Origin of the sequence: Aquimarina litoralis (assembly GCF_039523995.1) — a bacterium.
GTDB classification, from domain to species: Bacteria; Bacteroidota; Bacteroidia; order Flavobacteriales; family Flavobacteriaceae; genus Aquimarina; species Aquimarina litoralis.
The window spans coordinates 1-115,343 of sequence record NZ_BAAAGE010000005.1 but is presented as its reverse complement, the minus strand read 5'-3'; the positions used below and the strand labels follow the sequence as shown (position 1 = coordinate 115,343).

General features: G+C 33.3%; 100 protein-coding genes and 17 tRNA genes (1 of these 117 running past the window's edge). 44 read left to right on the top strand and 73 right to left on the bottom strand.

The window, feature by feature from the left end; genetic code table 11:
- The 9 genes from ABD077_RS21525 to ABD077_RS21485 form a co-directional block, all read right to left on the bottom strand.
- A protein-coding gene (locus tag ABD077_RS21525; RefSeq protein WP_343914278.1) for an RNA polymerase sigma factor crosses the window boundary here: on the bottom strand, positions 1-442 show its 5' portion. Its footprint begins 71 nt before the window's first position; the window shows 442 of its 513 coding nt (coding positions 1-442); the start codon lies at positions 440-442; the stop codon falls past the left edge of the window.
- A gap of 627 nt (positions 443-1,069) precedes the next feature.
- The gene (locus ABD077_RS21520; RefSeq protein ID WP_343914277.1) at positions 1,070-2,170 is read right to left on the bottom strand and encodes a slipin family protein; all 1,101 of its coding nucleotides are present in this window, start codon (positions 2,168-2,170) and stop codon (positions 1,070-1,072) included.
- 417 nt (positions 2,171-2,587) lie between these two features.
- Positions 2,588-2,684 (bottom strand) — tRNA-Pro (locus tag ABD077_RS21515).
- Positions 2,685-2,692: 8 nt separating this feature from the next.
- Positions 2,693-2,754, bottom strand: a tRNA-OTHER gene (locus tag ABD077_RS21510).
- Positions 2,755-2,778: 24 nt separating this feature from the next.
- Positions 2,779-2,866, bottom strand: a tRNA-Asn gene (locus ABD077_RS21505).
- A 105-nt stretch (positions 2,867-2,971) separates the two neighbouring features.
- Complete coding sequence (locus ABD077_RS21500; protein WP_343914276.1) at positions 2,972-3,166, bottom strand: hypothetical protein; 195 nt, start codon at positions 3,164-3,166, stop codon at positions 2,972-2,974.
- A 156-nt stretch (positions 3,167-3,322) separates the two neighbouring features.
- A complete protein-coding gene (locus ABD077_RS21495; RefSeq protein WP_343914275.1) occupies positions 3,323-3,475 on the bottom strand; it encodes a hypothetical protein in 153 nt (50 codons plus the stop codon).
- A 23-nt stretch (positions 3,476-3,498) separates the two neighbouring features.
- Positions 3,499-3,819, bottom strand: coding sequence for a hypothetical protein (locus tag ABD077_RS21490; RefSeq protein ID WP_343914274.1), 321 nt, complete (start codon positions 3,817-3,819; stop codon positions 3,499-3,501).
- A gap of 22 nt (positions 3,820-3,841) precedes the next feature.
- Positions 3,842-3,914, bottom strand: a tRNA-Phe gene (locus ABD077_RS21485).
- A gap of 210 nt (positions 3,915-4,124) precedes the next feature.
- Between ABD077_RS21485 and ABD077_RS21480 the strand changes: the two genes are divergently transcribed.
- Positions 4,125-4,979 (top strand): bile acid:sodium symporter family protein, encoded by an 855-nt coding sequence (locus ABD077_RS21480; protein ID WP_343914273.1) that lies wholly within the window; start codon positions 4,125-4,127, stop codon positions 4,977-4,979.
- A gap of 113 nt (positions 4,980-5,092) precedes the next feature.
- On the opposite strand, the gene ABD077_RS21475 is transcribed toward ABD077_RS21480, so the two are convergent.
- The 13 genes from ABD077_RS21475 to ABD077_RS21415 form a co-directional block, all read right to left on the bottom strand.
- Positions 5,093-5,164: transfer RNA gene (locus ABD077_RS21475), tRNA-Met, on the bottom strand.
- 5 nt (positions 5,165-5,169) lie between these two features.
- Positions 5,170-5,240: transfer RNA gene (locus ABD077_RS21470), tRNA-Gln, on the bottom strand.
- 5 nt (positions 5,241-5,245) lie between these two features.
- Positions 5,246-5,317: transfer RNA gene (locus tag ABD077_RS21465), tRNA-Arg, on the bottom strand.
- Positions 5,318-5,403: 86 nt separating this feature from the next.
- Positions 5,404-5,476 (bottom strand) — tRNA-Leu (locus ABD077_RS21460).
- Positions 5,477-5,693: 217 nt separating this feature from the next.
- A tRNA-Pro gene (locus tag ABD077_RS21455) sits at positions 5,694-5,765 on the bottom strand.
- 8 nt (positions 5,766-5,773) lie between these two features.
- Positions 5,774-5,860, bottom strand: a tRNA-Ser gene (locus tag ABD077_RS21450).
- Between the two features lie 72 nt (positions 5,861-5,932).
- Positions 5,933-6,005, bottom strand: a tRNA-Asp gene (locus tag ABD077_RS21445).
- A 54-nt stretch (positions 6,006-6,059) separates the two neighbouring features.
- Positions 6,060-6,130: transfer RNA gene (locus tag ABD077_RS21440), tRNA-Trp, on the bottom strand.
- A 13-nt stretch (positions 6,131-6,143) separates the two neighbouring features.
- Positions 6,144-6,226 (bottom strand) — tRNA-Tyr (locus ABD077_RS21435).
- 9 nt (positions 6,227-6,235) lie between these two features.
- Positions 6,236-6,308, bottom strand: a tRNA-Cys gene (locus ABD077_RS21430).
- Positions 6,309-6,394: 86 nt separating this feature from the next.
- Positions 6,395-6,481, bottom strand: a tRNA-Ser gene (locus tag ABD077_RS21425).
- Between the two features lie 4 nt (positions 6,482-6,485).
- Positions 6,486-6,628: transfer RNA gene (locus ABD077_RS21420), tRNA-OTHER, on the bottom strand.
- Between the two features lie 12 nt (positions 6,629-6,640).
- A tRNA-Lys gene (locus ABD077_RS21415) sits at positions 6,641-6,713 on the bottom strand.
- 810 nt (positions 6,714-7,523) lie between these two features.
- On the opposite strand from ABD077_RS21415, the gene ABD077_RS21410 reads away from it, so the two are divergent.
- The 6 genes from ABD077_RS21410 to ABD077_RS21385 all read left to right on the top strand — a co-directional run bounded on the left by ABD077_RS21410 (position 7,524) and on the right by ABD077_RS21385 (position 13,208).
- Positions 7,524-8,027, top strand: coding sequence for a hypothetical protein (locus ABD077_RS21410; protein WP_343914272.1), 504 nt, complete (start codon positions 7,524-7,526; stop codon positions 8,025-8,027).
- A gap of 128 nt (positions 8,028-8,155) precedes the next feature.
- Positions 8,156-8,839, top strand: a complete 684-nt coding sequence (locus ABD077_RS21405) for a hypothetical protein (protein WP_343914271.1) — start codon at positions 8,156-8,158, stop codon at positions 8,837-8,839.
- Positions 8,840-9,853, top strand: a complete 1,014-nt coding sequence (locus ABD077_RS21400; protein ID WP_343914270.1) for a PspA/IM30 family protein — start codon at positions 8,840-8,842, stop codon at positions 9,851-9,853.
- Between the two features lie 22 nt (positions 9,854-9,875).
- A complete protein-coding gene (locus ABD077_RS21395) occupies positions 9,876-11,429 on the top strand; it encodes a phosphate ABC transporter substrate-binding/OmpA family protein (RefSeq protein ID WP_343914269.1) in 1,554 nt (517 codons plus the stop codon).
- Positions 11,429-12,397 carry an ABC transporter permease gene (locus ABD077_RS21390; RefSeq protein WP_343914268.1) on the top strand — a complete coding sequence of 323 codons (969 nt, stop codon included), beginning with the start codon at positions 11,429-11,431 and terminating at the stop codon, positions 12,395-12,397. Before ABD077_RS21395 ends, ABD077_RS21390 begins: the two co-directional genes overlap by 1 nt.
- Position 12,398: 1 nt before the next feature.
- Positions 12,399-13,208, top strand: a complete 810-nt coding sequence (locus ABD077_RS21385) for an ABC transporter ATP-binding protein (RefSeq protein ID WP_343914267.1) — start codon at positions 12,399-12,401, stop codon at positions 13,206-13,208.
- A 69-nt stretch (positions 13,209-13,277) separates the two neighbouring features.
- Here ABD077_RS21385 and ABD077_RS21380 read toward each other — a convergent pair whose 3' ends face one another.
- Positions 13,278-13,457 carry a hypothetical protein gene (locus ABD077_RS21380; RefSeq protein WP_343914265.1) on the bottom strand — a complete coding sequence of 60 codons (180 nt, stop codon included), beginning with the start codon at positions 13,455-13,457 and terminating at the stop codon, positions 13,278-13,280.
- Between the two features lie 179 nt (positions 13,458-13,636).
- Here ABD077_RS21380 and ABD077_RS21375 point away from each other — a divergent pair, with 179 nt between their 5' ends.
- Genes ABD077_RS21375 through ABD077_RS21360 form a run of 4 tightly spaced genes read left to right on the top strand, consistent with a single transcriptional unit; the run spans position 13,637 to position 19,726 of the window.
- A complete protein-coding gene (locus ABD077_RS21375; RefSeq protein ID WP_343914264.1) occupies positions 13,637-14,164 on the top strand; it encodes a hypothetical protein in 528 nt (175 codons plus the stop codon).
- A 23-nt stretch (positions 14,165-14,187) separates the two neighbouring features.
- Positions 14,188-16,092, top strand: a complete 1,905-nt coding sequence (locus ABD077_RS21370; RefSeq protein ID WP_343914263.1) for an AAA family ATPase — start codon at positions 14,188-14,190, stop codon at positions 16,090-16,092.
- Positions 16,093-16,103: 11 nt separating this feature from the next.
- Complete coding sequence (locus tag ABD077_RS21365; RefSeq protein WP_343914262.1) at positions 16,104-18,821, top strand: DEAD/DEAH box helicase; 2,718 nt, start codon at positions 16,104-16,106, stop codon at positions 18,819-18,821.
- Positions 18,818-19,726, top strand: coding sequence for a 2OG-Fe dioxygenase family protein (locus tag ABD077_RS21360; RefSeq protein ID WP_343914261.1), 909 nt, complete (start codon positions 18,818-18,820; stop codon positions 19,724-19,726). Before ABD077_RS21365 ends, ABD077_RS21360 begins: the two co-directional genes overlap by 4 nt.
- On the opposite strand, the gene ABD077_RS21355 is transcribed toward ABD077_RS21360, so the two are convergent.
- Genes ABD077_RS21355 through ABD077_RS21345 form a run of 3 tightly spaced genes read right to left on the bottom strand, consistent with a single transcriptional unit; the run spans position 19,718 to position 23,278 of the window.
- Entirely contained in the window at positions 19,718-21,025 is a 1,308-nt protein-coding gene (locus ABD077_RS21355; RefSeq protein ID WP_343914260.1) for a hypothetical protein, read from the bottom strand. The two genes, ABD077_RS21360 and ABD077_RS21355, sit on opposite strands and share 9 nt — an antisense overlap.
- A gap of 18 nt (positions 21,026-21,043) precedes the next feature.
- A complete protein-coding gene (locus ABD077_RS21350; RefSeq protein ID WP_343914259.1) occupies positions 21,044-22,360 on the bottom strand; it encodes a hypothetical protein in 1,317 nt (438 codons plus the stop codon).
- A gap of 33 nt (positions 22,361-22,393) precedes the next feature.
- Complete coding sequence (locus tag ABD077_RS21345) at positions 22,394-23,278, bottom strand: rRNA adenine N-6-methyltransferase family protein (RefSeq protein ID WP_343914258.1); 885 nt, start codon at positions 23,276-23,278, stop codon at positions 22,394-22,396.
- Positions 23,279-23,440: 162 nt separating this feature from the next.
- Here ABD077_RS21345 and ABD077_RS21340 point away from each other — a divergent pair, with 162 nt between their 5' ends.
- Positions 23,441-24,730: a T9SS type A sorting domain-containing protein gene (locus ABD077_RS21340; RefSeq protein WP_343914257.1), complete on the top strand. Its 1,290-nt coding sequence runs from the start codon at positions 23,441-23,443 to the stop codon at positions 24,728-24,730.
- A gap of 167 nt (positions 24,731-24,897) precedes the next feature.
- Here the strand turns inward: ABD077_RS21340 and ABD077_RS21335 are convergent, their stop codons facing one another.
- From ABD077_RS21335 to ABD077_RS21280, 12 genes are all read right to left on the bottom strand, one after another.
- Positions 24,898-26,280 carry a cytochrome-c peroxidase gene (locus ABD077_RS21335; RefSeq protein WP_343914256.1) on the bottom strand — a complete coding sequence of 461 codons (1,383 nt, stop codon included), beginning with the start codon at positions 26,278-26,280 and terminating at the stop codon, positions 24,898-24,900.
- Positions 26,281-26,420: 140 nt separating this feature from the next.
- Positions 26,421-27,806: a cytochrome-c peroxidase gene (locus ABD077_RS21330; protein WP_343914255.1), complete on the bottom strand. Its 1,386-nt coding sequence runs from the start codon at positions 27,804-27,806 to the stop codon at positions 26,421-26,423.
- 42 nt (positions 27,807-27,848) lie between these two features.
- Positions 27,849-28,754: a hypothetical protein gene (locus ABD077_RS21325; RefSeq protein ID WP_343914254.1), complete on the bottom strand. Its 906-nt coding sequence runs from the start codon at positions 28,752-28,754 to the stop codon at positions 27,849-27,851.
- Positions 28,755-28,888: 134 nt separating this feature from the next.
- The gene (locus ABD077_RS21320; RefSeq protein WP_343914253.1) at positions 28,889-29,635 is read right to left on the bottom strand and encodes a DUF547 domain-containing protein; all 747 of its coding nucleotides are present in this window, start codon (positions 29,633-29,635) and stop codon (positions 28,889-28,891) included.
- 670 nt (positions 29,636-30,305) lie between these two features.
- On the bottom strand, positions 30,306-30,869 hold the full coding sequence (locus ABD077_RS21315; protein WP_343914252.1) for a 3'-5' exonuclease: 564 nt from the start codon (positions 30,867-30,869) through the stop codon (positions 30,306-30,308).
- 5 nt (positions 30,870-30,874) lie between these two features.
- Positions 30,875-31,855, bottom strand: a complete 981-nt coding sequence (locus ABD077_RS21310) for a C45 family autoproteolytic acyltransferase/hydrolase (protein ID WP_343914251.1) — start codon at positions 31,853-31,855, stop codon at positions 30,875-30,877.
- Between the two features lie 53 nt (positions 31,856-31,908).
- On the bottom strand, positions 31,909-32,457 hold the full coding sequence (locus tag ABD077_RS21305) for a hypothetical protein (protein WP_343914250.1): 549 nt from the start codon (positions 32,455-32,457) through the stop codon (positions 31,909-31,911).
- Positions 32,458-32,589: 132 nt separating this feature from the next.
- Entirely contained in the window at positions 32,590-33,150 is a 561-nt protein-coding gene (locus ABD077_RS21300) for a hypothetical protein (protein WP_343914249.1), read from the bottom strand.
- Between the two features lie 4 nt (positions 33,151-33,154).
- Complete coding sequence (gene prfH, locus ABD077_RS21295; protein WP_343914248.1) at positions 33,155-33,850, bottom strand: peptide chain release factor H; 696 nt, start codon at positions 33,848-33,850, stop codon at positions 33,155-33,157.
- A 141-nt stretch (positions 33,851-33,991) separates the two neighbouring features.
- Entirely contained in the window at positions 33,992-35,383 is a 1,392-nt protein-coding gene (locus tag ABD077_RS21290; RefSeq protein WP_343914247.1) for an RtcB family protein, read from the bottom strand.
- Positions 35,368-35,709, bottom strand: a complete 342-nt coding sequence (locus ABD077_RS21285; RefSeq protein WP_343914245.1) for a hypothetical protein — start codon at positions 35,707-35,709, stop codon at positions 35,368-35,370. Before ABD077_RS21285 ends, ABD077_RS21290 begins: the two co-directional genes overlap by 16 nt.
- A 65-nt stretch (positions 35,710-35,774) precedes the next feature.
- A complete protein-coding gene (locus ABD077_RS21280) occupies positions 35,775-36,056 on the bottom strand; it encodes a hypothetical protein (protein ID WP_343914244.1) in 282 nt (93 codons plus the stop codon).
- Between the two features lie 943 nt (positions 36,057-36,999).
- Here ABD077_RS21280 and ABD077_RS21275 point away from each other — a divergent pair.
- Positions 37,000-37,428: a hypothetical protein gene (locus ABD077_RS21275; protein WP_343914243.1), complete on the top strand. Its 429-nt coding sequence runs from the start codon at positions 37,000-37,002 to the stop codon at positions 37,426-37,428.
- Between the two features lie 70 nt (positions 37,429-37,498).
- Here the strand turns inward: ABD077_RS21275 and ABD077_RS21270 are convergent, their stop codons facing one another.
- The 16 genes from ABD077_RS21270 to ABD077_RS21195 all read right to left on the bottom strand — a co-directional run bounded on the left by ABD077_RS21270 (position 37,499) and on the right by ABD077_RS21195 (position 56,098).
- Positions 37,499-38,377, bottom strand: a complete 879-nt coding sequence (locus tag ABD077_RS21270) for an aldose 1-epimerase family protein (RefSeq protein ID WP_343914242.1) — start codon at positions 38,375-38,377, stop codon at positions 37,499-37,501.
- A 67-nt stretch (positions 38,378-38,444) separates the two neighbouring features.
- A complete protein-coding gene (locus ABD077_RS21265; RefSeq protein ID WP_343914241.1) occupies positions 38,445-39,107 on the bottom strand; it encodes a hypothetical protein in 663 nt (220 codons plus the stop codon).
- Between the two features lie 25 nt (positions 39,108-39,132).
- Positions 39,133-39,750, bottom strand: a complete 618-nt coding sequence (locus ABD077_RS21260) for a hypothetical protein (protein WP_343914240.1) — start codon at positions 39,748-39,750, stop codon at positions 39,133-39,135.
- 202 nt (positions 39,751-39,952) lie between these two features.
- Positions 39,953-41,344 (bottom strand): RtcB family protein, encoded by a 1,392-nt coding sequence (locus tag ABD077_RS21255; protein ID WP_343914239.1) that lies wholly within the window; start codon positions 41,342-41,344, stop codon positions 39,953-39,955.
- Positions 41,345-41,410: 66 nt separating this feature from the next.
- A complete protein-coding gene (locus ABD077_RS21250; RefSeq protein ID WP_343914238.1) occupies positions 41,411-41,827 on the bottom strand; it encodes a hypothetical protein in 417 nt (138 codons plus the stop codon).
- 13 nt (positions 41,828-41,840) lie between these two features.
- Complete coding sequence (locus tag ABD077_RS21245) at positions 41,841-42,902, bottom strand: nucleotidyltransferase domain-containing protein (RefSeq protein ID WP_343914237.1); 1,062 nt, start codon at positions 42,900-42,902, stop codon at positions 41,841-41,843.
- A gap of 86 nt (positions 42,903-42,988) precedes the next feature.
- On the bottom strand, positions 42,989-43,726 hold the full coding sequence (locus ABD077_RS21240) for a nucleotidyltransferase domain-containing protein (RefSeq protein WP_343914236.1): 738 nt from the start codon (positions 43,724-43,726) through the stop codon (positions 42,989-42,991).
- Positions 43,727-44,209: 483 nt separating this feature from the next.
- Positions 44,210-45,361, bottom strand: coding sequence for an AEC family transporter (locus ABD077_RS21235; RefSeq protein ID WP_343914235.1), 1,152 nt, complete (start codon positions 45,359-45,361; stop codon positions 44,210-44,212).
- A gap of 4 nt (positions 45,362-45,365) precedes the next feature.
- Positions 45,366-46,559: a pyridoxal phosphate-dependent aminotransferase gene (locus ABD077_RS21230; protein WP_343914234.1), complete on the bottom strand. Its 1,194-nt coding sequence runs from the start codon at positions 46,557-46,559 to the stop codon at positions 45,366-45,368.
- A gap of 246 nt (positions 46,560-46,805) precedes the next feature.
- A complete protein-coding gene (locus ABD077_RS21225; RefSeq protein ID WP_343914233.1) occupies positions 46,806-47,426 on the bottom strand; it encodes a hypothetical protein in 621 nt (206 codons plus the stop codon).
- Between the two features lie 1,607 nt (positions 47,427-49,033).
- Positions 49,034-50,557 carry a TROVE domain-containing protein gene (locus tag ABD077_RS21220; protein ID WP_343914232.1) on the bottom strand — a complete coding sequence of 508 codons (1,524 nt, stop codon included), beginning with the start codon at positions 50,555-50,557 and terminating at the stop codon, positions 49,034-49,036.
- 301 nt (positions 50,558-50,858) lie between these two features.
- The gene (locus ABD077_RS21215) at positions 50,859-51,434 is read right to left on the bottom strand and encodes an RNA polymerase sigma factor (RefSeq protein ID WP_343914231.1); all 576 of its coding nucleotides are present in this window, start codon (positions 51,432-51,434) and stop codon (positions 50,859-50,861) included.
- A 638-nt stretch (positions 51,435-52,072) separates the two neighbouring features.
- Positions 52,073-52,738: a helix-turn-helix domain-containing protein gene (locus tag ABD077_RS21210; RefSeq protein WP_299610563.1), complete on the bottom strand. Its 666-nt coding sequence runs from the start codon at positions 52,736-52,738 to the stop codon at positions 52,073-52,075.
- Positions 52,739-53,001: 263 nt separating this feature from the next.
- Complete coding sequence (locus tag ABD077_RS21205; protein ID WP_343914230.1) at positions 53,002-54,948, bottom strand: tetratricopeptide repeat-containing sensor histidine kinase; 1,947 nt, start codon at positions 54,946-54,948, stop codon at positions 53,002-53,004.
- 159 nt (positions 54,949-55,107) lie between these two features.
- Positions 55,108-55,269, bottom strand: a complete 162-nt coding sequence (locus tag ABD077_RS21200; RefSeq protein ID WP_343914229.1) for a hypothetical protein — start codon at positions 55,267-55,269, stop codon at positions 55,108-55,110.
- A 589-nt stretch (positions 55,270-55,858) separates the two neighbouring features.
- The gene (locus tag ABD077_RS21195) at positions 55,859-56,098 is read right to left on the bottom strand and encodes a hypothetical protein (RefSeq protein WP_343914228.1); all 240 of its coding nucleotides are present in this window, start codon (positions 56,096-56,098) and stop codon (positions 55,859-55,861) included.
- Positions 56,099-56,287: 189 nt separating this feature from the next.
- Between ABD077_RS21195 and ABD077_RS21190 the strand changes: the two genes are divergently transcribed.
- Positions 56,288-57,298, top strand: a complete 1,011-nt coding sequence (locus ABD077_RS21190; RefSeq protein ID WP_343914227.1) for a helix-turn-helix transcriptional regulator — start codon at positions 56,288-56,290, stop codon at positions 57,296-57,298.
- A gap of 19 nt (positions 57,299-57,317) precedes the next feature.
- Here the strand turns inward: ABD077_RS21190 and ABD077_RS21185 are convergent, their stop codons facing one another.
- The 5 genes from ABD077_RS21185 to ABD077_RS21165 all read right to left on the bottom strand — a co-directional run bounded on the left by ABD077_RS21185 (position 57,318) and on the right by ABD077_RS21165 (position 62,105).
- Positions 57,318-57,653, bottom strand: a complete 336-nt coding sequence (locus ABD077_RS21185; RefSeq protein ID WP_299610574.1) for a single-stranded DNA-binding protein — start codon at positions 57,651-57,653, stop codon at positions 57,318-57,320.
- A gap of 198 nt (positions 57,654-57,851) precedes the next feature.
- Complete coding sequence (locus tag ABD077_RS21180; protein ID WP_343914226.1) at positions 57,852-59,090, bottom strand: cation:proton antiporter; 1,239 nt, start codon at positions 59,088-59,090, stop codon at positions 57,852-57,854.
- A gap of 5 nt (positions 59,091-59,095) precedes the next feature.
- A complete protein-coding gene (locus tag ABD077_RS21175) occupies positions 59,096-59,710 on the bottom strand; it encodes a hypothetical protein (protein WP_343914225.1) in 615 nt (204 codons plus the stop codon).
- Between the two features lie 91 nt (positions 59,711-59,801).
- Entirely contained in the window at positions 59,802-61,412 is a 1,611-nt protein-coding gene (locus ABD077_RS21170) for a glutamate synthase-related protein (RefSeq protein WP_343914224.1), read from the bottom strand.
- 12 nt (positions 61,413-61,424) lie between these two features.
- Positions 61,425-62,105 carry a Crp/Fnr family transcriptional regulator gene (locus tag ABD077_RS21165; protein WP_343914223.1) on the bottom strand — a complete coding sequence of 227 codons (681 nt, stop codon included), beginning with the start codon at positions 62,103-62,105 and terminating at the stop codon, positions 61,425-61,427.
- A gap of 383 nt (positions 62,106-62,488) precedes the next feature.
- Here ABD077_RS21165 and ABD077_RS21160 point away from each other — a divergent pair, with 383 nt between their 5' ends.
- The 10 genes from ABD077_RS21160 (at position 62,489) to ABD077_RS21115 (ending at position 70,448) form a co-directional block, all read left to right on the top strand.
- The gene (locus tag ABD077_RS21160) at positions 62,489-62,956 is read left to right on the top strand and encodes a DinB family protein (protein ID WP_343914222.1); all 468 of its coding nucleotides are present in this window, start codon (positions 62,489-62,491) and stop codon (positions 62,954-62,956) included.
- A complete protein-coding gene (locus tag ABD077_RS21155) occupies positions 62,949-63,404 on the top strand; it encodes a DinB family protein (RefSeq protein WP_343914221.1) in 456 nt (151 codons plus the stop codon). The genes ABD077_RS21160 and ABD077_RS21155 overlap by 8 nt, the downstream gene beginning before the upstream one ends.
- A gap of 56 nt (positions 63,405-63,460) precedes the next feature.
- Positions 63,461-64,276 (top strand): hypothetical protein, encoded by an 816-nt coding sequence (locus ABD077_RS21150; RefSeq protein ID WP_343914220.1) that lies wholly within the window; start codon positions 63,461-63,463, stop codon positions 64,274-64,276.
- Positions 64,277-64,304: 28 nt separating this feature from the next.
- Positions 64,305-64,742 carry a GNAT family N-acetyltransferase gene (locus tag ABD077_RS21145; RefSeq protein ID WP_343914219.1) on the top strand — a complete coding sequence of 146 codons (438 nt, stop codon included), beginning with the start codon at positions 64,305-64,307 and terminating at the stop codon, positions 64,740-64,742.
- A 131-nt stretch (positions 64,743-64,873) separates the two neighbouring features.
- Positions 64,874-67,162 (top strand): aminotransferase class III-fold pyridoxal phosphate-dependent enzyme, encoded by a 2,289-nt coding sequence (locus tag ABD077_RS21140; RefSeq protein WP_343914218.1) that lies wholly within the window; start codon positions 64,874-64,876, stop codon positions 67,160-67,162.
- Positions 67,152-67,955: a molybdate ABC transporter substrate-binding protein gene (gene modA, locus ABD077_RS21135; protein WP_343914217.1), complete on the top strand. Its 804-nt coding sequence runs from the start codon at positions 67,152-67,154 to the stop codon at positions 67,953-67,955. Before ABD077_RS21140 ends, modA begins: the two co-directional genes overlap by 11 nt.
- Positions 67,956-67,970: 15 nt before the next feature.
- On the top strand, positions 67,971-68,372 hold the full coding sequence (locus tag ABD077_RS21130) for a TOBE domain-containing protein (RefSeq protein WP_343914216.1): 402 nt from the start codon (positions 67,971-67,973) through the stop codon (positions 68,370-68,372).
- Complete coding sequence (gene modB, locus ABD077_RS21125) at positions 68,369-69,043, top strand: molybdate ABC transporter permease subunit (RefSeq protein ID WP_425545905.1); 675 nt, start codon at positions 68,369-68,371, stop codon at positions 69,041-69,043. Before ABD077_RS21130 ends, modB begins: the two co-directional genes overlap by 4 nt.
- The gene (locus ABD077_RS21120; protein WP_343914215.1) at positions 69,040-69,918 is read left to right on the top strand and encodes a sulfate/molybdate ABC transporter ATP-binding protein; all 879 of its coding nucleotides are present in this window, start codon (positions 69,040-69,042) and stop codon (positions 69,916-69,918) included. The genes modB and ABD077_RS21120 overlap by 4 nt, the downstream gene beginning before the upstream one ends.
- On the top strand, positions 69,915-70,448 hold the full coding sequence (locus ABD077_RS21115) for a DUF2867 domain-containing protein (RefSeq protein ID WP_343914214.1): 534 nt from the start codon (positions 69,915-69,917) through the stop codon (positions 70,446-70,448). The genes ABD077_RS21120 and ABD077_RS21115 overlap by 4 nt, the downstream gene beginning before the upstream one ends.
- Before the next feature lie 33 nt (positions 70,449-70,481).
- Here the strand turns inward: ABD077_RS21115 and ABD077_RS21110 are convergent, their stop codons facing one another.
- From ABD077_RS21110 to ABD077_RS21100, 3 genes are all read right to left on the bottom strand, one after another.
- The gene (locus ABD077_RS21110) at positions 70,482-71,087 is read right to left on the bottom strand and encodes a DUF4230 domain-containing protein (protein WP_343914213.1); all 606 of its coding nucleotides are present in this window, start codon (positions 71,085-71,087) and stop codon (positions 70,482-70,484) included.
- A gap of 88 nt (positions 71,088-71,175) precedes the next feature.
- Complete coding sequence (locus ABD077_RS21105) at positions 71,176-71,712, bottom strand: DUF4136 domain-containing protein (protein ID WP_343914212.1); 537 nt, start codon at positions 71,710-71,712, stop codon at positions 71,176-71,178.
- A gap of 75 nt (positions 71,713-71,787) precedes the next feature.
- Positions 71,788-71,964: a C1orf53 family protein gene (locus ABD077_RS21100; protein ID WP_343914211.1), complete on the bottom strand. Its 177-nt coding sequence runs from the start codon at positions 71,962-71,964 to the stop codon at positions 71,788-71,790.
- A 28-nt stretch (positions 71,965-71,992) separates the two neighbouring features.
- Here ABD077_RS21100 and ABD077_RS21095 point away from each other — a divergent pair, with 28 nt between their 5' ends.
- The 4 genes from ABD077_RS21095 to hemL are packed head-to-tail and all read left to right on the top strand — an operon-like array spanning position 71,993 to position 75,432.
- Entirely contained in the window at positions 71,993-72,319 is a 327-nt protein-coding gene (locus tag ABD077_RS21095; protein WP_343914210.1) for a hypothetical protein, read from the top strand.
- 7 nt (positions 72,320-72,326) lie between these two features.
- Positions 72,327-73,268 carry a 1-aminocyclopropane-1-carboxylate deaminase/D-cysteine desulfhydrase gene (locus ABD077_RS21090; RefSeq protein WP_343914209.1) on the top strand — a complete coding sequence of 314 codons (942 nt, stop codon included), beginning with the start codon at positions 72,327-72,329 and terminating at the stop codon, positions 73,266-73,268.
- A 1-nt stretch (position 73,269) separates the two neighbouring features.
- Positions 73,270-74,139 (top strand): glucosaminidase domain-containing protein, encoded by an 870-nt coding sequence (locus tag ABD077_RS21085; protein ID WP_425545903.1) that lies wholly within the window; start codon positions 73,270-73,272, stop codon positions 74,137-74,139.
- 6 nt (positions 74,140-74,145) lie between these two features.
- The gene (gene hemL / locus ABD077_RS21080; RefSeq protein ID WP_343914207.1) at positions 74,146-75,432 is read left to right on the top strand and encodes a glutamate-1-semialdehyde 2,1-aminomutase; all 1,287 of its coding nucleotides are present in this window, start codon (positions 74,146-74,148) and stop codon (positions 75,430-75,432) included.
- Between the two features lie 74 nt (positions 75,433-75,506).
- Here the strand turns inward: hemL and ABD077_RS21075 are convergent, their stop codons facing one another.
- Together ABD077_RS21075 and ABD077_RS21070 are read right to left on the bottom strand one after the other, a co-directional pair.
- Positions 75,507-77,993 (bottom strand): zinc-dependent metalloprotease, encoded by a 2,487-nt coding sequence (locus ABD077_RS21075; protein ID WP_343914206.1) that lies wholly within the window; start codon positions 77,991-77,993, stop codon positions 75,507-75,509.
- A gap of 111 nt (positions 77,994-78,104) precedes the next feature.
- Positions 78,105-80,081 carry a tetratricopeptide repeat-containing sensor histidine kinase gene (locus ABD077_RS21070; protein ID WP_343914205.1) on the bottom strand — a complete coding sequence of 659 codons (1,977 nt, stop codon included), beginning with the start codon at positions 80,079-80,081 and terminating at the stop codon, positions 78,105-78,107.
- 381 nt (positions 80,082-80,462) lie between these two features.
- Between ABD077_RS21070 and ABD077_RS21065 the strand changes: the two genes are divergently transcribed.
- Positions 80,463-81,689 carry a hypothetical protein gene (locus ABD077_RS21065; RefSeq protein WP_343914204.1) on the top strand — a complete coding sequence of 409 codons (1,227 nt, stop codon included), beginning with the start codon at positions 80,463-80,465 and terminating at the stop codon, positions 81,687-81,689.
- An 11-nt stretch (positions 81,690-81,700) separates the two neighbouring features.
- Here the strand turns inward: ABD077_RS21065 and ABD077_RS21060 are convergent, their stop codons facing one another.
- Positions 81,701-83,188 (bottom strand): hypothetical protein, encoded by a 1,488-nt coding sequence (locus ABD077_RS21060; protein ID WP_343914203.1) that lies wholly within the window; start codon positions 83,186-83,188, stop codon positions 81,701-81,703.
- 176 nt (positions 83,189-83,364) lie between these two features.
- Between ABD077_RS21060 and yiaA the strand changes: the two genes are divergently transcribed.
- From yiaA to ABD077_RS21035, 5 genes are all read left to right on the top strand, one after another.
- On the top strand, positions 83,365-83,841 hold the full coding sequence (gene yiaA / locus ABD077_RS21055; protein WP_343914202.1) for an inner membrane protein YiaA: 477 nt from the start codon (positions 83,365-83,367) through the stop codon (positions 83,839-83,841).
- Between the two features lie 113 nt (positions 83,842-83,954).
- Positions 83,955-84,719, top strand: a complete 765-nt coding sequence (locus tag ABD077_RS21050; RefSeq protein WP_343914201.1) for a tetratricopeptide repeat protein — start codon at positions 83,955-83,957, stop codon at positions 84,717-84,719.
- Between the two features lie 15 nt (positions 84,720-84,734).
- Positions 84,735-86,018: a DUF2157 domain-containing protein gene (locus tag ABD077_RS21045; RefSeq protein WP_343914200.1), complete on the top strand. Its 1,284-nt coding sequence runs from the start codon at positions 84,735-84,737 to the stop codon at positions 86,016-86,018.
- A gap of 117 nt (positions 86,019-86,135) precedes the next feature.
- Positions 86,136-86,687, top strand: a complete 552-nt coding sequence (locus tag ABD077_RS21040) for a GDYXXLXY domain-containing protein (RefSeq protein ID WP_343914199.1) — start codon at positions 86,136-86,138, stop codon at positions 86,685-86,687.
- A gap of 74 nt (positions 86,688-86,761) precedes the next feature.
- Entirely contained in the window at positions 86,762-87,106 is a 345-nt protein-coding gene (locus ABD077_RS21035; protein ID WP_299610649.1) for a DUF6515 family protein, read from the top strand.
- Between the two features lie 77 nt (positions 87,107-87,183).
- Here ABD077_RS21035 and ABD077_RS21030 read toward each other — a convergent pair whose 3' ends face one another.
- Positions 87,184-87,807, bottom strand: a complete 624-nt coding sequence (locus ABD077_RS21030; RefSeq protein WP_343914198.1) for an SPOR domain-containing protein — start codon at positions 87,805-87,807, stop codon at positions 87,184-87,186.
- A gap of 526 nt (positions 87,808-88,333) precedes the next feature.
- Between ABD077_RS21030 and ABD077_RS21025 the strand changes: the two genes are divergently transcribed.
- From ABD077_RS21025 to ABD077_RS21010, 4 genes are all read left to right on the top strand, one after another.
- A complete protein-coding gene (locus ABD077_RS21025) occupies positions 88,334-92,725 on the top strand; it encodes a T9SS type B sorting domain-containing protein (RefSeq protein WP_343914197.1) in 4,392 nt (1,463 codons plus the stop codon).
- Between the two features lie 32 nt (positions 92,726-92,757).
- Positions 92,758-93,753 (top strand): PorP/SprF family type IX secretion system membrane protein, encoded by a 996-nt coding sequence (locus ABD077_RS21020; RefSeq protein ID WP_343914196.1) that lies wholly within the window; start codon positions 92,758-92,760, stop codon positions 93,751-93,753.
- 146 nt (positions 93,754-93,899) lie between these two features.
- Positions 93,900-95,630 (top strand): alkaline phosphatase D family protein, encoded by a 1,731-nt coding sequence (locus ABD077_RS21015; RefSeq protein ID WP_343914195.1) that lies wholly within the window; start codon positions 93,900-93,902, stop codon positions 95,628-95,630.
- 316 nt (positions 95,631-95,946) lie between these two features.
- Positions 95,947-96,405, top strand: a complete 459-nt coding sequence (locus ABD077_RS21010) for an MORN repeat-containing protein (protein WP_343914194.1) — start codon at positions 95,947-95,949, stop codon at positions 96,403-96,405.
- Positions 96,406-96,463: 58 nt separating this feature from the next.
- On the opposite strand, the gene lysS is transcribed toward ABD077_RS21010, so the two are convergent.
- Positions 96,464-98,152, bottom strand: a complete 1,689-nt coding sequence (gene lysS, locus ABD077_RS21005; RefSeq protein ID WP_343914193.1) for a lysine--tRNA ligase — start codon at positions 98,150-98,152, stop codon at positions 96,464-96,466.
- A 447-nt stretch (positions 98,153-98,599) separates the two neighbouring features.
- Here lysS and ABD077_RS21000 point away from each other — a divergent pair, with 447 nt between their 5' ends.
- Positions 98,600-99,760: a TolB family protein gene (locus tag ABD077_RS21000; protein ID WP_343914192.1), complete on the top strand. Its 1,161-nt coding sequence runs from the start codon at positions 98,600-98,602 to the stop codon at positions 99,758-99,760.
- Positions 99,761-99,994: 234 nt separating this feature from the next.
- Here ABD077_RS21000 and ABD077_RS20995 read toward each other — a convergent pair whose 3' ends face one another.
- The 3 genes from ABD077_RS20995 to ABD077_RS20985 form a co-directional block, all read right to left on the bottom strand.
- On the bottom strand, positions 99,995-100,876 hold the full coding sequence (locus ABD077_RS20995) for a hypothetical protein (RefSeq protein WP_343914191.1): 882 nt from the start codon (positions 100,874-100,876) through the stop codon (positions 99,995-99,997).
- A 101-nt stretch (positions 100,877-100,977) separates the two neighbouring features.
- On the bottom strand, positions 100,978-101,469 hold the full coding sequence (locus tag ABD077_RS20990) for a DUF1573 domain-containing protein (protein WP_343914190.1): 492 nt from the start codon (positions 101,467-101,469) through the stop codon (positions 100,978-100,980).
- A gap of 135 nt (positions 101,470-101,604) precedes the next feature.
- Positions 101,605-102,663: a response regulator transcription factor gene (locus tag ABD077_RS20985; protein ID WP_343914189.1), complete on the bottom strand. Its 1,059-nt coding sequence runs from the start codon at positions 102,661-102,663 to the stop codon at positions 101,605-101,607.
- A 116-nt stretch (positions 102,664-102,779) separates the two neighbouring features.
- On the opposite strand from ABD077_RS20985, the gene ABD077_RS20980 reads away from it, so the two are divergent.
- From ABD077_RS20980 to lipB, 3 genes are all read left to right on the top strand, one after another.
- Positions 102,780-102,938, top strand: coding sequence for a YqaE/Pmp3 family membrane protein (locus ABD077_RS20980; protein WP_343914188.1), 159 nt, complete (start codon positions 102,780-102,782; stop codon positions 102,936-102,938).
- A 105-nt stretch (positions 102,939-103,043) separates the two neighbouring features.
- Positions 103,044-103,823 carry a hypothetical protein gene (locus ABD077_RS20975; protein WP_343914187.1) on the top strand — a complete coding sequence of 260 codons (780 nt, stop codon included), beginning with the start codon at positions 103,044-103,046 and terminating at the stop codon, positions 103,821-103,823.
- Positions 103,823-104,521, top strand: a complete 699-nt coding sequence (lipB, locus tag ABD077_RS20970; RefSeq protein WP_343914186.1) for a lipoyl(octanoyl) transferase LipB — start codon at positions 103,823-103,825, stop codon at positions 104,519-104,521. The genes ABD077_RS20975 and lipB overlap by 1 nt, the downstream gene beginning before the upstream one ends.
- A gap of 146 nt (positions 104,522-104,667) precedes the next feature.
- On the opposite strand, the gene ABD077_RS20965 is transcribed toward lipB, so the two are convergent.
- The 3 genes from ABD077_RS20965 to ABD077_RS20955 form a co-directional block, all read right to left on the bottom strand.
- Positions 104,668-105,633 (bottom strand): Kelch repeat-containing protein, encoded by a 966-nt coding sequence (locus tag ABD077_RS20965; protein ID WP_343914185.1) that lies wholly within the window; start codon positions 105,631-105,633, stop codon positions 104,668-104,670.
- 84 nt (positions 105,634-105,717) lie between these two features.
- The gene (locus ABD077_RS20960) at positions 105,718-108,186 is read right to left on the bottom strand and encodes a hypothetical protein (RefSeq protein ID WP_343914184.1); all 2,469 of its coding nucleotides are present in this window, start codon (positions 108,184-108,186) and stop codon (positions 105,718-105,720) included.
- Positions 108,187-108,272: 86 nt separating this feature from the next.
- Positions 108,273-108,875 (bottom strand): ribonuclease HII, encoded by a 603-nt coding sequence (locus tag ABD077_RS20955; protein ID WP_343914183.1) that lies wholly within the window; start codon positions 108,873-108,875, stop codon positions 108,273-108,275.
- 139 nt (positions 108,876-109,014) lie between these two features.
- Here ABD077_RS20955 and ABD077_RS20950 point away from each other — a divergent pair, with 139 nt between their 5' ends.
- Complete coding sequence (locus ABD077_RS20950) at positions 109,015-111,096, top strand: putative porin (protein ID WP_343914182.1); 2,082 nt, start codon at positions 109,015-109,017, stop codon at positions 111,094-111,096.
- 935 nt (positions 111,097-112,031) lie between these two features.
- The gene (locus ABD077_RS20945; RefSeq protein WP_343914181.1) at positions 112,032-114,818 is read left to right on the top strand and encodes a helix-turn-helix and ligand-binding sensor domain-containing protein; all 2,787 of its coding nucleotides are present in this window, start codon (positions 112,032-112,034) and stop codon (positions 114,816-114,818) included.
- Positions 114,819-115,343: the final 525 nt, after the last annotated feature.

Sequence of the window (115,343 nt, the reverse complement as noted above, 5' to 3'; positions counted from 1 at the left end):
AAATTCCCAGCATTTCGGCAATTTCTTTGTAGGTTTTCTTTTCAATTCTATTCAAAAGAAAAACTTCTCTTTGCCCTTCTTTTAATCCGCTAATTGCCTGATTTAACTTGTCCATGAATTCCTTTTCTTCCATCTGAAATTCGGGAGACTCATTGGTATATGCTTTTTGTGGTGTCGATTTATATTTTAAAACAGTTTTTTGATGTATGGCTTCATTTATGGAAGCATTGTTTGCTATCTTATAAAGAAAACTCTTAGCGGCACCAAAAATAATCTTGGAACAATTCATCCATAGTTTGGCAAAACTATCTTGTACTATATCTTGAGCTTTTTCCATATCACCATATTTGTAATAAAGATAATAGCATATCTTTTCAGCATGTTCTCTATATAATTGATCGTATACGCTTTCATCACATACGCTTACTGGTTGTTCAGGCATTTTTATTTTGTTTAGTTGGCATAAGTTAATAGAATATTTTTTATGCGAGTAGTAAATAATTATATTAATATATCTAACTAGTCTAATATTCTATATCTTATTCTAAATATTCATTTAGTTTAATGTAAAAATTATTCATTTGCGATTGTGGTCAGATGAGAATAGAATGGTTTCTGTTATATATTTTTAATTTTCATTCCGTAATATCTTATAATTCACAACCCTAAAACAAAATAGAATACATATACCCTACCAAAAAAATGGTTTTATTAAAATATTTTTTAAAAAGAAAGAAAAAACCTACAAAACAACATGATTAGATTTTTTATATATGTTAAAAAGCGTTTTTTTTAGGTAAAATACACAATTTCGTTTGGAGAATTAAAAAATGATTGTATCTTTACACCAGAGTTAATGAGTTAGCGTTTTCATTTTCCCCAAGGTGAAAGCAATTTTAAAAAAGTGAGTTTTAATTTTAGAATAAGCCCCTAAATTAAGATGATTTGTGTGAAGAAAAAGAGCGTGGAGACGCTCTTTTTTGTTTTTCTATGATTTTATAAATCATCACGAGAATATTTCTAAGAATAAAAAATGCGCAAACCATAAGGATCTGCACATTTTTCAGGATTATTTATTCGTAGAGAATATATCCTTCAATTGTTTAATTACTCCATCATTACCAGAAACTGTTATTTCACCAATTTTATCAGCAATTTTCTCTACATACTCCATTTCTTTTAGTTTGTAGAGCATAACATTATCCTCCATAAGTTTTGCTGTATTCAGTAAACTTCTGGTTGATGCAGTTTCTTCTCGTCTTGTAATGGTATTAGCCTGAGCTTTCTTTTGCGCTATCAGAACCTGGTTCATGATTTCTTTCATATCACCAGTAAGAATAATATCTCTGATACCACAATTCAATACTTTTACACCTAGTTTATTTACTTGGTTTTTAGTAGATTCTAATATAGCAGTAGCCATATTTTCCTTACGTTCCAGCAATTCATCTAGTGTATAATTTCCTACGAAAGCTCTTAGTGCTAATTGCATCGCGATATATAATTGTCTCGAATAGTCTTTATTATCAAGTAGTGCTTTTTCTATATCTACTACTTTATACTGGACATCGAAATTAATACGAATAGCAGCTTTATCCTTAGTTAGTAGTTCCTGACCAGCTACTTCCAGTTGTAGTTGACGCAGATCTACCTTCGCAATTTTTATAGTAGTATCATTTTTCCAAAAACGATAGGTACCACTATCTAATGTTTTGCTATATACATCATCGACTATAAGTACTGCTTTTTCGTAAGCAGCTACTTCAAATGTTCTGATGTAGTTTCTTAAAGCATAATTGCTAAACAATGACTTTTCAATTTTTTCAGTGATATAGATTTTGTTAAGATCTACTCTTGTGAATTTATAGGTAAATAGACCTTTCCACAGCATATATCTTCCTGCAGGGAATACACTTTTGAAATTACCATTTTCATATACTAAAACAATCTCGTTATCCTTTACCTCAATCACGTGTAGCATATCTTCCAATGTTTTATCTTTCAATAAGATTTCTAGTGCTACAGGAGCTGTAAATGGTTTGGAAAGGTCGTATATTGTAATACGTTCATTCCATCCTAACCAATATGTTCCTTGTGTAATTACACGATTGTAGTCACCTTTTCTGAAAACCAAGCCTATTGTACCAGCATTGATTCGTACTCGTTTCATTTTCTTAATTTTTATGTCTGTAACTATACAGACAGATTTAACATTAATTGGATGATAACCCTGTAACGGAGGTATTATCGATTTCAGTTTATTTTATGAAAACAGTGAAAGCAAATCATCTTTCCAATACGGAAATTATAGGATGCTATATCATCGATAAGTAGTTTTTAGTATCGAAATAGAAGACTAGATATTCTAAATTATATCATCGCCTAATGTTTGGATTCAAAAAAGTACCCATGTTTAATAGTAACATGGCTAAAATCTCAAAGTACTTTTAAGATTGTTTTTATAGCAAGAGTACTATAAAAACAGATCTGCCATCACGGTTTTTCTCAATCAGTTTTACAAGATGATTAGCTTTTATCCTACATTATGAGTGTAGTGCTCTACCTAACTGAGCTACGAAACCTAAGTTGGTGGTCTCGACGGGATTCGAACCCGTGCAACGTAAAAGGCATTTTCAGTGCCTTGTTCGCTAGATCCCTAATCTAGTGCGTTTACCAATTCCGCCATATCTCTTGGAGATAGTGGGACTCGAACCCACATGAACAAAAAATCTATCGCTCTAACCACTAAGCTACGGGACCATGTTTAATATGATATAGTGGTCCCGGTGGGATTCGAACCCACGACCTATAGAAAGACTATTATTTGGTTAATAGCCAAACCTTCAAATCAAGTTGCATATGAAGCAATCATACAAAAACTGCAATTCTTCATACAGCAGTGCTATACAGAAACACTCAACAAGACCTGATTGATATTTTCCTTTAATAATCAATTGAATACTTGTTTTTTCTAGAGTAGGATTTCTTTTGGGAATGTTTTTAAAACTTCAGTTTGACCTTCAATTTTAAAAATGCTTACACAACAACCACATCCTTCATCTTCTGAAACGAAGTCTAAAACATCTTTGTTTACTTCGATCCATTCATAAAGAATATCCTGATTATTTCCAATGGCTTCTACTATGTATTCTTTTTCTATTTTCATAATCTTATTTTTTATCAAAAGCCCTGCTATTTTCATCCTCACTTCATAGCAGGGCACAACTTCAAACCCCAATTGTTTCCCCCATATAAAAGGGTTTGTTTTAATTACTATGCAAATGTGTAATGTATTAGCGCAATGTATTTGCGTAGTAATTATTTATTTGTAAAAAATTCGATTTCTATTATTCTTAATAGGATAATCGGTTTCATAAAACAGTGCTGTTCTTATATTATTGATATAATTAGTGACCAACTTATTAAGTAAGTTGTTTTTTGGTTGTTTTATGGTAGTTGTTAGTTGTGTTTTCATGATTTTAGATTTTTAAAAATATCTCATGGATTATATAATGTTTCATATTCGCGATCACGTCTATCTATTTCTCCCAAAGGGCTTCCTTTAAAAGTGGAAATGTTGCGAAATCCATTTTCTTTGGAGATTAAAGAATCTTCCTTTTTAATGGCACCTCTTCTAGTATTTCCGTAATCACCAGTAAGTTTTTTTGTCGCAGGATCCAGATCACCCCAAAGTTTATCTGGTTTACCATGATCTATTGGTTCTATGAAATAGGTAATACCAGTAATTTTGGATTGAACTATGAATCTGCCTGTGTCTTCAGTTTTGCATAAAAACCTTTGTATTAGTTTATTTTTCATAGTTGTAAAATTTAATTGTTAGTGGAACAGACAGGAATCGAACCTGTATCTTCGGATCTTCAATCCGTTGCATTGACCAACTTTGCTACTATTCCTTTTTTGGGTGTACTCTGGGATTAGCTCATGAAATTTTATATTTGATAAAAAAGAATTCGTGAATGCTTATGCATTTCGAACCCTGTTCCTCTTATTCACAGTGAGACGCTTTACCTAATAAGCTAGAGATACCAGATATACGATTGTTTGATTTTCAGGATATTGATAATAAATCTTTATATTAGGCTGTACATTCGAAAACAACCTAAATGGATAACATTTCAACTATTATATTGGCAGCATCCCTAATCATTATTATGCTGGGGATGGGATTATCGTTAGTTACATCTGATTTCAAAAGAATATTGATTTACCCCAAGGCTATTTTAGTTGGTCTTATAAACCAACTTGTTATCTTACCTGTGGTAGGTTTTGTTTTAGTGACCATACTTTCGTTGGAGCCTGAAATTGCTATTGGAATTATGATATTAGCTGCTTGTCCTGGTGGAGCGACTTCTAATTTGATCTCTCATTTGGCACATGGTGATACAGCATTATCTGTTACACTTACTGCTTTTAGTAGTTTGATTACTATTATTACCATACCCTTTATTGTCAATTTTTCATTACTTCATTTTTTGTCCGAGAATCAAACAATCCAACTGAATGTTGTAGAAACAATTATTCAAATTTTTGTGATTATCATTATACCAGTTGCAGTAGGGATGATAATCAGAAGATATAAGGAGAGTTTCGCGCTTAAAATGGCAAAACCAGTAAGAATTGCTTCGGCTGTTGTATTAGCTTTGGTGATTATTGGTATTTTGGTAAAAGAAAAAGATAATTTCGTTTCTTATTTACAAGAAGCAGGCTTAGTGGCCTTTTTATTAAATATTCTTACAATGGCTATTGGATATTATTCCGCTAAGCTTTTCAAAGTTCATCATAAAGGTGCCATCTCCATAGGAATTGAGTCAGGTATTCAAAATGGAACTCTTGCGATATCAATTGCTATTGCTATACTTCATAATACTTCGTATGCAATTGCTCCAGCTGTCTATAGTTTATTAATGTTCTTTACTGGTGGATTAGCAATTTTTTTAGGGATTAGAGGTAATAAATAAATATACTTCATTTTACACTAAGAATAGATTTAAACTTAACTTGGACAGTACACTCTCAAAACCTTAAATTTTAGTAGAGAGTGACTGCCAGTTCCACTATTCTAGAGTTATTTCAAAGGCATTGGGAATCGAACCCAAGACTCCCGCGATATGGCCGCGGTACTCTACCACTGAGTTATACCTTAGTTTGATGACCCGAAAGGATTCGAACCTTTACACCAAGAGTCAAAGTCTTGGATGCTACCTTTACATCACAGGTCAGTTTGTAAGCTCAATAGGATTCGAACCTATACTTCAAGGGTCGTAACCTTGGGTGCTTCCATTTACACCATGAGCCTAAATTTGTACTCCACCTTGGATTCGAACCAAGACTGAACCGGGCTTAAACCGGATGCCTCTGCCATTTGGGCTAGCGGAGCGTTTGTACAGGAAGAGAGATTCGAACTCTCAGGATCTTGAGTCTAAGTCAAGCGCGTATGCCATTCCGCCATTCCTGCATTAAAATTGTACTCTGTAGGAGAATCGAACTCCTATTTCCTCATAGAAAGTGAGGTGTACTAAACCATTATACGAACAGAGCTTATGTATATCTATTAAGGCTTGAACTTAGACTTAGGGATTAGAAATGCTTTGCATTCATGAACTCTTTAGCTTGAAATAAATAACATGTGAGCTAAATCCCTTGTGCTTCTATTTACACCATAGATATAGTTGTCTAGAGAGCAGGACTCGAACCTACAACCTCCCGCGTCCAAGGCGGGTAAACTACCATTGTTATATCTCTAGAATAAAAGCGGAAGAAGTGGGAGTCGAACCCACACGAGTCATTAGCTCCTAACAGTTTTCAAGACTGCGGCCACCGCCAATTGGCTTGCTCTTCCGTATTTTTATTGTCAATGAGAAATTATTGACAAGATGTATTGAATAAAGTCCAATTCCTTCATTCTTTATTGCAGTACCGACGGGATTCGAACCCGCAACCTTCCGAGAGACAGTCGGGTGCACTAGCCGTTGTGCTACGATACTATAAATTCCCTTGGAAAAGGGGAATGTTTTAAACGAATTCAACATTGAATTTTGCGCACTCACCAGGATTTGAACCCAGACTAAAGGTGTTGGAGACCTTCGTGCTACCTTTACACTAAAAGCGCATGCATGAGTTAGTGGAAGTAGTAGGACTCGAACCTACAAGCTCCGAAGAGACCAGATTTACAGTCTGGGGAGCCAACCAATTGCTCAATACTTCCAGATATTAGAGACAAGAACAGGATTCGAACCTGTAAAAAACGGAGTTGCAGTCCGTAGCCTTAACCCTTCAGCCATCTTGTCTTTTGCGATACCAGTGACTCGAACTTACATCTCGAGAGTTAACAACACCATAAATAAGTGACCCTTACCCTATAGTATCAATGTTGCGGAGGACAAAGGAATTGAACCTTCACTGCAATTATGCAGACCTGTTTAGCAGACAGGCGCAACAAACCAATATTTGCCTATCCTCCATAGCGGAAGAAGCGGGAGTCGAACCCACATGAGTCATTAGCTCCTAACAGTTTTATTCACATCAGTTTTATCTGTTTAAGAGTTCATCTGTTCGCCTGCCCGGCTTGGGTCAAGACTGCGACCACCGCCAATTGGCTAGCTCTTCCTTATCATTATAGTTGACACAGAGGGACTTGAACCCACATCACCTCGATTAAAAGTCGAGTGCTTTTCCAATTAAGCTACGTGTCAATTTTGGTTTTCAGTATGTCAATGAACTATTTGAATAAAAAAAGGCGCCTGATTCAGGCGCCTCTTATATATCTTGATTGTATGTCGAATTATGTTCGCATACACTTCTTTTCTATATAATAGACACCACTACTATTCCAATCGGAACAATATGCTCTTCGTTCACTAAAGAGTTGGATTAAACTATGTTTTAAATTATTCGGTATCATTTCTTAATTTTTATATTCTTGTAAATAAGTAATCGTTTTCTTGTTTCGTTATGATTACGGTGCAAAGATCAAAACTTTTTTTTAATCTCCAAATATTTTTTCAATTTATTTTATTGATTTTCAGTAAGTTACTTTAAAATTTAAGCATAAGAATACCTGTTCGTTTCTCAACGAATTTTGGATTTTTTGGCAACTGTCTGTCTCCCTGATGCTTACTTTCCAAATGCTATTCTTTATGTCTTAATTAAGCTCTATTCATTTTTTCTAAAAAATTTCAATAAAAAAAGCGCCCAATTTCTTGGACGCTTATAGTTTTATATAGTTTTTATCTAAATCACTTCATATATAAGGATTAAAATTAGCTACACAACGTCCGTTTTCGATGGGATAATTCTACTATCCATCGATAATCACACTGACTAAACAGCGATCTCGGCGTAATATGTGCTTTATTTTTCATCATTTCTACCACAAATATTATATAATCTTGTGCGATAATCCAAATTTTACTTCCATTTTTCAGACTTATGAGTATTATTTTTTCTGAATTTATTCTCTATATTACCAAAATATATATGAAAATCTATTTATTCTCTTATAAATGAAAGTTCAAGATTTTATTAATTGGTTTGGTAATCATCCTAATATGGTTTTAGGATATTTTGCGATAGTGATCATAATTTCTCTAATAGGTTTACTCTTTGTAAAACCCTCAAACTTCAAAGCTCCTATTAATTATTTTTATGGAGTTCTTATTTACGCAGTTACCATTCCAGGATTGTTGGCGTTGATTTTACTTCTTTATAGTTTTTTCTTTTTAAAAACGAATCTACTTCAGTTAGATTTGGTTACGTATTTTGTTCCTTTAATCGGAATGATAGCTAGTTTAATAATCATTAATAAAACGGTAGCTATGTCTCAGATACCAGGTTTTGGCAGATTGTCTGGGCTTTTTATGTTGATCATGATAACCTTTGTGATCACCTATATATTACAAAGAATGTTTTTCGGAGTTTTCTTTGTCGGTAGATTCCAGTATTTAATAGGATTTTTCTTGTTATTGTTAATAGGTATAAAAATTGCTTGGGATCGTATTGTAAGATAGCAGATGCTGTAATAACTGTAACATTTTAGAGTCAAATGATACCAATATAATATAGGGGAAGTAGGAAATACATATTTTAAAACCTTACCGAACACTTATTTTTATAAATTTGTTTAAATTCACTAACCATGCTAAAAAACTTAAAGTCTTTATTTATAGTAGAAGATGAAGCAGAGAATAAGCAGGCTTCAGAACCCAAAGAGAATAATACGGGTACCAATGAAAAAAAAACAGCTACAGCTGCTTCGACTCCACCACCTCTTCCAAATAATCCTGTGCCTGTTTCTTCTGAAGGAGCACTTGATAATAAAATAGTTGAAAAATTATTGCAAGCGATAGAAAAAAATAATCTAGATGGGTTTGACTATTTAGAATATAAAAAATCGCTAAAAGCATTAGAAAAAATGCCAATGGATGAGGCTACAAAGTATCGCTCTGCTTTTGCTACTGCATCTACTATGGGAGTAACGTTAGATAAGCTTTTGCAAACGACCAATTTTTATATTGGTGTTTTAGATAAAGAAAATGAGCAGTTTCTTGGTGCATTTAAAAATCAATTTGATAGTAAGGTATCCGGTAGAGAACGAGAAATTGCTCAGTTCGAATCTATCATTAAAGAAAAGTCAGAACAAATTAAAAAATTGACTGAAGAAATTACGAAGCATCAACAACAGATTAGTGATTTAAAAGCCAAAGTAGAGGAGAGTAATAATAAAATCAATAAAACACAGAACGATTTTAAAGTATCTTACAGTCATTTGAAGAAACAGTTTGAGGAAGATATTGTTAAAATGCAGAAATATTTAAAGTAAATGGACGACAACTCATTAAAACCAAAATCATTTTGGAAAAAACCCGAAGGTAAAACCGGGATGTTATTTATGGGGCTTTTAGGAGCCGGAGGATTATATGGTTTATATAAAGTGCTTCCCTTTTTAATACAAATTGCAGAAAACACTCTGTATTTAGGGGTGCTTTTAGCTGTTTTGGGCGCTTTAATCTACATGGTGTTAGACCCTAAGATGCGAAACCTGATTTTCTATATGTATAAATCTTTTATGCGCTGGATCACAGGTATTTTTATTCAAATCGACCCAATAGGTATTCTAAAAAGTTATATAGATGATCTAAAGAGTAATCTTAAAAAGATGAATAAGCAAATTGCTGTGTTAAAAGGGCAAATGAAGCGATTACAGCAAATCATTTATGACAATAAGAAAAGTATCAATAGCAATCTAAAACTAGCAAGTGCTGCAAAAGAAAAAGATAAAAAAGGAATCATGATCCTTAAATCTAGAAAAGCAGGACGTTTACAAGAATCTAATCTTAAGCTCGATGGGCTATACAAAAAAATGGAAGTTCTATATAGAGTTCTTATTAAAATGTATGAGAATTCTGAAATTCTATTAGAGGATATCGAAGATCAAGTGATGGTTAAAGAGCAGGAAAGAAAGGCGATAAGAGCTAGTCATTCTGCAATGAAATCAGCAATGAATATTATCTCTGGGAACAATGATAAAAAAGAAATGTTTGATCGTGCTCTTGAGGTTATTGCCGAAGATGTGAGTATGAAAATAGGTGAGATGGAACGTTTTATGGATATGTCTACTAATTTCATGGATTCTATTGATTTACAAAATGGAATTTTTGAAGAAGAAGGACTAGAGCTATTGGAGAAATGGGAAAAAGAAGGTGTTTCTCTAATCTTAGGAAATCAAAAAGATTTATTAGTGCATGATCAACATAGTGTAGATTTAGATGCACCAATTGTAAAAACTAAAACACAAAATAATCAATATTCGGATTTATTCAATTTCGAAGATTAATAGTAATAACTAATCAAATATTATGGCAAGAGCTAAATTAACTCCATTTTCGAAACTTTTAATTGTAGCACTTATCCTTGGAGGGCTATATTTTCTTATAACTAAATTTGTAACCAATAATCCAGATGCTAAAGAACAAATAGAGAAACTCACTTCTAAGGATAAAGAAGGAAAAACAAAAGAGGGATATAAAGACGTAATCAATATTGGTGTAGTAACTTGGGGTGGATATGCTGGTGGACAGTATTTCAATGAAGGATTCAAAGCGAATACAGATTCTAGATTCTATAAAGATTACGGATTTAAAGTGAATTTTGAAGTTATCGATGACTTCGATGCTTCTAGAGATGCTTTTAAAAATGGTTCCATAGATTTAATGTGGGCTACGATTGATGCGTTCCCAACAGAGGTAGAAGGATTATCTCAATATCAACCACAAGTAGTGTTTCAGGCAGATTGGAGTAGAGGAGGAGATGCTATTGTGGCAGCAAGAGGTATAAATAAGGTAAGTGACTTAAGAGGGAAGAAAATCGCGGTTGCACCAATGACTCCTTCACATTCCTTTTTGATCTGGTTATTAGAAGCTAGTGATATGACTACAAAAGATGTACAATTAGTAGAAGTTCCTAGTGCTATTGATGCGGCAGATTCTTTTAAAAGTAATACGGTAGATGCTGCAGTAGTTTGGAGTCCAGATGATGCGGATTGTGTGGCAAAAGTGGCAGGAGCAAAAGTGTTGGAAAGTACTAAGAATGCAACCCACATCATTGCCGATGTTTTTGTATCTAAAAAAGAATTTGTAGAAACTCATAAAGAACAATTACAAGATCTGTATGAAGGATGGATGATTGGTGCTTCAGAATTAAATAGTTCAGATAGCAATAAGAGAAAAGCAGCTAAAATTTTAGCGGAAGGGTTATCGCAGCCAGAAGATTTCTGCTACGATGCTATTAATAATGTAAGATTAGCTACGCATGGAGATAATAAAGATTTCTTCGGGTTAAATCCTAGCTATAGCGGAGTTACGGGAGAAGATCTGTATAATAAAATGAAAGTAAAATATAATAATCTCGGCTATAGTACTGCCGGAGCAAAAAGTTGGAGATTGTTATCTACAAAAGACTTAGTAAATAGAACTACACTTTCTGGTAATTCTCATAATGCAGAGCAACAGAAACAGTTTACCGCTGTGGATGAAACATTGGAGAAAAAAGAGTCCTTATCTTCTAAGAAAGTAAGTATTAGTTTTAGAACAGGAGAATTTCAATTAGATGAAAATTCAAAACAATTAATAGACCTACAGTTCACTCCAATTGCAAAGGCATTTGCCAATGCGAGAATTAGAATTGAAGGAAATACAGATAATGTAGGAAATCGTGCATCTAACATTGCTTTATCTAAGAAAAGAGCACAGTCGGTAGCTGATTATTTAGAGAAAGAACATCAAATGCCTCATAACCGATTTATCATTTTAGGAAATGGTCCAGACAAACCAGTTCCTGGTTGTGAGCGTAACCAAAATGCAGATTGTAAATCTAAGAACAGAAGAACAGACTTTGAATTGGTAGTAGACTAATGGCAGGGATCAAAAAACTTTTTGAGCTTAGAGGGAATTTAGCATCCAAAGAAAAAGCAATACTTACAGCAATCGGAGCCATAATCCTTATCGGTTTATGGTTCCTCTTAGCTGAATTTCTGTCCACATCTGTAATTACTCAAGATGAATCCATTGATATTTCGAAAATAGCGCAGAGTGAACGGAAATATTACGAAAGTGATTCTTTGTTGGTAGCCAATTATGATGCGCTAGAGAAGATGAGTTTAGAAGAATTGACTTCTTTTGGGCTTAAGAAAAACAAAGTATATCCTTTACTACCATCCCCCGTTAAAGTAATTAAAGCATTTCCTGATTTACATAAGAATGATGACGTAGTTGGGAATACGTTTTACTCTATAAAACTAAACTTTTTAGGGTATCTAGTAGCTATTTTAGTATCAATACCAATCGGTTTTTTATTAGGATTGATCCCATTGTTTAGAGGATTATTTAGTCAGATCATAAACTCATATCGATTTATACCACTTACTGCTGTCACAGGTATTTTTATAATGTGGTTGGGATTAGGAAGTGATATGAAGGTATCCTTTTTAGCTTTTGGTATCATTGTCTATTTGATACCTGTTGTCATTCAGCGGATCGATGAGGTACAGAATGTGTATCTAAATACTGTTTTTACGTTGGGGGCAACATCATGGCAAACCATTAGAACCGTATATATGCCGTATGTATTTTCTAAGATCATTGACGATATTCGGGTTTTAACAGCGATATCTTGGACCTATATAACTATCGTAGAAATGTTGAATAAAGGAGGAGGAATTGGAGAATTAATCTGGACTGCGAAACGACAGAGTAGAATCGATAAAGCTTTTGCGATTCTTATCATCATTGTAGTAATTGGAATTTTACAAGATAGACTTTTTGTATTGATTGATAAAATATTATTCTCTTTCAAGCATATTAATAAAGGAAATAAACACTAGTATGGCATTACAGTTTACAGATGCTCCTCAGGCACCTAATGTGATTGAACTTAGAGGAATATCCCAATCGTATGATGGAGGGAAAACCAAGATTATAGAAAATTTGGATTTGCTGGTAGAAGATAAGCCTATGCAAGGTCAGTTTACTGTTATATTAGGTATGTCTGGATGTGGTAAGTCTACTTTATTAAGATATATTGCAGGTTTGCAAGAGCCTACCTCTGGAACGGTATTGGTTAATGGGAAACCAGTTAGTAAGGAGAATAGGGTGAGTATGGTGTTTCAACAGTATTCTTCTTTGCCTTGGATGACCGTATTGGACAATGTAGGGTTAGGATTGCGTTTTAAAGGAATTTCAAAAAAAGAACGCGACGAAAAAGCGATGGAGATGATCCAGTTAGTTGGTTTGGAAGGGCATCACAGGAAATATGCACAATATCCGACCCTTTCTGGAGGACAACTACAACGAGTAGCTATAGCCAGAAGCCTAATGTCTAATCCAGAGATTTTATTGATGGATGAACCCTTTGGAGCATTAGATATTAAAACTCGCTTGCAAATGCAAGATCTATTAATCGGTATTTGGGAAAAGTTTAGTCCTACTATTTTATTTGTTACCCATGATATTCAAGAGGCAGTGTATTTAGCAGATGATATTTATATTATGAAGCATGCACCATCGAATTTTGTAAAGCACATAGATATTGATTTACCTTTTAATAGAACACGTGAAACGAAAAGGCTAGCACATTTTGATGAATTGGTTCATGAAGTTGAGGATGCTATGATGCAAATTGATGCAGGGAATTAATTTTTGAATGAAAAAGAAGAAAGTTATTATAACAACTTTCTTCTAGTGATTTTATCTTAAATGATAAAATTAGGTTGGAAGACCTGTATCTCTATCGATACATACACAATTGAAAAGAAAACCTCCTTTTGCTTCACAGTCACCTGGTTCAACAAGACAATCACCACCCACAAATCCACCTTGAATTGTGCTTTGGTTTTTCTTTGAAATAATTGAAACTTGAGATAAATTTAAAATGCTTTTTAACATAGTAAAAGATTTAAAAAATTAAAATGAATCCTGAACATAGGACACTCAGGTTTGTGTCAGAATCTAATATTTGATTCCATAGATACATGTAGTTTTATGAATTTTTGTTAATGTTAAAGAGGTTTAATTTTCTGTTAAAATCAAGGTAAAAGGGATGGTTAAAAATTAAAATAGGTAAGATGAAAAGTATAATTGGGGTATTGTTAATAGTATTATCATTGGTAGTGTTTGGAGCAAGGATTTCAAAAAAAATACAGTTCAAGCAAAATGTATCAGGATATTTAAAAAGAGCAGCAGATGCAAGTACAATTGAGATTGCAAATGAAGAACTCACTAAGGTGATTACGTATTTAGAAGCTAATAATTTAACAAGTGGATATACTTCCATGATATGGGAAACTCCAAATGAAGATATTGGCTTTTGGTATAAAAACTTAAAAGCAAGTCAAAATGAGTTACAGAATTTAAAATCCGAAAGTGCCTTAGAAAGAACCAATGTACTTATAAAGCTTAGAGAAACTTTGTTGGATACAGGTAAGAAAACAAAGGTGACAATTCCAAAAGGGTTAGCGGTTTATCCCAATAATAAGTTATGGGGATTTTTGATAACAACAGCCTTATTTTCATTATTGATTGGTTTCGTGCTAATTGCCATAGAAGCTGATAAAAAGGCTAAAAAGAAAGCCGAAGAACAATTAAAAACATAATTCATTTTTCTTGAAAAAATCTTATGACCAACAGAAAATATCATAAAGCCACAGACCAGTTTTTTGCTAAATTAGATCAAAAACACAAAGCTTCTTTTTTTAAAGGAAAGTCTATTAATCCTCTAAAAATACTATCGATCACTGAAGCTTTTCCTTCTTTAAAAATAAAAGATGAAGACTTATTACTATTGTATTCTCTAAAGGAATCTATAGATGAATTAGATTTTATCATTACTACTCAGCATATTCATATTGCCGGTGCAACACTTTCTCTAGATAAGGATATTTTTAAGGATGTAAAATTTAGTGCTTTTCCAAAGGTACATATATCCTTATTAGATGGATTGATGGAAGATTTATTACTAACCAAAAAAGACGAGAAAAAGACACTAGCTGATTTTACAAATAAATTCAAAGATTTTGTCAATCAAAAAGAAGATGTAGCAAAAGATTATGATGTGGATTATGAGTTTCTACAGATCTTAAAAAACGAAGGTGAAAAAATTCAAAATCTTGCTGAGGATCTTAATAATAACAAACGTTTTTCTAATACGATCAATGCTATTGTTCATAAAACTGATGATGCGATAGAGTTTAAAGCAGAACATGTGATTTTGCAGGATATTATTAAGGTATTTAATATGATTTATCCTTTAACGGATAAAGAAAATACTGTTGCCGATGCCAAGGTGAAATTTTTACTTGCATTCATGTTCGAAAAGTTGCAAGGCAATGATATCATAGCTTCACTTTCTATAGAGCGTATCAACAAATTTGTACAGTCAGAGAAGTTTGAAGAGAATATAGAAATCATAAAAACAGCAAGTCTTTTTGATTTAGGAGAAGATTATAAGAACGAATTTTTATTACCCTCCTTATTAAAGCGATTGGATAGTCAGCATTTTGCGAATTCTGCTTCTTTTTTATATAGAATTGCTTCTTTGATCGCTAAGGTAGATGATACTATTTCTGAAGAAGAAAAAACTTTGCTGAAGAAGGTTAACGATAAGTTACAGCATCCTAAAGAAAAACTAGAAGGCGTAAAGCAAACCGAGATTGATGAGAATGAGACCTTGGATGATGTAATGGATGAACTGAATGAACTGATAGGATTAGATAATATAAAAACGGCTGTTAAAGAGTTGTCTAATTTCTTGAAAGTGCAAAAGCTGAGAGAGGAAAAAGGGCTTAAAAATGTAAACAATTCGTTACATTCTGTATTTATGGGACCTCCTGGAACAGGAAAAACCACCGTTGCACGTTTGGTATCTAAAATCTACCGACACCTAGGATATCTAGAAAAAGGACATCTGGTGGAAACAGACAGAACAGGAATGGTAGCTGGGTACGTAGGACAAACTGCGTTGAAGGTCGAAGAGCTGATCAAAACTTCACTAGATGGAGTTTTATTTATTGATGAAGCTTATTCTTTAGCCAAGGATAACAAAAAAGACTTTGGTAACGAGGCAGTTGAGGTATTGCTTAAGAAAATGGAAGATCATAGAGATCAGCTAGTTGTTATTGTAGCAGGATATCCAGATGAAATGGAAGAATTTATTGAATCTAATCCAGGTTTACAATCACGTTTCAATCGATACTTCACTTTTGATCACTATAAACCCAAAGAGCTAATAGGTATTTTTGAGTTATTCTGTCTAAAAAATGATTTTGTACTGGCAGATGAAGCAAAAGAAAAGTTGGAGTTTATTTTTGATAAACTTTACGAAAAAAGACATAAAAGTTTTGGGAACGCCAGAGTAGCACGTAATTTATTCGAAAAAATTATAGAGTACCAAGCGAATCGCATTGTAGCTATTACACCACTTACCGAAGAATTGTTAAAGACAATTGTTGAAGAAGATATTCCACCAATTAATCAAACGGTGGACGATTATCTTAGATTTCAAAAAGATGAAGAAGAAGCTTAAATTAGCACGCAATGCATATTGAAAAAGTCTTATCCTATTATCAGGATTGTTACAAACAAGAATTTAGAGATAACGATGTTCTTAATTTCCTAGGAACAAAGGTCGATAAACGGTTTTTCTTAAAAAATAGCACAGGCTTATATAGAGAAGAGGATCCTACGTTTATGAAAATCGATTTTGGCGAGGATTTGTATAAGTATCTAGAAATTTACCGAAAAGAGAAAACCTTTGTCGCGTGTAGTTTTTTTATAACCGGAAAACTTACTTTTTTAGGAAGGAAAAGAACAATATGTGCGCCGTTAATAGTAACTCCTGCTACCCTAGAGATTAATAGTGATGCACTCTATCACATCAACTATAATTTTGAAGAAAATAGAGTAAATGAAGCTTTATTAAATGTATTAAAAGCAAACTTTAATCTAGATGAATCCTTTTCTCTAGAGATAAAATCACTAATTAATGATCAGGAACCTTCTAAACAAGATATCCAAGGAATTGCAAAAAAGCTAGAAGAATATATACCTATTCATACCAGCGAATTGGAAATTTTACCAGCACTTTTAGAAGGGCAAAAAATTAAGGAACATTCAAAATCTCTTACTTTGCAACTATTGCCAGCTATAGCTTTGGGGATTGTAGAAAAATCAAAATCGAGTCGAGACGTTTTGCATGAGATTGATGAAATCAAAGAAGGTCATTTATTCAATGATACGCTTCGTGGATTTTTCTCTAGAAGGAAAACTGAGATTAACACTGATGCAATATCTAAGGAAGGAGTTTATGTGCCGTCTAATTTAAGTAGTTCACAACTTGGGATTATTCAAGCTGTAAAGACCAATGATATAACAGTGGTGATAGGACCTCCAGGTACTGGTAAATCGTACACAATAGCCTCTTTAGCATTGGATCAGGTATATCATAACAAAAGTGTTTTAATATGTTCTAAATCTGATCAGGCGGTGGATGTACTGCAAGAAAAAATAGTACAAGACTTAGGCGTAAAAGGGCTTTCTATACGCGCTGGATCTGGCCGTAGTCATAAAGCGAAATTAAAAAAGAAACTAGAATCAATTAATGTTTTTCAAAAAGGAGGTAATGATTATTTCATCCCTAAAAAGCAAAAAGAGATTGATTACGCAGTAAATAAGATCAAGGAGATTAGTGATGAAATTCGAGATCGAGAGGAGAGAGAAATTAAAAACGCTGAGTTGTTTTTGGATTACAACCCTTCTGTTTTCAAGAGATTAAAACGTAAATATGTTTCTAAGCAAGTCTTAAAAGAATATCCATTTTGGCAGTTAATAGAATTGCTGGAACATTATATTCATCAAAAAAATAAATTAATTAAAGAAATTATTTCTTTAAAATATCGGGATAAGATTTCTGATTTATTATCCAAGGATCAAACACTGTCTAAGTTTTCAAAATTGGTAAAAACCAGAAATATCGAAGAGCGAGAGCGTTTGTTTCAGGAAGTGGATTTTCAGTCTGTATTACAATGTTTGCCGATTTGGATAACAAAATCTACTGATGTTAGCGATGTTTTTCCATTACAAAATGATCTTTTTGATGTAGCGATCATAGATGAAGCTTCTCAGTGTGATATTGCTACGATGATTCCGGTATTAGCTAGAGCAAAGAAGGTAGTAGTTGTTGGAGATCCAAAACAATTAAGACATGTTTCGTTTTTGTCTAAACAAATGATGGAAGATACGGCCAATGCTTATGGCTTATTAAAAGGCGAGGAGGTAATGAATTACAGAGAAACTAGTTTTCTGGATTTTGCTTTAGAACGACTGCCTTCTCAGAGTAATGTACATTTTTTAGATGAGCATTATCGAAGTGTGCCAAGCATCATACGATATAGCAATCAAAAATTTTATTTTGAAAAGTTAAAGGTGATGTCTGACTTACAGATCCACCATAAAACCTCCGCAGTACATTGGGTTTTCTGTGAAGGTGAAAAATTAAAAAATGGAACCAATTTACAAGAGGCAGAACAATTATTAGAAGATATACAAAAAGTTATCGACGAAGAACATCAAGTGGCTATTGGAGTGGCTACCACGATAGGAATTTTGTCACCATTTAGAGATCAGGTAAATTATTTGAAAGATAAAATTGAAGAGCTTGATCTTGCTGCTATCAAAAAGCATAAAATTGCTGTAGGAACGCCTTTTGAGTTTCAAGGAGAGGAGCGTGATCAGATGTACATCACCTTTACTATCGATAATCAAACAAGTACTTCGGTGTTCCAATATTTAGATAGAGAAGATGTTTTTAACGTTAGTATCACACGTGCCAAACAGCAGCAATTTCTATACTATTCTTTTGATCCTAAGAATTTTAAAAACAAACATTTAGTAATTGATTATTTATCGGAAACAAGGATCCAATATCCTCAAAATTCCGTAGAGGAATACATGGATAATTTTGCCGAAGAAGTATTAGAAGAGCTAATTCAGTTGGGCATTAAACAAGAAGATATTATTGTTAATTATCCTATCGCAGGTTATGTAATGGATATCTTGGTAACACACAAACAACGCACCATTTGTATAGACTTGGTAGGGTATCCAGGAGCATTGGAAAAGACATTTTCAATAGATCAATATAAAACATTATTTAGAACACAAATACCTATTATTACGATACCTTACGTATATTGGTTACATAATAAAAAAGAATGTTTACATCATATTACTAAGAAAGTAAGAATTGCCAAATGATTACCGAAAAAGAAATATCAAAACAAATCGGAAGAGTAGTAAAATCACCTATCAGAGTTGGGAGCGTTACTGATTTAAAGATTGATGTTAGTTCTTTTTTACATTTTTTTAGGCCTTTCTTTTCAGAATTACAAGACGATGCATATGTAGTTAGAGGAAAACAAATCGCCTTTTTAAAAGAAGTTTTTCCAGAGGATTCCGTATCAATAGAGAAGTTACATAAAGCTTATTTTGAAGGGACTGAGACCTTGGATGCGTTAGACTATTGGTTACAACAGCTTACCGAAGCCCAAAAAAGGGAATTCGAGCAATTATCTACCATTACCAGACAGCGCAATATCTCAAGTTTTTTGATTGAAATTTGGGATGATCAATATTTTGTAGAACGGATCATACAACAAGGTTTTGAACAAGATGTAGATGATTTTCGTGTTTGGAAACGTGTTTTCAAACAAGCCTCGAGATTAGCTGTAGAAAATGAGATGTTTTTTGAGTTATTAAAGCGAATGGCAAGATTGGTAAAACAGATACATCCCGAAGTTCGAAAAATTCAAATCACTAGTCATTTTATGAGAACTATTTCTCATGAAAAAATAAAAGGCGAAAACGCTCCAGAAGGTGTTCATGAAGATGGAGCTCAATACATCATGTCTGCTTTAGTGGTCAATAGACAAAATATAACCGGTGCAGAAAGTCAGATTTACGAAAAGACAATGGCAGAAACCAATGAGCTGATCTTTAAAAAAGTACTGCAACCAGGAGAATTTATTTTTCAGGCAGATACGGGAGAAGAATTTACTTTCGGTAATGATTTATGGCATTATGTAACACCCATAGAACCAGAAGATATTTCTAAACCTGGAATCCGAGATATTATCGGATTTGATATCGATATTTTAGAGTAAAGATATCCCTGTTTCTTCTTGTAATTTATGAGAGATGATTTCAATTTGTTTTTTAATGAGTCTAAAGCTGGTATTCTCATATACAGTTTTTAATTCATGTTTCCCAGCATCTTCAAACTGAAACGCAAGTGTTTGAATACAAATTTTTCCTAATGATTGTGATGTGGCACCGTAGTTAGAACCTATGGAAACAGCATAGCATCTTTCTAAAATTTTGGATATAAGCTTAATACAGTTTTGATTGTTTCTGTATCCATGTAGTTGTATCAATCCCTTGACCAGATTTATATTCTCTTGGTAAACATGCTCATAAACACCATAGATAATATCTTTTTCGTTATTGTCCTCTTTTTGTCTTAATGTAACATTTCGTAATCGTAAATAAGCAAATTTTCGGAGTATTGAGTAGCTAAAATCATCGAACTTCTTTTGATGTATCTTTTCTAAATATTCATTAATCTGTATAAAGGATTTTTGATGAATGTTTTTGGAGAGTATTTTAAGGACCTTCGAAATATTATGTTGGTATTTCTCACTCATATTAGAGATCAGTTTGTTTACATGAACTCCAAACGGATCTGGTAATAACTGAAAAACATATGCCGAAGGGATTAAATTGATTTTACTGTTTTCCAGAATGACTCTATGAATAATACTTTTAGCATCCATATGTTGCTTTATAGAAAGATATTGTATAGATCTAGAGCGTAAGAAAGAATGTAAACTCACATTTAACTCAGGGCTTATCTTATAATTAATGGAATGCTTTTTTAGTTGCCTCAATAATGGCCGAAGCGGATAATCGTATGCGTAGGTGTCTTTCCATTTATGGAAGAAATAAGTAAAGTCCTGACTGGTAAGACGTATTTTAGAATTTAATAAGTGATATCCAATGGCGTGTTTAAAATCTTGTGGGATTTTATCAACTAATTTACTCTCAGATTTGGAAGAGGATTTTCTGTTTTTAGAGCGTTCTTTAAAAAGGTAATACAATACCTCTGTTTTAATTTCGGGATGAGAACCTAGTAAGGTTTTATGATGCTCCAAAGAGTTGAAAATTACCTTTTCCAGATTGTTATGATTGTAATCAAAAAGCGAAGTAGCATCTTCATAAATATTCGTTAGCATTTCTTCTGCTATAGGAGAGTCTTCATCAGAAAAATCAAGATCTATAATATAGGGGTCGTTCTTTTCTTGGGAGGAAGTTTCAGAACTCAAATGCTCTAATTCTTCCTTAGATATTTCAAATGTCTTTTTGATTCCAAAGAATGATAATATGTTCTTGATGTCTATAGCCAAACCTATTCTTTATGAATTTTAAATCAAACTAATCCCCATTTGTTCTTTAAGTATTTTTGACTCTTTTTCTATTGTCTGCTTTATCTGTTTATAGGTAGTTTCTTGATAGAGATTTTTAATTTTTTGTATTCCGGTTTCTTCATAATGATTTGCTAATGTATAGATACATAGCTTGCCTAATGATTGAGAGGTTTGGCCTAGCCGCACTGCATTGGCATTAGAAAAAGAACGTTCGGTAATTCTAAGAAGATAAGGGATTGCACTTTTTTTGTGTTTGAAATCCGCTAATGAAATGATAATACTTTTGAGAATTGCTATGTTCTCTTTTTTAATGTATTGACAATTATATCTTACTTCTTTTCCTGTGTTATACGTTACTTTTTCAACCCTCAGATTGCTCATTTTAGGTTTAAATAAAGAGGCTTTTTTAATAAAATGCAACATTTGTATTTTATAAGCATTTCTTCCTATAGTATTTAGCTCTTCCTGAATGAGAACTATTAATTTAAAAGGATTGTAAAATTGTTTATTCTCCTCAAAAGTTTTGAATATATGACAATAAGCATCTTGTTCTTTTTGATCACAGTTTCGAATAAATTTGTTGATGTAATCAGCAAAAGGGTCAGAAGCTAATAAAAATGAGGGTTGATTTTCATCATTGTCTTTAGCATATAAATGTAATATACGTTGTATTGTATTCCTAGGAGTTTTGTAATAGTTGTACCACTCATTATGAAACCTTGGGGTTTTTAAAAACTTTTGGAGATACTGATAAAACTCTTTACTTACTGTATCATTTTTTGTTTTTTTTCTCAGTCTAGAAGTTAAAGAAGCAATTGATACATAAGTGGGATATTGTACCCAAAGATTCATGAAGTATTCGAAATCATTTTCTTTAAAATGCAGATTCGATCTTAGGAGAAGTTGTAATATCTCCTGTAAATACTGAGTTTTTAAGGGAGGCTTAGCTATGTTTGGAGTGGTTTCAAACCAAATAATTTCCTTCGTAATCCAATAAGCAAAATCTCGTTTGAAAGATATTTGTTGTTCAGATAGAAATATATATGAATCTAAACTCGTGAACTTCGGAGCCCAATAATTATATCGGTTGATTTTAAATTTATGTTTGGCTTCTTCAAAAATGGTTTTGGATAACTCTTCAAAACTGTATTTAAACAGAGGAGTAGTTATTACATCAATGATTTCTTTTTCATGCTTGTCATTTTCTTGATTTTCATCGACATCATCTGTTATTTTTTCTAGTTCACGTTCCGTAATCTCAAATTTAGATTTTTTGATACCGAATAAAAAAGATAGAATTTTGTCTAAAATCATTAACTAGTAGGTTTTACCAAAAATGGATAAACATTAAGACAACACACAACTGATATGATCTAACGAAGAACCATAATCAAAACCAAAATCTATATGTACTAAATCTCCCGCTTTTACTTCTTGAGTATTCGTGGTTTTTAATACAGTAGGAGGCATCAAACTATCAGTTCCAGTAAAATTAGCACCTTCAGTAACTTCTACATAGGATTCTAGGTACAATGCGTTTACCGTTCCCGAAAACAAAACAGGAACAGAAAAACTTAGTTTAACTCCTTGTTTTTTCTCTTTTAATAATTCGATTTCATTTACCAAAAACTGTTGTGTTAAAAACATAGGTTGATGTCTAGTAAAATTAACAGGGTAATGATGAATGTTTTCATCAATTTCCGCTTCGCAAAGTCTGGCAAAGTTTACTATTCGGTTTGGGAATAATTTTCCGCCAGGTTTTAAAAATTCACGCATATGCCGAAAAATCTGAACCTGAAATTCATTAGCACAATAAATACTCATTAATTCACCAACTACAAAGTCTACTTTTTCTGGTAAATCTACAGTGAGGGCATCTGCATAGATCACTTCTACTTTATCGGCCCAAGGATATTTGGAAATTTCTTCATTGATAAAAGGAATTAGATCTGGATTATTTTCGATCAGATATGCTTTTTTTACAAAGGGCATGTATAATTTGGTAAGAGGTAAGGTTCCTACTCCAATTTCACAAACAGTGGCGTCTTTAAAATTATTGTTGAGCTGAAAGGCCTTGTGAAAAGCATCTACACGTTGTTTATCTGTTTCCATAATCTTATAGTAGATTTCAGGAAAACCAAAATGAGATTCATCAAATGTCTGTGCTTTTAGTAAGCTATATTTTAGCGCATCATAATTGTCAACTACTTCCTCAAATAATTTTTCTTTCATCGTCGTATTGATTGTTTTGAGTAAATATAGTAATTAAACGAATGGGCATAATAGATAAAAATAAAAGACCGAAAAAAAATAAAAAAGGGGGTAGGGTATATCTTATATAGTACGTTTTATATATAGACAACTGATGTAAATGAACTAAAACTACGCTGTAAGATGATTAAAACTACTAATAAACCTGCTCTTATTAGCATTTTAGAATCTATGTTATTGATTGCATTTATACTGACGGGAACAGCAAGTTTTTCTCAGCAGTCTAATAACTCGTACATTTTTGGTCACAGTTTAGTAAATCATAGTGCTGATCAAGCGACTCAAAACAGAAGTAATATACCGGATTGGATGTATTTGCTTGCTCAACAAGCAGGAAATCAATATACGGTAGATGGTCAGTTTAATTTTTTACCACTACAACAGTTGCCACCCATATTTCAATGGGGGTTTATAGATGCGCCTAATACCAGAACCAATGAATCTAACGACGATTTTGGAAGTTGGAATTATGATAACGTAATTGTTACACTAGCTAACTTTATTCAGCAAACCTCCACACCTTCAGAAAATGCTTTTTGTGATGCACAATATATAGAAGATTGTAATGAAGATCCTAATGCGTTAAGTTCTGTAGAAGCAGTTTTGAGAATTTTAGATTTTGTCAGAACAGAAGAAACAGGAATTCATTTCTATATTTATGAAAACTGGCCAGAGTTTAATGGAACATTTCCTCCAAACTCTCAAGCACAGGAAGATCAAGAATTTGGAGCTTTTTATGATTATACTCGTGGAGATTTTCATGATTGGTGGATTACGCTCCAAGATGAGGTTTTAGCTTTAAGACCAGATGCTGAAGTGAAATTAATTCCTACAGGACCAATTTTAGCAGATTTATTTTCAGATCAAGGGATATTATCAGATATTTCGGCAACTACACTCTATGAAGACGCAGCGCCTCATGGGTATCCAGTATTGTATTTTTTGGCAGCATTGGTACATTATTCCGTCATTTATGGAGAACGCCCACCAGCTAATTTTCAGTTTCCGGATGAGGCATTAACTAGTCCCATTCAAATTCCTGATACAGTAAAAAATAATTATAATACGATAGTAGATTTTATTTGGAACAGTCTTCAGAATTATACATTTGATAATGGAGATAGCAGAGTTTTTTTAGAAAATCAAACCCTATCCATAGAAGATATATCAACAAATACTCAAAAACCTATACTATATCCGAATCCCGGAAATGGTGTTTTTAATCTAGAACTTCCACAGACTACAATTTTCCCGGTTGAAGTAAAGATTGTAAATACCATTGGTCAAGTAATTGATGAAATTTCCATAGCTGATCATCAATCGACAAATTTTAATTTAGATAAAAAAGGGACGTTTTTTCTAAAAATTATTGGTGATCAGTATTCGGATATCGTGAAAATAATTGCCAGGTAAATGGTGATAGATAAAAAATCCTGCTAAGCTCATTGAGTTAAGTTTGTGTTAGACGCTATTTTATTTGGGAAATAGTAATATCAATGAGCTCTAGCAAGATGTTTGAAACATCAGGTGTTTAGTTTGTAGCTGTGTTGTTTCAATAATTTTATTCTACTTTGTTATCATTAACTGCAACCAAGATCGACTTGGGATGCTGGGTCATTATTGGGAAAACAATTTCCAGAATTAATCTGATCTGGAACATATCTCATAAGGTTAGGATCTCTTAATCCATTTTCTATAAATAGTACCAAATTACTTATTTGATTTTCAGTAAGTTCTTGAATATCTGTGAATAATCTATGTAGTTGTTCCTGAGGGACTTCATTGTTTTCAGGAATTCCATTTAGTTTATATTCAACCACATCTCTCACAGAAGTAAATGTTCCACCATGACCGAAAATACCATTATCTATAAGATTATATAATGTAGGAGTTTTAAATTTATAATAATCTCTAGGTTTTTTGGTAAAACCTCCTCTTCCTCTTTTTACATTAGGAAAACCGGTATCATCCAGAACAATAGCATTACCAGAGTCATCGAAATCTCCCATGCCTAAAGCGTAGAAATTCTTGTCATTTAAGGCAGGACCTGTATGGCATTTAAAACATTTAGCCTTTCCAAAAAACAGTCTTGCACCTCTTTTTTCTTTGTTGGTTAATGCATTATAATCTCCTTTCAGCCATCGTTGCCAAGGAGATTGATTGGGTAAAACGGTTCGTTCGTAAGCTGCAATGGCTAATCCAGCAGTTTCTCTGGTAAACCTTTCTTCTCTGGGAACATCTGGAAATGCCTCGTTGAACATTCTTCTATATCCAAAATCTCTTGCAAAATCTCGGTTTACAAGTAATCTATGAACATCTTGTCCTTTTAAGGCTTGCACTTCTACACCTTGAAAACCAATAAAATTTTCCGGAATATTTGTCCAATTGGCTTCCGTTCCTGCGTTGGTACCAGTGCCTCCAAATTGTCCATTCCATAGCATCACATCCTGATAAGCTACATTCAATATGGTAGGGGAGCGGATAGGTTGTATATCAATATCTGCAACGGGAATGATGTTGTTAAAGGCCCTTCCTTCTCCTTTAACACCAAATCCGATTCCTCCTTCTCCGATTCCTTGTCTGTTACCGGAACTAAATCCCGCCGCAGCATGATGACATGAAGCACAAGAATAGGTGGCCATATTAGAAGCCGTTTTCGGATTTCCTCCTGTGGCTGTTTCATGAAACAATAATTTTCCTAATGCTACTTTTTTTAGTGTTATTGGATTTAGAGGATCTTGAGGGATATTTGCATAATCATCACTGTTTGGTAATGTGAAAAAAGCAGGACCTATACCATCGGTAACGCTATCTAATTTATTTAAAAGTTTGATGTCTAAATCTGATGGAGTTGTATTGGTTTTTATGGCAGTGTCATTAGCTTCATTGTCTAATGGGATGTATTCATCTTTTTCACATGACAATAGTGCAAAAATTGTGAAACAAAGCAGTAGCTTTTTCATACAATAGGTTTTAGTTGGTTTAGTTTTTAAGAGGTTTGATATTATTAAAATTGGGAAGCTCATTTTAAAGAGTGATAGTAAAGGCTAATCTTTAAAATGAGCTTCATTATAGTTTTTATTTGCTTGATGGAGTTAAAATGCTAACTACATCCAAGATCGGCTTTTGATGCAGGATCGCTATTTGGAAAACAATTTCCAGAATTTACCTGATCTGGATCATATCTGGATAAATTCGGGTCTCTTAAACTATTTTCAATAAACAATACAAGATTATCTATTTCGGTTTTGTTTAGTTTAATATCGCCAAATTGAGGAGCTAGATTAGCAGTTGTAGCTTCAGAACTTTGGGGAACACCTGCAATTTTATATTCTATGACCTCTCTAACAGAGGTGAAAGTTCCTCCGTGACCATAAAAACCACCATTGTCAACTAGGTTGTATAGTGTAGGAGTTTTAAATTTATATTCGTCTGCTGCTACCTTCGTAAATCCACCTCTTCCTTTTTTTACATTTTCGAATCCAACAGGGTCTAATACAACAGCATCGCTAGAATTATCAAAATCACCCATTCCGAAGGCATAGAAATTCTTGTCATTTAAAGCTGGTCCTGTATGACATTCATAACATTTTCCTTTACCAAAAAATGCCTTCGCACCTTTCTTTTCATCATTAGATAACATGCTGTAATTACCTTTAAGCCATTCTTGCCAAGGAGATTGATTGGCTAATACCGTTCTTTCATAGGCCGCAATAGCTAAGGCAGCTGTTTGTGTGGTATACCTTTCGGAAACAGGAAGACTTGGGAAAGCGTCATCAAACATTTGTTGGTATCCAAAACTAGAGACAAAATTGCCATCAACTAATAATCGATGTACTCCTTGTCCTTTGATCGCTTGTACTTCTACACCTTCGAATCCTATAAAGTTTTCAGGAATGTTGGTCCAATTCGCTTCTGTACCCAGATTGGTGCCTGATCCTCCGAATTGACCATTCCATAGCATGATATCCTGATACGCTGCATTTAATACTGTTGGAGAACGGATTGGTTGAATATCCGCATCACTTACTGCAATGCCAGGATTAAAAACACGTGCTTCACCACTAGTACCAAAACCTACGCCAGCTTCGCCAATACCTTGTCTGATTCCTGCTCCAAAACCAGCTCCTGAATGATGGCAAGAAGCGCATGAATACGTAAATAAGTTAGATGCGGTCGTTGGGTTTCCTCCAGTTGCGGTTTCATGGAAAAGAAGTTTTCCTAAAGCTACTTTTTCATCTGTAATAGGATTTAATGGATCTTGAGGGATACTACTATATTGATCACTATTTGGAAGAATAAAATAAGCAGCTCCAACGCCTCCAGAAATAGCGTCTAATTCGTCTAGTATTTGTTTGTCAAGACCCGTTGGTCCAGAAGGAGCTTTTGCAAAAGGTATTTGCTGTGCTTCTTCATTAAGCGGAATGTACTCGTCTTTTTCACATGCCAATAGAGTGGAAATAAGGGCAAAAAAAAGTATTTTTTTCATAAGTTAAATTTAATAGTAGGTAATAATGTTAATAATAAAGTATTAAGGAACTTTATACACGAGTCCTACGGAAAACCCAGAGGCTCGATCATAATTCTTTCCACTCATATTGGTAGTGTATCCTGTAGAAACTCCAATACTCTGTTTATATACAGGGACATAGAGATCAAAATAAAAGTTAGTATAATCAACTTCAGTTTCTGGTAATGCTCTGGCACCTCCCGCTTCAGCAAACTCTGGAGTACCGATATCAAGACCGTCCAAAGAATTTTGAGTTCCTATTTTGGCGTGAGCGTAAAACCATTTATTATAATATCCCAACTTGGCACTAAAAAGAGTTGCATTTGGGATTTCAAAATCACCATTGTTACGTAAGCTGTAAGCTGCTTGCAGTTCTACAAATAGATTTCTGGAAGCGTTGATTTGTATAAATCCACATCCATCAATGGCAGTGGCTCCATTTCCTAACGATAGAATTCCTGCTTCTTCATATCCTCCTACGGGAACGGATACACCAGCAGCACCGCCGACAGCAATTTTTGATGCATTGTTAATTTGGGCATCTAAGACTCGGGCTTTAAAAAACATGCTTAAGTCTTGTACTCCGCTTACCTGATCTGTTTGCGAAACAGGATCTAAGACACCAGTTTCATTTTGCATAGAGATGTATGGAAGTGTGACTGTGGTTGAAAGCCAGTCTAGAATTCCATATTCTCCATAAACACTGACTACAGAAGAACTTATTTCTCCCATATTCATAGGGTTCGTTTCGGTTTGTGTATTTCCCATAAAAAAGTTGTCATAGCTTTTATAAGAATATGATGAGGCAACTGTAAACTCGTTCTTTTGTGGGAAAAAACCATTAATGATTGTTTGTGCAGTTAATGAAGAAAAAGAAGCTAAGCAGAGTATAAAAAGTGAGGTTTTAAGGGTAATAGTGTTATTCATAATGGAGGGTAATTTAGTTTTAAAAGTATGTCAATTCAGTATCGATAACTACTCATGTTTTTTTTAAAATCTTACAAGCATAGCGTAAGGTTAGTTCATGATAGTTCCGGCAAAATATTTTGAGGCGGTTTTGGCTAATTATTACTAGTTATAGGGGTTTTTTCATGATTCTTGTTTAAATTCCAGTCATAGGTAACGTATTTTTTCTTCATGTTTTTATCGATAGTTATAGTTGAATATTCGTTTATAAAATCGATAACATCCATATTGTTACTGATAAAATCATCTTCATACCATTCGAATAATTGAGAAATTCTAACTGTCTGAGAGTTAATCTGATTTCTTTGAGGATCATTAATGAATTCTCTTGTTCTTTCATCCAGTGCGTACTCAATATTCTCACTGGTATATGCTCTGTTCCATAGTCTTGGAGATGACATGGATCCACAGTTTAGTAAAAAGTGAATTCTAGGATCTCCAAATTTTCGTAAGATCTTATGTTCGATATCATCTAAACTGTAGCGTACATTGTTTGATTTGAAAACTTTTCTTTTCCAAGGATCTTCTAATTGATTGATGGATGTGATAGGATATTCATCAATGATCATTTTCATCACGGTTGCATTATAAACATTTAGCCAATAAGCTAATTTTTCTTCTTTACTCCAGTGATTTTCGGGAGACACATTTTGTAGATATCTAAAGTATTTATAAAATACTATGACATCATTTGTAACTCCATCGTAGTCTACTAGTCCATCTTCTGTAACATTAAGAACAAGGATTTGGTCCCAAGGAGAATGGTCTACGGTTTCTTGGGAATTGATTTGGAACGATACTAAATAAAATAAAATTAGTAATAGGGATTTTGGGATCTTCATTTTGTTAGTTTTTTTGGGGTTATTAACATTTTTTTCAACGTTAGGAAGGGCTAAATTAACAAAAAAACAGACGTAATACAGCTAAGAGAGTTCTGCGTAAAAATGATAACAATATAATTCTTACACAAGTTGAAATTAACTTGTAACTTCTTTACTGTTAAACCTTTTAGTGAATTACGGTTGGGGTTCGTTTTTGAATAATGTCTTGTTCTTTCACAAAATTAAGTTGAGATATGCACGAATGACTTTAAAATTTCAGTGAATTATTATGATCAAAATTCCCATTAATATTGACGATAGAATTAAATTTAGTAATCCTCAAAAAGAAGGATTATTTAGAATATTTTATGAGGATTTTTTAAGTATGGAATTGCTTTTTTTGATAAAATACAAGTAGAAAAACATTGTTTTTGTAACTAAAAAGAAGAAAAATCGTAAAAATTATCGAACCTTACAAAAAAACATCAATTTAACATAAAATTAACATTTGGTTACGGCTTTCAAGTATCGGAATATTCTTTTTGTCCTTTAGAAAAAAGGCTTTAACATCTTTTATAATAAGGGAAAACATCAAGATAAATGTATCTTGATGTTGTAAAGAGTGTTTTTTGAATTATGAAAATATTATGATGTATTGCTTCTTTTTTTGTAAGAATTCATTTTTAGTATGTTATCTATTTGTCATTTTTTCTTTAATTAGAGACCATTGTAAAATTTTCGCAATGTTTTTTGCATCATCAACACCTCTATGATGGGTTCCTTCTAGTGGAATATCAAGAATATTTAAAGCACCTTTCATACCAACTTTTTTTCGTAATCCTCTGGTTTTTTGAAAAAGGTCCTTTACGTTTATGTGATTTTGTGATAAAGGGTATTCGATATCACGAAATTTACATTGCTTTTTCATCATATTTAGATCGTATTGTCCATAGCTAGCCCATGTAAGTTGATGCCCTTGGTACTCAGTTCTTACAATTTCACATGCTTCGACAAAAGAAATACCTTCTCGATCCAGTAAATCTTGAGTAATCGTTGTTAGTTCCGTGCAAAACGGACTTACTTCTGATCTTTCTGGTTTTACAAGGATTCCTTTGTTTTTGGTAACCTCACCCGTTTGCGTATCTAGTAAGCAAATACCAATTTCTATAATTTCGTTGGTTTGCCCTGGAGGGATCTTGCCATTCCAGCAGGTTGCTTCTAGGTCTATAATTATGATATTATTTGTTGTATCCATTTTATTTAAGTACCTGATTGAATTCCAGATTGCCCAGTTTCGCAGGTTTTTATTAGTTTAATTTTACCTGTATTGTTATGAAATACCATTTGTTGGACCGTGATTCCCATCATGATATTTTCATTCTGTAAAATGTTTATACATTCTTGATCATTCATTGGGATTTGATTTGATAATAATTCTTGAGTATTTTCATATCTTCCGCATGAACTTTCCTGCAGTATATTTCCCTTAATTGAAAGATTTTGAAGTAATTTATAATCATTAGTTACGATTATATAGTCTTCATCACTAGTTCGTGTTTTAAATCTTTTGGGAGTTCTTTCAATTACAACTTTATCCTCATTTTTAATACCAGAAAGTAGAATCAAGCAATCACTCATAATGGTGGTTTTCTCAATTTCTAATTTTGCTTCTTCAAAAGAATTACAATTAAGTAATATATCTCTTAATAAAAAGGATACAGGCATTGCTATTTCTGGTGAATCACTACTGGAAACTGCATTTAATGTAAGGGAAAACGTTTCAGGTTTTGTTCCCGATAGAACTCCTATAAATCCAGGCCATCCTATAGATTTATATAGTGTTTCATCTTTTTTTTGAAAATCAAAGACTATAGAGTTTTTGCTCAATAAATCATTTTCTGTATGCCAATCAAGATTTCTAGAATGCAACATTTCTCTACCATTATAAACTGCAAAAGCAGTACATCCTAAATAGAATTTTAATAGATCATAATATAAGTTGGCAACTAGTATTTCATTTGACGAAAAATCACATATAGCTGCAATTCCATCAATTTCTCTTAAGTATTCATTAGGAACAAGTAAATCTTTATACTCGTTTATAGCATCGAATATAATATCCGCTCCTACAAAATCACTGATATAACACTCGAGCAATTCATTTACCTCATTTTTGTAGAGTTTTAGAAACTGCCATCGTTCTTCTGGGGGTAAATCTAAATTTACAACACATTCGTTCATTTTTTTATGTTTTTTTGACCAGACAGATCCAAGATCTACCTGGTTTTGGTCATTTAATTTTTTGGAATTGTTACCAATTCTTCTCTATCCAAAGGATCGATTCCTTTGTCTAGTAGTTTGATTGCTGATTGAACTGCCCAACACTTATCACTAGAGTGTATATTAGAGTACAATCCTAATAGATATTTAGGTTCTACAATCTTCCAACCTTTTACAGTACGATGAGGGATCTCAGATTTCACAAAAAAATCAATGGTAATTCTTATAGATTTTTCATTTTCAGCGATTACCGTTTTTTCATAGCGCCTAAAATTTTCATCACTGGGTAAATGATCATAGCGCGTCCATACTTTTTGAAATCCATTCTCCAATAATATACACATGACACTAGCTACATTTTTCGGATCAATAAAGAGGTCAATATCTTTATGATCATGTGCATGTTTATATTCTGTATGATCTTCTGGAGAGAGAAAATGCCAGGCCCAACCACCTGATAGAATTACTAAATCTTTTAAAGTTTTTAAGGCTTCCAAAGCATATTCAATTCTATAGGATGGCCATACTTCTCCATATCTTTTCTTATTATGCGGTGCTCCCATGGTTTTTTGTTTTTTTGTCATCCTAGTACCGACAGGGATCCATTGCTGTATGATAAAACAATTCACTAAACGGATTCCAGCTTACATTTCGACAAGCTCAATGTGACAGACTGGAATGACATGTTTGTATAATTAGTTACTTTTCTTCTTCGACTTTTTAGAAGAATTCTTAGCTTTTTTACCTTTTTTATTGCTTTTCTTTTTCTTCTTCTTTTTAGGCATTTTGTCCTTGATTCTTTTTTCCTGGCTTTCCACATAATTTATAAAGTAGTTGTTATATGCAAAGGTTTTAGCAGTCTTTAAAATTTTAAGAGCTGCTTTGTACTCTTGTTTTTGTTCTAAAAGAATTCCTTTTAGTAGATATAACAGCGCTTTATCTGTTCCTTTGATCGTTAGTGCGAAGTCGATTAACTTTTCTGCTTCATTATAGTCTTCGTTCCAAAGTAATACATTGATGTAGTTCGGATATACATCTACCGCATACATGTCTGCAGCCAGTGCTTGTTGGTAATATTCCTTAGCAGTTTCATAGTTTTTCAGATTCTCCGCATAGACCTGACCCATTAGACATAACACAATTGGATTTTTGTCATCATATGATAATGCATAGTTCAAAGATTCTACTGCTTCTTCCAGATTGTATGGATAAGCATCTAATGCCTGAAATAAATATTTGTCTAGTAAATTGCTCATGACGTTAGTATTTTAATTCGCTGCGCAAATCGTTTTTTAATTGTTGACGATTTGAGGCGTACGATTGTTTTTTCTTTATTTTCTTAAAATCAGTTCCTTTAAATTTTCTAACAGGATTACCACGTGCTACATTCAAATGATTTTCCCATTGATCGCATAGCGACTTTTGTATGTTTTGGAGTTGACTTTGGTATACTTTTTCTTTTAATCTTTCGATTGCTATTTTTTTATTTTGATGTTGTGATCTGCTGTCCATTACCACTACTTGATCTCCTGTTGGGTGATAGGTAGCTCTTACGGCAGAATTCACCTTGTTTACATTTTGGCCACCAGGACCTGAACTGCACATGGTTTGAAAAGAGATTTCTTGTGCTTTAATACTTAGCTGTTCTACCTGTTTGATCTCGTACATTCCTATAAACCAGTTTTTACGTTTATGATATTTTCGGAACGTTGAGGTTCCTATCCATTGAATAGTGCCCAACCATGTAGAAAGAAAAGTATCAATTTCTTTTCCTTTTAATTGCACTGTTGCCGATTGTACAGTACCATTTTGACTTCCTTTTTCTCTATGTAGTACTACATACTCGTATGCATTAGCTTTTATTTCTTCTAAAAAAAGTTTCAATACTTGTGCAACTACCCAGCAACATTCTGAAGGTCCTCTTCCAGCCGTTATTTGAATTATTTTAGTTTTCATTTTTATTTTCTTTTTGCGTTAAGGATAAAGCGGTTACCCCACAGGTTGTGTACCCTGAGGTCCTCGAAGGGCAAACAATCGAGGAGTATGAGCGAAAGCCTGACCCCGAAAAGTATGCATCGGGGTAACGCCCAAATCACTTTACTTATCCATTCGTACAATTTTTGGAGTAAAGGTTCCTACAACTTCTACAAGCTCTTGCTGGTTTGCCATTACTTTGGTAATATCCTTGTACGCCATTGGAGCTTCATCAATTCCTCCACCAATTAGGGTAACATCATTTGCTTTTAGCTCTTTTTTGATGTCACTTTTGGTAAATTTCTCTTTACACTTTCTTCTGGAATGTAATCTTCCGGCTCCATGAGAAGCAGACTGCAAGCTCTCTTGATTTCCAAGTCCACGAATAATAAACCCTGGTGCTACCATAGATCCAGGAATGATTCCTAACTCACCTTTGGCGGCAGGAGTAGCTCCTTTTCGATGTACAATACATTCTTCGCCGTTTACCTCTTGCTTCCAGGCAAAGTTGTGATGATTCTCAATTTTGGCTACAGGTCTTGCTCCCAATAATTTTCCAATTCTGGCATGAATATTATCATGACAAGCTTGTGCATAGTCTCCCGCAAGGTTCATCGCTAGCCAATATTCTTGTCCATCATGCGTATCCAAATCCAGCCATGCTAATTGCTGTACATGTTTTGGTAATGGACATTGTTTGGTAGCCAAATATGTGTAATGCTTTGCAATATTGGCTCCTAATCCTCTGGAACCACTATGTGATAACACACCTATATAAGACCCGATTGTTAATCCCCATTCGTTATTAGGATCTGAGATATCTACTGCTCCAAATTCTACAAAGTGATTTCCTCCACCAGAAGTTCCCAATTGTTTATACGCTTTGTCTTTTAATCTTTTTACTAACGGAATGTCTTTAAATTCTGATCGTTCAAAGATCTCGTGATCATGCTTTACTTTATGGGTTTCATACATTCCGAATTTTGTGTGCTCGGAAAGTATGTTTTCTAGCTGATGCTTTTTTCCTTTTAGATAAGAAGTTGCTATTGGATAAATAGTTAAACACATTCTACATCCAATATCTACTCCGACTCCATAAGGAATCACCGCATTTTTGGTAGCTAACACACCACCAATAGGTAAACCGTATCCACTATGGGCATCTGGCATCAATGCTCCAGCTACCGAAACCGGTAACTTTAATGCATCAAACAATTGATATTTTGCTTGATCCTCGATTTCATTCTCACCATAGATCTGAAATGGAGCTCTTGTGGTTTTCAATGCGTGTTTTTTTACCTCAACAGGTTTTAGCAAACTCTCTGCAATCTTACCCCAAATTCCATCACCTTTATATGCTTCTGGATTTAGTAATACTTTTTTTGCTTCTTGTAATATTTGTTCTTTCTTTACTCTTTTTTGATATCGATTAATCTGACCCAAGGTCACATTAATACTATTGTTTTTTGGAAAGCCTAATTTGATTAAGTCTTTTCCGCTTAATTTCTTTCCCATGATATTTCTTCGTTTATAATGTCCTGGATATTGTATTTTTTAAGATCTCTTAGTTTGCTATTCGTTTGTAGCTTTTCTTTTCTAAGTTTTGGTGTTTGCCAATGATCTTTCCAGCTATATTGTTTTTGAATTTCTTCGAAGTACCCATGTTTTAACAACTTTTGTTCTAACAAAGCGTCTTCACTTTCTAGTTTAGGATCAATCCGTTTACTATGGGTTACATAAGCTCTTGTAAATTTGATCTTATAGCTGCCTTTGGGGAGATTTACATAAAATCGAAGCCTTACTTTTTTTTCCTTTGTATAGTATCGAAACGGTACACACATTCGCTGTGCTCCATCACTAAGCTTATTAAAGGATCTTCTGCTAATGGTTGGTAAATCTTTATGGATTAAATACCTCGAGATTTCCTCGTACCATTTACTTTCAGCTTCTTCTTTTGTTCTTCCCCAAAAGGATTTACAAGCTTTTCGTGCAGTTCAATGATATATTCTTGGTTTTTATATTTTTCGACCTGTTTGGTAATGACTGATTCTTTGAACCATCCATGTCTTATAGGTTTCTCTAATTTTATATATCCAAGATTTCGTTGTGCTGCCCAAATTTTGCGCTGTCTCCTTTGGATGCTTCGAACTTCTTTTTGCCTTTGGCCTTTGATATGTGCCGGTCTCATTAAACATATTGTTTCGTTTGTAATAGTTTTACAAATGATTCCAGCTTATCTTCTGATACCTGAAATCTTAACTGTTTTGGTTATAAAATTTCATGTGAATTATTTTTAAAAGTTTGTTCTTAATGTTTTATGTTCGGAACATTTCAATAACATTCTTATAAAACTTGAGTACGCTTGGTGAAGCAACCCAGATTAGAAAGTCTAGTAAAAAAGAAGTTTTATGAAAATAAAAGTCCGAAACTTTTGCTGGCTTCGGACTTTATAAGAAACTGTTGTATGCAGTTTATGAGTTATAGAAGTCCCGAAGCGTATGCATAAAAGAACCTTGTTCTCCTAGTGCATCTGTAAATATGTATCTAAAGGTCATAGTACTTCGGTTATTAATTTTTTGTCTTTACACTTCGACAGGCTCAGTGTGACATTTGTTATCGCTTTATTGCGGTGCAAATATGAAATCTATTTTTTAATTACGCAAATAAAATCTCAATTTAATTAATTGATTATTAGTGGTTTATGTTTATTTTTAAACAAAGAAAGTCCTGTCCGTCTTTCGACAAATATCTAATCAGCTGAGAATCTTTTTACTATCGTTCAAATAACTTTGTATCTGATTGCAATTTTTTTTAGAATAAAAACATAAAAAAAGCGTCCAATTTGTTTTGGACGCTTAAAAGAAATATAATTATTCTAGTTTTTTATCTATGTTTTCGATTCGAAAACGACTTTACAGCGTCCTTTTTTATGTATTGAAAATGGATTCATAGATGTTAAACTTGATTTTTTGGTTCTTACTTCAGCTGCAAATATGGGATTATTTTGAAGAGAAATCCAAATTTGAGCACTAATTCATTTTTATTTTAAATAGCTAATATTAAGTTTTTACAAAATTCATCGCAACCATTTGGATAACATTTCATCTATAGAATAACATAAATCCTTACTCATGCAACGTATCCTACTTCTATTACTAACCGCAACTGCAATTTTGAGTTGTTCTAACGATGATGATAACAATGTAGCTCCTACTAACTGTGATATGACCACCTTGATCAGTGCTACGGAATTTGCAGATGGCCCTTCTGATCCAGTTTCGATTAATAGTATATCTATAACAGATAATTGTTTGAAAATTAATTTTGGATCATCTGGTTGTGATGGAGATACCTGGCAACTGAATTTAATAGATTCTGGTATTGTTTTAGAATCTGATCCACCACAAAGAAATCTAAGATTGTCTTTAAGCAATGAAGAAGCTTGTTTAGCTTTTATTACGCAAGAGTTAGATTTTGATATTTCTAATCTACAGGTAGAAGGGAATCAATTGATATTGAATGTTGCCAATTTTGATGAAAGCATTTCTTACGAATATTAGAGTGAAGAAAGACTTTATTCGGAGTTGTCTGTCTATGACAGATTGTATCGAAAACTACTGGGGTTTATAATCAAGCGTTGGTGATAGTAATACTATAAGAACTACGATGTATTTTTTCTTTTTCTAAGTGCTGAATGCATTCTTTTTCGATAATGTTTTGCGTTGTAGAAATTACATCAGCATATCCTAACCAAGGTTCGATACATACGTAGGGTGCTTTAGGTTTTGCCCAAATACCAAGATCTGGAAAATCTTTAAAATCCATAGAAAGTATAGCTCCTTTTTCTTTATGAATAAGCGTAGCTTTATTTGCTTGAATATCCTTAAAAATCAGCGCATCCTTATCAAAAATAGTATCGGTAAGCCAGATTTTATGGTCTTTAATTACGGATATCGTTTCATCGCTAATCAATCCATCAGAGGTAAGCACAAAGCAATCTGTATTTTTAGTTTGTTCCAATTCGATAAAGTAATCCTCATAGTTTTCTGAAGGATCTATAGGGCAATTAAAGGCTGGATGACCACCAATAGAAAAGTACATGGTTTTTGTGTCTGTATTTTCTACGGTATGTGAAACAATTAATTGATTCTCTACAAGTTCATAACTAATAGTAAATGTAAATTGAAAAGGATATTTTTCTATAGTTTCTTCTGATGGGGACAGTGTAAATGACACTTTAGTTTCCGAGTTTTGAATTCCCTCAATTGCTGTATTGTATCTAATAAAACCATGCTTAGGTAACCCGTATTGTTGATCTTTATAATGATAGGTTCCATTCTTTAATCCACCTACAATTGGGAACAAGACTGGGGCTTGACTGGCCCAAATAGTTGGATCTCCTTGCCATAGGTATTCTTTGTTATCTTTTTTAGTAATGATACTAGAGAGTTCTGCTCCAACAGAATTGATTCTAACGGTTAGCTGATCATTTTGAATGGTAAAAATCATACAATAGTTTTAAGCTGGCACTTGGTTTTTACAAAGGTAAGTAAACCAACTTCTATAAATTACTTGTCTATAAAAAAGGTTCTAAGAATCCAATAAGTTTCGTTCCTTTGGCATTCCATCGGATACCATGACCACTAGCAACTCGAATTTCATATACGTATTCATGCTGATAATGGTAAAAGATATTCCACCAGGTTTTGTTTTCGATGATTTCAAGAATTCGTTTTTTTACTTGTTCTTCTTTTTGAGCTGGATTCCCTTTCATAGTTCCCCAGAAATTATCTTCAGATCTTCCAATGTGTTTTTCCCAAGCTCTGGTAGCTATACAGATTTGATGATTAAAAGGAGTAAAACAACTAGCTAATAATGTTTCTTTTACTGGTGGAATCGCTGCTGAATTTTGTAATGTGGCTGAGGTGCATCGTTGACCAATTAGTAATAAAAGATGCTCGAAAGGTGTGTTTTCAATAGTTGTCGACCAATCTTGTGGATTGGTGTCTTTTTCCGAAAGAATCGTTTTAAAATTTTCAAATGCTTGGGATAGTGGAGGAGTGGTTTCTTCTTCGAAATGAGGAAGTGGTAATATGTCAGGCACACCAAACTTGTGCCATTTCTGAAGCGTATTTGCGAAAACCTGTAAATGTTCTTCTTCTAAAAAAGCAGCATACGTTTTCTTCCAGGATTCTGAAAGGAAAGGTATGCTGTTTTGTAAGATAGGATATAAATACATCGTATTAATTAGGTTTTTTTTTGACTTATTTTTTCCAAAATTGAAACCATTTTTTATCAGTTTTAGTCTTATTTAATTTATGAGGTGCAGTATTGTGTTCAATTACTTTCCTGTTTTTTTTATAAGTTTTATCAAAATCTTCCTCGAGATTTAATAATAGATCAATATCTATATCAAAACTATAAGTATTGATGTATTTTTTAGCATACGTTTTTACGTATTCAATAAGTCTTTCAATCGAATATGAACCATATCCTGATTCAATCAATCCTAATTCATTGCGGAAAAAATAAAATTGCATTAAGGTTTCATATTCATAATCATATTTTATGTTCAACTCTGCTATCTTGTCAACGAAATTAAATATTATATCGGGGTTATCAGTTTCAATTAATTTTAAGCAATAATTTCTAATCGAATAACCCAAGTATTTTTTAGTATCCCAGTATTGACGAATTAGATCTTCTAGTTCTTTTTTCCAGTTCTTATTCCTGTAATTAATGGTTATTACATTTTTAATAAAATTGTTGGATTTTATTTGATCAACATAAAAGTCTTGATAGATGATACTTTCAAATTCATCAATTGTAATTTTGTCTATAAGTACTTCGGATATGGTTAGTTCAAGCTCTTTTATTTCCAATTTTTTTTCTTTTATAGACCTGTCAGGTTTTTAAAACCTAATAGGTCTTATCTTTAAAATTTTACAACAAACTTTTGATAAGCCGAAACTTAATACAGAGTTCCTTTTTTGTTGCCATTTTTTATGCGTTGTACGTCACACTGAGCCTGTCGAAGTGTTTACTTTACAAAAGTGTCTTCGACAAGCTCAGACTGACATATTATTATTTTTTCCTTCTTCTTTTCTTTCTCCATGGAGCATTGATCTGGAAATCTCCGGCCATGATACATCCATAAGGCATTACCTCATCGATTACTTGCCCTAGTCCGAATTCGTACATCTGGTTTCTTACGGCTTTGGCATTTTTATAAGCACTCGGTAATTCAGAAATATCGATCTCATTAGAGAAAAAACGAACATCTAGCCCAGCCGTTTCGATTTCAAAGATTTCTTCTCTTGTCTGTCCTTCTTTATTTCTTTTATGCTGCGTTCTACTCAAATTTCTACCAGCACCATGTGGAGCAAATCCAAGATTTGTATCCGTTGTGGTTCCTTCCACAATCAATACAGGTTCTGCCATATTTAACGGAATCAATCTTGGGCCTGTAATATCTGGCATAAACTTAGCATCAAGCGGAGTAGCGCCTTTGGCATGGTAAAACAAATCTCCGTCTTTAAAGACAAAGTTATGTTCGTTCCAGAATCTGTTTTCAGCTTTCATACCTAATGCGTTTAAAGTAGCATCGTGAATCACCTCATGGTTTAGTTTTGTCCATTTTCTAATCGTTTGCAAAGCAGACCAATAGCTTTTTCCTTCTTCGGTATCAAAAGGAATCCACGCATTTTGCTTCAAAGTATCTGGAGAAATATCTCTTCTGAATTTATTCGCAATATGCATTCCTTTTTTATACAATCGAGCACCTACACCTCTGGATCCGTGATGTGTAATCATCATCGTATTACCCGTTTTTGATGATGTACCAATAAATAAGAAATGATTTCCATCTCCTTGAGTTCCCAGATGTTCTCTCGCCATGCTGATGTCTTTATCTTCGTTTAGAAAGAAGTTGTCTTTAAACTCAGCTAGTAATTCATCTGGTAACTGATATTGTTGTCCTCTCGGTCTTCCACCAGGTCCAAAATGTGTGCTTGCATCCGCAGCATCTAATACTTTTTTAGGATCTGTCTTACCAAAATCTGTTAGCATCACAGAACAACAAATATCGGCACTATGCATTCCTGGATGAATCGCATTTTTAGCAACCACGACACCGCCAACAGGAATTGTTCCGTTAGGACCTGCAGGGCAAGCATCTGGCATCACCGCACCGTCTATAACCGTAGGTGTTTTCATTAATAGTTTCATAGAATCTAACACCGCAGTAACATTGTCTTCTTCTTGTTCATTCTCTGCTTTTATATTGATGTTAAAATCCACTGGATCTATATGTGGTTCCTGTAAAGGAGGTAGTTTGTATTGTTCTAAATAGGCAAACATCGCTTCATCTTCCAGCTGATTTGTATTGATATATTCGATGGCTTCTGGAAACCACTTTCCAGATCTAAAACCTAAATCGATTAATGTTTTTCCTGTAATGTTTACTTTATTTTTCATCTGTTTTTTAATTAATGAAGCAAAGATGAGATAGTATTGCGCAATAGTTTTGCGTATTGAAATAATTTATATAAATTTTGTTTTTACTGTATTCCAGATCTTTCGCATATATGGAGTTATATCAAATACATTTTGATCATCTTTTTCATCTAACAAACTCCAATAATGCATTATAGAATAATGTAAATAGCATTCTGTTTCTAATATATTACTACATATATTCCAATATTTGGCAGTTTCTTGATCAAAATTAGAAATTCCATCATCAAAAGAGGAAACAATTAATCCCATCAAAGTAAATTTATCATCATCATCTAAAAGCTCTTGTTGGTATACTTTAAGAAAATCTGAGATTCTACCGAAATCTGAAACAACAAATTCCCAATCTTGCGTGTCGTTATCCCAATATAAACCAAATCTTTTAGCAAGTTTTTCTTCAGAAAGGCCACTGGGATATCTTACAAATTCCTCTTTTAGTTCCATTTTGAAATTAAATTTATTGTTTTAGTGAATAAAATTTATCTCTCATATTCACTAATAGTCCATTTACCTGAGTAAGATTTGGTTTTTCAGGTAAATTAGATTCATCATAAAAAGCTTCTAACTCATCTTTAATTTCTGAAGCTTCTCTTACCAAGTCATCATATTCAAAATCTCCATTTTTGATTCGTAATAAATAATCACGATCCGATCTTTTAACATTGATCATTCCTTCTTTTGCGATTTCTTCTGCCATATGAAGTAATCTAAAGGTATGCATCATATTTTTGGTATCATAATTCTTTCCATGAGCAACGTTGTTTTTATATCTGTCTTCATTACGTTTTTCTACCCAACTCCAATATTCCTTATACTTTTTGCAGTAAGAAGAGTATCCATCTTTATTATAATATAACATTCCGATAGGTAACGCTTCTTTTGGTACAGAACTAAGACATACTTCATTTGCATTTTCTCTGGCTATACCCTGATACCCCATACTTATTCCGTGAAACAAGTTGTAACAATCCTTCATATGAGGGATTTTTACCAATGCACAATTTGTTGCATTTAATTCTTTTAACTCCAAAAAATCTTTTATAAGAATAGATTGCTTTTCTGATCTTACATAACAAAAATCTAATACTGTTTTCCGTTCTTTCTCTACAGGATTGACAATTTTTTTATTCAATCCTCTGGCTTTTTTGATTTGAGTATAGGCATAGTTGGCAAAGGTATCCTTGCATAATTTAGATACAAAATATTCCATTTTGAGTTGATCAAAAACAGGATGCTTTTGTAAAATACACTCAGATGGAACATTCAATAGCTCTAAAATGTTTGGATTATTTTTAGATAGTAATTCGATAAACTTTCTAAGCTCGTAATACACAATATCATTTGTTTCATTATTGATTTGTCCAATATATTCTAAAGAGTAGAATTGCTCTTTTGGAAGAATGAAAACTCCTCTAATATCTGTGTCAGAAGTTGCAGTATCCAAACCATAAGCACGACTTCCACTAATACATTCAAATATAATAGTGCTTGATGCTTTTAATTCTTCTATAGTTTTCATGTATTATAATATTATTTTAAAGGTCAAACGAAACTTACCGAAGTATCATTGGACTTCGATAAGCTTGGTCTGACATATTCATTAAATTAATTTGAAGTGATACTTTTAAATAAGAAAGCATCTATTCTTTCATGATCTGGTTTTCCCGAAGGAAGAGATTTTGCAAACCGATCATTCGTCTCTATCGTTTCGGAGATAAAAGCTATGACTTTTTCATTTCTTAGGTGCATATAACTTTCATCTTCTTTGGCTTTGATGTCCATTAAACCTAAGATTTTCTCAACTACATCCTTAGGAGCTAAAGATAGCATTTCACTGAAAACTACTGGAGGTATGGTTTTATATTCTAAAATCCATTTACCAGCCATTGAAGTTCTTAGGGCATAGAATAAACTCTTTAATTTGATCGTTTCTGTAGCCAGTTTTTCTTCATATTTTTTACTCATGCTTAGATAATGAAACATACTAGCTATAGGAGAGAAGCATTCTGATGCGATCTCTCTAAGTTCAGTAAGAAGTTCATTTTCTCCTACATAAATGATAGGTGAAAATAAATGCTCTGTTGCTGGTACATTAGATTTTTTAAGTAGTTGTAAACTTTTACGTAATTCCCAACCAACAGCATCAAAATCACCGTCCATGATGTCTATTGTATCTTTTTTCTCAGATACAGACAGATACCAATCTAATGGTTTTGTGTATAGGAAACGTACGTCATAATCACTATCTGGTGAAGCAAAACCCCAAGCTCTACTTCCAGATTCACAGGCAAACGGTATATGTACACTGCGCTCTTTTTCTATGTTTTCTAATCTTGTTTTCATCTTTGTATGTTTTTTTGTCTCTCTTCCCAGATTCGAACTGAGACTTTCGCCTAAGCGAACAGATTGGCTCTAAATGCGCTTCCCTACTAATACCATTTCCAACGTAAAACTACTCGTAAAATATGCTCTTTCTCGTTGATGCTTCAAAATAAAATGTAAACGTAGCTTTGGCTATGCTTGTATTTTCTTTTTTTGCCTAAACAAAAAATACCTATATTTTACTCTGAGCATTCTTACATCAGAACTGGTATTACATCCTGTGTATTTCGGTGCTTCTGCAAAATCTATTCATTAGCGGGCACGCCACTAACAACATCATCCAATCACTCCACGGTTACGTAAAAGGTCTTTTTCCGCAGCACTTCCTTTTATGCTAAAGAGAGTTTTATTAATTACAAAGCAAAGATGAAGTTGTATTACGCAGTGATTTTGCGCAATATGATTTTAATAGAAAAAAATCTATTTTTTTAAGGAAGGGTATTGTTAATTTTTAGAAGCTTGTCTTGTCATCCAAATATTTTGCTTTGGACCAATGGTTGTGGTGCGTTTAGCAACATCTTTGATTTCTTGATAGCGTACCCAAAAAGTGAGTATCACTCCAATACCTATACAACCAATAGCTAATAAGATTATGCGATAAGGATCTCCAACAAGTGATGGATTTAGCATGATACCCATAATCATTACAGTTGATAAAGGAAACGATATAGCCAGTACATTAATGGCCAATCCATTATGAAATGTTTTTTCACTGCCGTATTCCTGTTTCTCCTTTTCTCCAATACCCGTAATATGTGCGTAAGGCCAAAAACTACATGCACTTAAGGAAAAGGAAACCAACCATAAGATTTCTTCTCGTATCGTAATTCCCATTAGTCCAATAATACCAGCAGAAATTAATAGTACGACTCCTGTCCGCAAAATCAGAACAGATACTATTTTTATGAACTGATCTTTCCTAATTTTTACGGATAAACCTATAAAAATCATTACTAGTGGAGTCATCAACAGGCTTAATTTCCGTAATACATCCTGAATCATATTAGGTAAATTCTGAAAAGATAACCCAAAAGACAGTAATCCGATCGCTAGTAATATCAATACTGTTACGGGTTCAGATAGAAGGGTTGTAATTAGTGATTTTAATTTTCTGTTCTGTTTTTGATTTGTGTTGTTTGATAATTTCATATACAAGTGCATGGCCACACAGTACAAAATGATCAAAACAAATACCTTGTTTCCTAGATCTGCCATGGCTGCTTTGGCGAGATAGTTAGGGCCCAAGAGTTCTGCAATAAAGGGAAAGCAAGATAATCCTGGAGCCAAAGAAGGTAGTAGCAATCGTAACGTTTTATATTCTGGAGTATTTTTTTTGAAACCTACCATGGGTAATACAAAAGGGAAAATCCAAAATAAAAGACCATTGATTAGTAATGCGATGAAAGGAAGTGTTAATAGATTTTGGTCAATTTTCACTCCCATTAATGCTATAAAAATAGTTGCAGGAAGCGCAAGGTTTAGAATTATCTTTTTCAATCCTTGCGTTTCCGCTTTAGAGGTGAATTTGCGTTTTAACAAAAATCCGATAAGTATAAAAACCCCAAATACAATGGTTTTCTGAATGGTGGTTTCCATAGAATTATGCTAAGATTTCGGAGATTGTTTTTGTAAAGATTTTCATTTCCTCCATAGTACCTATACTTACTCTACACCAATTTTGATCCCAGAATCGAAATGCTCTGGCCACTACTTTTTCAGCATATATTTTTTCTAAAAATTCATTTCCATCCAGTTGGATAGGAAACATCAAAAAATTAGTTTGCGAAGGCATACATTCAATTCCCATATCTTTTAAGAAATTGGTGGTATAGGTTCTTCCTTCTGCAATTTTTTGCTTACAAGAATCCAGAAACTCGGTATCATCCATACTTGCACTTGCTGCAGCAATGGTGGGTCCGGTAATTCCCATTCCGCCTCTGGTAATTTTTTGAATTTTTTCTAATAATGGTTCAGAAGCCATCATATATCCAATTCGTAACCCTGCCATTCCATGAATTTTGGAAAAGGTTCTGGCAACCATCACATTTTTGCCTTCCGCTACTAGGGAAACCATACTGTTTTTATGACCAGCGTCACTAAGTTCTATATAGGCTTCATCTATAAACACTGGAACCTTTTCTGATACTCGAGCGCAGAAATCCTTTAGTTTTTTGGCATCGGTAATAGTAGCAGTAGGATTATTAGGATTAGTAATATAAACTAACTTGGTTTGCTCATCGATTGCTTCTTCCATGGCATCCAGATCATGCTGATAATCTTTAGTCAATTTAATAGATTTCCAATTACCACCACATGCTTTTGCTACATGGACTAAAGACATATAGCAAGGATCTGCGCTTACCACATTTCCTCCTTTTTCTGGGAATAAAACCAATGCTGTTTTTTCTAATAAATCCGAAGAACCAGGTCCCATCATGATCTGATTAGGCTTTACCTGTTCTTTAGTAGCAATTTTTTCAATCAGCTGGTACAAAGCTTTCCAAGAATAGTGATTGCCATCAAAAACACGTTCTTGAAAAGCTTTTGCAGCTTTTTTTGAAGGCCCATAAGGGTTTTCATTCCAGATTAAGCGCGCTTTTACGGTACTTAAATCAGGGAGTTCTGGTGGCGTAAACTCATCAAACAACGAATTCTGATATAAAAACTTCTGATTATGCCTTTGAGCTTCGATAACTGTATTTGCCCAAATGTCTGAAGGAATAAGAGCTATAGATCCCAAAGTTAATACTCCTTTTTTTAACCATTCTCGTCTGTTGATGTGTGTGTTTGTCATCACGCCTTTTTTATAAAGTTTCGGATTTCAAATTACTAATATCTACCGATAAAATAGGTTTTAAACAGCTAAAAATCAGATCATTATTTTTAGGGTTTTATAAAAATTAACTTAAATTATGATTGAGAAATGAATGAAGAAATAGTGCGCAAAAAATTAACTGTAAAAATAGATTTACTTCAAAAAAAAGAAGTCTATTTTACAATATCATTAAATTTTCTAGAAATCTAAATGTTACAGTTAACTCTATTGTCTTACATAGATTTTTAATTCATCACTTTTTCTCATGGCATAAGAGAGTGATTTGTTGCTAAAAGAACTTTCAGGTTTATAATTAGAAAGGGAAAGAACATTTGGTAATTTCATATCCCAAGATCCAGATTTTTTAGCGTCGCTAGGAACAATCATTACTACATGGCCATAGGTTTCTGCAGTGTCGATGATTAAAGACAAACCACCTCTATTGGTATGTGCCAATGCTTGATCGATACTTTCTTGATTTATAGATCCAAGTTGTAACCACTTTTTGGAATCTTCTACAATGGGACGGATACTATCATATATGACATACCCAAGTTTTGGATCACTAAATTCCGTGAGATCAAAAGCTTTGGTAATGGTTTTGGTAATACTATTTCTACAATCATTTCTTTCGGTAGCAGTTTTTTTACAGGTAATGAAGTTTTCTACCTCAATAGCTAAATCTATATTAGATAACTTAGTGTTAGGAGAAGAAATTTCACTATTTGTACTTATCTCTTCAGTAGAAGTTTCTGATGTGTTTTCATCAGAATATTCTTTCTTTCCTTCATTCTTACAAGATAGTACACAAATGGTGATTACAAATAGGGCTAATGCTTTTTTCATGTTGATTAGGTTGATGTTGTCTAGATAAATTAGGTGATAAATTTAAATAAAATATACCGCGTTTTGACGAGTAAAACTAGTGCTTTAAAGATAAATGTAATTTTTTTTACTTTTTTTTTTAGGGTTTTGGTCTACAAGCTTGTTTATGTTAGTAAATGCTATAAAAAGATAATACCTCAATTCATAATCGACCAGTCAGTCGTCAGTGGATGTTTTTTTAATCGAGAAAACCAGGTTCAAACCTGGTTTTCTTTTTTGTTTTATAATAGTGCAGAATGGCTACAAATGTGTAATCAATTAGTATCGATGGGATTCGAACCCATATGAACCTATCCAAAAAGCGAAGTATGATTACAAAACGGCACATTCTGGTATGCTGCTATAAAAAAGAGGTAACTGATTGAAAAGTGAAAATTGTTCAAACTGTCGGTGCGAAGTAACACTTTTCTACGACACTCTTTATTTTTTGATTTTTGTTTTAAAAACAAGGCAAAAAACGACAAAAGACAAATACGTGCTCTACCAATTGAGCTACTCTCCCGATTAAAAGTTTCTCTCGATAATCGAGATTGAATTCTTCTAGGTTTACCTAAAAGTTTATTTGTGGAAGAGACGGGACTCGAACCCGCAACACCGGCATTAAAAGTGCGAAGTAACTTTTGTCTACGGCACTTGTTTTATTTTTATTCTTTAAAAAAGAGGTAATGATCAAAAAACGACTATAACGGCGTCCTACTATTAGACGACCTCTTGCGAGGGTAGGAGTTGCACCTACATTACCGGAACCTGAATCGAAGTAACGCTTTTCTACGACACTCTTTATAATAATATGGTATTCTCTTTTTGATAAAGGTAAAAAGCGATTAGTGAATCTTGCTCACCAAATTTGAGCGTAATTCCCCCATGATGTTTGTTGTGTTTATGGTTTTTTGTGGAGGAATTCGGAATCGAACCTACGAAGTAACACTAGTCTACGACACTTTATTTTCTAGAGAATATATTTTAAAAAGTAAGGTAAAAAGCAAAAAGTCTGTTATGTATTGTGCTCTAACCTCTCTGAGCTACCTGCCTAAGCAGAATGGGACTCGAACCCATGACCCCAATAGTTCGACAACGAAGTAAAACTTTTTTACGACACTTACTTTGAGTATTCTTTATAAAGAAGTAAGGTAAAAAGCAATAAGAGACTGTTGCGCGCTCTATCCAACTGAGCTATCTGCCTAAGACAGAGTGGGACTCGAACCCACGACCACGGCGTTATGAATGCGAAGTAACTCTTATTTACGACACTTACTTTTAATATTTTTATGTTAAACAAGGCAAAAAGCAAAAAGAGAGATGCTCTTTGAAGAGCGTCGTTCTTATCCGCCATAGGCGGACAGTGAACCGGTGATTCGAAATCTCAGAGAGATGTGCGCATATATGCATTTCACCCTACTGGTTTTTAACCCAGCTTCGCTCACACAATCGCTTGTGCTACGCTACCTTAGGACCGTTATAGTTACGAAGTAACTCTTTTTTACGGCACTTGTTTTTCAATATTTTCTATGTTTTCAATGAACTTGTTTAAGAAGCTCACACCATCCATAGATGTGAGCTTACTACTGTTATAAGGATTGCTCCTTGATATATTGGATTACTGAGTTTCCATTTTCTAAAGCGTCTAGCACTTCAAAAACTTTATCACTCCAACCGCCGATTAGGTATACATCATTTTGTTCTACTTGTAATGGAGCACTATTGTATCCCATTAAATCGAAGATGTATAGTTTAGCATTTGGAAATAGCTTTTTGTATGCTTTCCACTCAGTTTCAATATGCTTATCCGAATTGTAATGACCACTATTCCATAGTTGACAATCCGTAAAGATCATCACCTTATCTACTTTGGTTTTGTTGTTATTCAGACTTTGAATCACTTTGTAACCGTTTGTAGAATATCCAACTTCACCTTCAATTCTTTTTAGCTTCATTACATTGGATAATACATTACCTTTTGGTAATACATATTGTTTCCATCGATCTCCGAAAAGACCTGTGATCACATTTTTGCATTTGTTTTGCAACAACATACCTAGTACTAATCCGATATCGTAAGCTTGTATCTTACTCTTTCTAGAAATAGGTTGCATCATCGATCCAGATACATCACATGCTACTACCACTTTTGTGTCTAGTTCAAATCCTTTCATATTGATCACACTAATTTGGATTGCTTTTTCTAAAGCATCTAAAATGTATGAAGTGTAAGAGGATTTTACAACACTTAATTCTTGGTACGCAGCCATGAATCTAAATGGTAATTGCTTTGATCGTTTTACATTACTTTCATTAGTAAGTGTAGTCACGATTTTGGCAATATGTGTATGACTTACCTCTGCTTCTAGGATGTTTCTTAGATTACGCATTAGCGCCATGTATCCAAGTTTGTTGCTATCGATCAGCTCTTCCCACTTTGCAGTAAAGGCTTTTTTCTTTTCGATATTATTGGCAAACTCTTGCTGACCTAAAGTTGATAACTCAACTTCCCACGTATAAGGAACTTCTAAACTATCATTGATCACCTTGTCAAAGATGGATTGTTGTACATCATCCTTTGGTTTTGGGTGTGTTAAAAAGATAGCATCTTTAAAAGTAACCTCAGTTTTTCTGTTATATTTTGCAAATTGGTATGCATCAAACTTATTTAAAGCCATCACGATACCTTTTTGAATTTGCTTAGAAAGCTTGTTCAGCTTTTTAGTTCCAGTTCTCTGATTAGCAAATTGGTAGTATGCTAAAAGCTCTGTAATTTCATCTGCTCTTTGGATCACACCATTTACGGTTTTGCTAACCAAATTATCACCACTATGAACCTTAGATAATTCTACTGCCAATACAATAGGAATTGATCTTAGATACATTTTTTGTCTTGCATATACAGCTAGCTGTGCTACAAAGTAAGGATCGTTTTTTTGAACCAGTTTAATAATTCTTTCTAATCGATCATTGGTAGCTTCGTAATTGGTTTTCTCTAAAGTGGAATTAACAACAGCCGTGTACAATTCCATTTCAGGAGATAATCTAAATGCTTTAGCACCTTGATAATTTCTTACCTCATTTTTTGATTTTGTAAATACATTAAATTTCATCTTATTCGCATTTTGTTGTTAATTACAATGCAAATGTTTTATGTTACTACGCATTCTTTTTGCGCAGTGAAAAAATAATGTGATTTTTTTGTTTTTTTATTAAAAAAAAATACGTGTTAAGATTTGGTTTTGAGTTCTTTTCGGTGAATTATCTATTAGATTGATTATACTATCAAAAACTACAAGTAATCATTTCTAACATATAGAACCTTCTTTATACTAACTGCGAAAGCCAAATTACTTGTAGTAATCTGGCTTTGGTTTTATAGTTATTTGTAATTGTTATTCTTAATACAGAAGTTTACGCAGGAACTCTCAATTCCTGAAACATCGGGTCTTGTTCGATTCTCATTAAAAGTTCCTTTTTAGCATCGAACTTCTTTTTTCTGGTATATCCTGGAGTATATCCAGTGATCTTTGAGATTTCGTTTACTGATTTTCCTTCGAAATAAAGGAGCATTAAACTTCTGTTACTAGTACTTAGTTTTTGGAAATGTTTTCGGTACAAATGCTCACGTTCATCATTTTCTATGGAACTTGTAATAGCATCTGTTGTTTCTTTTTTTGTATCGATCATTGTTTCGTCGAAAACGATTTGATGTTTTTTACGTAAACGGGTTCTCCACGTGTTTTTGCAGATTCCGTAGAAATAGGTAGTTAAAGGAACACGGATTTCAAAAGTTCCAGATTTAATTTTTTGGTAGAGTACAACTAGCGCATCTTGAAAAATATCTTCAACATCTTGCATCGTACCGCTATGTCTAAGAATGTATCCTTGGATATAGCTAATATTATCTCTGTAAAAAATAGTTAGTATTTCTTGATCCCCATTCAAAATACCATTTATCACTGCTTGATCCGTATTCCTTTTTCCCATTACCTTTTTTGTTTAACTGCTACGTTTTTTGATGTGTATACTGATTAAGTATGTATTTCCTTTTTTCGATGATACAAACATAAATCTACTCTGGCTGAAGTCCTTACGGATTTCCGTAATCGAAGGGAATTTTTTGTTAAAAGTTATGTTTTGAAGTTTAAGCGTACATAAAATCAGGATAATAGAAATGAGTGATAGAAATATTTTGTTTATTTCGATTTGATACAACTTCTTTTCTTTTTTTCATTGCCAACACTTCAACAACACTTCGACAAGCTCAGTGTGACATCTCAGTGTGACATCTCAGTGTGACAAAACAAAAAAGTCTAGGCTTACGAAAAAGTTGTTTAAATTTTTTATTCTATTCCTAAATTTTAGAAACTCGCTACGCTCAAACAGTCTAAAATTTCACGGAACCTTCACTTCAAATTTTACAACAAGTTTTCGATAGGCCGTTTACAGTCTATGAGTTATATTTTACATCAGTATTTGAATTGATGATATATTACTTAAAACCTATTCTCGATACACTTCTTCTTATGTCGAAGCACTCGAATTGACGTTTTTTTCTTTTCTTGAATGGCTTCTTGATTATAAATCGAGTCGATAATCTTAAGAAGATCGCCGTAAACGAGTTGCTATAGCAATCCCAAATCTTTTACAATAGCAACTAAATGTGTAGTGTTTTTAGCTTTGAAGTCATCAAAAAGCTTGCTTAGTTTTTTGTCGATCGTACTTTCGCTATTCGGAGTTATTTTAAGCTTTTTAAGCTTTTGTACGATTTCCTTTTTAGTCAGTCCCTGTGATAGTTCTTCTAATAACATGATATCAAAATCGTCTAGATTGACGATGTTATCGGTACTGGCTTCGGTAACTTCTGGTGGTAAAACGGTATCTCCCCGAAATACACCTTGCACGCAGCTTACTAATTCTCTTACTGCATTTTGCCCTTTGCACACGTAGCCATTGATATCTAGTTTTTGAAATAACATATTTATTTTGTCTGGTCTGCTTTCTTGTGAGTATACAATGACGTTTATATTGGGTTGTATTTTTCGGATATCCTGAATCAAATCGATTCCGGAAGTTCTGATTTGTACTTTGTGATCTTCTTTAAATGATAGATCTGTGATAAGTAATTCAAAAGGTTCATTCTCCTGAAATGCTTTTCTGAATTTGAGATAGGCATCATCACAATATTTAGATTCATGGATATTCTGAATTCCTAATCCTTCCTGTATTACTTTTATAATTCCTTGATTGGCGATTTCATAATCCTCTGCAACCAATACTTTCGTAAACATCGTATACGTTTTAGTTCTGTTTTAAAGGTCAAATATAATTGTTCCGTAAATAGGTTGATTACGCTTTTCCGTATTCTTTTGATTTATTGTAAGAAAGATCGGGTTAACTATCTTTTTGTAGAAGAATCTTTGGGTTGAAGAACATCTCCCTAAATCCCTTCCTCCAAATGACGGACAGGCTTTCAAAGAGGGACTTTTAATCAAAACTTATTCTTGATTGTTCTGTTGAGCTTGTAGAAGTACTCAAATAGATGATGTTGATATTACACAGGAATTTTGATCTCTGCTTTAAAGCCTTTGTCTTTTGCAGAATCAAACGTAATGTTTCCTTGTATGGCCTGAACACGTTTCTCGGTATTACGCAGTCCGTTTTTAGATTTGATATCCTCTCGTTCGATGCCGATACCATTATCAGAATATTTGATCAAGAGTTTGTTTTTTTCGTTTTTAAACACAATGGCGACCAGATCTGCCTGACTGTGTTTTTGCATATTGGTCATGAGTTCTTGTAATACTCGGTAGATGGTGATTTTTAGATTTTTATCTACCGTATCCCAACTAATTTTATCAATACCTCTAAGAATTAATTTGCTATGATTCTCGGTATAATTGGTGAGCATATCCGTAAGTTCTTCGGTGTAGGTTTCATCCACTTCGAACTCACTATTTTCTCTAGAGATATCTCTGGCTTTATTATAGGCAGTATTTAATTTTTTGGTAATCTGCGGATCATGAGGATCGTTTTGATATTGCATCATTACCTGAAAAATATCATTCCCTAACTCATCGTGTAAGCGTTTAGAAATACGGGTTTCGGTTTCATAGGCTGCCTGAAACTCTACAATCTTATTTTGTTGTGCGAGATATCGTGTACGCTGACGCGAAAAGTAGATAATAAAAGCAATAAAGGTAACGAGTAGGAGCATCCCAAGCAGGTAGATGGTATTTTGATTTTGTACTTCCTCGATTTCTTTATTTTTCTGCTCGTTTTCTTTTTGGAGATTATCACTCTCGAATCGGATACGAGCAAATTTATCTCTAAACAGATTATCTCGTTTGGTTAAACTATCACTGAGTTTGATATATTTCATGGCATATTGTCTGCCTTCTTCTGGAGGAGATACTTGCGCTAAAAGATCATAGGCTTGGAGGAGTTCCGTGTTGTCTGAAGTACTACGCGCTGCATTTTTAGCCTTTTTAGCAAATCCTTTGGATAATTGTAGATTGCCTTTGAATTGATAATATTCTGCCAAATGCAGTGAATTTGTTGAAAGACCTACAATATCATTAATACTATCTCTTATTTGATATGCTTTATTAAATAAAAAGAAAGCACTATCATTATCCTTATTGGCAAGAAATTTAGCATAGCCCAAATTGTCTAAGTAGCGAGCGTATCTTTTTGGTCTACTTTCTAAGAATTTTTTGTGGGAAAGGGCCTTCTTATAATATACTATAGCCTTATTGTAATCTTTTAATGATTTATATACGGTTCCAATATTATTAAAAGAGATAGCTCTATAAAGCGTATCCTTAGGAGTGTTTTTAGCGTACTCCATTGCCTTTTTATGATATTTTATACCATCTTCATATTGTTCCAGTTGTTTTGCAATTGTTCCTAAATTACTAAATGATAGTGGTAAGTATGTTTTATTCCCGGATAATTCAAATTTTTGAATTGCTCTTATAGTTAAATCTTCACTATAGCTATAATCTTTTACCTTTCTTGATAATTTAGCTAGATCGATTAAAACAGAGCCATGGTCAAAAGCATAAAAAGAATTATAATAAGAATCGCCTTTATCTAAATAGGTATAAAATTTTTCTGCTTTGTTAAAATAAAAATAAGCACTATCAATTTTTTTTCTTATCCGTTGATATATTCCAAAATTATTATAAGATCTTGCAATCCCAAAAGAATCTTTTATTTTAATGGATAATTCAAGCATTTTTTGATTTGCGAACTCGGATTGTTTATAATCCTTAATATTAGAATAACTTGCTGATATTTCACTTATTTTTTTTCTTTTGTATTTGTTATCTGGCAGTAAAAGAAATAAATCATATGCTTTTTGAAGATATTTCCTTTTCTCTTTTTTAGATTTTGTTTTATCCGAGGCAAGTAAGATTAAACTTTCTATTTTAGAGTCGGATAATTCTTTTTCTATGGATCCTGAATGATTAGTACAATTTGTAAAAAAAGTAATCAAAATCAATAATTTAAAAAATAAGATTGGATTTTTTAAACCAATAACCATAATCATATTTATATAAAAATCTAATTTAGGGAATTGGTTTGGAAAAATATACAAAAAGATAAAAAGGAGCCTAATTTGTAAATTAGAACTCCTTAATTAAACATATTTTTATTAATTAGAAGTTTGAGTTACTTCTTCCTCATCATCCTCAGTAAGTGAGACTTTAGTCTCTACTTCTTCAACTCCGATTTCATCCTGGATGGTTGGAGGTTCGCAAGAAACAAGGTTAACACCTAGTAATATAGCTAATAATATAAATCTTAAAGTTTTCATGTTGTTAGTTGTTTTGTGATTGATATATTCCAATTGTTGGGGTACGCCCATAAGTGATAGCCCCAGCTAGTATGCGGATACATACATTTCACCTATGGGAAATGGTCCTTTGTTTTCGGGAAAGTGATCCTCGTGCTGTCGCATTACCCTACTTTCCCCTTTTGGGTAGTAGCGAACTGCACTCGGATGGTACTTGGATGGCACTTGAAGAACACTTAGATGATACTTCGACAGGTGTCCGCCAATGGCGGAAGCTCAGTAAGACATCTTAGTGTAGCATCTAGGTGCGACATCTTCGTATGTTCATTGGTGGTGTGGCTCGGCGTAACCATCGATTGTTACACCTTTAGTTACCAATGCTTTTTTTGCGTTTGTTAGAAAATTTTTACTGGATATACTCGATATTTTCGGTATTCTCATCTTTAGATAAGCAGCTGATTGTTTGGTATGGTGCTTTAGAATTTACTTGTCTGCCTAGCCGGTAGGCGGGTCTTCGATACATCCGTCCTAGACGGGTATTTAAACCGATGTAAATTTTCGACCTTTAGATCGACGTTGCACCGTTCGCGAATCAGTACTTATAAAAAGCTTACGAAATTCCAACTATATGCGAAGTATAACTGTCTGTTATGAACGCTTTGCGAAAGCTAGTGTTCATTAGATCTAGTGCTTTCTCCAGTATCTTGTTACTGTCTGCACTTGGCATTTTTGGTGGAGTAGTATTTACAACTGAAGTGCAAAATCCTATCCCAACGAAGCCAGCGAATGCATCGGTAAACAGATAATTTCTGATCTCCTGCTCCTTTTTTGATAATTGATTAAACTTCATTGTACTATATTTTTTACTCGATAATCGAGATTTAAACATTTTCAGGTTTCCCCTGATTTACTTATTAATTACTCGAAACACTATCATTGTGCCTCTTGTTTCATTATTTATAGTACAAATATCTGGTGCCAGTACGCATTCTTTTTGCGTAGTAAAAAGATAATTCATATTTTTCTTAAAATTTTTAACATGGCGTCGAATAAAAATGCTCTGATTCGTTATAAAACAATTGATCAGTGTCTTCGTAATACCTTTAGAACATGGACATTGGATGATCTGATCGAAGCCTGTTCTGATGCTTTGTACGAATACGAAGGAAAAGATGTATACGTAAGCAAAAGAACGGTTCAGTTGGATATACAGATGATGCGTAGTGACAAATTGGGATATAATGCACCGATAGAAGTATATCAGCGCAAATATTATCGATATGCAGAGGAGGACTATAGTATTATGAATATTCCGGTTACCGATCATGATATTAAGATTATGAATGAGTCCATACAGATATTACGACAGTTTAAAGATTTCTCGCTTTTTAAAGAGATGAATGGTGTGTTAGAGCGATTGGAAGATTCTGTATATGCTACACAAAAGAATAACAAACCTATTATTCACCTCGAAAAGAATGAGCAGCTAAAAGGATTACACCATATCGATATGCTTTACCACGCTATTTTGGATAAGAAAGTCCTGAAAATTGGTTACCGTTCTTTTAAAGCCAGACAACCTAGTGAAATCGAGATCCACCCACAGTTATTAAAAGAGTTTAATAACCGATGGTTTTTACTGGCAGTTGGTCATAACAGAAGGTCACTTACTACCTTTGCTCTAGATCGCATCATTAGTATTGCTACTTCAGATACAGACATATCTTATGTAGACCATCATATCGATGGAGACGATTATTACAAAGATGTGATAGGCGTGACGGTTTCAGAAAATGTTCAACCAGAACTGATTAGCTTTCGTGTTGATCGCCGTAATGCTCCTTATGTGACTACAAAACCTTTTCATAGCTCTCAGAAAACAGTTGCACGAGATGACTATGGAGTTACCTTTAGCATCGAAGTACAAATGAATTTTGAGTTGGAACGATTGATTCTCGGTTTTGGAGATAGTATCGAAGTACTACAACCAGAAAAACTGCGTAATAGAATTCAGGAAAAATTAAAACGAGCGGTAAAAAAATATACGTAGCATATCCTTCATAGCTATGCTATTTATTTCCTAGCATTAATAATTCGTGACAAACTACTTCGGTGATGTACCTTTTATTACCCTCATTATCGTCATAACTGCGAGAGGTTAGTTTACCTTCGATGGCTATTTCTTGTCCTTTGGTTACATATTTTTCGATAATATCAGCTGTTTTCCCCCAGGCAACGATATTGTGCCATTGTGTATCTGTGATTTTGTCTCCAGCTTTATTATAATAGTAGTCATTAGTAGCGATAGAGAACTTAGCTAATTTTCTTCCAGAATCTAAAGAGATAATTTCTGGTTCCTGTCCTAAATTTCCGATTAATTGTACTTTGTTTTTTAATGTATTCATGATATCGATTTTTATGATCTGCATAGCGCAGATAGATTAGATAAAGATTATCGAGTTCTTATGTTTCGACAGGGCAAACATAGGATTAGAAGGGAGTTACATACGGTTAGGAAGTGTTTATTTTCGATTGTAAACGTTTGTAGTCGTTTGCATCGAATAGTGGTTTTATGGAAGATTTATAGAATGCTAAAAAGGAACTTATGGATATAGTTTTTTGACTAATTTTCCAATGCTTAATCCTTGTACGAGAATAGAAAAGAAAACTACCACGTAGGTAATATAAAGGATTACTTCTGCAGATGGATTATCGGCTAAACTTAATGCTAATGCCAATGAAATACCACCTCGTAAACCGCCCCACGTAAGTATGGTTACCGTCTTAATCGGACTGGTTTCCTTATGTTTTAATAAAGAGTAGGGAAGTAGTACCGAAATAAATCTTGAAAATAGTACAATGACTATGGCTATGAATCCCAGTATTAGATTTCCAGTATCGAATTTTAATAAATGAATTGCCAATCCTATAAGAACGAATAGAATACCGTTAAAAATATCATCTAAAACTTCCCAGAGGTCATTCATTAATTTTCTGGTAGATCCTTTATTGGTGGCTACGTTTAATTTGTTACCGATGATCATTCCAGCAACTACCATCGCCAAAGGTCCTGATACATGAATCAGCGATGCTAGTGAATATCCACCCATTACGATTGCCAAACTAATCATTACGGATAATTGTGGATTCTCTTCTACAGATTTTATACTATGGTATCCTATAAAACCTAAAACAATTCCATATACAATGCCGCCAATGGCTTCTTCCATAAATAATTTTCCAATTTCGGCGCCTACAGATCCTTCTAGATTTCCTTCCATACTTATAAGAATTAGTATTCCAGAGAATACAACCACTCCAATACCATCATTAAACAGCGACTCTCCTTCGATTTTAATTCCTAAGCTTTTAGCAATATTGGCTTTTTTCAGTATGGCCATTACCGCAATCGGATCTGTAGGCGAAATAAGTGCGCCAAACAGGAGTGCATGTAACAACGGCAATTCTATATGCAATAGTCTTGCTGCGCCAAAGGTTAATCCGCCAACTAAAAAAGTAGAAATTAGAACTCCCAGTGTTGCAAACAGGATAACAGACCATTTTTCTTTGGTGAGTTCTTCGATATTTACGTGTAAAGCACCAGCGAATAAAAGAAAACTAAGAATTCCATCTAGCAGTAAGGTTTTGAAATCAGAATTGGCAACAATATCACAAAAGAATTCATAGAAATTAGGAACAATACTTTTGCTAAGTGTTATGATGATCACGGTACATAAACTCATGATCATCAAACCAATGGTAGCAGGCATTTTTAGCCATTTATAGTTGATAAAACTAAAAAACGCGGCTATAGAAAAAATAATACTGAAGGATTGTAGCATCTTTTTTAACTTTTGTACGCAGTTAGTACTTCATTTAAGAAATTAACACCTTGTTTTTCGTCAATCCCAGTAATTGGTAGTACAGCTCCTTTAAATCCATCATTTTTCCAAGTACCTATTGATAACTCTTTAAAACCAGAAGTATCTACACCATCATGTCCGTGATATCCACTTATATAGAAATAATAATCATCTATCATCGTATCTGGAATTGCCATTCCTAAACCAATTGATATTCCTGATGAATCTTCAATAGGAGCGAAAGCACCTGTATCAAAATGATGTGGCCAAATCCTAATTTCTGAGACTAGTTTATTAACTTTCAAAAACTCTTCTAAAACAGAATTTGCTAAGATTCTTTGCTCTTTTAGTTGTTGTAAGGTATCAACATCTTCTAGTTTGAAGATATACTCATCTGTTATCAGATATGGGAGTTCATAATGAAGATCGTATGTATAAGATTTGGATAGATTACTTTTTGATGCCATACTATCTATCCATTCCAAAACTTGCCTATGAGTTTTATCATTCAGTAGAAGTGTTGTAATGGAGTTATTATCATTCCATTCTAGTCCAAAGGTTTGATAATTTAGAGAAAGTGTGATTGGTTTTTTATCCAAATTTCTAGTAATGAGACTTTCTTTTTTGATAGAAAATCGAAGGTTCGTATGACTGTCATCGTTTTATTTTTGATTTTGTGAAACACAGGTTTTATAAAACTCCTGCATAATTGATACCTGTTAACTGATGCATATCTCGATCAAAAGTTGATAAATCATTATGATTAAACTTAGAAATATCATCATATCCACAAGCTCTTGCCACTACTTTGATGAGGTCATTCGTAGCTTCAAAATAGTTGCACAACTGTTTCGCTGAAGATTCTATAATTAATCTGCTTCTCAAAGATTCTTTTTGCGTAGCAATACCAACAGGACAATTATTACTACCACAGGCTCTCATTCCTAAACATCCAATTGCTTGTAGTGCAGCATTAGAAACAGCAATAGCATCTGCTCCTAACATCATGGCCTTAGCAAAATCTTCTGCAATTCGCAATCCACCAGTTATAATAAGAGTCACATCGGTTGCGCCAACTTTATCCAAATATTTTCTAGCTCTTGCCAAAGCTGGAATTGTAGGCACATTGATATTATCTCTTAAGATAGTAGGCGCAGAACCTGTTCCTCCACCTCGCCCGTCTAAAATGATATAGTCTACGCCTACATCTAATGCAAATTGAATATCTTTTTCTATGTGACTTGCAGCTATTTTGAAACCAACAGGAATACCACCTGTTTTTTCTCTAACTTTTTCGGCAAAGTCTTTAAAATCTTGTACTCCATGAAAATCAGGAAACGTAGCTGGAGAAATAGCAGTTTCCCCTTCTTGTAATCCTCTAACTTCAGCAATTTCCTTACTCACCTTAGTTCCAGGAAGATGTCCGCCAGTTCCCGTTTTTGCACCTTGTCCACCTTTAAAGTGAAAGGCTTGTACTTTTTCTAATTTATCCCATGAAAACCCAAATTGAGCAGAAGCTAGTTCGTAAAAATATTTCGTATTACTTTCTTGTTCTTGTGGTAGCATACCACCTTCTCCAGAGCAAATACCAGTTCCTGCCATTTCTGCTCCTCTGGACAACGAGATTTTTGCCTCTCTAGATAAAGCACCAAAGCTCATATCGCTTACAAATAATGGAATATCAATACTTAATGGTTTTTTTGCCTTTGGACCAATAATTACTTTAGTTGCTACATCTTCATGATCTAACAAAGGTCTGCTGGCCAATTGCGCTGGCAAAAATTGTATATCGTTCCATTTTGGAAGTGTATTTCGATCCACACCCATTGAGGAAGAAAATCCATGATGTCCCAAATTTTTTAACCCATTTTTTGCCAGTTCTTTAATGTATCCAGTATAAGGTTCTGTATCTTCGGGATGTGTATCGGCATAGGCGCCTAGGTATTCATCTCTATTAAAGGGTTGTGGGTGTTCTTCCAGATAGGTATTGATTTCTACTTCATCTACGTATAGCGTATCTCCTTCGATTTTGGTACTAAATTTATGTAGTACTTCATTATTATTGTATTCAGAAACACCAGTGTCATATCTATAATCCCAGCCGTGGACACCACAGATAAGATTATGTCCATCGATATGTCCATCTGCCATAAGAGCACCTCTATGCAAACATCTTCCATATAATACAGATATTTCTTCATCAAATTTGATAATTACAAGATCGAGTCCATTGACTAATGCATGTGAGGGTTGTTTGTTTTCTAAATCATTAATTTGTGCAATTGCTACTGGTTTTTTCATGGTTTGAGTAAATTATGTATGAATTGTGTGTGTTTCTTTTTGAAGTAAGGTAATAATCTGTGTATTATAATCGATACAATCTTCTTTTCTTAAGATACTTAAGGTGTTACTAACCGTTTGTCTAGAGGTATTTGTAAGGTTAGCAATATCCTTATGCGTTAGTAATTTTTTTGCAACTAGCGTTTCATTAATCTGTTCTCCAAATTCATTGATATAATCTACAATGAATTCTTTAATCCGTGTTTTACTATCCTTATACAATAGATCTTCTAGTCTTCTTTCTAACTTTTTTATTCGTAAACCATAGATTTTTAAAATCCCATTTTTTAGGGATTTGTGTTTTTCCATAATACGTTGCATTCTCGAAGATTCTATATAACACACGATGCAATCTTCTAATGCTATTGCTTGCTCTTTAGTTTCTTCTGATTCGTTATAAAGTGCTAGCTCTCCAAAGATGTTTCCTTTCTTTACAATGTGTTTAACCTTATCATTAATGGGGTTGATGATTTTTACAGTACCTTTTTTTAAGAAGAAGATATTCTTTTTGTCCTCTTTTGATAGTTCGATATGAGCACCTTTATCAATATTTTCCATCTCCAAAATTTCACACATGCGCATCATAGTGATTCTTCCTAACTTATTGAATAAGTTAAATCCTTCTAGAAACCAATATTTGGTATAGGTATTCAATGTTTGTGTGAGTTTAGTTAGTACTGTTAAAAGTAATGAATTTTAATAGCACTAAATCTTACTAAATTGTTAGATGTTACTTCAGACGACAAGTAGTTGTTTTTCTTACTTTTTTAATAAGTGATTTTAAGGAGTTGATTTATTATAATGAAAATGTAAACTCGAAGGGAGTTCAATTAATCCTAGTTGGATTACAATTAGGGATATTGTTAATAGCTGATTACAATGGAATATCAATCACTTTCTTTTACATCTTATGGTAATTGATGATTCTAATGAGCAGACTTTGAAGAAAATTTTTAACAAGGTTCTATGATATTTATTTGTCATTTCTTTAGTGAAAAAACTATTTTTAACTATAATTAATTTTGTTTTAAACCGTGATGAGAACAAAACAGATAGCTAATCGATTTAGAGAAGTTATATTAAATGGTCGTTGGATTGCAAATACCAATTATAAAGATCAATTGTCTAAAATTAGTTGGGAACAAGCGAATAAAAAAGTAAGTGATTTAAATACCATTGGGTTACTAACATTTCATATCAATTATTATATAGAAGGTGTTCTAAATGTATTAAAAGGAGGAGATCTAGAAATTAGGGATAAGTATAGTTTTGATGCACCATCAATTACTTCAGAAAAGGATTGGCAAGCGTTACAACAAAGATTATATAATAATTCCAAAAGCTTTGCTGATTTGATTGAGCAAATGTCGGATGTGCAATTAGATGAGGTTTTTGTAGATGAAAAGTATGGTACTTATCAAAGAAATATTGATGCAATGATCGAGCATGCCTATTATCACTTAGGACAAATAACATTAATTAATAAAATGATATCTAATGAATGATTCTATTATAGCCATACTTAAAACCATTTTTGATCGCGATTTAACCAAACTTAAAGCAGAAATTAATGCTTATTCCAAAGAAGAGAACTTGTGGATAGAGACAAAAGAAATAAGTAATTCTGCAGGAAATCTTTGTTTACACCTGATTGGAAATCTGAATACGTATATTGGAGCAGAGTTTGGAAATACTGGATATATAAGACAACGGGATTTAGAGTTTTCTGCGAAAGATGTTCCTAGATCAGAAATGATTGCTAAAATTGATGAGGTACAAAAAATAGTGGATACAGCATTAGACACCATTACACCAGAAGATCTTCAGAAAGAATATCCTAGAATACTAATGGATAAGAATCCAAGTACGCATCGATTTTTGATACATCTAACGACACATCTAACTTATCATTTAGGTCAAATAAATTATCATAGAAGACTACTAGACTCCTAAGGATTCTTCTTAGAATAAAATAAATATAGTATCTTCATAACAAATCCCCATTAGTTATGAAGTTTATTTATGTTTTGATAATTCTTGTGTCCTGCATTGCTTGTTCCAATAGCGATAGTGATGCATCCCTTACTACAACATCATTTTTATTCGAAGATGGATTCGAGACTCAAAATAATGATGTGGACGAACTTTTTGAATCGAATGGAAGTAGATGGACGAATATACAACAAACGAATCCGTCAAATGAGATTTCTATTTCAACCAGTACGTTTTCTGAAGGACAAAATGCATTACGTTTATTAGCGTTGCAATCTGATAATGTGTTGTCTAAAATGGACATAGAAAAAGAAGGATTTAAAGCTTTTGCCGATGATCTAGTGGTTATCGAAGCAGATTTTTACTTGAATTCTACTGCTAATATTGAAAACTTACTTTTGATTGATCTAGAATGTTGTTCGTGTTGGGATCCAACTGTGGAGGATAATCAATGTCCTGGAGTCCGTTTGATGATGTCTGGAGGAAATGATTTTTTGGCTATCGAAAGAGGTAAAATCTCAGCGGGCAATTTGCAACAAACATCGCTGCAATTTCCCAGAAATGAATGGGTAACCGTACGATGGGAGTTAACATTAGCGGATGATGATACAGGAATAAATAGCTTATCCATCAATGGGAATGAGATAATCATGGGTAATGGGATGAATTTGCCTAATGCCACTATTTTTAGAGAATTGTTTGCTGAAAATGGAATTGATTTTACGTTGCAAGAGCCTGTGTTTTATGAAAGAGTACAAGTTGGAGCTACCGCAAATCCTACCATGGAGGATATTGAATTGTTTGTAGATAATTTTTCGATCCAAATTAACTAATATATTCCAATACCAGAAAAATTTTGGAATGATACGACCTTATACATGCAATGACAAAAAGGAACTAGTTGAAGCTCTTACCTTAAATACTCCTAAATATTTTGATCGTAAGGAAATCCAGGATTTTGAAAAATATCTAGCGGTATACGAAAGCACCTATTTTACAATAACATCTGGAAATAAAATAATAGGAGGAGTAGGATGTAATTATCTTGAGAAAAGGAGAGTAGGAGAAATTACATGGATTTTTTTTCATCCAGAGTTTGCTGGTAAGGGTTTCGGAAATAAAGCTGTTACCCATTGTTTGTCCATTTTAAAGTCTAATAGTAAGATTGAAAAAGTAACAGTTAGAACCTCTCAACTGGCATATGGTTTTTTTGAAAAATTTGGTTTTGTCACCAAAATGACAGCAAAAGATTATTGGGGTTTAGGATTAGATTTATATGAGATGGAATTAGCAATATAACCTAGACTGCTGCATTGATTTTTTAAAAAATTAATTGTGTCTTCTTTTGATCTTAACTACCAGTAATACTGTATATTTAGCCTGCGATATTCTAAAAGATTTTTTGTAGAAATACTTTTGTGTTTTTTGTTATGATAGATAAGTTATTAGAGGTTGAATTTTCTTTGAATCAGCCAGAAGTTAAAAAAATAAATGGTTATGATAATATCAATTATATTGTCAAGACAAGTACCAATACTTCTATTTTCAAAACGTATGCTTATAGCGAAGAATTATTAGCAATTCTTGAAGCAGAAAATGAAATTCTTTTACATCTAAGTACCTCAGATCGGAATACTTTTCCTCAACCTATTGCTTTTGCAGATGACAATTATATTAAAGTGATCGAGATAGGAGGAAATGTATCTATTTGTAGAATGTTATCTTTTTTAGAGGGTAAGTTCGTAGGAGATATTGCATCCACCAAAGAACTCTCCTATGGTATTGGAGCTTTTATGGCTAATATGAATAAGAGGCTTCAAGGAATTGAAAGTTATGTTTTGAAATCCAGAAGTTGGGAGTGGGATCTCCAATATTTTCCTTTAAATAAAAAATATCTGCAATATATTTCCGACCCGCATGATAGAAATGTGGTGCGTTATTTCTTCATGCAATATGAAGAAAATGTGGTTCCATTGCTACCCGGATTACGGAAGCAAATAATTCACAATGATGCTAATGAGTGGAATATTTTAACTGATAATAGCAAAGTTTCAGGAATTATCGATTTTGGAGATATTACATACTCTCAGTTGATCAATGAGTTGGCTATAGCAATCACGTATGGATGTTATGATAAGGAAAATCCACTAGAATGGTCGTTAAAGATTATCAAAGGATATCATGAAACTCTTCCTTTGGAAGAAAAAGAGATCAGCGTGTTATACTATTTAGTAGCTGCGAGACTCTGCACTAGTGTTTGTAATTCCGCTTATGCAAAAAAAATGGAACCTGAAAACACGTACGCCACTATAAGTGAAAATTATGCTTGGAGCATGTTGTACAAATGGTTGCGAATTAGTCCTATTCATGCAGAAAATGCTTTTAGAGAAACAATAGGATTGACTAATCATAAAAAACAGGAGGTAATAGAAGAAATAAAAAGAAGACATCAATACATAAATCCAGTGGTATCTTTAAGTTATAAAGATCCAATATTTATGGAACGTTCGGCTTTTCAATATATGTATGATAAAGAAGGAAATACTTTTCTAGATGCCTACAATAATATTCCACATGTGGGTCATTCTCATCCGCAAGTGGTAAAAGCTGGACAGAAGCAAATGGCAAAATTAAATACAAATACAAGGTATTTGTACGATGTGTTACCTAATTATGCTGAAAAGCTATTGTCTAAATTTCCGGAATCCCTAGACAAAGTATTTTTCGTAAACTCTGGCAGTGCGGCAAGTGATTTGGCTATTCGAATGGCACATGCACATACCAAACATAAAAAGATAATGGTTATGGAGCACGGATATCATGGAAATACACAAATCTCTATTGATATTAGTGATTATAAGTTTAATAATCCCAAAGGTGATGGGCAAAAAGCACATATTCTCAAAACGCAACTCCCCAATACATACGGAGGAAAGTTTAAGGATGACAATGCAGGATTATATTATGCCGAAGAAGCCATACAGCAAATTAACAACTCTGAAGAGCCAATTGGTGCTTTTATTTCAGAACCTGTTGTCGGTTGCGGCGGACAAGTACCTTTGGCCAAGGGATATTTAAAAAAAATATATCCTGAAATTCGAAAACAAGGAGGGGTTTGTATCAGTGATGAGGTGCAAACTGGATTTGGTAGATTAGGAGATTGCTTTTGGGGGTTTGAACAACAAGATGTTGTTCCGGATATTGTGATCGTTGGCAAACCTATAGCTAATGGACATCCTATGGGAGCGGTTATTACCACATCAGAAATTGCTTCATCTTTTGGTAAAGGAGTGGAGTTTTTTAGTTCCTTTGGTGGAAATCCAGTTTCTTGCGCAGTAGGAATGGCTGTTTTAGAAGTTATAGAAGAAGAACGTCTTCAGGAAAATGCTAAGGAAGTAGGAGATTATTATAAATCACTTTTGATAGAGCTTCAGGATAGATATGAGAGTATAGGTGATGTCAGAGGAACTGGACTTTTTCTAGGTGTTGAAATAGTAAAAGAAGGAAATCAAGAGACGAATCGCGAGCTGGCACATCATATTAAAAATGCCCTTCGAAATAGATTTATATTAATTAGTACAGACGGTCCTGATGATAGTGTGCTAAAAACAAAACCTCCATTATGTTTCACAAAAGAAAACGCAAAAGAAGTAGTAAATGCTATCGATGAAATATTAAGGGATTATTATCAAAAAATTCTAAGAGTTAGTGGAGTGTAAGGGAATACGGTTTATAAAATTAGAGCTGCTTTTCACCGTATTGGGTTTTATGTTCTTTTTAGGGTGTACAGAAGAGAAAAAGGATCGTATTACCGTAGCGGCAGCTGCCAATATGCAGTTTGCTATCAAAGAAATTTCGGATGCTTTTACCAAGCAAACAGGTATTTCTTGTGATCTGATTGTCAGTTCTTCTGGTAAACTAACCGCACAGATCAAAGAAGGAGCTCCTTATGATATTTTTGTGTCTGCTAACATGAAATACCCTAATGATGTTTATAAAGAAGGATTTGCGGTAGCGCCTCCAAAAATATATGCATATGGTCAGTTGGTTTTGTGGTCGTTATATCATGATATAGAACTTTCGGTTGCGGGACTTTCTAATCCTAAGATTCAGAATATTGCTTTGGCAAATCCGAAGACTGCTCCTTATGGACAGGCAGCTGTAGAATTTTTAAAATCTAAGGAAGTATATACACTGGTTGAGGATAAATTAGTGTATGGGGAAAGTATTGCTCAAACTAATCAGTTTATCACCTCTAAGGCTTCAGAAATTGGTTTTACAGCAAAATCTGTAGTAATGTCTTCTCAAACGAAAAGGCAAGGATATTGGAAAGAACTAGATAGTAGTTTTTATACACCAATAGCACAAGGTGTTGTACTAATAAAGCAGGAGAATAAAGAGCATATGAATAGCACGAAGTTTTATGATTTTCTTTTTTCTAAAGAAGCCAAGAAAATATTAGAAGATTTCGGATATTTACTCGATAATAGAGAGTTTAATTCACTGAGGTAGTTTACCCATAAACTAATGAATGTTTTTTCCGGACATATTTCTGATATACAAGTAAGCAACAGTTTATCCATAGTTTCTGTTAAGATAAACGATTATAATTTGCTTAAAACTATTTTGCTTGAAACTCCAGAAACAGCTTCTCATCTAAAAAAAGGAAATCAGATTACAGTTTTGTTTAAAGAAACAGAGGTGATCATATCTAAAGAAGAAAATATTTTAATTAGTGTTGAAAATAAAATCAAAGCCACCATTAAAAATATTGAAAAAGGAGCGTTATTAAGTAAAGTGATATTAGAAAGCAGTATTGGAGAAATCGTAGCATTGATCACTTCTGAAATTCTTGACGAGCTTTCCTTAGAAAAAGATCAAAAAGTAGTTGCTATGATAAAGGTTAACGAAATTATGCTTTCCAGATGATTGATTGGGGGCCTATCATATTAACAGCTAAACTTGCCTTGGTAACTACCGTGATTTTACTTATCGTGTCTGTTCCTTTAGCCTATTGGCTAGCATTTTCTAAATCAAGAATGAAACCTGTTGTAGAAACTTTGGTAAGCATGCCATTAGTATTGCCTCCAACGGTTTTAGGGTTTTATTTGTTAATGGCTTTTAGCCCTGGAAATAGTTTTGGAGCCTGGTTGCAAGAATGGTTTGGCTTACGATTAATATTCTCCTTTTCGGGATTAGTAATTGGATCAATGATTTATAGTTTACCATTTATGGTCAATCCTATCCAATCTGGATTATCGGGTTTGCCATCTTCTTTATCAGAAGCTTCATATATATTGGGAAAATCAAAATTGAAAACACTTTTTAGCGTATTGTTACCCAATATAAAACCATCGTTACTCACAGGAATCGTTTTGGCTTTTGCGCATACCATTGGCGAATTTGGTGTTGTTTTAATGATAGGAGGAAATATTCCTGAAAAAACAAAAGTAGTATCGATTGCTATTTATGATGAGGTAGAAGCATTAAACTATGCACATGCCAATACATATTCTATGATTTTATTCGTGATTACGTTTATAGTACTGTTGTCAGTATATGTGATAAATGGAGGATATCTAAAAAAGTTCTGGAAATGATCAAAGCGACTATCCATAAAACATTACGTTCGGCTACTGGAAAAATGAACCTTGCCATTGAACTAGATTTTAAGCGAGGTCAGTTCGTAACATTATATGGGCCTTCTGGTGCGGGAAAAACAACGACACTTAGAATCATCGCTGGGTTGTTATCTCCTGATAAAGGAAGTATCGAGGTAAATGATTGTATTTGGTTTGATAATGAACGTAAAATTAATCGTGTCCCTCAGCAGCGTAAGATAGGATATGTTTTTCAGGATTATGCGCTATTTCCTCATATGACAGTACGTAAAAATTTGGAATTTGCTTTAGATAACAAACAAGATAAGGCAATTGTTGATGAGTTGATTGGCATTGTAGAATTAGAAGAATTACAAGATAGAAAACCAGAAACGTTATCTGGTGGACAGCAACAACGTGTAGCTTTAGCTCGTGCTCTAGTCCGTAAGCCAGAAGTGTTGTTATTAGATGAACCACTCTCTGCATTAGATATAAGAATGCGTTCCAAGCTGCAAGATTATATTTTAAAGGTTCATAAAAAATACCATCTAACTACTATCTTAGTAAGTCATGATATTGGAGAAATTATCAAAATGTCTGATGTAGTATATAAGCTTCAAGATGGTTGTGTAGAAAAGGTTGGAAAACCAATGACCGTATTTGCAAGTAATCAGCTTAGTGGTAAGTTTCAGTTTGTAGGAGAGGTGATTGATATTACGAAAGAAGATGTTATCTATATAGTTACTGTTCTTATTGGGCAAAACGTAGTAAAAGTTGTAGCTCAGGAACAAGAAATTGTCAATTTAGAAATAGGAGACAAGGTTATTGTAGCTTCGAAAGCATTTAATCCTGTTTTGCAAAAAATTGAAGCATGAAGATCAAAGTTGAGAAAGTAGCTTTGCCGGAATTTTCGTTGTTATCAGACGAAGTTTATGAGTATTCAGATAGTTTTAAAAGCAAATTTTCGGATCCGAAAAACGAGATTGATATTTTAGCGGTAGCCAAAGCATTTTTTTCATTTTCTCCCAAATGGATAGGGAGCTTATTTGCTTTGAGAAATAAGATAGTTTCCATTTTTGGACTTAAAACTGGGAATGGCTTAGGACAAAAAGAAGAAGTGCTTCAAAATTTTAAAGGAGAAATTGGCGATCAGGTTGGTATTTTTAAAGTATTTAATAAGGCCGATAATGAGCTAATTTTGGGAGAAAACGATTCTCATTTAAATTTTAGAGTTTCTATATTGTTAGTTCCTCAGCCAGATCATACAAAAGATCTAACCATTTCTACTGTGGTACATTTTAACAATTGGTTCGGGAAACTATATTTCTTCCCAGTTAAACCTTTTCATCGCTTAATTGTACCCGCAATGCTTAAAAGTACTATCAGGAATTTGAAAAAACACTAGTTTTTGAAATTATGAATCGTATTGTTTCGGGTTTCATAAAATCAGTTGTTCTGAATTGGTAACCGTATCTCCTTTATACACTAATTTCCATCCCAAACTATTGGTAAGAATATAAATCTTTTGTAGTTCGCTTATCAGTCTGTTTTCGGCATTAGATTTTAGGGTGGATGCTTCTACTTTTTCATTTAACTGACGAGTTACTTCCTGTTGTATTTTATTATGATCTTCTGGATTAAATTGATTAAAGAAATCCTCTTCTAGATCATGGTATTTTATCGTTGGATTGATGTTAATTTCAGCTTCGGGAATATGGGTAATCGTTACTGTTTTATTTGTTTTGTCTATAGAATGTTCTATTTTACTAAGGTCATAAGAAACCGTAACTCCAGCGTTTACCACCACAATCGCTTTTTTTTCAGCGGTTAGCATATCCAAATAGTATTTTTTTGCGTCTTTATAGGTAATGACCTCAGAGAAGTGCCCTTCGGTAACCACAAGTTTTCCTACGTTTTTTATCTGATCTACTATTAAATCAGAAGATTGTATTTCGGTTTTTTGAGTTTTAGCCTGAATAATAAAATAGCTAATTCCCAAGGCAATAAATGCGGCAATACAAGCACCAAGTAAAAAATTACGCATACTTTTATGAATCTGGTTTTGTATAAAAGTACATAAAAAATAGCCTCTCTATATAAGAAAGGCTATGATATCTAAACGGATGAAATGCTTATTTTAATTCTGGAGGATATTTTTCTAATATCGCCGTTACAATTTGATTCATTTTTTCCTGTTTTCTTTCTACCCTTTCTGTAAGTGCCGCGGTTCCCATACCTTGCCAGATAAGTTCTCTTTTCGAGGCATCAATAAGATCTATATATAAAGTACCTTCAGTTGTTCTAGAAACGGTATTAAAACCATTGTTCCAAAACCAAGGATTCCATCCCCATCCATAACCCCATCCGAAGCCAAAGTTATTTTGATAAATGTTTACGTTTTCTTGAGTCTTTGTAAAAATACTTACTAATACGTCTGGATTTTCTGATTTGGTAAATCCTTTAGCGGCCATATCTGCTTCAATAGCTCTTAAGATGCGTTTTTTATCTAAGTCACTAATTTCAGCCTTATCTATTCCTGGCTTAAAAAAAGCGTAGCTTTTGTAACTATTAAAATTCGTTTGCCTATCATAATCAGAAGCTACTCTTACACTAGAACAAGAGCTGAGTGTTATGATTAGGATCAGCGATAAAAGAGAGAAAGATTTCATAATCCTATGTTTTTAAAAGTTCAACAATTTTTTGATAAAAAAGGCACAATAATCATACCATGAGTGACTTAAGATCTACTTTTTGGTATACTTATTTGTTTTTTTATCATAACCGTATGGACAATGCCTACAGCCACTCTCACAACAGTACCCTCTTTTTAGATGATATTGTTCTGTAAAACATCGATACCCTTCTGGTGTAAGATAGTAATCACCTTCTTCGGGTTTTAGTATTCTTTTTGGGTTGCTCATCACTACAAAAATACTATCTTGCGGTTAGATGCCAATTTTAGTTAACAAATATTTGATAGGTCGTCATTTTGTGGGTATAGCACTTTGGCCTTTTATTGTGGTAAAAGATCCACGGTTAAAAGAGGATAAGGTGTTTATAAATCATGAAAGAATTCACTTAAAACAGCAGCTAGAGCTTTTGGTATTGCCTTTTTATATTGTTTATCTATTGGAGTATATTATTAGATTATTTCAGTATGGAAACCCTAGAGAAGCTTATCGGAATATCTCTTTTGAGCGCGAGGCTTACGAAATGGAAGGAGAACTTTCCTATTTAGAGCATCGAAAAATCTGGAGTTTTACAAAATATCTCTAATTGTGATATGGATTTCTTTTCTTCAGAAATTTCTACCGTAATCAACCAAAAAATAACACATCCCTTATTAGATGAAGCTGGGATAACACTTGATATAAAACGTGAAGATCAAATTCATGCATATGTTTCCGGGAATAAATTCAGAAAACTGAAATATAATCTTAGAGAAGCACAAGCAAAGGGATACAAAACAATTCTTACTTTCGGAGGTGCTTATAGTAATCATATAGCTGCAACTGCCGCTGCAGGCGAACTAATGGGTTTTAAGACTATTGGAGTTATCAGAGGAGAAGAATTAGCAAATGATTTACCAAGAGTTTTGTCTGAGAATGACACCCTGCAATTTGCTACAGATCATTGTATGCAATTAAAGTTTGTGAGCAGGGAAGACTACAGGGAAAAGGCTTCAATTTCTTTTTTAGAAAAACTTATGAAAGAATTTGGCTCGTTTTATATGATACCTGAAGGAGGAACAAATAAATTAGCAGTCAAAGGTTGTGAAGAAATTCTTGTGTCTACAGATAATCAATATGATTATCTCTGTTGTGCAGTTGGAACAGGAGGAACTATTGCAGGCATCATTAATGCAAGTAGTGATCATCAAAAGGTCATTGGTTTCCCAGCGCTAAAAGGAGATTTTTTAAATGCTGAGATAAATAAATATACCAATAAGGTGAATTGGAGTTTGAATACAGAGTATCATTTTGGAGGGTATGGTAAAATAAATACTGTGTTAATTGAGTTTATGAATAGGTTTAAAGAAGATCAGTATATCACCTTAGATCCTATATATACGGCCAAGATGATATACGGTATTTTTGATAAGATACAGAAAGGGGATTTTACAAAAAATACTCGTATTTTAGCCGTTCATACAGGAGGTCTGCAAGGTATTGCTGGGATGAATAAAAAACTGAGTAAAAAGAAAATCCCTCTTATTAGGATTTAATATGAATGTGAGGAAAATAATAATGTTGTGCTGTGTGACTGCACTCTTAATTTCATGTGGAGGTAGTAAGAAAACAACAAGAACTACAACAAAAACTAAAACTGTTTCGTCTAGAAAAACGCAGGATAGTAGAGAGGTAACATCGGTAGAAAAGCCAAAAGAAGTTGCTAAAAAACCTCTCGCTAAAGTTTCTTATAAAGAAAAAGTTCAGAATTATATTTTCGAATATGCTAGTATTGCTAAAGATGAGATGCAGCAATATGGAATCCCTGCGAGTATTACGCTAGCACAAGGTATTTTAGAATCTGGAGCTGGTTATGGAGAATTGACAAGTAAAGCCAAAAATCACTTTGGGATTAAATGTCATGATTGGACAGGCGATAGAGTATACCACGATGATGATCGCTCCCAAGAATGTTTTAGGAAGTACAAAAAAGCAAGCGAATCTTTTAGAGATCATTCTCTATTTCTTAAAAACAGAAAACGATATTCCAAACTTTTTACTTATAAACAAAGTGATTATAAGTCTTGGGCTTATGGTTTAAGGGCAGCTGGATACGCCACAGATAAAAAATACCCTGTAAAACTAATTAGTATTATAGAACGCTATAAATTGTATGACTATGATGCTGAGGTGTTAGGAACTTCTTATGTGGCGGTTGAGCCTAAAAAAGTTGAGAAAAAGAAGATTTTAAAGACCAAAAATGGTGAGTATATTGTCCAGAAAGGAGATACTCTTTACTCTATATCTAGAAGATATAATCTTAAAGTAGCAGAACTAAAAGCTTACAATAATTTAAAAGATAACGCAATCGCCATAGGCCAAGTACTTAAAGTAGAAAAGCCAGAGGACGATGCCGACGAATTTTAACGTACTATGATTTATAAAAGAAGTAGTGCTCTGTTTAAAGAGGCTCAGAAAGTAATTCCTGGAGGAGTTAACTCCCCTGTTCGCGCATTTAAAGCTGTGGGAGGTGATCCAATCTTCGTGAAAGAAGCAAAAGGTGCTTATTTATATGATGAAGATGGAAATCGTTTAATCGATTACATCAATTCATGGGGGCCAATGATACTTGGTCATGCATATCCACCTGTGGTTGATGCAGTGGTTGAAAAAGCCAAAAAGGGGACTAGTTTTGGTATGCCTACAGAAATTGAAACTAAGATTGCCGAACTAGCGGTATCTATGGTGCCTAATATTGATAAAATACGATTCGTAAATTCTGGTACAGAGGCTTGTATGAGTGCTGTACGATTGGCAAGAGGGTTTACAAAAAAGGATAAAATCATCAAGTTTGCAGGATGTTATCATGGTCATAGTGATTCATTTTTGATTCAGGCTGGTAGTGGAGCTGTTACTTTTGGAAGTCCTAATAGTCCTGGTGTAACCGCAGGAACAGCAAAAGACACCTTGTTAGCAAGGTATAATGATCTAGAGAATGTAGAAGAAATTATCAATTCTAATAAGGATGAGATCGCCTGCATTATTATTGAACCTGTAGCTGGAAATATGGGGTGTATCCCTCCAGTAAAAGGTTTTTTAGAAGGTTTAAGAACGCTTTGTGATGCACATAATATACTGTTGATATTTGATGAGGTAATGACTGGTTTTAGATTAGCTAAAGGTGGTGTACAGGAATTGCTAGGAGTAGATGCAGATATCGTAACTTTTGGAAAAGTTATCGGCGGAGGTTTGCCAGTAGGAGCATTCGCGGCAAGAGAAGAGATCATGAACCATCTTGCTCCTTTAGGTCCCGTATACCAGGCAGGAACTTTAAGTGGTAATCCTTTGGCAATGGCAGCAGGATTAGCAATGTTAACAGAGCTAAATGAAAAATCTGAAGTATTTGATAGTTTGGCCAAAAAAACCGAATATTTACATGAAGGAATTGCTAAGGTTTTAATCGAGAAAAATATAACACATACTATTAATAGATTAGGTTCTATGATTTCTATTCATTTTTCTGAAAAACCTGTGGTTGATTTCGAAAGTGCGGCAGCTGGAAATAATGATACTTTTAAGAAGTTTTTTCATGGGATGCTAGATCAAGGGATCTATATCGCCCCAAGTGCATTTGAAACCTGGTTCATTACAGACGCACTTAGCTATGAAGATTTAGATGAAACAATAAACGCTGCAAGGATAACGGCAGAAAGTTTGTAAACTAAAAAAGCCAATCTCTAAAAGATTGGCTTTTTTGATATCATAATTTTAGAATCTAAATTCTTTGGTTACGATTATTTTATTGGATCTAATATCAACGAAATTCTTTCTATTGCGTCCTGTAAATGATAACGTGTCATTCTATCAGATGCTCTTCCAACTGCATTTCTAATGTCTCTCTGTAAGTTTTTTAATTCTGCACGAACAATAGGTCTGATATCACTTTGTGAAACATCAACATTGGTTCGTCTCACGAAACGTCTGAAATTAGCAGGTATTGGTGTTTGTTCTTTTGTCATCAAAAACTCTAAACGCTCTATATAAGCTCTTTGCAAGTTACGACGATAAACATCTATTTTTGATCCATTTCTTAGTTCACTCCATAAACCAACTCTTAATTCGGTCATTAGATCAATTAAAGTATATGGATTTGTATTTAATGCTTCATTTTCAATTAATCTGGCCATTCTTCCATAATCCAAAAGATTATTCAAAGTTCTGGTCTGAAAGTTTCTGATACGTTCCACACTTCCTGCAGATTCTATTTTGTTAAAGATATTGCTGTCTAATAACCAATTTGGCGTGCTAAACAATTGTTCTTGTAAAAATTTCATAGCACGTTTCTGATTCTCTTTAGTTACATGAGTATATACGGCACCCTCTTGATCGTACGTTTTAAAATACTCATATACACCTCCGATATTAGAAGAAACATGTCCCATATATCTATTAAACTGTCCAAGTACCTGACCATACATTGTCTCTAGATCATTATAATTTTTACCATCCTCAGCAGTCCATTCTATTAGATTAGGAATAATTCTTTTTAGATTAGCAATTCCATAAGTACTGGCATTTACGGCATCATCTCCAAGATCTTCTGTTTGCGAGCTTGGATCTATAACACCAAATTGTTGTCTTCCAAAACGATATTTTGGATCATTCTGATGTGCTAATATCCAACTGTCTAAAGTTTTCTTTTCTTCTTCAGGAGTCGTATTTAGTATAGGTCGATATCCCCATCTAATAGCATGTTTGTCATAAATTCCAATTTCTGGCATTAGCGCTACATCACCATCTCCAGGTTGCGCGATGTAATTAAAACGTGCGTAATCCATAATAGAAGGAGCTGTACCATATTTTTTTGTAAATGCAGGATCACGAAGTGATTCTACAGGATAGGCAACACTACTACCCATATTATGAGGTAACCCTAATGTATGACCAACTTCGTGAGCAGATACGAATCGAATTAATCTACCCATTATTTCGTCTTTAAAAGCTACTCCTCTTGCTTCAGGATTAATGGCTGCGGTTTGTACAAAAAACCAGTTACGAAGCAGTGTCATTACATTATGATACCAATTAATATCACTTTCTAGAATTTCTCCTGATCTTGGATCACTAACATGAGGTCCGTTTGCATTTGGAATAGGAGATGCGAGGTAACGTACTACAGAATATCTTACATCCTCAGGACTCCAATCCGAATCTTCTTCTTTAGAAGGTGGGTCTTTAGCGATAATCGCTTCTTTAAAACCAGCTTCTTCAAAAGCTACCTGCCAATCTTCGATACCTTGTTTTATATACTTCCTCCATTTTTTAGGCGTAGCACGATCAATATAATAGACAATTTGTTTTTTAGGAACTACTAGTTCGCCTCTTTTGAACTTTTCAATATCTTCTTCTTTTACTTCTAATCTCCATCTATCTAGATATCTAATAGTCTTACTTTCTTGCGCTTCTAATCCGTAATCTGTTTGTCCTCTTGCAAACCATCCAACACGTTGATCAAATATCCTTCTTTTCATTGGTGTTTCTGGTAATAGGATCATGGAATTACTCATTTCTAATGAGATGGTTCCAGTGCTAGCGTTTGATGGTGGATCTCCAGCCATGTATGTTTTTACGTGTCTGGTTTCGATATTAAGAGGGTAACTTCTTATAGAGTCTATATAAGAAAGACTCTGGTCTAACCTTGTTATCTTGTATCTTTTTCTTCTTGATGCAGGAAAACCAATCGCTTTTACATCCTTCGTAAACATATCTGTTACATCGATCACTGTAGCATTATTTACAGAATCCTTATGGAATGCTTTGATAGGGAATGAAAATAAGATAGGCTCAAAGTTAGAATTTTCTACCGCTTCATGAATAGGTAAAGAATCCGCAGCATATATTTGGTGTGATACTACGCGTAGTAATACTTTTTTGTTTTTTCTTTGCCATCTAAGGACCTGCGTATTTTGTTTTCCTCCACCAAAACCGATACCGGTTGCAGTTTTAGCAATTCTGGTTACCATTAACATTTCTCTATTAAATAGAGAATCTGGTATTTCATAAAAATATTTGTCTTCAATATTGTGAACAGTAAAAAGTCCAGGATCACTTTTTGCCTTTTTTGTAATAACCTCTTTATAAGGTTTAATAGCATTTTTATCTTTTCCCGGTTTTTTAGCAGCTGTTGCTGCTGGTTTCTTTGTTTTTTTACTTTGTAAAGATGAGCAACTGGATAGTGTAATGGTACACGCCAGCAGCAAATAAAGCATATTTTTGAGCATGTGTAATTTTTTTATCGGCCGAAGATAAAGAAATAACAATGCGTTGTAAGTGAAAAGAACGTTAAAACCTTAGAGAGCAAGGACTTTTGTATCTTAATTTTTTATAAAATCTTATGATGCTTTTGGTAATGTGATGCAAAATGTGCTACCCTCACCTAAAATACTTTTTACTTTAATTTCACCTTTATTTAATTCTACAAGTTCTTTGCAAATTTTTAATCCTAAACCTGTACCTGCTTCTTGTTGGGTGCCTTTGGTAGTAAAAGTGTCTTCAGAGAATAGTTTGTGAAGGTTTTCCTCTGGAATTCCTACTCCAGTATCCTGGAAATAAATTTCATAATGCTTTTCCTTTTCATTGGATAATAAGGTTATAGAATCTCCGGATTTACAAAATTTAATAGCATTTGCTAATAAATTTTGTGACACAATAGAAAACATATCCTTGTCTGCATATACCAAAGTAGCATCTAATTTGTTGTTAAGTTGGATGTTCTTACGTGCTGCTTTGGGTTCGAAAAAGCTGAATTTATTCTGGATAACATCTTTAATATTAAACTCTGTAGGTTTTGCATTTAATTCATTCATTTGGGATTTAGACCAATTCAATAAATTATTAAGCATAATAGAAGTCTGATGCGTTCTATTAGAAAGTAGCGGAACAATTTCCTCAAACTCCTCTTTAGAAATGGCATTTTCTTTTAAAAGATTTAAGGTGCCATCAAGTCCGTGTATTTCATTTTTTAGATCATGAGAAATGATAGAAAAGAGCTTGTTTTTTACTTGGTTAGATTCATTTAATTCAGCAATATATCTTTTTCTTTCTCTTCTGGTTTTGATAATAAAGAATAAAAATATTGCACCTATTACAAACATTCCGATACTTATGAATGTAAATATTCTATATTTAAATAATGCTCCTTGTGTTTTTAATTCCTGTTTTTCTTTTTCTTCCAGAAGTTTTAGCTGTTCTAATTCGGATTTGAAACGAATCTCCGCTTTAGAGATTTTTTCGGTGGATTCATTCCTAGATATTTGATCTGCAATTTGCTGGTATTTTTTTTGCCAAATAAAGGCAGATGCAAAATTATTTCTCGCTGAGTCTAAAGTAGCAGACTGTCTATAATTGGTCAAAAGCAGTGGTGGAATATCTAGTCTTACTAGTTCTGTTCTGGCTTCATCTAAAAGAACTTCTGCTTCACTATAATTTTTTAGTTTGATCGCAATCTCGCCTAACTGTTGTTTGATGTTTGCTGCCACTCTATAGTTTTGTGCTTGTACAGCATTGCAATATGAAGAATCGTAATATTTTTTTGATTTTTCATATTCTTTATTTGCCTTATAAAGATTAGCTAATCTGGTATACGCCATTGCTTTGTCTAAAGTTCGATTATTTTTCTTGCTAATTTTTAAGGCTTCATTAATCAATTTTTCTGCTTCATCGATTTTACCAAGGTCGATATAGATCAGTGCTAAATTGTTTAATGCTGATCCTACCTTATTTGGCCTGAATTTTTTCTTTAAAGCTATCGATTTTCGATAATATTCTTCGGCAAGTTCATAATTATCAATATCAGAGTAAATATTGGCAAGATTGTTATATGTACTGGATAATACTAAGCTATCTTTCATACGCTCAAAGTATAGGTTTGCTTCTAGTATATGGTGTATTGCTTTTTCAGAATTACCTCTTCCTTGTTCAATAGTAGATTTATTATTATTAATAATTGCCAAACCTCGTTGGTGATTGGCTTTTTTAAAGTATGTTGCAGCCTGATCATAATTGTAAAAAGCTTTTATGTGTTGCTGAGTTAAATTATGAACGTTTCCAATATGTTGGTATACATTACCAATACCCTTATTATACTTTATAGTATTTGAAATAGATAATAATTTAGGTTCGTATGATAAAGCCATGTCGAACTCTTCTGCTCTCCACATATTTTCAAAATATTTCATGGCTGTATCAAATAATACAGAGTCTTTTTCCGTTTTTATGAAAGGTATGATACTATCCAGTGATTTTTTCTGAGAAAAACTAAATGAACTGAATAGGACGCATAAGATCCATGTAAAAATCGCTTTTTTCATATGTTTTATTTTGGGGAAATAGATTAAAAAACAATTTACATCTACAAAATACACAAAAATCAATTTAAAAAACAAGTATAGTAGTATTATTCTTACAAAATATATTGTTTTTAAAGCTTTTTCTTCAAATATTTCTTAATTACGTTAAATTCATTCCTTTTTATTATCATTTTATATTTTAGATATTGAGTTTTGGTTATGTTAGAATTGATGATCTGATACATGTTTTATTCTTTAAAAACCTTTTGCGGTAATTTGATTCTCGTGTTGTAATAAAAATAATTACGTTATTTTAGTCCGCAGGTTATGATGGGTTACTTTTCAAATACTTTTTCCGGTTCCTATTTACGAGTATTACTGTATATACTTATAAGCATCTATGTGATTTGGGTTGGGGTAGTGGTAGAACCAGATACTAGTAGTTATGTTGGGCTTTCTTTGATCACACCTCCTGGATATGGTACTTTTCTTTTTGTTTTTAGAAAAATATTTGGAGAGGATATATACTATCCGATTGTTGTAAGTGTACAATTGGTAATTGGTTTTGTCTCTTGTATTTATCTTATTAAAACGATCAAAACGTTTTTTGAACTTGATAAACATTGGTTATTCTTTTTAGATGTTATTTTACTAGCTCCCATAGTAATTCCAGAATTTTTAACGGTAAATAGGATAGTGACGCAAGGTTTAGCTTACCCTGGTTTTTTAGTTATAACAGCTTTTTTAATCCGGTTTCTTTTTGGTAACAATAAAAAAGATGTTTTCTTTTTATTGATTAGTATCTTTATAATCCTTCTTATTCGTGCGCAGTTTTTCTTTATGATTCCTGTTTTGTTAATTATATTCCTCTACAAATGGTATCAGACTAAAAACTTTAAGCGGTATGTATCTGTCATCATACTTTTATTATGTTTGCCTGTTTTTGTATCATTATCCCAAAAAGTATTTAACTATATAGTTCAAGGGAAATATATAAACATTTCGAGCACAGGACTTCAGATAATGATCATGCCTTTCTTTGTTGCTGATGAAGCAGATTACAAGCTTTATGAAGATGCCAAGACTCAGGAATATTATAAAAAGATGTATGCAATTGCCTATGATCGCAAGCTATTAGATGATTTTTATGTTCCTTTAAACGATAATGTGTTTCATTATTTTGACTATAATTTTGTAAATATTTCTTATGGAGTGTTTTCTATAGAAGGAAGAAAGTTTTTAATGCCTTCTGATCCAGATTCTCACGATGCATTGATTGCTAATGATAAGATGCTAGTGAGTATGTGGCTACCTCTAGTTATAGATAACTTTTGGAAATGCGCAGATCTGTTTTACAAAAATGTAGCACATGCTTTTGGCGGGTTTTATATGATTTGGTTATCTCTCTTAGTTTTAATAGGTTCTTTATATCTATATTATCGATATAAAGAGAAATTAGCATTATTTGCTTTTGTATGTATGTCGCTTACTTTTAGCAATATATTGCTGATCTGTGTGGTACAACATAGTATCTCTAGATATCTTATTTACCATCAGTGGATGTTACCAGTTTTATTTATTTTAGTATTAGATAAGTTTATAAAATCTAAACAGCTAGATAAAGTTTAGAGTAATATATGCTAAGACTGATGAACAACTTGTAAAGTGGTTTTATATAAATCCAATTTCAATACTTTAGCTTTTAACCAGGCATAAAAACTCATTACAAAAATATCTTCCTGATCTGCACTTTTTTGGATTAATGTATGTTCTATTTTAAATAGTAATTCTTCGGAATGAATAGTTTTAGGGTTGAAATAGAAGCTAGTGGCAAGAGATAAAAACTCAAGAGCACGATTTTCGTTATTGTTTACCAAATAAGATCGGTGTTTTTTTCTAAAACTTTTGGTTCGAGACTCTACCAAGTCCAGATGATCCAGTTCTATGTGCAGTAATATTTCGGTTAGGTTCTTTTGTACTACCCATATGATACCAGCTTTTTCGGTATACCATGTATCACTATGATGTAATTGATTAAGTAACCTTAGTGCTTCTTTAAATTTTGATTGTTGAAAATAAAATACAATTAACGTTAATTTTAGATCTAAAATGTAAGAAGTTTGGTCTTTAGTCTTCTGAAAATTAAAAGCTTCTAATGATGCAATTGCCTTAGTAGCATTACCTGTATAATTGTAATTTAAAGTTTTTAACAATAGTAATTGAGGAAAAAATCTTTTGAAATATTTCTTTTTTTGTTTCTCCATTTGCTGTTCCATCAGTAACAGATACTTTTCGGAAACAGAGAAGTTTTTATTCCTAAAATAAGAATTAGCAACATAATATAAAATCTGTATATGGTAGAATAGATGTTTGTCTGTAAGTTGTTCTTTGGATTCAATTTGTTGATAGGTAGTTTCTACAAAAGAAAGAACGGAATAGAAGTTTCGTGTTAGATTTGCTGCTTGATTTATGATCTCTAAAAGTTTGTAAAGAGATCTAAATGTTATGTCTCCTGTGATAGAGATGTCGAACTTATCTAACGATTTATGTATCTCTTGAGATATATTAATGTTGTTTTTCAAAAGTTTATTTTGAATATCAGCATAAAAAAGATTTAGATTTTCTTCTTGCCTTAGTAGGTTTTGGTTTTTTCTAAAATTTTCAATTAAAGTTTCTAGAGGAGTATTGAGATCTACGTGTGCATATTGGATTCTGGTATAATGAATCTCATGCAAAAAGCTAAAAAGATCAAAGGCTTGTGCTTTTGATTCTGCTTTTTTGATGGTTTTTAAAGCTATTTTATATTGCTTTTGTTCAAAAAAGATTCTACTCGCCAACACTAGTTTAAAAATTTCCATTTCTTCCGAAGTCTCACTGTCAAAACTTTTAACAGCAATAAAATCAATCAAACTATCGTGCAATCTCTTGCAAAGTGCATGAAAAGCACCTTTTGCACTTTTTCCATATAACCTTATGTCTATATCTTTTTGTTCTGGAAACTTATCTAATAGTTTAAATAGCTGAATGTTCTTGGTGTCGTTTCTTTTGTTTTTGTGTTTTAGATGCTGAATAAAACTTTGTTTCTCTTCACGAGATAAAGTCGCAATTATAGAAGATAAAGTATTCATTATATCGTAAGTAATAATGATTTAAAAATACTGTAAATATTGATTAAATAGGTATTATTTTAAAAATATATCGTAAGTTTTTTGTAAAAATTGAGTTGAGAAGCTGAGGTAGAGGTTGCAAATTTGTCCTGTTCAAAACAAACAATTGAAATAATTAATCATCAAAATCAATTATTATGGACTACAAGTTTAGTAACGATGTAACAGAAGAAATCGTAAACGAGAACATCGAAAAACACGAAACGAAAGTATATGATCAAAAACCAACCCCAGCCTTTATTGGCGCTTCATGGGTGGCATTATTAGCAGGAATGGTGTCTTTCTGTACCGGTCTTTGGAATGCAGAAATGGCTCTTAATGAAAAAGGGTATTACTTTACCATTCTTTTATTTGGTTTGTTTTCTGCAGTATCCGTACAGAAAAATGTGCGAGATAAGCTAGAAGGAGTGCAAGTAACAGAGATCTATTATGGGATCAGTTGGTTTGCGGCTTTGGCTTCTATTGTCTTATTAATTATCGGGTTATGGAATGCTGATCTGGATCTAAGTGAAAAAGGGTTCTACGGAATGTCATTTACACTTAGTTTGTTCGCAGCAATTGCAGTACAAAAGAATACACGAGATAAAAAATTCATAGAAAACAGGGAGTTATAATTGGAAATTCAATCAAAAGGAGGAGTCACTATTGTGTGGCTCCTTGTTTTGATGATTAGAGAAGGCAGCTACAATGCTGTGGCTGTCTTTTTTGACTACTTAATTTGTTAATAATGAAAACATATATCATTACAGTTGCCCTCATTTTGAATCTTTCATTTGTCTTTTCTCAGGAAATCTTATCAGAAGCATATCTTGATGGAAACGAATATTTTAGGATGGGTGAATATCAAAAGGCGATTAAAAGTTATACGAAACTAATATCTATGGATAATAAAAAAATAAGAAAAACGGGATACGTAAATCGTGGACTTGCTAGAGATAAAATAAAAGAATATGATGGAGCAATTCAAGATTTTACAGAAGCAATTAAACTGGATAGTACAGACATGGCGTCTTTTATAGATAGAGGATTGTCGAAAATGCACGCTGGATATTTTGCTGAGGCGATTAAAGATTATGAATATGTAATTCATGTAAATACCGATAGCAAGATGGTACAGAACGCAATATATTGGATGGCAAGAATTAATTTTTCACAAGGTAAGTTTGATGAAGTAGTTCGAAATTGTGATGATTATTTTAAGGTTAATTCAATAGATGCAGAACTGTATTTTATTCGAGGAACTGCTAATGATATGTTAGGAAATTTCGAACAGTCTATCAAGGATTATTCAAAAGCAATAAAGTTATATCCAAATTATTATCAAGCTTATGCTAATAGAGGAACGGCCAAAATTAATTTGCTAACTGGAAAAGGAAATTTAGAACCTTCAAGAGGTGAAACGAAAAATGCTTGTCGTGATTTAAAAAAAGCGTTGGAAATGGGTGATAACTCAGTGGAAGATCTGATATATGTTTATTGTAGTAAAAAATAATAATAACTAATAATAATGAGTCTTAAATTTCAAAAAGAATTACAACAGCTAGTTGCAGATCAGGTGATTTCTGAAGATATATCTAATAAGATATCAGAATACTATGATCAAAAAAGGCGTAAGCAACCAAACAAGTTATTTACCATCTTTGGTATTTTCGGTTCTCTATTAATAGGTTCTGGAATTATACTTATGCTAGCGCATAATTGGGATGATTTTTCCAGAATGACCAAAACCATATTGGCATTTGTACCATTACTTTTAGGGCAATTGATTGCTGGATACGCTATTCTAAAGGATAAAAGTCGTACTTGGAAAGAAGCTTCTGGAACCTTTTTGTTTTTTGCAGTAGGAGCTAGCATCTCTCTCGTAAGTCAGATATATAATATTTCTGGAGATTTAGGTGATTTCTTAAAAACCTGGACATTGCTTTGTCTTCCCCTTTTATATCTACTTCGTTCTCATGCAGTGGGATTATTAGTTATTCTCTTGGGTACGTATTATGCTGCAGAGGTAGGGATATGGAGTTATAGAAGTAATAATACTCCTTGGTTCTATGTTTTATTTGTTCTTGGAGTACTTCCGCACTATTGGTTTCAGGTTAGAAAACACATTACTGCAAACACGACTACTATTTTTAATTGGATATTGCCAGCTAGTTTTATGGTTGGTTTAGGAGCGTTTATTAGTAATAACAGTGAATTAGGATTTGTGATGTATGTTACGCTGTTTGGAATATTTTATAATATTGGGAAATTACCAGCTTTTCAAAAAATAAGAACGCTTAGAAATGGATTTTTAATACTAGGTTCTCTAGGAACAATCATCCTTCTTATGATATTCACCTTTAAATGGCCTTGGGAAGAGCTTATTGATACATGGGTATATCATTCTCAGGAATTCTACATTTCATGCTTTTTTGGAGTAATAGCAGTATTGTTATTGTGTTATACCATTATTAAAAAAGGAGTACAATTTGTCAATCTTTTTCAGGTGTCATTTATACTTTTTTGGATGTTATTCTTTTTAGTGGCAGCGAATCCTTTTATCGCTATGATCTGTACAAATATTTTGGTATTTATCTTAGGAATAACTGCAATTAAGATTGGATCTGATAAGTTGAATTTTGGAATTCTTAATTATGGATTATTGATCGTTTCTATTCTTATTATTTGCAGGTTTTTCGACACTGATATGAGTTTTGTGATTAGAGGGCTGTTGTTTGTCATTGTAGGAGCTGGTTTTTTCTTTACCAATTACCTTATGCTGAAAAAGCAACGAAAAAGCCAAACTATGTAAAAGTTGAAAAGTAAATATATAAAGAGAACATTGGGGAGTTCAGAAATTACCTCATAAGAGGAAATGATTATTGGTAAATTCTATCTAACACTTGAAAAAAAACTAAAATATAATAAGATGAAAATTATTTATTTATTCATACTCTTTGTGATCGTTGCTTTGGCACAAATCTTTGTTCCATTGCATATGATCGTTGATAAAGAAGATACGTTAATGTCTGGAGTTGCCTATAAATTCAAAACCAGACCTATTGATCCTACGGATCCTTTTAGAGGAAAATATATAACCTTACAATACGAAATGGATCATTTCGAAACAAAAGATTCTACCTATGTGGTAGGTGAGGAAATATATATTTATCTCAAAAACGATGAACAGGGTTTTGCTGAAATTTCACAAATAAGTAAAGAAGCTTTGGAGATTTCAAAAGATTATGTAACCGCTAGAGTAAGTTACTATTATGATAACAAAGTGAATTTTTATTTGCCTTTTAATACATTTTATATGGAAGAAACCAAAGCGTATGATGCAGAGGTTGCTTATACCAAGGCAAATAGAGATAGTTTACCTGCAAATGTATACGCTTTGGTATATATAAAGGAAGATAAAGCTGTGCTTAAGGATGTGTATATAAACGATACGCCTATTCAGGAATATGTAGAAAAATAAAAAAAATCGAATAGTGGATTAAACCTTTTTAAAAAATGATCGTCATAGTATTGAAAACGAAAAAGTAGAGAACTATGAAGACATTATTTAAAACATCGGTATTCGGGCTTTTATTATTAGTATTTACAACATCTTGTGCTACAACTGTACGCGTGCGTCCAGCAAACAAAGTGGTGGTAACCAAAGTACATAATCCAAGAGTTGTAGTTCATAAAAATGTAAAGTACTATCGAAGTGGTGGTGTCTGGTATGTTAAAAAGAATAGAAGGTATGTTGCCGTTGCCGCTCCAGTAGGAGTGAGAGTAAAAACATTACCTACTGGATACAGAGTGGTAAAAGTTCGAGGAGTAAAGTATTATAGATATAAAGGTGTTTACTACAAAAGAACCGGAAGGAACTATGTAGTAGTAAATGTATAGTATATGAAAAGTTGAGTTGGTTAGTTTAGTTAAGTAAAATTCCTTGAGGTTTTGTGTGAGATCTCAAGGTTTTTTTATTACCAAGCTTCTTCAATTTTTATGCGTTCACCGTTTCGGTAAGAAGCAATAAAAGCTCCTCTAAAACCTAAACGTACTATTTCTCTTCTAAACTTTTTGGCTTCTGCTAATGAAGCAAAATTACCAAGAGCATATTTATTGAAACTGCCTGCTTTGATTTCTCTAAAATTCACAAATTTATCAGAATACATAGATAGATCTTTCTTTTCAAAAGCACCTATCTGTACGGCATATACTAATTCATTTTGAAGCGAAGCTTTCTCTTTTTCTTCCGGAATATCAGAACCTTCGTCCGAAGCATTGATCTCCTGATCCATAGAAAGATTTTTAATAGTGTCTTCTAATTCTGCAATTTTATTATTAAGAATGTCTGTTTGTGCTTTTGCTTCACTTTTAGGGATTACGCTGTCAGAAGTATTGAACTGCATAAAATAAATAGTACCTGCTACTCCTAAAAGAGCAACAAATCCAAGAATGATTGTGGCTATTTTAAATTTTCGAGTGTTTTCCTGTTCTTCTTTAAGAGCTTTTGTATGAGCATAGTTAGTTACTCTTTTTTCTTCTTTAGCATCATCTATCTGAACCTGAAAGTCTAGTAGTTCATCATCACTGATATAAGGCATGAGTCGTGGTTTTAATGTCTTCAAATATAGGTGATTATTACTTTATGCAAAAATTAAATTACTGATAAACCGTAATAGTGGCTGAATACCGCTTTGTATCAAAAACAAATAGTTGTTAGAATAGTAACGTTTTTGAAGAGTATTTCTAAGAAAAAACAGTCTAAAATTGTAAGATTTTTTCTTTAAAAAAGCACGACTTTTTGATTTTGTGATACGCATACCGTCATTTAATTACATCATATCGAATACTTGTAAAATCTGGTAATATAATGAGTATTGAAACGTTATTACTTTTTCGGTATTCTATTTTTACAATCAACCCACCCTAAGTCGAAAATAGAATACGGTCATATTTGCTATTTATAAAACTTAACCAACGTGAATACAAGGATATATTTACATATAGACCTTTTAGTGTTTATTAATGCTATTACTTCATTTTTTAAGGATAACATTTATTGCGTGCTACCAAGCGTACTGGTTAAGGATACTTTTATTATAACCCACTCAATAAATTCCTTCAATTATGATACGTAAGCTACTTTTTACTGGTGTAGCCTTGTTTTTGTGTGTTTTTAGTTACTCCCAAACAGTAACTTTTGAAACAGATGACGGTCTAACTGCAAAAACAATCTGCCAGGGTACTGAACTACAACTTAACTTAGCAATAGATCCCCCAACTCCTTCTGGTGGAGGTAGTAGTTATAATGTCCAATGGGAGAAAAGTACCAATCCTACATTTATTAAAAACTGTTCGTTTCCAAGTGCAGATGGTTCTTGCTCATTTCATAGAGATACACCACGAGAAACTACAACTTATACCGTAAGAGTAAACGGAGGACCAAGTGGTACAGTTACGGCTAATGTGGTGATTACAGTGGAGGATATTCCAAATCCAGGTCTTAATACTACAATGTTTTTATGCGGTAGAACAGGAATTATTAATCTTTTTGATGAACTTGATGGAGGTCCAGATCCAGGAGGAACCTGGAGTAATGGTACAGGTACATATGATACAGCAGATCCTAATGGAGGATCTTTTACTTATACCATAGATAATGGAGGTGCTTGTCCTGCTGTGAGTGCTATTATCACCGTAAAACCTTGTGGTGATAATGATGCAGATAATGATGGAATTCCGAATACCACAGATAATGATGATGATAATGATGGGATTCCAGATTCGGTAGAGGATGGGTTTTGTACAGCTACAACAACAACTCCTATTTTCGTGTTAGAAGAAGATTTTGGTTTTGGCGGTCCAACAAGAAGTAGATATTCCGAAGGGCTAGGGTTAACTTACAATCCAACCTTACCGCAAGATACTTCCAATGATGGAGAATATAACGTAGCTACTTCTACTTATTTTAGAACCGCTGGAGGTTTTGACGCAACATTCCTTTCTACAGATCTTATTGGAGAAGTCGATGCTAATGGAGATGTCGATGGAAGATATCTTGCTATTAATATGAAATCTAGTGTATTTGCAGACAGACCAGTTTTTGTAGCGGAAAACCTTCCGGTTACACCAGGAATAGAATATGATTTCAGCATGTCTATTGCAGGTTTAAATAACAACGTAGGAGAATTGCCTGCAAATCTTACTATAGAGGTTGTAGATCAAACTACTGGGGTAGCTATTTTTTCTCAGAACTCAGGGGAAATTCCTAACGGAACCGACAATTGGATTTTAGTGCAAAATTCTTTTGTACCGGATCCAACTGTGAATGTGGTAACGATTAGAGTAATTAATAGGCAAGGAACAGATGGAAATGGTAATGATATCGGAATTGATAATATTTTTCTTTCTACAACCGGATGTGATTTTGATAGAGACGGTATTCCGAATTCACAAGATTTAGATGCAGATAATGATGGGATCTACGATATCGTGGAATCTGGAAATGCTGCTGCAGATGCTAATGGAGATGGTCGTTTTGATGGTGCTATTAATGCTGATGGAACTTCTACTACGGTAGTTCATAATGTAATCAACTCTGATAGTGACTCAAATGAGAATTTCTTAGATATAGATTCTGATAATGATGGTATTATTGATAATATCGAAGCACAATTAACGGCTACTTACGTAGCTCCTAGTACAGTAGATGGAGATTTTAATGGAGTAGATGATAGTTATGATACCAATGGGACTGCAATTGTTCCTGTAAATACCAATACAACCGCCGATCCCGATTATATAGATACAAATTCGGATCCTGTATCAGGTGATTGTTTAGAAGATATTATCGAAGCTTACGATCTTGATCAAGATGGAGTGCCGGATACTATTCCTGGTGGATCAGACAGTGATGGTGATGGATTGGATGATGCTTTTGATACAATAGTGCTGGATAGATTAACATCGGATACAAACCCTAGTAATGGAGGTACCCTTCCGACAGATTTTCCGAATAATCATAACCCTTTAACAGATGAAAGAGATTGGAGAGAAGAAATAGGAGATGTGGATCTAGGTTCTTTAGCAATAACCGTTTGTGATCCTAGAGATTTATTTGATGAGTTGCCAATGGGAACACTAACCACCGGAACATGGAGTGTTCCGACAGGTGGAACTGCTCTTACTGGAGGTCATTTAGGAACGCTGGATCCAACAATTGCTGGTATTTTAGATGGAGTATATATTTATACACTTCCTACCTTGTCTGCTGGTTGTCCTCCAATAAGATATTTGATAGATGTAACTATTGATAGTTCATGTCAGTGTCCTGATATTGATGAGCCTATTGTTCCAACAACTCCGGTGATTACTTGTATCGATGCTACCCCTTTACCGTCCATTACGGTAACTCTTGGGCCAGGCTTGGAAGGTAGATGGTATTTAGCAGATGGGACACCAATTGCCAGAGCTCAAAATACAGATACATTCACACCAGAACAAGCTGAATTAGCTATTGGAGATAATACATTTAGAGTAGAAGCTTATGAACCAGTTGCGATGTGCACCAGTGACTTGGTAGATGTTGTGATTACTGTAACTGCTGCTCCAGAGGCTGGAGAACCAAATGATACGCCTCCAGAACCAGTCGCATTATGTGAAGGAGATACGACAGTTGTCAACTTGTTTGATGAGCTAACAGGAGAAGATGCAGGTGGTGTTTGGACCGATCCTATGGCTACAGTTATTCCTGGTGGTACCATCTCTGCAGATGTAAATATACCGGGAGATTACACCTATACGGTTTCCAGTAATGGATGTACAGATACAGCTGTTATAACCGTAACGATTAGTACGGTGCCAACTTTAGCTTTGGGAACCACTACTTGTGCTGCTGACCGAGCAACTTATAATATTTCATTTACTACCAATGGGACTTGGGATATTTCTACAGATCCACCGAATGAGGGAGTAGTGGATGTTGTTAATTCAATGATCACAGGTGTTACAGCAGGAGTTGATCTTATTGTAATAGCTATGAATCCTGCTAATACTGCTTGTGAGGAAACGCTAGTGGTTACAGCACCAGATTGTAGTTGTCCAACAATAGCTGAGCCTACAAATCCGACTAACGAGAGTATATGTGTTGGTTCTCCCACACCAACATTATCTGTAGATGTGTTGGCTGGTCAAACAGCAAATTGGTATGATTCGAATGGGAATTCGCTGATTATGAATAGTACTACATACACACCTACGGATACCGCAGTTGGAAACTATATTTATCGCGTAGAAGCGTTGGATATTGCGGAAAACTGTGTAAGTAGTCAAATAGAAGTAACGTATGATATTTTGGATATTCCAGTAGTAGATCCTATGGATCCCGTAAATGCATGTGAATCTTATGTGTTGCCTACATTATCTGTGGGGAATTATTTTACAGCAGTGAATGGAGGCGGTACTCAGCTTAACGCGGGGGATATTATATCTACAACTCAGGTAATATATGTGTATGCCGAAACAGGAACAACACCAAATTGTTTCGATGAAGGACAACTAGATATTACAATAAATCCATTACCTAATCCGATAGCTCCTGTAAATACCGGAGATCGTTTTTGCGATAGTTATGTGTTACCTGCGGTGCAGAGTGGGCAAGCATATTATACTGGTTCTAATGGTAGTGGAACACAACTTAACGCAGGAGATGTAATTCAGGTTAGCCAAACTGTCTTTTTAAGAGAAGTGGATACAAACGGTTGTGAGAATGAAATAGCATTTTTTGTAGAGATCGTAGATCTTGAAGAGCTAGAACTAGAATCTGGGATTATCTGTGCTGGTCCAATTACGTTTACGTCCTTTTTAATCAATACAGAATTAAATGATAATGAATTTTCGTTTGAGTGGAGTTTTGAAGGAACTGTAATCCCAGGAGCTACACAATCTTCATATGAAGCTTCGGTACCAGGAACGTATACTGTAACCTATACTGATGTGGTATCTATGTGTAGAGCAACTTCAGAAGTAATAATAACAGGAATAAATGATCCTGCAGGTATGGATTTAGACCTTTCATCCGGAGATTTTTCGGATAGTACGAATATTACGGCTACAGTAGATGGCGATAGTAATTATGAGTATAGTCTAGATAACGGAAGTCTACAAACTAGTAATGTATTTGTAAATGTACCTCCAGGAGAACATGAAGTAACGGCATTTGATGTTAATGGTTGCGGTTCTATTACAGCTTCCATTTTTGTAGTAGGTTTCCCTACTTTCTTTACGCCTAATAATGATTCAATAAATGATCTCTGGGGAGTGATCGGTGATGCAGATACACCAGAGATGGATATTTATATTTTTGATCGATATGGCAAACTTCTTCAACAACTAAATAATAATAGTCAATGGGATGGTACGTATGCTGGAAGACCTATGCCAGCATCAGACTATTGGTTTGTGGCAGAGTTTAAAGATGGTTCGGCAACTTTTAGAAGACACTTTACATTAAAACGATAACAGGAGCTTTTTCTTCTTTCAAAATATAAAAAATGAAACTTACAAAAATATACATAATCACAGTAGTCATATTCTTTATGAAAATTGGAGTGGCTCAGGAAGGGTTGTCCATTTATTCGGATTATCTTACGGATAATTATTATTTGATACACCCATCCATGGCAGGAGCATCCAATTGTTCTCAGGTAAGATTAACTGGTCGTAGAAATTGGCTTGGAGAAGAAGACAGTCCAGGATTATATACTGCAGCTTATAACGGTAGAATTGGAGATTCTCAATCTGGAATAGGAGCTATCGTTTATAATGATAAAAATGGATTCTCTTCTCAAACAGGAGGGTATGTGACCTATGCGCATCATTTAATGTTTTCTAGAAGTGAAGTAGATCTGAATCAACTTTCTTTTGGATTAAGTGCTGGTATCATCCAATATAGACTAGATCAAACAAGGTTTGATCCGAATGATCCTTTAGTTGGACCTGGATCAATAAGCGAAAGCGAGTTTAACATAGATGCTGGATTTTCGTATAATTTATATAATTTCTACACGCATGTAACCGTAAAAAACCTTTTGAAAAATTCTGGGGTAAACAATGATTTGCAGGTAACCAATAACTTAAGAAATTATTTGGTTTCGGTGGGATACGTTATTGATCGTCCAGGAAAGACATTCTCCTATGAACCTTCTATTTTATTTTCGCATAGAGATGGAGTTTCCCAGTCCACTATTGATTTTAATTTAAAAGTATATAGCGATCTAAGTTTTGGAAAACTATGGGGAGGATTGTCTTATAGAAGAAGTTTTGATTCTATAGACTTTGTAGAAGGTGAAGAAATAAGAAGTCAAACACTAAATTTTGTAACTCCTTTTATCGGTGTTAATTATGGGAAGTTTATGTTTGCCTATACGTATTCATACCAATCGAATCCGGTTACTTTTAATAGTGGTGGTTTTCACCAAATTACGTTGGGAATTGATTTTTCTTGTAGAGAAAAGAAATATGCTTGCTACTGTCCTTGGGTGGAGTAATGGCATATACTTTGGTAGGTTCTAATTTTATGTTATCTAAAGATTATTATTCCGAGAATATTGTCTATTGGTTTTGATCTTTTTTTAAAGAAGGGATAACATCAAGTTTATTGTGGTAAAATATTTTTGAAGGAAAAATATACACAATGAATAGAAGGAACTTTTTTGAAAAATCTTTGTTGGCTGCCGGTGGCTTTATGATCGCTCCTATGTACATCAGTTGTAATAGTGATGATGATATGGATATTAGTATTCCAGATCTTAGTATAGACAACTTTTTGGAAGGTGTAGCTAGTTTTGATCCAACAGATTCTAAAGTTATTATATGGACACGCTTTACTCCCAATGCAGGAACTGCAAATCTGACTATTAATTGGCAGGTAGCTACAGATAATAGTTTTAATGATATAGTTCGTAGTGGAGAGTTTATAACAGGTGAAGATCGTGATTATACAGTTGCAATAGATGTTCAGGAATTACCTTCTAACAGTAAGTACTATTATCGTTTCTTTGATTTAGAATCCCAAACATCTTCTGTAATTGGAGAAACCATAACATTACCCAAGGTTGGAGATTCCGTAAATGATATAAAACTAGCAGCATGTTCTTGTGCTAATTTTGCAGCTGGTTTGTTTAACGTGTATGGAGCAATGGCTAATTCTGATGTGGATGTTATCGTGCATTTAGGAGATTATATTTATGAATATGGAGAAGGAGAATACGGTACTAATGAAAATACTGTAGCCTTAGATAGAGTCCATAAACCAGCAAATGAAATCTTATCCTTAAGTGATTATCGTGCAAGATACAAACAATATAGAGGTGATAAGCAGTTGCAGTTAGCACATCAAAAGAAACCTTTTATCTGTGTGTGGGATGATCATGAGATAACCAATGACGCTTATGTAGATGGCGCAGAAAATCATCAAGACAATGAAGGTTCTTATGAAACAAGAAAACAAATTGCTATTCAGGTGTATAGCGAGTTTTTACCGCTCAGATCAACGGATCCGGCTAAAATTTATAGGACGTTTGATTTTGGTAGTATTTTAAGTCTACATATGCTAGATACTCGAATTATTGGTAGAGATAAGCAATTGTCTTATAATGATTTCTTCGATCCAAGTACAGGGCTTGATGCGGCAGCATTTCAGACAGCATTGCAAGATCCAAGTAGAACTTTATTAGGGTCAGAACAATTAAGTTGGTTGTCAGGAGCTGTTTCGGGTAGCAGCGCCAATTGGCAAGTATTAGGTCAACAGGTACTCATGGGTAAAATGTTTATGCCAGCCGAGTTACTAATACTTATAGGTACGTTAGTGGCAGAAATCGGTGCTTTGGGAAGTGCTACCCCAGAAACCGCAGCGGCATTTCAAACTGCACTAACCGAGTTGACTGCTATTAAAACCAGATTGTTAGCTGGAGATACTACACTTACTTCAGAAGAAATTGCTAGAGTTCAGTCAGTTGTTCCGTATAACTTAGATGCATGGGATGGATATTTTATAGAGCGGGAACAGCTTTTTGCAATATTAGGCGATAAGAAAACGGTTTGTTTGGCAGGAGATACTCATAATGCTTGGTATAGTCAACTAAAAGATGCATCCGGAAAAGAAATAGGAGTGGAGTTTGCAACTTCTTCTGTAACTTCTCCTGGATTTGAGGGTTTTTTAGGGGTAGATGCTAATCAGGCAATTAGTTTTCAGCAAGCTTTGCAAATATTAATAGATGATTTACAATATATGGATGCTACCCAAAGAGGTTTCTTAAAAGTAACCTTTACCGCAGGTAGTAGCCAAGCGGAATGGAATTTTATCAATACCATTGCACAGGAAGATTATACGGTTACTGTTGGGGAGACAGTGTCGTATAGCTAGTTTTTATTTTTATCAGAATTAACAAACGCAACCTAAATAAATAGGTTGCGTTTTTTGGTTCATATTTTTTAAGACAGTCTCTTGGTCAATATTCTGATATGTATCTCTAGTTTTAGTTACTTTGGTAACTAATTTTGACTATCCATTCATTTTTTTTACTCTAGACTTTCCTTTTTTATTTAGCGGTAATATTACAATCTGTTAAAGCTATGTTCTTTTTTTTAGCTAGTTTTTTTAGGGTTAAACCATAAAAAATAAGTTCATTATTGTAAGTAGATTCCTACATCTATCGACCCAATTTAAAAAGAAAACACAAATGGGAAGAAAATTAATAGTAATAGGATTATTCCTTACAGTCGTATTTGCTGGTAAAGCACAAGAATTAAATTATCCAGTTGCAAATAGTAAATTACCAGATGGATGGCATAAATTTATTAGTGCAGGTGCATATTATGATGTAGAAATTCTTCAAGGATATTTAGTAAAGGGTAATGTCACTTGGTTTGATAAAGCTACCTATTCTGGGAGTTTTAGAAATGATAAAATTTATGGAAGAGGAACGTATACCTGGCCAAATGGAGATAGATATGAAGGATCCTTTAAAAATAACATGCGACATGGTAAAGGAACTATGTATTGGGCAGATGGTACTAAGTATAGCGGAAAATGGAAAAATAATTCCAGAAATGGTAAAGGGAAATTATTTAACAATGAAGGTAAGCTTACAGACGAAGGTGTCTGGGAAGCGGATGTTTTAGTATCTAGCAAAAAATAAAATAGCTTTGATATTTGAATACCAAAGCTATATTTTGCTTTATGAAATAAAGGATTGTCTATAGTAGGTTTACAAATAACCCTTCTTCGGTTTTGTCTACACTAGCTAATTTGTTTTTCGTTAATCCTTTAATGGTTTTATCCCATTTTTTATTACTTAATCCTGATTTTGATTTTAATTCGCTTAAATCCATAGGAGAAGTATCTTTTAAAATTGCTAATACTGCTTTTTCTTCATCGGTAAGAGGGATAGCCTTTTTTTCTGGTTTCATCTGTGGGAAGAACAATACCTCTTGTATGGATTGATTGTTGGTTAAATACATAATCAACCTGTCCATTCCAATTCCCATTCCAGAAGTCGGCGGCATTCCATATTCTAAAGCTCGGATAAAGTCGTTGTCGATAAACATAGCTTCGTCATCTCCTTTTTCGCTAAGCTTTAGCTGTGCTTCAAAACGTTCACGTTGATCAATAGGGTCATTAAGCTCGGAATATGCATTGGCAATTTCTTTACCGCAGACCATTAATTCAAAACGCTCGGTAAGATCTGGGTTATCTCTATGTTCTTTACATAATGGACTCATTTCTTTCGGATAATCAGTAATAAATGTTGGTTGGATATAGTTTCCTTCGCATTTTTCACCAAAAATCTCATCAATCAATTTCCCTTTACCCATGGTGTCATCTACTTCGATCCCCATGCCTTTAGCAGCTTCTCTAATTTCTTCCTCAGTCTTGCCAGTTATATCAAATCCTGTAAAATGTTTGATAGAATCTGTCATTGTTACACGAGCATATGGAGTTTTGAAATTTATCTTATGTTCTCCAAAAGTAGCATCTGTAGTACCGTTTACCTCGATTGCACAATGTTCTACTAGATTTTCAGTAAACTCCATCATCCAATTGTAGTCTTTATAAGCTACATAGATTTCCATAGCTGTAAACTCTGGATTATGTGTGCGATCCATTCCTTCATTTCTGAAGTTTTTAGAAAACTCATAAACACCTTCGAAACCTCCAACAATTAATCTCTTTAGATATAACTCATTTGCAATACGCATATACAAAGGGATATCTAAAGAGTTATGATGCGTTATAAAAGGACGTGCAGAAGCGCCACCAGGAATTGGTTGTAATATTGGTGTTTCTACTTCAAAATATCCTTTAGAATTAAAAAACTCTCGCATAGCATTAAAGAGCTTTGTTCTTTTGATAAAAACATCTTTAACATGAGGGTTTACTACTAGATCTACATAACGTTGACGATATCTTAGTTCAGGATCTGTAAAAGCATCATATACCTTTCCATCAGCATCTGTTCTTGGTTGTGGTAATGGTTTTAAAGTTTTACTTAATAATTTGAAATCTTTAACCATTACAGTTTTTTCGCCAACTTGTGTAGTGAATAATTCTCCTTCGACACCAATAAAGTCACCTATATCCAGTAACTTTTTGTAGATGTCATTGTATTTTGTTTTATCGTCATCAGTACATATTTCATCTCTGTTAAAATATACCTGAATTCTTCCATTAGAATCTTGGAGCTCAGCAAAAGAAGCTTTCCCTTGTATTCTTCTAGACATTAATCTTCCGGCAATAATTACCTTTTTTCCTTCTTCAAACTTCTGTTTAATATCTTCAGAGGTATGATCTACAGGAAATAATGCTGCAGGATATGGATTGATACCTAAATCACGTAGAGATTTTAATTTTTCTCTTCTTACAAGTTCTTGTTCTGATAATTGCATAATGCTGCCGTTTTAAGCCTGCAAAGATACAAAGTATGATATAATCTTTCAATTGATTTTTAAGTATTGTACTACTTTAAAATATTGAGAAAAGGAAGCTTAGTTTTATTCGATACGAATTATCAGAAATATTGAAAAAAATGGGTGTTTTTCCTCTTGTGTATACTGTGATTTTTTTTAAAAAGTAATTTCCTACACCTGTTAAATTATAAGTGAAATTCAATTTTTCTTGTTTTTTTAATAGTTTATTTTATTAAGTATCAGTACATTGTCACAAGTAACACATAGTGTGTGCAACTTAATGCTATGGGGATAGCAGCATCATAATTCTTATAAAAACAATTTTTTCCTTTACTGCTCTTAGATAAACTAAGATCTCTTTGGGTACACTTAATTTTATAATAATTGGGATATACGGTTGTACGTGACCAACAAAAAAGTAATTTAATGACATCGCAAAAAAACCTTTTGGGGCTGGTTTTTTTCTGTTTAATGAATTCAACATTTTCTCAACAAAGACAATCTTCTATAGTAGCTTACGCATTAGATGAAGACGGTGTTGTGGAAACAGCCAATCTAAATTATCAAGATACCTCTTCGATGGTTGTTGCTAACCATAAGCAACTTTCAAAAAGGTATCGACTTTTATCTGATAAAGTTTCGAAACCTTCAGCATCGAATTTTGTATTAAAAACTCTATCTTTTAATTCTAAAAACTCAGATTATGCGCCAAGTTTTTATAATGGGGAACTGGTATTTGCTTCTTCTAGAAATAAAAAATCTGTAACTATGATTCTTCAGGAAGGTTCTAATGAGCCTTTTTTGGATTTATATAAAACGAATAGGAATATCCCTAATAAAGGGATTACGAAGTTAAAAGGATCCATAAATACCAAATTTCATGAATCCTCAGCAACGTTTAGTCCGGATGGAAAAACAGTGTATTTTACGAGAAATAACTATGTAAAAAGAAAAATTAAGAGCAGTACTAAAGGTTGTGTGCTTTTAAAAATTTATAAAGCAACATACGATGATGGTAAGTGGAGAAATATACAGGAATTGCCTTTTAATAGTGATGAGTATTCTACTGCACATCCGGCATTAACGCCAGATGGAAAGTTTTTATATTTTGCAAGTGATATGCCGGGGAGTTATGGTAAATCGGATATATACGTAGTAGCCGTGCATGATGATGGAAGTTTTGGAACTCCAGAGAATTTGGGAAGCCTTATAAACTCTGAGGGTAGAGAAACATTTCCTTACGTAAGTGATAAAGGGAAGTTGTTTTTTGCGAGTGATGGCCATTTAGGATTTGGAGGATTAGATATTTTCATGGTATTGCCGATTCAACAATCAGGTTGGAAGGTTTGTAATATGGGAGAGCCTATTAATAGTAACAAAGATGATTTTACTTTTATTATAAATGAAAAAGAAAGAATGGGATATTTTGCTAGTAATAGAGATGGAGGAAAAGGAGGAGATGATATTTATGGTTTTAGACAAATGATTTCGTTAGAAGAATACGAGTATTATGTGCCTAAAATTAGGAGTAAGGTAAAAAGACATTTGAAACTAAAACCAGTTGAACACGAGATCACTTCGTTCTGAAAAAAGAAAATTTTAGAAATTCATAATTTAAATAAATCTACTTAAAAAAGCATTAAAGAGAATGAGAGTGCTATAAAGTATCCAACACCTAATTCTTTTTTTGTGATGTTTCTGATCATATTTGTTGTGTTGGTTTCTGTGTATTGCGAAGACATAGGGTTTATGACCTTGTTTTATAAAAAGAAAAAAGTGGATTTAATCCACTTTTCTTTTAATTAGCTTAAACTCGTTTTACTAAAGAGATTTTTTTAATTCCTCAACTCTTTTACTTATTTCGGAGTCCTCTTTGATTTCTAAAGATCGTTCATAATTTGTGATAGCTTCCGACATATTGTTAGTTATTAAAAATTTGTTCGCAAGACTGATATAAGCATCTGATTCTTTTGGAAAAAGTAGAGTATTAAGTTTTAATACTTCTATAGCGTCTATTGTATTTCCATCAAAAAATAAAACATTTGCATATGTATTTAATTCATAAATGCTCGAGAGTTCATTTTTTAGATTACTTATAAGTTGAACGTCTTTTGATAAAGAATTAACTCCTTTTTTTGCTATTATTTCATGTACTCTAGCGACACCCGAATAATTTGGGACATATGACTTTGATATGATTTCTTTGATATCTGCTTCCAGTGTTTTTATTGGTTCCTCTACAATTCTATTTACCTCTTTACCGTCTTTATAAAAAATAAAGGTTGGCACTCTATGAATATTTAAACCCTCGTGTTCACCTCCAATACTTTGTTTATAATGTTCGCGATCTGCTTGCACTGCTATACACGTTAATCTATCTAACGGGAAACCTGCTGTGTTTAAAGTTTTGTAAAAACGAGGTACTTCTCTTTTACTATCTCCACACCAAGTTCCCATAAATATTTGTATGGTATATTCTTGTAGGCTATCTTTTATTGTTGATATTATCTTTTCATTGGGACTGTAAGCGTCATAATTTTTAGTAAACCAAGTGTTATAAGGATCACTATTAAGTTTTTCAAAATTGATTTTACCAGTAAGACTTCTAACTCCTTTGGCATTAGTAATTTCTTGATTAAATGTTTGTGAATAGCAAACAGTTCCTAGTGTTAATATCCATAGTGATAGTACAATTCTTTTCATAATATTGATGATATTGAAAATATAGTAATGAAGATGATCATTTGATCAATCTTGTAATTTTAATAGTTTGTAAGAGTTTTTTTTAGTTATTATTTCCGAAATCATTTACTTAATGGAACTCCAGAAGTAGTGTTTTTAATCTTTGGAGTAACCATCGCTTTTATTTTTAAAATGTGTTTACCGATGGCTGTATTTGTAGTAATAGTTACCTGTTTGTTTTGATGGTTTGGTTTTCCATTGGTGTTAAAGGTAACTAGCATTTCACTTGTTGCTCCCGGAGCTATTGGTTCTTTCGACCAGTTAGAAACTGTGCAACCACAACTCCCTTTTGCGTTTACAATTACTAAGGGAGCATTGCCTGTGTTGGTAAAAGAGAAGTTGTGTTTTAGAATGTCACCTTCTGTTACAGTTCCAAAATCAAATTCTGTTTCTGTAAAAGTCATCTGCGGAACCGCATTTTTAGTTGTAACGGGTTCTGAATTTGTAGTCATTGCTATCGAATTGCTAGTGCTGTTTTTTTGCAGGTCTGAGCAAGAACTAATGGTTATGCATAGAATAATAAATGTGAATGCGGTTGTAATGTTAATTTTCATGTCTTGATAATTTTTTAGGATTATTTTTTTGAATTCTGTTTTGTTCAAAATTCTAGACATGTGCCTTAAAATGCAATGAAATAGGGGTGGAAATAGGTACTAGACCCCAGTTGGAATTTTATAATTAGCAGCTAATCACTTGTTTTTGTATAACGCCTTTAACTCTTCTCGATTATCAACTTCAATTTTTTTGTAGAGATTATTGATATGGGTTTTAATAGTGCTAACACTTAGGAATAGTAAAGATGCAATTTCTTTATTCGTTTTATTTTGCAAAATGAGATCTAAAATTTTCTTTTCCTGTTGTGTCAGTTTTTCCTCCAACGCAGTACTATCGCTATTTTTTGTTTTTAATTTTAAGAATAGTAAAATATTTAGTGTAATCGAAATAATTAGAAAGAATATAATCACCCATGACCAATAAGATGTGTTTTCTTTTTTAATAGCTATAGAAAATTTATCAGCTGCTAATTCGGTCTCATATTGTTTGGTATAAGGGCTATTAGGATACTGTTCTTGTAATCGTTCTAATAGTTCATCATAGTAGGTGTTCTGTTTTAGATCCTGAAGATAATAGGTGTATAAATTATTGGATTTGTTAGAGAGGAAAGCATAAATGTATAACTCCGTAAGCGACTCATCTTGTTGTTCTCCAAAATCTTGTAAGGTTTTAAACCATTTAATAGAATTTACCTTTCTATTTGCTTCGCTTCGATATGAGCTAAATGCATACCTCATGTTTTCTATTAGAGAATCTACTTTTAGAAATGTATTACTACGCTCGTTGGTGGAAATGATTTCGCAAAAGGCTTCTTCTTCTTTAGTAAATGGCAATGAAATCTTATCATCATTTTTGGCAATAAATAGAATTTCCTGACTATTTAAACAAATCCCGTTAAAATGAATAGTAGCCTCTTCTTCCGAGCAATTATCTGTATGAATTCGGTATATCCTATTTTTTGTAGGTAGATTATTTTCAGTAAATACAAAATATCCTGTCGAATCTGGATATACTTTCTGTATAATTTGTTCTTGGTATGTGCCCGACATTTTTCTGTAATCCTCTATAAGCGATAGGTATACATTGCTGACTTTGCTTTGTTGATCCACGTATCCAGAGAATTGATATTGACTCCAAACATTGGTACAACAAAACGTTAGAAAGATCCAAAAAATATTTTGTATCCATTTCATAGAATATATTCTGTGTATTATAAACTAATCGAAGATAAAAATAATTTTAAGATAGTAGTGTAACATAATAGGAGATAAGACTACCTATAATTATATTATTTAATCTATTTTTGCTTATGAGTATTTTGCGAGTTTTATTATCGATTTTTTTTCCACCGCTAGCCGTATTAGATAAAGGTTGTGGATCAATTATAATCGTACTTTTATTAACCTTATGTGGATGGGTTCCAGGTGTAATTGCAGCGCTGGTAATTTTAAATAACCCTAACAAATAGTTAGTGTCATTCACTACAGTTGGAAATCCTCATTAAAAAGTATAATAGCAAATCACAGTTGTACATGATTTTAATGAATTTTCAACAAATAAAAATTTTAAATAGATGAAAAAAGTATCCCTTTTGGTACAGGTGTTTTTAATGGCAATTCTTTTTGTAGGATGCCAGTTTTCAGAGGATTTACATATTAATGAAGATGGAAGTGGAAAAATAGCCTTCAGTTTTGATGGTTCTGAGTTGCTTAAAATGGCTGGAGACAAATTAGGAGAAGGTCTGGGAGAAGAACAAAAAGAGGAAAAGGCGATAGATACTTTAATGGTATTTAAAGATTACCTAGAAGAAAAAAAGGATAGTATTTCACAATTACCAAAAGCGGAACAAGAGCGTTTGAAAAAGTTAGAAAATTTTAAAATGCATATGTTCATGGATCCCAAAACGATGGAGATGAACTTTGATTTGTATTCTGATTTTAAAAATGTATCAGATTTAGGGAATATTTTTAATGATTTTAAAACCGCTTCTTCTTTAGGAGGTAAAAAAGCAGGTAGCTCTGTGGGAGCTCCGGGAGATCCATTGTCTAACACTGAAGGAGATGATCCGACCAAAGTTTCATATACTTTTAAAGGAAATAAATTTAAAAGGGTAACTGAAATTCTTGATGAAAAACAATTGAAACAAGGATTAGACAGTTTGGAACAAATGAAGATGTTTCTAGCAAGTTCTAAATATAAAATCAAATATCATTTCCCGAGAAGGATAAAAAATATTTCTTCTAAAGAAGCATTATTTAGTCAGGATGGGAAAAGTTTTACCTTAGAAGTTGGATTTATTGACTATATGGAAAATCCGAAGATATTGGATGTAGAGGTAGAGTTGGAAGATTAATGAATAAGAAGATTGAAATACGAGAACTGGGTTTAAAGGATTTTAAAGAAACCTGGGATTATCAAGAAAATCTTTTTAAAGGAATTCTGGATACGAAAATAAAGAATAGACGAGAAGATGCTAATCTCGATACCAATAACTATTTTCTTTTTGTAGAACATCCACATGTATACACTTTAGGGAAAAGTGGCGATATTAGTAATTTGCTTTTAAATGAGGAGCAGTTACAACAAAAAGGAGCTACTTTTTATAAAATAAATCGAGGAGGTGATATTACCTATCATGGACCGGGACAGGTTGTGGGGTATCCAATTTTAGATTTAGACAATTTCTTTACAGATATTCATAAATATCTTCGCCTTTTAGAAGAAATGGTAATACTTACCTTAGATGAGTACGGAATTAAAGGGGTTCGTAGTGATGGAGAAACAGGTGTTTGGTTAGATGTGGGAACTCCGTTTGCTCGTAAAATTTGTGCTATGGGAGTCAGAGCCAGTAGATGGGTTACGATGCATGGGTTTGCATTTAATGTAAATGCAGATTTAGGATATTTTGATAATATTATTCCATGCGGAATTAATGACAAAGCGGTTACTTCTTTACATGTAGAATTAGGTGTAGAAAGTGTAAATATAGCTGAAGTAAAAGAGAAACTGTTGAAACATTTTAAAGTCTTATTCGAAGCAGAAATGGTATAACGAAAAAGCCGAAGTAATTTTTACTTCGGCTTTTTTGACTAAAAACTAAACAAATCGAATAGATTGAGGTTGATTTATATCGAAATCTTTAAAATGATTATAATGGTAAACTATTTTCTGTGTGATTGATTCATATGCAATCCATATCAGTCTTCCCTAATACTCCATATTTTTCCGGTAACACCACCATCAATTCTACCACCAAACACCCATAAAGCATCATTATAGTATAAAGTATTATGGGCAACTAAAGGTTCTAACGGATTGCTTCCATCGTATTTGGTCCAATTTTCTAAATCGGATGAATAGTAGATGTCATTGGTAAATAGATCGGTAGCAGTTCGACCTCCGATGACCCATACTTTGTTGTTGTATACCGTGGCAGTATGGCCATTAATTCCGGGAAAGATTGTGCTATTGTTAGTAAGTAATGTCCAATCTCTACCATTAGTACTTCTCCATATTTCATTAAGTTTGGTACTACTAATGTTTTCACCACCAATTATATATATGGCATTATTAAAAACAACAGCTTTATGGGATACTCGACCAGAAAATGCATTAGGAGTTTCCTCTATCCAAGATGTTCCATCGTCTGTAGACCATACTTTGGTATTTTCAGTTACAGGATCACCAGCAATTACATACATTCGGTTATTGAAAACCACCGTCTGATGATAAGCTACGGCTCCAAAGGGAGCTATACTAGAAATTCCTTCAGAATTTGCAATATGATTTTGCCAATCACCAGCATTATTTTCTCCGCCAATAAGCCAAAGTTTATTGTCAAAAACAGTGAGTGTATGTCCACAAAGTGGTTGTTCTAAATTGTCTACCTCAGATACCCACGCAATGCCGTCTGCACTGGTCCACACATCATCACTATATTCCATACCATTGGTATAGCTATTGTCTCCGCCAGTGGACCAAATCTTTTCGTCATAAACTGCCATAGAATTACAAAAGAAATCACCCATTTGATCTTGGTTGGTTTCTAGATTAAAGGTTAATCCTGACGCAGGAGGAGTGGCTAAAATACTATCATCATCAGTATCACAAGAGAATTGAAATGATAAGAATATAAATAGAAGTAAAATTCTTGAATTTTTCATGACATTATATTTACGTTGTTTCACATTAGTGATACATCATATTAAAATGTCAACAAAAATCTTTTTAGAATTTGAAAACAGACATTAATTTATTTGATAAATTAGAATACTGTTGTCTTCTCCTTGTACAGCAAATTCAAGATTTGGATCTTTATCCATATTTCCTAAGCTAATAATAGAATTTCCGTACACCGGAAAATTCGGAAATAACTCGGCATTACTATCATATAAGTATACCTTTTTGGATTGCTTATCTGTAATGGCTACATAAATTTTATTATTGATGTAAAATATCTGTGGTTTTGTATACACTCCGTAGTCTAGTTCTAGCGTGTTTTCTTTAATAGTTAACTTGTTTTCCGAAAAGGTAACTAACGTTTTGTTAGTCGAAACTAAAGTAGCATTTGGGTCCAATTCCTTGTCGGTTATATTAACAGAACCATCTGATTGAATCTGAATCAGTTTTCCATCTTTCGCAGTAGAAGTAAACTTATTCTGATATTGTTGCCATTGGTTTTTAGAAAAATCTATCGATTGCTTTACGTCTACACGAGTTCGGCCTAAACGATCTAGAATATTTATTTTACCATTTTCCTCAGAGATTAAAATATAGTCTTTACTACCAATTCTAATATGTTTTGGAGGTAAAATAATATTAGTTTCAGTTCCATCAAAACCAAATCCAGATACCACATTTCCTTCTGCATCCAACATGCTAACTTTGTTTCCTTGTGTTACAACAATACGGTAGCGCTTATTTTTATCATAATCAAATAAAGAAATGGGATGCGTAATAGTTTTTTCGAATTTTTTAGGATAAGAAGTAACATCTTTACCATCTCTATCGACTAAGTATAAAGTGTTTTCGGTATTAAAAAGGAGCTGATATCTACCATTTTTATAAATGTCAATTTGTTGGATATCTCCCATGATAGCGCCATTTATCTGTTTTTTCCAGAAGATGACTCCCTTATCAGAGATTAGATAAAGATTATTGTCCACATCTTGTACGGCGATATCCATTCCTTTTGTCCGGTGATTTTTGACCAAAATAGGCCTATTCAGAATTTTGTTTTCTAAAGTGGTTGATGTTGTTTGCGTAACAGAGGTTGCAGAACCTTTGGTAATATCTTTTTGTATCACACCATGGATATGAGCAAAATTACTTTCTTTAATAAGTTGTAAAGCCCCGATTTGATAGCCTTTAGTTTTAGTTTCGCTCCATTGTTTTTGTTGAGATTCTTCGATATTACTACTTATATATTCTTTTAAATACTTTACAGTTCCTACAATCAATATAGAAGATTCATCAGAAAGTTTTTCTAATGTTTTTGCGTAATATGGTTGTTCTTGTAATACGGTTTTGTTAAGGATGTTAGCAATAATGGTTTGTAAGGTATTTTTAGAAGAACCAAATACAATCTGATTTTCATAAGAGAAATAGTATTTTGCTTCAAATTCAGGGATTAAAGGTTTTAGTAATCCTGAAAACGTGGTGTTTTCTTCATAACTAAATATATTTATATCTCTATACGAACCTGAAGGACTGCCTGCTAATTGTTCTAAGGTGTTTTCTGGAGCTAACGAGGTAAAAGTTAATGCATCGTCATTTTCTAAAAATATCATTCCAATTTCTGAAATTCCCGAAAACAGTTCGTCTAGATCATCAGGAATATTTTCTATTTCCCTTTCCTGGGCTAATGCAAGGTTTTTCTTTAGTGTATAGAAGTCATCATAAGTAAATGATACAAAACCATTGGCAGTGATGGGCGTGATACTAGCGATTCTGTTTTCTTGGGCGGTAGTATTGTCAAAAATGCCAATGGTAGTCGATAAAGAGTCTTTTTCTATGGCAATTCCATCTATGTATAATGCATTCTGATCTAGTTTAGCATCTACCGAGATCCATCCACTAAAATTTGACAGCGCTATCAAATCTTGGTTAGGTATTAACGAATTGTGTATTTCTTGCAGTTGTTTTCCATTTGCGATTACAGCCACTGGGTTTTTTGCATCAGAAACTTCGTAAGCTTTCATAAGGTCATCACTAACCGGAATTTTGTTTTCTTGCTGGCGAATAGCGTTTTCAATTAATATCTGAGAAGAAGAAGCAATTAATAAGCTATCCTGTTTGGTAGCAAAAAAAGTATCATTGCCAGAAGTTATTTTATGTATGATTTTATTAGAATAATTGATGTTTTCTATTGTTTTTTGATCCAAAGAATCTTTATTTATGATCATTGGATCGTATGTAGAAATATACGTATACTCAAAATCATTCTTACCGATTGGAGAAAAACATAATAGGCCACTAGATTGGTCTACTTGATTTAATATGGGAAGTGTTTTAAAATAGTTGAATAAATCAAGATTTTTATTTTTCTTGAAAAAGTCATTATCCCTTAGCATATTTTTTGTTTGCTCCAGATCATTGATTTTTATAATCACCTGAGCATCTTTGGGGATATAATCAATAAGAGTATTTGGTTCTTCGGTAGTAGTGTTACAAGCTAAAACAATTGTGGAGATTAGAAGTACAACTATTTTTTTCATGTGTTTTGTTTTCCTTTTTTATTCTTGGTTTTGTAATAATTTGGTTGTTTTTCTATCTACCAAATATTCTCAGTTGCCAAAGATAATTATTTGAACTCTAGTGATAACTGTTCTGGTAATAATCTAAAACTTTTTCTGTGGTATTTGGTGATACCATATTTTCGTATTGCTTCTCGATGTTCGGCAGTTGGGTATCCTTTATTTTTTTTCCAATTATACATAGGAAATTCTTCATGGATCTTTTCCATATATTCATCCCTATAGGTTTTTGCTAAAATCGATGCTGCAGCAATATTAAGATATTTACCATCTCCTTTTATAACGCAGGTATGTGGTATATTATGATATGGTTTAAATTTATTTCCATCTACAGAAATATGTTCTGGCTGAGGTGATAATTGAGCTATAGAACGTTGCATGCCTAGAATAGAAGCGTTTAAAATATTTATTTTATCAATCTCTTCCATATAGATATGTGTCACACCATAGGTAATAGAACAGTCTTCTAGTAGTGGTCTTAGTTGCTTTCGTTTTGCTTCACTAAGCTGTTTCGAGTCATTTAAGATCGCATTACTGAAATCATCGGGTAAAATAATAGCGGCAGCAGTAACAGGTCCTGCCAGACAACCACGACCTGCCTCATCTGTTCCACATTCTATGAGATCAGGTTTTAATTTTAATTCGAGCATATTACGAAGATAATGTAAGAACAGAACATCAGAAAACTATTTTTGAGAATCAAGAAAAAAACTTAGCATTAAAACGAATAATTCATAGCTATTGACTTTCGTTAAAAAAGTATATTTTTGCCAACAGTTTACGATATAGATGAAAAAGAATTTAGTATTTATAATCATACTTCTAATAGGTTCCATTGCAAGTGCTCAGGAAGGTAATGAAGAAGAGTTGAATGAAGTAAGAACAAATGAAAAGAAAACTCCTGATTTTGCTCAAAAAAAGAAGCCGTTTACAAAGAAAACCAAAAGTAAACCTCCAATTACGGATTATAAGATCATAAGTATTAAAAATGATACCACTTTTGTGGATACTACCTTAACAATCCAAAGGGATTATAACTTCAATTATCTGAGAAGAGATGATTTTGGATTACAGCCGATAAATAATGTCGGGCAAACTTATAATAGTTTGATTAAAGTAGAAGAATATAACCATTTATTACCTCTTTTTGGGGCAAGAGCAAGGCATTTTAATTTTATGGAAGCGGAAGATATTCTGTATTATAATGTTCCTACGCCTTTAACTGAATTGTATTTTAAAACTACTTTCGAACAAGGGCAACAGTTAGATGCGTTTTTTACCGTAAATACATCTCCTAGGTTAAATCTATCGATTGCTTATAAAGGAAATAGGTCATTAGGAAAATACCAACATGCACTTACGAGTACAGGTAATTTTAGGGCTACCGCAAATTACAGGACTAAAAATGATAGATATAGTATACGAACTCATTTTGTGTCTCAAGACTTATTAAACGAAGAGAATGGAGGGCTCTCAAAAACAGGTCTAAATCAATATCTTAATAATACTGAAGAGTTTAGAGAAGAAGCTGATGAATTTTCAGACAGAGGGTCTATAGAGGTGAATTTTGAAAATGCAGAGAGTATTTTACTTGGAAAAAGGTTTTACCTGAATCACAAATACGATATCTTAAAAAAAACGGATAGTACTAATACAAATATAGCCGTTGGGCATATTTTGGATCTTACAGATAAATCTTTTCAGTTTGATCAAGCAGCTCCAACTGATCTTTTTGGAGAGTCTTATGATTCTGACGCTTTAGTAGACAAAGTCGCACTTGAAGATTTTAGTAATCAATTGTTTGTAAATGTAAATAATAATTGGTTGGGTAGTCTAATTGTTAATGCAGGTATTTCAGACTATAATTATGGATATAATACAATTCTTACTTTAGAAGATGGGACGGATATTACCAATAGAATTAAAGGAAATATAGTTTCTGTGGGAGGATCTTATCAAAAATACTATAAAGGATTTCAACTTGCTGCAGATGGAATGTCAATTATATCAGGCGATTTTGATGGGAATTATCTGAATGCTTCTGCAGGATATCAGCTTGGTGATTATGGCCTGCAAGTAGGTATAAGCTCCAGTTCTTCAGCTCCAAATTATAATTTTCTTTTATATCAGAGTGATTACGTAAATTATAATTGGCAGAATTTTAATAATACTGACGCTACTAATGATTTTAAAAATGTAGAAACTCAAAAAATTCATGCTAATGTGCAGGTTAAGAATTGGGCAAATATAGAAGCTAGTTATTCGACCATTGATAACTATACATATTTTACAAAGAACACAGATTCTATTACAGTTCCTGAACAGTATGATGGTAGTTTGAATTTATTAAAGCTTAAGCTTTCTAATAGTTTAAAATTTGGTTGGTTAGGTATCGATAATTCAATAGTATATCAGAATGTTAGTAATGCAACCAATACCATAAATGAAGTTGGAGATGTAAGAACCTTCGAAGTGTATAATGTGCCTAATATCGTTACTAGAAATAGTGTTTATTATCAAGACTATTGGTTTAAAAGAGCTTTGTTTTTACAAACAGGTGTAACTTTTAAATATTATTCGGAGTATGATGCGGATGGTTATGATCCTATACTCTCAGAGTTCTATGTACAAAGCCCCAATGAGATTGAATATTTTGACAATATGGGTACGGATGGGGATACTACTCAAACTTTTGGAGGCTTTCCTCAGTTCGATATCTTTTTTAATGCTAGGATAAGACAAACACGTATCTATTTTAAAGTCGAGAACTTTGGAGAAGCTTTCAGTCAGAACAATGAATTTTCTGCCCCTGGATATGCTCCTAGAGATGCCGTGATTCGTTTTGGTTTAGTATGGAATTTCTTCCTGTAAAACTTTTGTACCAATATGTCTTAATAATTGATCTAGTGAATTACTACATCTATCATCAATTTCAATAATAATATCCAAGTTTACTCAAAATCTTTTATAAAATTTATTTTTTTCGATTCAATAAGACTGTAATAATAGAGTTTTTGGGATTATGAGCTTATTGAAAGAATCTATAATACTATGTATATGGATTAGGATCTACGTTTAAGGTGGATAAGGATACTTTTTTTAGTTTAAACATTTGTTTTTCAATTTTTTAACAGGCTTTTTGATTTTTTGTATTTAAGAATGATTTCTTGATTGTATATATATAGTTAAGATTAAGGGATTGATACATTAAATGCAATTTTATTGTAGTTTTGATAAAGGTTAATGAAGAAAATAAAGTATTTGTTAATTATCCGATTCTTTCTTTTGGTTTCGTGCAATAATAATAAAGTAATTTTTAAGATAGAGAGATTTTAAATATATAACCATTCCGAAATGGTTAATAGATCAATTAAGGTTTCAAAAAAAGCGTTATGAAGAGAGATATTTGTTGCTTATGGATTATTTACCTAATACAGTTTAATTGAGTTAGCCGAATTAAAAAAGAGAGTTTAGGTTCTCTTTAAGGTTGTCAAGGATTGTATAGAAACAAGAATAGTTCGATCTCAATATCGATCTTCTGTTTGAATAAAAGAATAGAATTTCAATAATTTAGATTAGTTGTTTTAAGATGCTGGAGTGAGTAAGCTTTATGTTCCTCCGGCATTTTATCGATCCTTTTCTTAAAGAAATTAAGGAAATATTGTTTACTCAATTTTAGTTAGTTTGTCATGGAAGTTTGCCAGAATAGTACTTTTTTACAGTTCCTTATTCTAGCGATTCTTTAAGATTTTTCATGAGTTTTTAGTATATTTGGAATACTACCCTTAGTGTAAATACAGCGTTTAATGAATCGTACTTGCCTGTTAATTTTTTTATTACATTTTTTTTCTTTCTCCCAATCTATTGAAAATAAAATTCAGTATCAAATTACTCATTATGATACAAAGTCTCTTGGTTTCGGAGCACAATCTTGGGATATAGAACAAGATGAAAATGGGTTGATTTATATCGCCAATGAAAATAAAGTGTTGGTATATGATGGCAGTGAATGGAATTCCGTTGAAACAAACAACGCTATGGCAAACAGAAGTCTTTTTGTTAAAAATAAAGACTCTATTTATTTTGGTGCTGATGGACACTTTGGATTACTAAAAAATAAAGAAGAAGCGTATAATGATTTTGAAATTTATTTTTTAAATAACATTAATAAACAGCTATCGGATAAAACTGAAGAATACTGGAGGATACATCAGTTAGACAACGAAATCGTTTTCCAAACATTTAGTAATCTATATATTAATCAAGGAAATATAATTACAAAAATACCTGCCCCCTGTTGTTTTAAATGGAGTTATATGGTGGGTGAAGAATTGTTTGTCAATGATTATGAAAATGGAGTTTTTAAGCTATCCGAGTCAAACCTTTCTAATGTGTTTGATGATGATCAGTTAAATGGGAATATAATCGGAGTTTCCAGTTTTGATAATGAGATGTTGCTTATTACAGATACAAAAGGTTTGTATCTTGTTAAGAATGGAAAAGCAACATTACTTCAGTTCTCCAGATCAAGCGAAATTAGTAGTGCACAGATTTTTTCTTTTTTAAAATTAAATGATGGTAGAATTGCTTTAGGGACCGTAACAAACGGACTTTATATTGTGGATCTCAATTCCGGGTATGTTGAAAATATTAATAAATTAAAAGGCCTTCAAAATAATACGGTGTTATCGATTTTTCAGGATGATGAACATAATTTGTGGCTAGCATTAGATTATGGAGTTGATTATATTAAATTAAATTCTTCCTTAAAATATTATTATGACTATTATGGTTTATTAGGAACAACTTATGCGGCAGTAAAAAATGGTGGCTTCTACTATTTGGGAACCAATCAAGGATTGTATACGCTAGATGAGGAGCCAACAGATATAGAGGAAGATTTTAAACTGTTGTTGAATGGACAGGTCTGGAATCTTACGTCTATTAATGATGAGATTTGGGTTGGTCATGACAAGGGAGCTTATCTTGTACAAGATAAAGATCTTATAAAAATAGGTTCTAGTAAAGGAGCTTGGGATTTCAGAGAATATGAGTTTAGTGAAGAAGAGTTTGTTTTATCTCCTAATTATAATGGTGTCGCTTTATATCAGAAAGAGAATAATGACTGGCAGGAATATCAGCTTAAAGGTTTTAACAAATCGGTTAGGTATTTAGAAGTCGATAGCCAAAATAATATTTGGTTAGCCCTTCGCTCCGAAGGAGTTTTTAAATTTAAGTTAGATATAGATAAGAAAACTTTAATACAGCAATCCTTCTTTCCACTAAGTGATTTTGAAGGAGTGGTATTGTCACTTTCGAAAACTAAGAATGACATTATAATAACATCCGGATTTCATATGTATACTTATAATGCTGAGAATAATTCTTTTGCAGAAGAAGCATTGGGAATGAATAAAGGGTATGCGCCTAGAATTATAGAAAAGGATACGGAGACTTGGTATGTGGATAATGAAAGTGTAGTAATTGATACTGGAGATGAACTAGTCAATTTAGAAGAATTACAAAATCAACTAGTACCAGATGTTTTGAATGTTTTTGAATTAGATGGAGACAAAGAAATTATTCCAATATATGGTGGTTTTTCTGCATACATCCGAAATAAAGAAGTTTCTGTTAAAAATACTAGGGAAGATGTTCTTATTAGGGATTTTGTGTCGGTTAATAGTGATATTTCGTATGCTAGAAAGTCAAGAATCCCATTTAAAGATAATGACCTTAAAGTAAAATACGCATTACCACTTTTTGGTAAAAAGGTGTTATATCGATCAAAAATAAATAATGAAGGATGGAGTGATTGGACAGTCTCTCAGGAAAGGATATTGTATAATTTAACGGAAGGAGATTATACGTTACAATTAAAAGCCAAATATGATGATGTAATAAAAGAATCTTCTTTTTCTTTTAAAATTAGCCCACCTATATACAGAACGCCATTAGCATACATAATATATGTATTACTTTTTTTAACTCTAGTACTGGTTGGAATTTTTATAAGTCGATATAAAATGAAAAAGCAGAAAAATAGACTGATAAAGCTAAAAGAAGAAAAATTACAAAAGCAAGAACAAGAGTATAAGGCACAAAAGATTGAGCAGGAGCGTAAAATTATTGAACTCAAAAATTCCAAATTAGAAGATGAGATAAAAGCCAAAAGTAGAGAGCTTACTCAAGTAGCATATGTAAATCTTAATAAAAATAAGATTCTTAAAAAAATTAGAGATAAAATAGTGAAAATACAAGAAGCTCCTAACGTTAGATCGCATGATAGTAATTATATGGATTTGCGTAGGCTTGTGGAATACTATATAACAGACAAGGAAAGTAGGATCTTTAAGATCAATTTTGATAAATCCCATCAAGAGTTTTACGAAAGATTGTCCAAAGAGTACCCCGGTTTAACTTCAAAGGACCTTAGATTGTGTGCATACCTTAAAATGAATTTGTCTTCAAAAGAGATTGCGCCTCTTCTTGGTATAAGTCCGCAGAGTGTAGATGTAAATAGGCATAAGCTTCGAAAAAAGCTGCAATTGGACTCAGAAGATAATTTGACAAATTTTCTAATGGTTTTTTAGAGATATGCATTTTAAAGGAGCCCAATTATTAGTTTTTCTTATTATTTGCTCTTTTGAAAGTTTAGAAATTATTTTTTTTGATTTGTAACTTTAATGTTTAGAGTGTTTTACAAAAAGGTTAAAAAATAGTTGTATTTTTTTGTTGTTGAAAGGAAAAAGGGTTGTATGTTTGCACCCGCAAAACGGAATAAGTTTTGAGAGTTCATTGAGAGAGTTTGGTTTTTTTGAGGATGTTTTTAGAAATTTTTAGTTGATTAAAAATTTTTTTAAAAAAAAGTTCAAAAAAGTTTTGCGGGGAATAAAAAAGCGTTTTATATTTGCACCCGCTTTGAGAAACAAGCCAAGTTCATAAGAATAGAAATTATACTGGAGTAGGGCAAAAGAGATTTTGTTTTTAAGGTTCGATTCCTTGATAATTATCGAATACAGCCAGCGATGAAGATTGTGTTGGGTTGTTGAAAAAGTTCATTGATTTATTGATTGACAGCGCGTATTAATATTGGTTTATACTGATATTATTACAAT

What these genes read in the sequence shown, in the direction of transcription:
- ABD077_RS21520 (WP_343914277.1), bottom strand. Translation starts at nt 2,170, where the DNA reads ATGAAACGAGTACGAATCAATGCTGGTACAATAGGCTTGGTTTTCAGA.
- ABD077_RS21500 (WP_343914276.1), bottom strand. Translation starts at nt 3,166, where the DNA reads ATGAAAATAGAAAAAGAATACATAGTAGAAGCCATTGGAAATAATCAG.
- ABD077_RS21495 (WP_343914275.1), bottom strand. Translation starts at nt 3,475, where the DNA reads ATGAAAACACAACTAACAACTACCATAAAACAACCAAAAAACAACTTA.
- ABD077_RS21490 (WP_343914274.1), bottom strand. Translation starts at nt 3,819, where the DNA reads ATGAAAAATAAACTAATACAAAGGTTTTTATGCAAAACTGAAGACACA.
- ABD077_RS21480 (WP_343914273.1), top strand. Translation starts at nt 4,125, where the DNA reads ATGGATAACATTTCAACTATTATATTGGCAGCATCCCTAATCATTATT.
- ABD077_RS21410 (WP_343914272.1), top strand. Translation starts at nt 7,524, where the DNA reads ATGAAAGTTCAAGATTTTATTAATTGGTTTGGTAATCATCCTAATATG.
- ABD077_RS21405 (WP_343914271.1), top strand. Translation starts at nt 8,156, where the DNA reads ATGCTAAAAAACTTAAAGTCTTTATTTATAGTAGAAGATGAAGCAGAG.
- ABD077_RS21400 (WP_343914270.1), top strand. Translation starts at nt 8,840, where the DNA reads ATGGACGACAACTCATTAAAACCAAAATCATTTTGGAAAAAACCCGAA.
- ABD077_RS21395 (WP_343914269.1), top strand. Translation starts at nt 9,876, where the DNA reads ATGGCAAGAGCTAAATTAACTCCATTTTCGAAACTTTTAATTGTAGCA.
- ABD077_RS21390 (WP_343914268.1), top strand. Translation starts at nt 11,429, where the DNA reads ATGGCAGGGATCAAAAAACTTTTTGAGCTTAGAGGGAATTTAGCATCC.
- ABD077_RS21385 (WP_343914267.1), top strand. Translation starts at nt 12,399, where the DNA reads ATGGCATTACAGTTTACAGATGCTCCTCAGGCACCTAATGTGATTGAA.
- ABD077_RS21380 (WP_343914265.1), bottom strand. Translation starts at nt 13,457, where the DNA reads ATGTTAAAAAGCATTTTAAATTTATCTCAAGTTTCAATTATTTCAAAG.
- ABD077_RS21375 (WP_343914264.1), top strand. Translation starts at nt 13,637, where the DNA reads ATGAAAAGTATAATTGGGGTATTGTTAATAGTATTATCATTGGTAGTG.
- ABD077_RS21370 (WP_343914263.1), top strand. Translation starts at nt 14,188, where the DNA reads ATGACCAACAGAAAATATCATAAAGCCACAGACCAGTTTTTTGCTAAA.
- ABD077_RS21365 (WP_343914262.1), top strand. Translation starts at nt 16,104, where the DNA reads ATGCATATTGAAAAAGTCTTATCCTATTATCAGGATTGTTACAAACAA.
- ABD077_RS21360 (WP_343914261.1), top strand. Translation starts at nt 18,818, where the DNA reads ATGATTACCGAAAAAGAAATATCAAAACAAATCGGAAGAGTAGTAAAA.
- ABD077_RS21350 (WP_343914259.1), bottom strand. Translation starts at nt 22,360, where the DNA reads ATGATTTTAGACAAAATTCTATCTTTTTTATTCGGTATCAAAAAATCT.
- ABD077_RS21345 (WP_343914258.1), bottom strand. Translation starts at nt 23,278, where the DNA reads ATGAAAGAAAAATTATTTGAGGAAGTAGTTGACAATTATGATGCGCTA.
- ABD077_RS21340 (WP_343914257.1), top strand. Translation starts at nt 23,441, where the DNA reads ATGATTAAAACTACTAATAAACCTGCTCTTATTAGCATTTTAGAATCT.
- ABD077_RS21335 (WP_343914256.1), bottom strand. Translation starts at nt 26,280, where the DNA reads ATGAAAAAGCTACTGCTTTGTTTCACAATTTTTGCACTATTGTCATGT.
- ABD077_RS21330 (WP_343914255.1), bottom strand. Translation starts at nt 27,806, where the DNA reads ATGAAAAAAATACTTTTTTTTGCCCTTATTTCCACTCTATTGGCATGT.
- ABD077_RS21325 (WP_343914254.1), bottom strand. Translation starts at nt 28,754, where the DNA reads ATGAATAACACTATTACCCTTAAAACCTCACTTTTTATACTCTGCTTA.
- ABD077_RS21320 (WP_343914253.1), bottom strand. Translation starts at nt 29,635, where the DNA reads ATGAAGATCCCAAAATCCCTATTACTAATTTTATTTTATTTAGTATCG.
- ABD077_RS21315 (WP_343914252.1), bottom strand. Translation starts at nt 30,869, where the DNA reads ATGGATACAACAAATAATATCATAATTATAGACCTAGAAGCAACCTGC.
- ABD077_RS21310 (WP_343914251.1), bottom strand. Translation starts at nt 31,855, where the DNA reads ATGAACGAATGTGTTGTAAATTTAGATTTACCCCCAGAAGAACGATGG.
- ABD077_RS21305 (WP_343914250.1), bottom strand. Translation starts at nt 32,457, where the DNA reads ATGGGAGCACCGCATAATAAGAAAAGATATGGAGAAGTATGGCCATCC.
- ABD077_RS21300 (WP_343914249.1), bottom strand. Translation starts at nt 33,150, where the DNA reads ATGAGCAATTTACTAGACAAATATTTATTTCAGGCATTAGATGCTTAT.
- prfH (WP_343914248.1), bottom strand. Translation starts at nt 33,850, where the DNA reads ATGAAAACTAAAATAATTCAAATAACGGCTGGAAGAGGACCTTCAGAA.
- ABD077_RS21290 (WP_343914247.1), bottom strand. Translation starts at nt 35,383, where the DNA reads ATGGGAAAGAAATTAAGCGGAAAAGACTTAATCAAATTAGGCTTTCCA.
- ABD077_RS21285 (WP_343914245.1), bottom strand. Translation starts at nt 35,709, where the DNA reads ATGTGTGTACCGTTTCGATACTATACAAAGGAAAAAAAAGTAAGGCTT.
- ABD077_RS21280 (WP_343914244.1), bottom strand. Translation starts at nt 36,056, where the DNA reads ATGAGACCGGCACATATCAAAGGCCAAAGGCAAAAAGAAGTTCGAAGC.
- ABD077_RS21275 (WP_343914243.1), top strand. Translation starts at nt 37,000, where the DNA reads ATGCAACGTATCCTACTTCTATTACTAACCGCAACTGCAATTTTGAGT.
- ABD077_RS21270 (WP_343914242.1), bottom strand. Translation starts at nt 38,377, where the DNA reads ATGATTTTTACCATTCAAAATGATCAGCTAACCGTTAGAATCAATTCT.
- ABD077_RS21265 (WP_343914241.1), bottom strand. Translation starts at nt 39,107, where the DNA reads ATGTATTTATATCCTATCTTACAAAACAGCATACCTTTCCTTTCAGAA.
- ABD077_RS21255 (WP_343914239.1), bottom strand. Translation starts at nt 41,344, where the DNA reads ATGAAAAATAAAGTAAACATTACAGGAAAAACATTAATCGATTTAGGT.
- ABD077_RS21250 (WP_343914238.1), bottom strand. Translation starts at nt 41,827, where the DNA reads ATGGAACTAAAAGAGGAATTTGTAAGATATCCCAGTGGCCTTTCTGAA.
- ABD077_RS21245 (WP_343914237.1), bottom strand. Translation starts at nt 42,902, where the DNA reads ATGAAAACTATAGAAGAATTAAAAGCATCAAGCACTATTATATTTGAA.
- ABD077_RS21240 (WP_343914236.1), bottom strand. Translation starts at nt 43,726, where the DNA reads ATGAAAACAAGATTAGAAAACATAGAAAAAGAGCGCAGTGTACATATA.
- ABD077_RS21235 (WP_343914235.1), bottom strand. Translation starts at nt 45,361, where the DNA reads ATGGAAACCACCATTCAGAAAACCATTGTATTTGGGGTTTTTATACTT.
- ABD077_RS21230 (WP_343914234.1), bottom strand. Translation starts at nt 46,559, where the DNA reads ATGACAAACACACACATCAACAGACGAGAATGGTTAAAAAAAGGAGTA.
- ABD077_RS21225 (WP_343914233.1), bottom strand. Translation starts at nt 47,426, where the DNA reads ATGAAAAAAGCATTAGCCCTATTTGTAATCACCATTTGTGTACTATCT.
- ABD077_RS21220 (WP_343914232.1), bottom strand. Translation starts at nt 50,557, where the DNA reads ATGAAATTTAATGTATTTACAAAATCAAAAAATGAGGTAAGAAATTAT.
- ABD077_RS21215 (WP_343914231.1), bottom strand. Translation starts at nt 51,434, where the DNA reads ATGGGAAAAAGGAATACGGATCAAGCAGTGATAAATGGTATTTTGAAT.
- ABD077_RS21210 (WP_299610563.1), bottom strand. Translation starts at nt 52,738, where the DNA reads ATGTTTACGAAAGTATTGGTTGCAGAGGATTATGAAATCGCCAATCAA.
- ABD077_RS21200 (WP_343914229.1), bottom strand. Translation starts at nt 55,269, where the DNA reads ATGAAAACTTTAAGATTTATATTATTAGCTATATTACTAGGTGTTAAC.
- ABD077_RS21195 (WP_343914228.1), bottom strand. Translation starts at nt 56,098, where the DNA reads ATGAAGTTTAATCAATTATCAAAAAAGGAGCAGGAGATCAGAAATTAT.
- ABD077_RS21190 (WP_343914227.1), top strand. Translation starts at nt 56,288, where the DNA reads ATGGCGTCGAATAAAAATGCTCTGATTCGTTATAAAACAATTGATCAG.
- ABD077_RS21185 (WP_299610574.1), bottom strand. Translation starts at nt 57,653, where the DNA reads ATGAATACATTAAAAAACAAAGTACAATTAATCGGAAATTTAGGACAG.
- ABD077_RS21180 (WP_343914226.1), bottom strand. Translation starts at nt 59,090, where the DNA reads ATGCTACAATCCTTCAGTATTATTTTTTCTATAGCCGCGTTTTTTAGT.
- ABD077_RS21170 (WP_343914224.1), bottom strand. Translation starts at nt 61,412, where the DNA reads ATGAAAAAACCAGTAGCAATTGCACAAATTAATGATTTAGAAAACAAA.
- ABD077_RS21160 (WP_343914222.1), top strand. Translation starts at nt 62,489, where the DNA reads ATGAGAACAAAACAGATAGCTAATCGATTTAGAGAAGTTATATTAAAT.
- ABD077_RS21155 (WP_343914221.1), top strand. Translation starts at nt 62,949, where the DNA reads ATGAATGATTCTATTATAGCCATACTTAAAACCATTTTTGATCGCGAT.
- ABD077_RS21150 (WP_343914220.1), top strand. Translation starts at nt 63,461, where the DNA reads ATGAAGTTTATTTATGTTTTGATAATTCTTGTGTCCTGCATTGCTTGT.
- ABD077_RS21145 (WP_343914219.1), top strand. Translation starts at nt 64,305, where the DNA reads ATGATACGACCTTATACATGCAATGACAAAAAGGAACTAGTTGAAGCT.
- ABD077_RS21140 (WP_343914218.1), top strand. Translation starts at nt 64,874, where the DNA reads ATGATAGATAAGTTATTAGAGGTTGAATTTTCTTTGAATCAGCCAGAA.
- ABD077_RS21130 (WP_343914216.1), top strand. Translation starts at nt 67,971, where the DNA reads ATGAATGTTTTTTCCGGACATATTTCTGATATACAAGTAAGCAACAGT.
- modB (WP_425545905.1), top strand. Translation starts at nt 68,369, where the DNA reads ATGATTGATTGGGGGCCTATCATATTAACAGCTAAACTTGCCTTGGTA.
- ABD077_RS21120 (WP_343914215.1), top strand. Translation starts at nt 69,040, where the DNA reads ATGATCAAAGCGACTATCCATAAAACATTACGTTCGGCTACTGGAAAA.
- ABD077_RS21115 (WP_343914214.1), top strand. Translation starts at nt 69,915, where the DNA reads ATGAAGATCAAAGTTGAGAAAGTAGCTTTGCCGGAATTTTCGTTGTTA.
- ABD077_RS21110 (WP_343914213.1), bottom strand. Translation starts at nt 71,087, where the DNA reads ATGCGTAATTTTTTACTTGGTGCTTGTATTGCCGCATTTATTGCCTTG.
- ABD077_RS21105 (WP_343914212.1), bottom strand. Translation starts at nt 71,712, where the DNA reads ATGAAATCTTTCTCTCTTTTATCGCTGATCCTAATCATAACACTCAGC.
- ABD077_RS21100 (WP_343914211.1), bottom strand. Translation starts at nt 71,964, where the DNA reads ATGAGCAACCCAAAAAGAATACTAAAACCCGAAGAAGGTGATTACTAT.
- ABD077_RS21095 (WP_343914210.1), top strand. Translation starts at nt 71,993, where the DNA reads ATGCCAATTTTAGTTAACAAATATTTGATAGGTCGTCATTTTGTGGGT.
- ABD077_RS21090 (WP_343914209.1), top strand. Translation starts at nt 72,327, where the DNA reads ATGGATTTCTTTTCTTCAGAAATTTCTACCGTAATCAACCAAAAAATA.
- ABD077_RS21085 (WP_425545903.1), top strand. Translation starts at nt 73,270, where the DNA reads ATGAATGTGAGGAAAATAATAATGTTGTGCTGTGTGACTGCACTCTTA.
- hemL (WP_343914207.1), top strand. Translation starts at nt 74,146, where the DNA reads ATGATTTATAAAAGAAGTAGTGCTCTGTTTAAAGAGGCTCAGAAAGTA.
- ABD077_RS21075 (WP_343914206.1), bottom strand. Translation starts at nt 77,993, where the DNA reads ATGCTCAAAAATATGCTTTATTTGCTGCTGGCGTGTACCATTACACTA.
- ABD077_RS21070 (WP_343914205.1), bottom strand. Translation starts at nt 80,081, where the DNA reads ATGAAAAAAGCGATTTTTACATGGATCTTATGCGTCCTATTCAGTTCA.
- ABD077_RS21060 (WP_343914203.1), bottom strand. Translation starts at nt 83,188, where the DNA reads ATGAATACTTTATCTTCTATAATTGCGACTTTATCTCGTGAAGAGAAA.
- yiaA (WP_343914202.1), top strand. Translation starts at nt 83,365, where the DNA reads ATGGACTACAAGTTTAGTAACGATGTAACAGAAGAAATCGTAAACGAG.
- ABD077_RS21050 (WP_343914201.1), top strand. Translation starts at nt 83,955, where the DNA reads ATGAAAACATATATCATTACAGTTGCCCTCATTTTGAATCTTTCATTT.
- ABD077_RS21045 (WP_343914200.1), top strand. Translation starts at nt 84,735, where the DNA reads ATGAGTCTTAAATTTCAAAAAGAATTACAACAGCTAGTTGCAGATCAG.
- ABD077_RS21040 (WP_343914199.1), top strand. Translation starts at nt 86,136, where the DNA reads ATGAAAATTATTTATTTATTCATACTCTTTGTGATCGTTGCTTTGGCA.
- ABD077_RS21035 (WP_299610649.1), top strand. Translation starts at nt 86,762, where the DNA reads ATGAAGACATTATTTAAAACATCGGTATTCGGGCTTTTATTATTAGTA.
- ABD077_RS21030 (WP_343914198.1), bottom strand. Translation starts at nt 87,807, where the DNA reads ATGCCTTATATCAGTGATGATGAACTACTAGACTTTCAGGTTCAGATA.
- ABD077_RS21025 (WP_343914197.1), top strand. Translation starts at nt 88,334, where the DNA reads ATGATACGTAAGCTACTTTTTACTGGTGTAGCCTTGTTTTTGTGTGTT.
- ABD077_RS21020 (WP_343914196.1), top strand. Translation starts at nt 92,758, where the DNA reads ATGAAACTTACAAAAATATACATAATCACAGTAGTCATATTCTTTATG.
- ABD077_RS21015 (WP_343914195.1), top strand. Translation starts at nt 93,900, where the DNA reads ATGAATAGAAGGAACTTTTTTGAAAAATCTTTGTTGGCTGCCGGTGGC.
- ABD077_RS21010 (WP_343914194.1), top strand. Translation starts at nt 95,947, where the DNA reads ATGGGAAGAAAATTAATAGTAATAGGATTATTCCTTACAGTCGTATTT.
- lysS (WP_343914193.1), bottom strand. Translation starts at nt 98,152, where the DNA reads ATGCAATTATCAGAACAAGAACTTGTAAGAAGAGAAAAATTAAAATCT.
- ABD077_RS21000 (WP_343914192.1), top strand. Translation starts at nt 98,600, where the DNA reads ATGACATCGCAAAAAAACCTTTTGGGGCTGGTTTTTTTCTGTTTAATG.
- ABD077_RS20995 (WP_343914191.1), bottom strand. Translation starts at nt 100,876, where the DNA reads ATGAAAAGAATTGTACTATCACTATGGATATTAACACTAGGAACTGTT.
- ABD077_RS20990 (WP_343914190.1), bottom strand. Translation starts at nt 101,469, where the DNA reads ATGAAAATTAACATTACAACCGCATTCACATTTATTATTCTATGCATA.
- ABD077_RS20985 (WP_343914189.1), bottom strand. Translation starts at nt 102,663, where the DNA reads ATGAAATGGATACAAAATATTTTTTGGATCTTTCTAACGTTTTGTTGT.
- ABD077_RS20980 (WP_343914188.1), top strand. Translation starts at nt 102,780, where the DNA reads ATGAGTATTTTGCGAGTTTTATTATCGATTTTTTTTCCACCGCTAGCC.
- ABD077_RS20975 (WP_343914187.1), top strand. Translation starts at nt 103,044, where the DNA reads ATGAAAAAAGTATCCCTTTTGGTACAGGTGTTTTTAATGGCAATTCTT.
- lipB (WP_343914186.1), top strand. Translation starts at nt 103,823, where the DNA reads ATGAATAAGAAGATTGAAATACGAGAACTGGGTTTAAAGGATTTTAAA.
- ABD077_RS20965 (WP_343914185.1), bottom strand. Translation starts at nt 105,633, where the DNA reads ATGAAAAATTCAAGAATTTTACTTCTATTTATATTCTTATCATTTCAA.
- ABD077_RS20960 (WP_343914184.1), bottom strand. Translation starts at nt 108,186, where the DNA reads ATGAAAAAAATAGTTGTACTTCTAATCTCCACAATTGTTTTAGCTTGT.
- ABD077_RS20955 (WP_343914183.1), bottom strand. Translation starts at nt 108,875, where the DNA reads ATGCTCGAATTAAAATTAAAACCTGATCTCATAGAATGTGGAACAGAT.
- ABD077_RS20950 (WP_343914182.1), top strand. Translation starts at nt 109,015, where the DNA reads ATGAAAAAGAATTTAGTATTTATAATCATACTTCTAATAGGTTCCATT.
- ABD077_RS20945 (WP_343914181.1), top strand. Translation starts at nt 112,032, where the DNA reads ATGAATCGTACTTGCCTGTTAATTTTTTTATTACATTTTTTTTCTTTC.